This is a genomic window from Roseobacter sp. MH60115, from assembly GCF_015644665.1.
Classification (GTDB): Bacteria; Pseudomonadota; Alphaproteobacteria; order Rhodobacterales; family Rhodobacteraceae; genus Roseobacter.
In genome coordinates this window covers 1-115,343 of the sequence record NZ_JADOBQ010000002.1, presented here as the reverse complement: position 1 = coordinate 115,343, position 115,343 = coordinate 1, and the positions used below count along the sequence as shown (strand labels likewise).

Sequence of the window (115,343 nt, the reverse complement as noted above, 5' to 3'; positions counted from 1 at the left end):
GATCGCGGCGGGTCGTCAAAGCGGGCCGTGTCATAGGCAAAAGCGAATTGCGCCTTGGACCATGGTACTTCGCAGCCCTCCACGGGAACGCCAAAGTCATTGGCAATCGCCGGGTTGTTCCAATCCACAAAGGCGTTGTTGGGCAGGATGTCGGTGTAGCCGCAATAGGCCAGCCCGCCCTGTTTCATCGTGCGGAAGTTCTCGCCGTTGATCCAGATCATGTCGACGGACCCGGCATCCATGACACCGGATTCCTTTTCGCCCAGAACGATGTTCACCGCCTCGACGGTGTCGCTCAAGCCCACACGGTTCAGCGTGATCCCGTATTCATCCTTCAGGCGACCGCCGATGTACTCCGAGACGTATTGATTGATGTTGTCAGACCCGCCCCAGAGGAACCAGTTCACCTCGCCTCCCTTGGCAAGATCAACAACTTCCTCCCAGGACATATTGTTCAGCGCGTCGCCATCCGCCGTATCCGCGAGGCCAGCCACAGGCATAAGCAACAGGCTGGACGCCAGAAGTGCCGCTTTGATTTTCTGTTTCATTCTTTCTCCCACTCACCCATTCGGCATTTTCCTGATCTGCCGTTCCCGGTGTATTTTAGACAAAAGGTCCTGGATGGTTTTCAGATGCTGAGGCGAGCGGTGCCTCCCGCCATCCGCCACAGGCTCCCTCCAAAGCGCGTGACCCAACTTCCTCCATCAGGAATTTGTATGTACAACTTGATAGTAATGACTCTGGCCTGTCAAGGACGAGTTTGACCGATCCCGACGCGCGTGCGCAGAAGGGTTTGCGTGACCTCAATGGCATTGTCATCGGCAGGACCCGCCTGCCGACGCTTATATATCGGATTTATCGCAATTGGATGTCACGCTTATGCGATCTCGCCTGCGCGTTTGCGGACGCGAGCGGGCGTTAATTCATCCGCGCAAGCTGGACTGCATTGCTGAGCCGCAGAGGGTTCTGCCGATGGTGGTCAAAAAACCAATCCAGTTCGCTCATCTCCAGCGCGCTGATCCCCAACCGACCGGCGTAAGGATCGTCGAAATTCCACCCATGCCGTTCAATATAATCCGCGCCGTAGACTTCGTCGAAGAGCGGCGTGCCCGGGCGCACGGAAAGCGGCGCCAGTCCGTAGTAGACACCTGTCCGGGAAATCCAGTCGTTCAGCGCCCGCAGACTGTTCTCGGATTCATTGCGAAACCCGACCATCAAAAACGCCAGTGGGATGATCCCGCAGTCCCGCGCAAGCAGTATGGATTTCGTCACCTCGTCATCCACCAGCGGCTTGCGGAGACCGTCGCGCAGCGCTGCATCGGGGGTTTCGATCCCGAACCACATCGCCACGCACCCCGCCGCGCGCATGGCGACCAGCATCTCGCGCGAGATCCGGTCGGTCCTGGTTTGGCACACCCATTCGAACCGCAAATCCCGTTCCCGGATGCGGTCGCAGAGCGCCATCACCCAGCGCTCGTCGATGGTGAACGTATAGTCGAGAAAGAAGAAGTTGCGCGTGCCAAAGCGGATGATCTGAATTTCGATCTCGTCAAGCACGTGGTTAATAGATCGTTTCCTGAGCTTGGTGCCAAAGAACAAATGGCAAAAGCTGCAGGCATAGGGACAGCCTCGATTGGCGAGCACAAGGCCGCCCTGGACCTGACGCGCGGTTTGATCGGCAAAGACGCCTTCGTTGTAGTAGTGCTGCATCTCGACGAAATCGAACCGCGGTGCGGTCAGGTCGGCGATTTCCTCGCGGTCGGCATAGCGTGGCTCATCGTTGGGGAATACTTGCGGCACCTCCGGCCATGCCTGAACGAAGTCGGGGATGACAACCTCATGCTCGCCCCGCAGGGCATGATCCGCACCGGTAAAATCGCAGGTGGCCTGGCCGTTCACAGTGGGGTGGGAGCCGACAATCGCCACGGGTGCCTCCGACTGGCACCGGATGTCGGCCACGGCGTCGCGCACAAATCCGATGTCCTCCGGAAAGCACTGCGCGGTGTCGTATTCGGAGGTTGCAACAATGTGCAGATCTGCGGCGGCCGGCCCGAAAGGCGCTTCAAGACGCCTGATGCGCAGGTCATTGATGACGACCTCGTGTCCCTGCTCGCGCAGCCGTGTCGCGGCATAGAGCAACCCCATCGGGACCTGACGAAAAAGTCTGCGGCTCAATTCTGCGGGAATAATCATCTCGATGTTCACGGGTTCATGACCTCCTGTTTTCTGGGGTGCGATGACGGCTGGCGATCCGTTGGTGGCGTGCCGCCCCATTGCGCAAGAGTCTTCAACAGATCCTGGGCAAGGTCCGGCTGGGACGGCAACAGGTCGGGGCGGTGATAGACATGTGTCCTCAGACCGGAGCGGCCCCAGCGCAGCTTGACGACAAAGCAACGGCCAGCCTCGGTGACGCCCTTAGGCTCGTCCAGATAAAGCCGTTTCACACCCTCCGGCATTGGCTGCGGTCGGTCGGGTGGCGGTGTCACAACCAACATGACCGGCGTTGTCGGTGGCGATGCAGGGTCGTTGTCCCACGACACGAAACCTTGCCGAATGCGCAGGCTGCGCAAAAATGCCAGTCGCGCCTGCGCAAGCGTTTTGGCAAAATCATGGCCCAGCGGCACGCGGTATGCGAGCGTGTCGCCAAAATGGCCAACGGCGTCCGGCATCGCCAAGTCACCGCGTGCGGAATACGGCGTCCGGATCAGAAAATCATCCCGATCAAGGCGCGGCGCCAGGACATGCGTCAAAGCGGCAAGGGCAATCAGGGGCAGGCTGGCGCCCTCGCGGTGCGATCGTGCACGGAGTGCCGCGCTTTCGGCCTCGGACAGGCACGCACGGCTTTCGTGATACGCGGAGGCCGCAGAAGCGGCGACGGGGTCAAACACCGGTGTCGCGCCTGCCATCATGCTTTCCCATCGGCGTTTCAAATCCCCATTTTTGGAGGAACGCGCGTCCTCAAGGGACTGGGAATACTTCAGAAATGCCGCATCCGTGCTCTCCTCCGCCTGTCCGGCCAGCCAGGTGCACAGGCTCCGCTGGACGGCCCCTCGGCTACCGGTGTCGGCCAGCACATAGTGCCAGGCCACGACGACAAGCGTTCCGTCTTCGACCGGCATCACCCCTGCCCGCCAAAGCGGTGCGCCGTCCGGATCAAATGGCGCGCGCACGAAGGTTTGGGCTGCCGACCGCCAATCCGGATCTGGCGCGAGCCTGCTCAGCGGAAGCGGGCTGGGGATCGGACCGACATGCTGCCTGGGCGGGTCGTGCCGGGTGAACGTTACCCGGAAAGCCGCATGACGGGTCGCGAGGTACAGCACCGCTGCCTCAAGTGCGGCGAGATCAAACCGCGCATCTGCCTGCAGAATGACGTAGAGCGTGTTGCTGCGCGGCTGTGACAGACCGCTGCGCAATCGGTGCAGAAGGTGTTTCTGAATGCGTGTCACTGGCCAATCCATCCGCACCGGCCTCCTCTCACTGCCCCGACGCATGCGCCGAGAGGTCGGGGGCAAACAGGCTCTTTGGATCGGCGGCGAATAACCTGTCGATCATCGTGCCGCGCCAGGTTCGGATCGCGGCGGTCTGCGTGACCCATTGTTGCAGGTGAAACGGGTCGGCACGCAGCCCCAAGCTGTTGAGATGGCTTGACCCCATAACCGTATCCGTGTGGTGCAGCACCCATGAAGCCGCCGCTGCGATGGCCGGAGACCTCTTGCACCACGTCCGAAAACGGGCGCGCTGCGCGCCGGTCAGCGCATGGCACAGGACAGAAACATCAAGGAACTTTGGCAAGCGAACTCCGGCCAGATCGTTGACACCCAAGGTCTGCTGATGCCGCGCTTCGCGATAAATGTGCATGGAGACGTCCAGCAAGTGGAAGGCGAGATCGCTCTGCCCCACCGGTTCAGACTGGCCCTCGACCACCGCCAGCGCGTCTAGAAGGATCGGCTCGAACTGATCTCTCTGCGAGTGCTGTGCCCAGGCCAGGTCGAAACACAGATCAAGCTTTATCGCAGGTAAAACCGGATCCTCCGCCCGCACCAACTGCATCGGCGGCAGATGATCCGGCGTCATGTCGTAGTAGATTTTCTCCCTGCGTGATGTGGGTTGAAACCGGCCGGTCACCGCATCGAACCATCCTGCGGCGAAGCCTTGCGCCTGTGCGACCCGCAGTGCAGCGCGGCGTGCATCGGGCGGGATGAAGACATCGATGTCATTGAACTCCCGCAGGCCGGTACCGCCATAGAGCGCGGTGTCCAAATGGCACCCCTTGCGGAGAATTGAGGGGATACCGGCATCCAAGAACGCCGCTTGCAGTGCGAGCGCAACCGCGCGCTTTTTTGCATTGCGCACCGCGCCCAGCATCCGGGCGTCTACGAAGAATTTGTCAATGCGCCGCTCGCGTACCGGGCGTGGTATGTCCTGTGACAGCAGGCTCGTCGCAACGAAGGTCGCCATTCTGTGGCGCTGCGCCAGCAACAGAAGCGCCATATGATCGAGCGCCTCGGGCACCTCGGGCCAGTCTGCTCCGACAGCCCTGGCACGGGCGGAGGCCAGCATAAAGGCCTGCTCTGGAGTTAATTCCATCTTGCAGGTCTCCTCTCCTCCAAATCAACGGGTGCGGCCTTGCCTGTCGTATCGGGTTCCGTGGAAAGGAAGGCGCGCAACCTCTCCGCAGCGTCCCCCGCCGCGGCATCCAGACGCGTATCCAGAACCACACGCCCGTGTTCGATCATCGCAATCCGGGCGTCGGGTGGCAGCAGACCGAACCGGTGGGTCACGACGATGGCAACCCGCGAAGCCAGATGCGCGAGAATGGCAGGCCAGATGCGCGCTTCTGTTTCGGGATCCAGTGCAGACGTGGGCTCGTCCAGCAGAACAACCGGCGCATCGCTCAACAGGATGCGCGCCAACGCCAGACGCTGCAGCTGCCCCTGCGACAGCGTTGCTGCACCACCACCCAGAGAGGCCGAAAGCCCACGGCGGGAGGAACCATCCATCAAAGAGGCAATGCAGGCGCGCATCTCCACAGCCTCCAAGGCATGCCACAGGTCTTCCTCCGTGAGGCCGTCACGGGCGAGCATGAGGTTGTCCCGAATGGGGATGTTGAAGAATTGCGGCTCTTGCCGGGCCACGGCCAACCGTGCGCGCAGATCGTCCTGCGGCATCTTCCCGACGGGTACGCCGTTCAGGGCCACTTCACCGGACTCCTGTTTGAGAAACCGCGCGACAAGCGCAAGCATCGTCGATTTTCCGTGACCGGACGGCCCCAGAAGAAAGAGCGTCTCGCCACGTGTGCAGGTCAGATTGATGCCATGCAGGACCCTGCCCGCCCCGGCATGGGTGGCGCTGACATCGCGGAAGGTCAGGGTCTCAATCTCATCGGGTACGGCCTGCAGATCTGTCTCGTCGGTCATCGCAGGCCTGCGCGCGATGGTGCGGGTCGAGTTGTTGAGCGTACCCAAAGCATCGGACAGCGCATTGAGACTGAACATGATATCAAGCGAGATCGCTTGGAGCCGCGTCAGGATCGCAACCGCCCCGGCCACGGCGCCGACGCTGACCATGCCCCGGGACCACAGCCAGACCGACAGCCCGGCGACCGACAACAACAGCCCCGCATTCAGCGACCAGACAGAGGCAACCATCGAGGTCGAAATGCGTGTCTGTCGGCGGATCACCTGCAGTACCTCGCGCAGGTCGTCTTCGACCGGGTCCGCCCTGCGCCACGCAAAGAGCCGCGCCAGAGCGAAGTTGCCGTAGACGTCCACCAGAGTGCCGTTCAGCTCAGAGAGCGCCTCGGCGCTTTGATCCGCAGCGGTCTGATTGCGCGGTATCCACGTCTTGAGCAGAAACACGTAGCACACCAGCCAAACCAGCACCAGAATCGCCAGCCTGAGATCCATCGTGATCAAAAGGCCGATGGTGAGCACCAGGCTGACGGCACCGCTCCAGATGTGATCTGCCGCAATGCGCATCCCCTGCCGGAAGGCGCTGCCGGTCTGGCTGACCTTCGCGGCAACACGTCCCGGGGCCGCATCCCGAAAGAACGCAGGATCCTGAACGTTCACGTGACGGTGAAAGACCCGCCGCGCCACGGTGCCCAGGGTCGGGTTGAAGCTCTGGTTCTTCACCACGAGATAGACAAACCCCACGACCGGTTTCGCCACAACGAGCGCAGCGAAGATGTAAAACCCCTGCAGCCCCGCCCCCTCGGCGTTGGCAAGAAGATCGACCAACCCGCCCAAGTGCCACAGGATCAGCGTATCGATCAGGGTGATCAACGCCGCCGTCAGCGCCAGCCCGGCCAACGGCCAGCGCACCTTTGCCAGTATCTTGAAGATCACGCGACGGGACGTGGTCGGAGGAATGAGCGGGTTGGGTTCCGGCAAAAGCTGGAACGGATCAAAGGCCCGCTCCGCCATATCGTATATGCGTCCGATCAGCATGTTGCGGCAGACCTGCTCTGGCGCGCGCGGTCTACAGTTTCGAGCCGAGCCGATGCGACGAGATCCGCAAAATCGTGGACAAAGGGGTGTGGCGCACCGCGCAACAATCGATCCATCTCGGCAAAGGCGTCCTCGGGGGTGTAAGCTGCCTCATACCCGACCGTTTGCCGCGCCAGAACCGGATCGAGATTGACATAGCCGAACCCGCCGGTGCCAAGATAGTCCAATCCGTCACCCGCGGTAACGTTGGCCTGCGGGAAGTGCCTGGGGAGTGCACTGACATACTCGCGAAGGGGCCGCACCCCGCCACTGACGTTCATGCGCATCGGCACATCCCTGCGGGGCGCCGCAAGGACCCGCAGACACGCCTGCCAGATGTCACCATAGTAGAGGAAATCGGTGCATTGGTCGGCGCCGGGAACACGCCGCGATTCTCCAGCGCGGGCGGCGTGCAGCAAGTCGACAAGGATTGTCTGATGCCCGTGTTTTTCCGCGGTTTTCCCGAGGCCAAATGTCGATGCAAGCCTCAGACCGGTCACCGTCAAACCGTATTGGATCGCATAGCGCTCGGCGATCATCTCGATGCTAAGTTTGGTCATGTCGTAGACGGATCGCTCGACATCCACCTGCGTGGGGTGATCCTCCGTCAAAGCTGGGGGAACCTTGTCAGCGTGCAGCCACGGGTAGACGCCGCGGCTGCTCATGAAAATCACCTGCGCGGTGGGGTTGTCTTTCAGGATGGAACAGAGATTGGTCAATCCCAGCACGTTCGAGGACACAAGCTCCAGCGGGTCGCAGACGCCTGCCACATCCATTCGACCGGCGCAGTGGATGACCCGATTGATCCGGTGGTCGGCGATGTAGTCGGCAAAGGCGGCGCGGTCGGAAACGTCAAGCGCATCAATCCCTTGTCCAACCATGATATCAACCGCGTGGACCCGCCACCCCGTCGCGCGACACCGTGCAAGAATATAGCCGCCGATGCCCCCGGACGCGCCTGTGATCAGCAATGACATGCGCTCATCTCCCGCTGCAGTGTGGTGAGGTGACCGGTGTCATCCGCGACCCGGTTCGGAGCGGTGTTGATGCGGGCCCATCCCATGCTTTCCGCCATCACCGACAACAGCGTGGCCGTGGCCCGCGCAAGCTGCAGGAAGCGGTCTGCGGGGGCCAGGTGCGCCAAACCGGGAGGGGCGACCGTTTCCCATGGGGAAAACCTGCCACCCTTTCGTTCAAGCGCGGTCTCTGGCGGCACATCGACCAGCACGCCGCTTGGCGTTCCGGTCACCGGCGCGTAGGCGTCGATGATCCCCGAGGCGAGGCCCGGCACATCCGCCTGCCCGGACGCCATGGCCAGTGCCAGGAACTTGCACAACCGCTTGTGCGCCCAGCTGTCGGAGATCATTGGCATATCGGGTGATTGGCTGCGCGCCGCATCCAGCCTGAACTTGTAGAGCAGGGCATCCACTTCGGCGATCCGCTGCAGATGCGCGCAGGCTTCGGGGAACCCTTTAGCAGCCGCAACCACGGTCAGGATATGTGCCTGATAGACAGGCCTGATCGCCTCCGGGATCGCCTCGCGTTGCCCAAGACGGATCAGGATCGGGGTGGGCTCATCCACGGACGACTGTTTTGCAAGCAGGTTATCGACCAAGGTCGTCTTGCCCGCCCCGTCGATCCCCTCGACCACCAGGAACGGGCCGCCTGCCGACAGTCTGTGCCCAGCAGCCACGCCCCGGAACCGGCGACGGACCAGATCGCAGAGCCACGGGGGCACGGGAATGGCGTCCGGGCTATTCGGCATGGAGCGGGTGAGGCTTTTGTACCGGCGCCACCGGCATCTTGAAGAAGTTATCCGATACCTCCGGCAACACGCCGGCATCACCGCGTCGCCGCGCCCGGGCACACTCCAGCACCGCCGGCAGAATAACCCCTGCCGCGTTGGGGCTGTCCGTGACCGTCAGGTTCAGATTGATCTCCACCTGCATGCCCAACGCCAGCTCTGCGCCAATCATGACATGCGCCCGCTTGTTGTCCCCCAGCGGTTCGACAAATCCGTTCGGCCCGATGTCCGGGATGTCCAGGCCCTCGACATGGCTCTGCACCGCCGAGGTCTTGGTGACGTTTTTGTAGGCCCTGCGCGCCGCATCGGTCATGTTTCGGAAATCGGCATTGCCGCCAATGTTCATCTGGTAGGTGCGCGTGATCTGGCCGCCCTTGCGCTGGATCAGATCGACCAGCGTCTGATGTACGGTCGTGGTGCCCATCTGGCTTTTGACATCGTCACCAAAGAGCGGAACGCCAGCTTCCTGAAACCGTGCCGCCCAACCGGCATTGGTTGCCAGCGGGATCGGAATGCAGTTCACGAAGCCACACCCGACCTGCAGCGCGGCGTCCGCGTAAAACTCCGTAGCCTCCCTGGCGCCGGTGGGCAGCATGTTCACGACGATGTCCGCGGAGGTATCGGCCAACACCTGGTGGACATCCGCGTCCGGCACGTCTGCCTCGATCACGCTTTCGGCCAGCGGGCCATCAATCCCGTCAAGACGCGGCCCTTTCTGCACGGTCACCCCCGTATGCGGAACACGCCAGACGACGGGCGTGCAATTCGTTGACGCCTCGACCGCGTCCCCCAGATCCTGCCCGACCTTCTCACGATCAACGTCAAAGGCCGCGACGATACGAAAATCCTCGTTTGAATGCGGACGCCCGTTGGCCCAGAACACCCCGCCGTACCGGTCGTTGGCAGAGGTGCTCAGCGCACCGTGGATGAGTTGCGTCAGCGAGGAACCGCAGTTGCCCATCCCGACAACGGCGACCCGGATAGCGTTATTCTGTAGCATGCAGATTTTCCGTTCTTACTGTTTTGGCGATGATGTGAATCCCGGCCTCCAGAAAGGCCGAGCGCTCCGGCCCATTGCGCAGCTCGGCGATGGGCGTACCGCGTGACGTGCAGTAGCGGCGCAGCTCTGCTGTCTGCTCCGCGCGCTTTGCAAATTTCTCCCTGATCCGCTCCGGGGTGAACCTGCGCGGTGAACGGCGTTGCGCGCGTTCTGCCGCAACCACAGGATCATCCTCGACGCACAGCATCAGCACCGGTCGCGCCACAGGGTCCAGCACTTCCGCCTGTGCCGCGCCCTTTGGAAAGGAATCGCACAGTGTCAAATGGCGGGTAAAAAGCGGCTTTGCAGCCTCTATCAGCTTGGCAAAGTCGAACGGCTGCGGCGGCGCGTTGGTGACCAGGTCATCGAACCTGAGAAACCTGATCCCCAGGCGGCGCGCCACCGCGCGGCAGAGCGTGGTCTTGCCGACCCCCGGCAGCCCCGAGACAAAAATCGCCGGGGTGGTCATGCGACTGCCCCCCGCACAAAGTCATCGGTGATGTCGCGCACATTATGCAGCACACCGCGCGCCAGCTCTTCACAGGCACGGGCCGCCGCGACGTCTGCGGCGCCATCGATCTGAATGATTGTGCAAAGCGGGTCATTCAGAGGACGACCGGTCTGGGTGGAGATTGTGACCTCGCATTTCAGCCCGAGGCTGTCATGCACGTCGGTAGCGATCCACCGGGCCGCGAGATCGAGGATCTTGCCGGAGTGATACCGGGGATTCTTGCCCGCCGGTGCCTCAATCGACATCGGGCGCGCGGGCGTGATCAGACCGGAGGTTCGATTGCCCCTGCCGACGGCCCCGACGTCGCCGGTGTCGAGACAGGACCCGTAGTGGCTCATGTAGACAACGTCGTCAGTGTCACGGGTGTTGAGGTCGATCCCAAAGGTGATCCCGCGCTCACCCCCCTGTGCGTTCAACCTGCGCTGAACACGGTCCGCGATCAGGGTACGAATATTCTCCAACTCCCGATCGTAGAAGGCACGGTCCGGGCAAAGACTGGCCTTGAACGGAATACAGGCTGTGACCTGTATGTCGTCCGAGACGCGTTGGCAGATCACCTTGATGTCGGTGCCGATAAAGGGATGGTCCGCGCGGAATGCTTCGCTGTAGAAGTGGTCGCCCAGGTCACGCGTGATGTCTTCCACGAGGCTGAACGGCGCGTGACCCGAGCAGATCACCGCGTCATTTGCCTCGATCATGTTGACCTGTGATGGAATATCGCCGCCGGTGGGGCGATACCACGCGTCCTTGCGGCCCGCCCCCTGATAGCAATTCGTCATGATGTCCACGACGAGGTCCCGCTGCGGATCATAGATGTCCACGATATCCGACAACACGGCATCAGCCGCCGCACGGGCAATCCGCTGCATCGGGATTTCGTGATCTCCCACATGGGTGGTGGCCTTGCCGATCACCAGAAGACGCATCGGGTTCACCATCCGGCTGCGGCCGAATTCGAACTCCGACTCGCCCCCGATGAGAACGCATTTATCGACCCAGTGATTGCAGATGTGACCAAAGTGCTCGAGGCAATACTGACTGTAGCGCCGCGATATCTCGTCAGCGATCGCATCGACGACCGAATCCGGATGGCCTTTGCCTTTGACCTCCACGATCTCGAACTGTTTAAAGTCCGGCGCTTTGAGATTGTTGAACACTTTGATCATCTGTGAGCCTCCGTTTGTCAGAATCCTTTGGGGTCGTTTTCTTCATGCGGGTCAGACAGCGCTGCCGGTGGCATGCGCTGCGCCAGCATGGCCTTTATCCGAGCCGGAGAGCGCCAATGCGCCAGCGCCAACTCGTCTTCTGTGAATTCCGCTCCGATCAGTTCCTCAAGCGTCAGCACCAGGTGCGCCATCTGCAGCGACGGCAATCCATGATCGGTCAGGGATGTGCTGTCGTTTTTTACCGGCGCCAACCCGACCGAAGCACAGACGCGCGCGACCGCGGTATCGACCAAGTGGTCAGACGACAGCTCTGCGGGGTGCGCATGGTTCATCTTGCCGCGCCCTCCAAGTCTCTTTCGGCAAGGGTCAAAGCGCTCTCCAGCCCGTGTCGATCGATCATCGCCAGCGCGGTGCGCTCCAAGCCGAAAGCAACACAAGCGGACATGGCGCGACGTCCATCCGGGGCCCGAAGGTCCCAGACGTCCGAGAAATGGGGGCCGTGCCGGTTGATGCTTGAAATGGCGCAATCCAGACCGTCGAGCGGGCAGTTCAATTCCAGCTTTTCACCCGTCTGGCGCTGCCTGCTGCGCATGATCCGGGCTGTCGGTCCGGTGAAAGGGTCGCTGGCCGCGTCGATCTGACCATCCAGCCCAAAGCGATCACACAGGCCCGTCCATCGGCTGCGCCATGCCTCCGCAAAGGTCTCGACCCTTTCCTCGTGACCAACACAGACCCATTCGCGGACGCTGAAGCTCTGCCAGCGTTTCGACTGTTGCGACGGCTCGGCCCTGAAGACGGAGCCCTTCATGGCATAGAGCCCGACAACGCCACGGCCCTTTGCCGCGCGACGTCCCAACAGCGGGTACAGCAGGTGGCAAACGGCCGGAACAAGCACCATGGCCTCGCCGGGGTCGGCATGACCTTTGCCCCCACAGCCACAGGCAGTCTGCGGTGCGACGCCCGCCAGCAATTCGGGAAAGTGCATATCGTACTTATGCGCCGTGGCGGTGGCCCCCGGCATCTGCGGTGGCGTGGCGAAGTCTTCGAACGCACCGGGCGGTTCCGCCTCCATGATGACCGCGTCAATCGCTGCGACAAGCTGCATGAACCGCGCGCCCTGCACATAGATCCCTGGCGACCCCGAGGGATGAAGCTCCCCCCGGTCCAGGAGCATTGCGAGCGTTGCTCCCGTGGCCTTCATACCGCCCGCTCCCGCATGCTGAGCGCTGCTGATGCCGCCATGGCCGTGCGCAACCGGCTATTGGAAACCATCAACGGTGCGGACAGGATGTCGCGTATCTCCGGCCCCAGCGCGCAGGACCCTGTGTCGCCGTAAGCAGGGAACCCGGCGAGATCGAGGCAATCCATCACCACCTGCCGCGCCGTCTCCGATGCCTCGATCTTGAGTCCATTGAACACCGACGTGCGCCGCGTCCGGGCCACCAGCCCGTCATCGAGAGGCCCGGTCAACAGTGCCATCGCCTGTGTCTGCATGGCCCACCAGCGATCCATCCTGTGGTTGATCGCCGCCAGCGCCGGACCGGCAGAGGAAAGCCCGCCGGAACGTCGTAAGGCAGTTGTTGCCTTGCAGACCGCCCGGCGGGCGATCCCGTACCACACCGCACTCCAGCACAGGTGGCTGTAGGGTTGCATCGTCTGGCGCAGGATTTCGGTATAGGGCACATCCATTACACACGCCCGGGGGAAGCGCGCCAGGAGCCTGTAGCCGTGCGATTCCGTCCCGCGCATCCCCAGGCCGGACCAGTCCCGCACGCGCCGCAGCCGCACGTCCCGCGTCGGAATGGCGACAAGAACCTGGTCGCTCTCCTCCGCCTGAGCATCGCGCCGTGCGGTGACAAGGATCAGATCAGATTGTTCGGCGTAGGACAGCACAGAGGCGTCCTTTTCCAGAAAGCCATTGCCCTTGCCGTCGTCACGAACCGCACATAGGGACCGCGAGATGTCTCCGCCGGTCGCCTGCTCCGTGGTACTGGACGCCAGCAGCCACTGGCCGGTCAAAGCCTCGGGCACCTGTTGCAGAGCCTCGCCGCCATGCCGCTGCAGACAAGCCAGCATGATATGATGCATCGCAAAGATCAGACCGGTGGAACTGCAGGCTTCCCCGACCGCCCGGCAGAGCGAAACAAGTGTCGAGAGCGCCTCATCCTCCTGCCCCTCGGGCGGCTGCAGCCATCCTGCACCCCGCAAGGCCGCTATCCCCTCGACCGGGAACCGCGCCTCTGCATCAACTGCACAGGCATGGTCGCGAACACAGGCCAGAGCCTCGACGGTCGGGTCAGTGGAGGGGATATCAAGGGGGACTGAAATGGCCATATTCCTCGTCTTTGCGTGGTGAAGGGGCAGGGAGATCACGTTGCCGCCGCCAGAAAATCCAGAAGATCATCCGCCGTTCCCGGGGGTTTAAAGTCGACCTGCTCGATGTATTCGCAGGCGCGCATCAGCACCTGCTTATTGGCGTTAGCGCTTGCCGCGTTTTCGCGCGTGCTCACCTGATACAGCTTCCAAAGAAGGGTCCATTTGGCGATCTCTGTCAGATCGGCCTCACCAAACCTGCTTTCCTGGATGAATGCCGAAAGGAAGACGGACCAAGACCCGGACGCTTGCGCCTCGAAGTAGTCGCCAATGCACAGGTCCCGGGCAAAGCTTCCCCTGCCGGTCCATTCAAGATCGACGATGCCGGAGACACGCGACCCGTCGCACAGCAGGTTCCCGAAATGCCAATCCCCGTGCACAAGCCGATCTTCCGTCCTGTCGCGCGTGTCCAACAGTGCAATGCATGCCTCTGCCCGCTCAAACTCTGCGGTCGTCAGGCGGGTGCGGTCTCGCGCTTGGGTTCGGCAACGCGCGATCACAGGGCCAAGGCGCCAATCCATGAGGCCGTGGGCCGGGATCTCGATCCGGTGAAGCCGTGACAGGTGACGCGCGGCGGATCGTGCGAGGCTGCGCCGGTCCGCTTGCGACAGCTTTGGCCAGACGGAGGTGACCGGCACGCCGGGGCATAGCGTGGTCAGCTGCCAATGGAAGCCCCCCTCCACACCATGAGCCATCAGCTTTGGAATGGTGGCGATATCCGCCAGCAAGGCCATGGCCGCACGTTCGTTGGCATAGGCAGTGGCCGCATCTGCGCGGCAGGCCATACGCAACACGAATTGATCTGCGACCACAAAACTGCGCGCGCGAGTGCCATCGTACCAAGGCACCACAGACGCACGCGGCACCGCCAACCCATTGCAAACAGCCTGGATCACCGCATGCAAACCAGGATCGTCAACGACCGCGTGCCGGGGATTTGTGGCGGTAGCGCTCATTTGTAGACCCAGTTTTCGACCTGGGGAAACTGGGTCATCGGACAAATCGGGATCAGACCGTCCGCCCTGTCCAACCGCGGATCGCGACCGTCATCGCTTTCAAAGGCCAGCACGGGGCACCCGGTACATCCCTTCCTTTTCTCGAAAAATGCCCAACCGGGCGCGTCGTACCAGATGCTTTCAAGGGACTGGGACCGAAGGTTGCCCAGGGAATTCTCGGTCGGCGATGCGACCGAGCAGCCAAAGATCTCTCCTTCGGGGTTCACAAAAACATAGTCGCGTTCCCGCGCGATGCAGTGCACGTTGAACGAGGTGTTATCCCGGTAGTGCGTTACCTCGTCGGGACGCAGAAAGGCTGGCTCGTACCGGACTTTTCCGATCCGGGGTTCCCAGTGGGCGCGGCTTGCCTCGAGATCGTCGCAGAACTTCTTCCACCGGGCGGGCGGTAGTGACAGGTTCGAATTGCGACTGCCCCGCCCGATCTCCGTGAAATAGGCATACGTCAAAACATTCACCCGGATGCCCAGATCGTCGAGCAACTGCGGTATCAGATGCGCTTCTTCGATGTCGTGCTGGGTCACCGTGCAGTAAATGCGTACATCGAGACCAATCGCACCTGCGGCGCGCGCGGTGTCGAGCACCTTTTCGAAACCACCCGGAGCGCCCCGAAACCCATCATGCGTCAACGCCGTCGCCCCATCGAGGCTGAGGTTCAGGATCGACAGTCCTGCGGCGCGCAATTTCAGCAATTGCGGCGCGCGGATCGTCATGGCGTTGGTCTCGACGTAGGTGCGCACGGCCCCTCCTTTCGATGCGACGCGCACGTATTCCAGAAGATCACGGCAAAGGGTCGGTTCACCCCCGGTGAATGTGATCCGCTGCACACCCAATGCATGTGCTTGGTGAATGAGGCTCAGGATCTCATCACGGTCCATTTCGTTGTCCATCGCCTGGCGCGAGTCCGGCAGACAATGGGGACAGGTCAGATTGCAGCGGTTCGTGACACAGATCCAAAGCTTGTTGGGCGCGGGCCTACGGGGCATGTTTGAGAGATCTCCTGCTCTGCTCGATTGGGGGTCGGGGATGGCGGGTTTGGGCACTGCCGCGCCCCCTTTAACGGGGCGGGGCGTCAACCCCGGGGCTGTCCTCACGCAGCCGCACGCGGTCGCGCGCTGCTGACGTCATCGATCACATGGTCGCTGACCTCGAAAAGCCCGCCGACGGTTCTGAGATCATCGTATTTCACAACCGGGCCCAACCGCTCGAACCGACATCCGGCGCGCCGCAATATCCGCTCCACGAACACGTCATAGACAGAGATGATGTTCTCGATCCCGGCCATCTGCGCGGTGGAGAACAGGCCGAAAAGCAGTTCACGGGTGACGAGATTGATCCCCTCGGGACCAACTTCCCTTGAGGCTTCCGTATCAACGCAGAAACGCGAGCTCTCCAGAATGAGAGGGTGGCGTATGACCCCTGCCGTGCCCATCACCTCGGAGAAAACATCTGACAACATATGTGGCCCGGTTGTGGGCAGCAGTCTCAGCGACGCCATGAGTTTCCGGTTTTCGGAGAGGACACACACGTAAAGCGGGTTCAGATCGTCGAACCTGTCCTTCTCGAGGCCATCCCTGACATCGACCCGCCATCCACGACGTTCTCCGAATTGCCGGGCGCGCAACCGGTACATCTGCTCGAAGATATCGGCATGAGTTTCACGTTCCGCTTCATAAGCTGTCAAAATCACGACGGCCTCCTACGCTTGGAAAGTCACACCGTCATCGTAGGTTCGCGGAGACGCATTCGGCACTACAGTAGAATTACCGTATCAGCGGGGGGAAGCCGGGGGGATAATCGCCGACTGCACGAAGGCATCGGCGATAATGTGCCCTTGGTGAATGGCTTTCGACACGGCCTGTGCCTTGGTGGCCGCTCCGAGCTTGGCCAGCGCATTGCTCAGGTAGAACTCCACCGTACGCTCGGACAAGCTCAGGATGCGCGAGGTTTCCCAGGACGTCTTTCCCAGGGCAGCCCATTGCAGCACCTCTTTCTCGCGTCTGGTCAGATGCGTTCGGGTGCGCCGCGCGGGCTGCGCCATTTTCCGCAGGGCTTCACGGTGCAACAGATAGGCGAAATAGGTGAAATCCGAGACGCCGTGCCGCAGATACCGCGACCAGTCCATCGGGGCCAGATCAGCGTTGAGCGACACCAGCGCGGTCTCGCCGCTCGCCCCTCTCACGGGAATTGTCACCCCCTGATCGGAGATACCAAACTCCTTCGCCTCGCCAAAAAAACGGCGGGTGTTTTTCTTGACCTTCGGTATCTTGGACCAGTCGATGGGCAGGAACTTGTTCATGCCCGTCAGGACAATGGGATCGATCTCTTCATAGTTTCTGGAAAAATAGTGGTGCTGCCATTCCTTGGCATAGGTGGTCATCAAAGTGCCGTCGCTATCGGGAACGGCCCTGCCGCTGACAAAGAAATAGGTGATGTTCGAGAACCCGAACTTCTCCGCAATCCTGGACAAGAGGCCGCATCCGTTCCTGGCCCCTAGACTTTCCCGATTGTCCACGAAGTATTCAGACAGACCACCCGTCAGCATCTTTCTCACCCTTTCAGCACATTCGATTTCCAAGGATGCGCAGAAAGCTAGCACACGTCAGGCGGGTGATGTGACGGCGAACCAATCCATAGGTGTATTACCGCGAAAACGTCGAAAGGCTTCGGCGAAAAATCGCAACCGGCAGGGGGCATTTCTGCACCTCTACCGGGTGCGCTGCGTATCTCTACACGGTCACGTCAGGCGGGTTTTGCGGACAAAGTCAGCCCTCGGTCGTCGGGCCGATTTTTTGGGGGCCTGTACTGGCCAAACGCGCTAAGCTTCAACCGTATCAACTATTTCCGCGAATTTGGCAAAGAACTTGGCGGCGAGTTTTTTGGCCGTGCCCTGGATCAAGCGGGACCCCAATTGCGCCAGCTTTCCGCTGACATCCGCCTTGGCGGTGTAGGTCAGGATCGTCACCCCGGCCTCTTCCTCCAGGGTCACGTCTGCGCCGCCCTTGGCATGACCCGCCGCACCGCCGTTGCCCTGCCCGGACAATGAAAACGCGTCCGGCGCGCCGGCGGTGTCCAGCACGACATCCCCTTTGAACTTTGCCTTGACCGGTCCGACCTTGAGCACGACTTTCGCCTCCAACTCAGTGTCGGAGTGTTTGATCAGCTCTTCACATCCGGGGATGCATTGCTGCAGGATTTCCGGATCGTTCAGGGCTTCGTAAACGCGGGCCTTGGGGGCGTTGATTGTAATCTGATCGCTGAGTTCCAAAGGGTTGTCCTCCTTAACAACATGGGAATTTGATGGTAGCCAGCAGGTCGGCCTGTTCTTTGGTTGGCGCGGTGCGCGCGCAGCGGCACAGCAAAAGGCTGAGCAGGCGTTTCATTCACTCAGCTCCTGCTGACGCTGGAAACCGGCAAGATCTTCCGCCGTATCGATGTCGCGAAAGAAGGCCGGGTCCGCTGTCTCGGCGCAGTGCACATGCTCGGGATGGGCCCGGGTGAAAGACCGGCACCCTGGATCGCGCGGGTTCGCCAAAAGAAGCGGCTTAAGTGCTCTGGGGATCACCAAGGGATTGCCGCGCACCGCACTGTTCACCGGCACGGTGATCCTGCGCGGGGCCTGCGCGCGATGTTGAGAAAGCAACCAGATCAGATGTTTAGGCGACAGCAAGGGCTGGTCACCGAGCATCATCAGCGTGGCCTCTGCCTCGGCAGCGGCTTCAAGTCCGCAGGCGACGGATGATTTCTGCCCGCACTCAAAAGCCGGGTTGTGGACGAATGTGACCGGAAGACCTGCAAGCGCCGCTTCAATGTCCTCACGCTGATGACCAGTCACAACCATCACGGATCCATCGCAGATTCCAGTCGCCACCCGCACCACCCTGCGGATCATCGGGATGCCTTCGATCTCGATCAGCAGCTTGTTGCGCGCGCCCATCCGGCGTGAAAGCCCGGCGGCCAGAATGATTGCACCGCAGTCAGCCATGGTCACCCTCGGTCCTTTGATGGCGGCGGCGTACTTCGGTCAGTTGCGCAAGGATGGAGAGGGCAATTTCGTCAGGCGTTACCGCGCCGATTGCCAAGCCTGCGGGCGCTTGGACGGCTGCAACTGCCTCTGCCGGCACGCCCGCCGCGATCAGCTTTTGCGACAAGGCAGCAAACTTCTTGCGGCTGCCGACGAAGGCGGTGAAATCAGCCGTCGCGTTCAAAGCGGCCTGCAGACAAGCCAGATCATTCTTGCCTTGTGTCGCGACCACGATCATCCGGGTTTCGCCCGCGGAAACCGGAGCCATCTCCCGATCCACGGCACCGGTCACGACCGACCACTGAAACTGCGCAGCCAACCGTGCGAGCGATTGCGCGACGGGCGCTTCACCATAGATGATCAGCTGCGGCAAGGGCAGGATGAGCTCCACAAAGATGTCCATCGAGCCTTTGGAGGGGCAGCCGTTGCGTGCGAATTTGACACCTTCGACATCGTCGCCCGGCGCGATCCCCTTTTCATCCAGCAGATCCTGCGGGTGCAGCGAAATGAGCTGCGGCGTCCCTTCGGACATCGCGCGGCGCGTGGCCTGAGCAATGGCACCGCGCACACAACCACCCCCGATCCAGCCCTGCAGGATCGTACCATCTGCGGTCACCAGCGCCTTGGCGCCCGGCTTGGCAGCGGTGGCTCCCAGCGTGCGAATGACGGTGGCAATTGCAAAGGGCTCACCCCGCCCGCGCATGTCTTCGGCCAGTTCGGCAATGTCAGCATCGGTCAGCTCTGCCGGGGTCATAGGCGCACCAGCTCCCGGTCGAGCGCGGCCAGATCGGCCAGCGTGTTGGCAGGGCAGAAAAGGTCCAGATGCGGCATCGCGGCTGCCATGCCCTGCGCGACAGGTTCATAGCCATCCCACCCCTTGAGGGGATTCAACCAGATGATCTTGCAGCCGCGCTTTTTCAGAGCCGCCAAGGCGCCGCCGATCTGATCGGCACTTTCCGTGTCATATCCATCCGACAAGATCAGCACGACCGTGCGCCCATCGACGAACCGCCGCGCATAGCCACGCGCAAATTGCATCAGCGACGTGCCAATCCTGGACCCACCGCCAAACCCATCCGCCAGCAGCGACAGTCGCGCCAATGCCCGCATGGCATCCCGGTCCCGCAAGGCATCGGCGATGCGCACCAGCCGCGTGTGAAAGAGATAGGCATCGGTCGTCTCATCGGCCCGCATCATCCCGGCGATGAAGGCCAGAAAAACCTGCGCATACGTCGTCATGGAGCCTGATACGTCGCAGAGCGTCACGATCTTCAACGGGCGGTCCGGGCGATGCTTGCGCGGCAGCCGTATCGGCTCACCACCGGTCGACAGGCTTTGGCGGATCAACTTGCGGAAATGGATCTGGTCGCCTTTGCGGGCCTGCCTGCGGCGGCGCGACCGCCTGTCCCGCAGGGCGGCACCCAACCGTTCCGCGACTTGCTGCGCCTCGGCAATATCTTCCGGCTGCACCAGATCGCGCAGGTCTTTCTTCATGCGCGCCTCGTTCAAGGTGGCCAGAAGCCTGCCTTCGCCGTCCGCGTCCGCCGGATCATCGCCTGCATCAGGTGTCGTTGGGGCCCCGGCGGTCCCCTCCGCCTCCTGACCTTGCGCGTTGCGCGATGAATGCACGTGGTCGGAGACTGGCGCCGTCACCGGTGTCGTTTTCGGAGCCACGCGTCCGCCGTTCATCCAGAACGCATCGAACAGATCATCAAACCGCGCGGTGTCTTCGGCGGAGCCACAGCACACCGTCCTCAGGGCATGACGCACCTCTGTAGGCGCGCAGGGGGCAACGTGGGTCAGCGCTGTCAGGGCCAGTTCCGCCTCGCCCACCCCCAGGCGCAGTCCGTTGTCTCGCAGATGCGCGATAAACCCCCCCATGCGCGCGGCGGGGCCGGGATCGCGCGCGGCAAATCTTGTTACCCGGCTCACGCGGCTTTGCCCGCCAGGCGTTGCGCAACCTCGGCGGTGATGTTGTCGCGATCCGTCTGCGTTTTCAAAAGGGTGGCCAGCGTGGCCTGCAGGACCACTGGGTCCCGCGTCAGATCGGCAATTCCAAGCCCCATTAAGGCCGATGCAAAGTCGAGCATCTCTGCAATGCCCGGCTGTTTTTCAAGCTCTTCCTTGCGCAGAGACTGCACGAACCCGACAATCTGGCCCGCCAGTTCCGTCTCGATCCCGGCACAGCGCGCTTTCAGGATCGCCAGTTCCGTCTGACGATCGGGATAAGCCACATGGGCGTAAAGACAGCGGCGGCGCAACGCATCGCTGAGGTCGCGCGTCCCATTGGCCGTCAGGATAACAATCGGACGAGAGGTGGCCACCAGCGTGCCCAACTCCGGCACGGTGATCTGAAACTCCGACAGAACCTCCAGCAGATAGGCCTCGAACTCCTCATCCGCCCGGTCGATCTCATCAATCAACAGGACGGGGGGCTCAGGCTGGCGGATGGCCTTGAGCAATGGCCGCTCCAGCAGGAATTCTTCGGAGAAAATGCGTTCCTCGACGCTGCGCCCGGTCTCACCGTCTTCCGCGGCGGCGCGGATCGATAGCAGCTGCCGCTGGTAGTTCCATTCATAGATCGCCTGTTGCGCGTCGAGCCCCTCATAGCACTGCAGCCGGATCAACTGCGTGTCCTGCACGGCGGCCAGCACCCGGGCGATGTCTGTCTTCCCTACCCCGGCGGCCCCTTCCAGCAACAGCGGCCGACCCAGCGCCAGCGACAGGTGCACCGCCATCGCCAGATCATCGCCCGCGACGTAGCCCTGTTCCGCCATCGCGGTTTGAAGCGTTGTCCAATCCATCTCAACTTCCGATCCAATTAGGGCGCACAGGCCCCCCACCAGCGGTTTCAGTCGTGCAACCCAAGTTCATTGGCAGTCTTCCAAATCCGCCAATGATCATGGGGCATGTTCGTCTGACGCAGGCCAAACGCGCGGAAAGCGTCATGTACCGCATTGGAAAAACAGGGCACGCCGCCCACATGCGGGCTCTCGCCCACGCCCTTCGCCCCGATGGGATGGTGCGGCGACGGGGTCACAGTGTGGTCGGTCTCGTAGTTCGGCACCTCCCAAGCCGTCGGCAGAAAGAAGTCCATCAGCGTTCCGGTCTTCACGTTGCCCATGTCATCATAGGCAATCTCCTGCCCCAGCGCGACGGCGAGCGCTTCGGTCAGACCGCCATGCACCTGCCCTTCGATGATCATCGGGTTGATCCGCGTGCCGCAATCGTCCAGCGCATAGAAGCGGCGGATTTCGGGCACGCCCGTATCCACGTCGATGTCCATGACGCAAACGTAAGCACCGAACGGGTAGGTCATATTGGGCGGATCATAGTAGCTGACCGCCTCCAGCCCCGGCTCGATCCCCGGGATTGCCTGATTATACGCGGCAAAGGCGATTTCCTTCATCGTCTTGAACTTCTCGGGCGCGCCCTTGACCACAAAACGATCCACGTCGAATTCCACGTCGTTGTCGTGCACCTCCAGCAGATAGGCCGCGATCATCTGCGCCTTGGCGCGGATTTTGCGGCCCGCCATCGCGGTCGCCGCACCTGCCACGGGTGTTGAGCGAGAGCCGTAGGTGCCCAAACCATACGGTGCCGTATCTGTATCACCCTCTTCGATGGTAATGCTGTCGGCGGGCAGGCCGATCTCCGAGGCAAGGATTTGCGCGAATGTCGTGGCGTGGCCCTGACCCTGCGAAATCGTGCCCAACCGCGCGATTGCGGACCCTGTGGGGTGGATGCGGATTTCACAGCTGTCGAACATGCCAAGACCCAGGATATCGCAGTTCTTGACCGGTCCGGCCCCCACGATTTCGGTGAAGAAACTCAATCCCACGCCCATGAGCTTGCGGGTCTTCCCGGCCTTGAAGTCCTCGACCCGCTGCGCCTGCTCCGCGCGCAGCCCATCATAATCGACGCTTGTCAGCGCCTTGTCCCAGGCAGTGTGATAATCCCCGGAGTCGTATTCCCAACCAAGCGCGGCCTTGTAGGGGAACTGCTCTTTCTTGATGAAGTTGATCCGCCGCAGCTCTGCTGCATCCATGCCCAGCTCAATCGCCAGAACCTCCACCATCCGTTCGATGAAATACACCGCTTCCGTCACGCGGAAGGAGCAGCGATAGCTGACCCCGCCCGGTGCCTTGTTGGTATAGACGCCGTCCACCTCCAGAAAGGCGGTTGGAATGTCGTAGGAGCCGGTGCAGATGTTCATGAACCCTGCGGGGAATTTCGTGGGGTCAGCGCAGGCGTCAAAGCCGCCATGGTCGGCGGTCACGTGACAATGCAGCCCAGTGATTTTGCCCTCTTTGGTGGCGGAGATCTTGCCCGTCATGTGGTAATCGCGCGCGAAGGCCGTGGTCATCAGATTGTCCATCCGGTCTTCGATCCATTTGACCGGCTTGCCCGTCACAATGGAGGCGACGACGGAGCAGACATACCCCGGATAGGCCCCGACTTTGTTGCCAAAACCACCGCCAATATCAGGCGAGACGACACGGATATTGTGCTCTTCGATGCCGGAGATCAGCGACACCACAGTGCGGATCGCATGCGGCGCCTGAAAGGTCCCCCAAAGCGTCAGCTTGCCGTTGACCTTATCCATCGACGCCACGCAACCGCAGGTTTCCAGCGGGCAGGGGTGCGTCCGGTGATAATACATGCTCTCCTCGACAAGCACCTCCGCATTGTCGAGCACCTGCTGGGTGGCTTCCTTCTCGCCCGCCTCCCAGGTGAAGATGTGGTTGGGGTGCGTGCGCGGACCATGGGCGCCATCAGGGATTGAACCGTCGTCCGCCACGAGATCCTCGCGCAGAACCACATCTGTTTTCATCGCTTCGAATGGATCGACGATCACGGGCAGTTCTTCGTACTCCACCTCGACGGCCTCGATGCCGTCCGCCGCCGCAAACCGGTCTTCGGCCACCACAAAGGCCACTTCCTGGCCCTGAAACAGCACCTTGCCGTCGGCCAGCACCATCTGCTTGTCCCCCGCCAGCGTCGGCATCCAGTGCAGACCCAGCGGCTCCAGATCAGCCGCCGTCAGAACGGCCAGCACGCCGGGGACCTTCAGCGCCTCTTCGGCGTTGATACTGGTGATCCGCGCATGCGCATAGGGCGAGCGCACAAAGTCGCCAAAGAGCATGCCATCGAGCTTGATGTCATCGACATAATTGCCCTTGCCTTGCGTGAACCGGGCGTCTTCGACCCGCTTGCGCGAACAGCCCATGCCTTTGAGGTTGGCGACGCGATCGTCGCGGCTTTCCACTTCGTCCTTCATTCCGCGGCCTCCTTTGCAGCATTCATCTCGGCCGCAGCGGCGAGGATGGATTTGACGATGTTCTGATATCCGGTGCAGCGGCAGAGGTTGCCCGCCATACCAAAGCGTATGTCCTCTTCACTCGGGTTGGGGTTCTCTTCCAGCAGCTTGGTGGCCCGCGTGATCATCCCCGGGGTGCAATAGCCACACTGCAGCCCGTGATGTTCCTTGAACGCCTCCTGCAGGGGGTGCAGGCTGTCGGGCGTGCCGATGCCCTCGATGGTGGTAATCTCCTTACCGTCCGCTTGCGCCGCAAACATGGTGCAGGATTTGACCGACTTCCCGTCGATGGTCACCGTGCAAGCGCCGCAATGCGAGGTTTCACAGCCGATATGCGGCCCGGTGATGTTCAGCCGCTCGCGCAGCGTGTAGATCAGCAACTCTCGCGGTTCGGCCAGAAACTCCTCATCCTTGCCGTTGACGTTCAACTTGATGTGCATCTTCTTTGACATGATTTTCCTCTCTGCCCTGTCTCTTCGCTCCGTGAGGACGAACCTCAGGCGCGCGACCAGGCACGCTCAATCGCGCGGGCCAGGATGACGCCGGCAACGTGTTTCTTGAAAGCGACCGGACCCCGGTTGTCTTCCGTGGGATCAATATCGCCGAGCATGGCCGCCTTGGCCGCATTGAGTGCTGCCGCGTCAACGGCTGTGCCGACAAGTGCCGCACCGGCATCGACGGAGTAGATCGGCGTATCGCTCAGGTTGGTCATGGCGATGGAGGCTGCCGTGCATTTGCCGTCCTCCTTGATGATCTGAACGGCGGCCGCCGCCGTGGCATAATCCCCGATTTTGCGCTTTTGCTTTTCATAGGCGTATCCGCCCTGCGGCGCGGGGATCGACACCGAGGTCAGCACCTCTTCATCCTCGCGCGCGGTCATATAGGCCGCCTCGTAGAAGTCGCGCGCCGCAACGCTGCGTTCCCCATCCGGACCGACTAGCAAGAACGTCGCATCAAGACATTGCATCAGACCCGGCATGTCGTTGCCGGGATCGCCATTGGCCACATTGCCGCCCACGGTCCCCATATACCGCACCTGCGGATCTGCGATCTGCAGTGCGGCCTCGCGCAGGATCGGGGCTGCCGCTTCAAGACCGGCGTGGTTGATCAGATCGTGTTGCGTGACCATGGCCCCGATGGTCATCTGCCCGTCCTCGATGAAAATCTCGTTCAGGCCATCAATAGCCTGAAGATCAATCAGATGCGGGATCTCCGCCATGCGCAGTTTCATCATCGGGATCAGGCTGTGCCCGCCCGCCATGACGCGCGCGTCATCGCCATGCTCTTTGAGTAGGGCGATCACATCATCCATCTTCGTCGGACGATAGTAATCAAACGCTGCCGGTATCATGAATGTCCTCCCTGCCATGACCATGAGTAGCTGGCTGAGAGCATGCGACCGTGACCCTGCGGGCGGCATCCGGATTTAAGTCGATCGAGAGGTTTTCTGCACGAAATGCGCCATGGGATGCACGAAATGCGCGGGCCTAGACGCCCAGGGCGTCCCGCACATCCCGCAGTCGAGACCGGCTGACCGGAACCTTTTTCAGATGCGTCACATCGAAATGACACACGCCGTTGTCCTTGAGCCGCTCGAAGCCGGTGACAAAGGCCGGATTGACCAGATAGCTGCGATGCACCTTGATGAGCGGCCCCTGCGCCAGCCGCTTGGTGGCTTCGGTGATCGACCAGACGCAAAAGAGCTTGTCCGTGGCCGTGTAGAGATGGGTGTAGTGACCCTCTGCCCGGATGGCTGCAACCGCATCGGTGCTCACAAAGAGGGTGCGGCCCTCCTGCTCGTACGGGATCTGCGGGGGGACGGTTCCTGCAGAGGTCGATTTCTCCGGCTCGGGGGCCGGCTCTGGTCGCGCCGACACCTGGCGATTTCCTGCAGGCGGGGCAAGCACCGTAACGCCAGTCAGCAGGAAGGCACCGCATAAGACGAAACTGCTCAACACGACGCCGATGGCCAACACCTCGTTGCTGATCAGCGGGCCGACCTCGGTCAGCACGTCGACCTCCACAAAGCTGGTGCCGCTGATGGCGATGAAATGCACGGCGAAAACCGCGAAGCCAAAGAAAAGCGTGCCGACAACGATGCCACGCTGCGACCTGTTGCCGTAAGCGATGGCAAAAGCCGCGATGTTCAACACGCAGGAAGAAATCACCGAAAGGCCAATACCGAGAGGCGTATAGAGCGCCTGGCACAGTTCCATCGCTGACATGCCCAGATAGTGCATGGCCAAAACGCCGAGCCCGACAATCGTGCCTGCCAGCACAAGCGTGGTCCTGGTGCGCTTCCAGAAATGCAGGATCAACAGCGCGAGGCCCACAACCAATATCGCGACAAGAGCCGACGCCAGCGTGATCGCCGCATCATAATAAAAGAGGATGGGGAGTTGCAAGCCGAGCATTGCGACGAAATGCATCGACCAGATGCCACCGCCCAGCGCGATGGCGGCCAACACGATAAGAATTTTGCGCTGCTCGATACTCCGCTGAGACAGGCCTTGGGTCAGCGACAAACCGGTGAATCCAGACATCAGCGCCACGAACAAGGATGCAATGACCAGCATCGGGCTGTGAGAGAAATCCAACGGCTCCATAGGGTATCCCTAGCCCATTGCACAATTGCGCCGCAAGTCAGGCGTAGGGGATTGAATAGCAACGCTATTGATACCGATTGAACGGGCATTGCCAGTGTCAGTACGATAGATGATCAGCGAACAGGATGGTGGCCGATTTCAGCGTCCGGAGTGCCGCTCAAATCACCTCATGTGCTCTCAATCGGAACTTTGTCGCCGATCTTTCGACCAAACCCAAAGTTGTTGGTGTACAATCTCTGCTATTCCGCCAATTCTTGCAACCATATGGCGAAACAGGTTGCGCCTGTCAGATGCCACATCAAAAAACATAAGGGAGATAAAAAATGACCAAACATCGAATTTTGGCTACATCGACACTTGTTTCACTGGCTCTTTGTCAGCCTCTCTGGGCGGCGGACACCCATCCGGTCACAGGAGAACCGCTGGCCGCAGATCAGACCTTTCAGTATCGCTTGCTGGACCAGTTTCCCTCCATCGATCCGCAACTGATCGAGGAAACCGTTGGCGGCCATCTGGCGCGCCAACTGTTCGAGGGGCTTTTGACGCAGAACGCCGATGGCACCCTGCGCCCCGGCGTGGCCGAGGAATGGTCCTCCGAGGACAACCAGACCTGGACCTTCAAGCTGCGCGAGGACGCGCGCTGGTCCAATGGCGATCCGGTGACGGCACAGGATTTCGTCTTTGCCTGGCGCCGTGCGGCGGACCCGGCCACGGCCTCTGAATACGCGTGGTATGTGGAGCTGAGCCAGATCACCAATGCGGCGGCGGCGATTGCCGGTGAAGCCAGCACCGAAGAGCTGGGCGTGCGCGCCATCGACGACCGGACGCTTGAGGTCACGCTGACCCAGCCCCTGCCCTACTTTCCGCAGATGACGGTGCACTATACTTTCATGCCGACCCACCAGCCGACGGTCGAGGCCCATGGCGCGGCCTGGACCAACCCGGCCAATATCGTCTCGAACGGCGCCTATACGCTGGACGATATGGCCACGAATGAATTCGTGCGGCTGGTTCAGAACCCCGAATACTGGGGCGCCGAGGATGTGATCATCACCGAGATCACCGGATTTGTGATAAATGACGCCAATCAGGCGCTGACCCGATTTCACGCGGGCGAGTTCGACATGATGGATGATCTGCCCGCGGGTAGCTATCCGCGCCTTGAAGCGGAGATGCCGGATGTGGCGCATTCTGTGCCCCGGCTATGCTCGTACTACTATACCGTCAATCAGTCCGAAAGCGGCCATGAGGCGTTGCAGGACCCGCGCGTGCGCACCGCCCTCAGCTATATGATCAACCGCGAGGTGATCACTGATCAGGTGCTGAAAGCCGGTCAGGCCCCCGCCTTCAGCTTCACCCATTGGGCCACGGCTGATTTTGAACTCCCCGCGATCGACTATTCGCTGTGGAGCCAGCAAGAGCGCATGGAAAAGGCCGTGGCGCTGATGGAAGAGGCGGGCTATGGCCCGGACAACCCCATCGAGGTCAACCTGATCTACAACACCTCCGAAAACCACAAGCAGATCGCGACCGTGGTCAGCCAGATGTGGCGACCCCTGGGCGTCACGACGGTGCTGAACAACTTCGAATGGCAATCCTATCTTGAAATTCGTGGCAATCAGAACTTCGACATCGCCCGCTCGGCCTGGTGTGGGGACTACAACGAGGCCTCAACCTTCCTTGACCTTCTGACCTCGAACAACGCCAACAATGACGGCAAATACATTAATGAAGAGGTCGACCGGCTGATGGCCGAGAGCGTCACCATGTCCGACCCGCAACCGGTCTATACGCAGGTTGAGCAGATCCTCGCAGAGGATATGGCGATCCTTCCGATCTACCACTACACACAAACCTTCGTGCTGGATCCGACCATCAAGAACTGGCCGACAGAGAACGTGGAAAACAACTGGTACGTGAAAGACATCTACCGCGTTGCATCCGAGTAAGGCGCAGTGGAGCGGGTGACTTCATCCGCTCCGGCGCTACATCCCAAAGATGATAGTTTACATAATCAAGCGCCTGCTCGTCGCGATCCCGGTTCTGCTGATCCTGATCGTCAGCACGTTCATCCTGATGTATGCAGCCCCCGGCAGCCCCTTTGCGACGGAACGCGGCATCCCGCCCGCGGTGCTGGCCAACCTGCAGGCGCAATACGGGCTCGATCAGCCGTTTCACATCCAGATCTGGCGGTATGTGGTCGGCGTAGTCACCGAATTCGACTTCGGCCCCTCCTTCATCTATCGCGATCAGGATGTGAACGCCCTGATCGGCCAGGGCTTTCCGGTCACGCTGACCTACGGATTCTGGAGCTTTCTGGTCGCCGTATTGGTCGGCGGCAGCCTGGGTATCCTCGCCGCCGTGCGCCACAATACATGGCTGGACTACCTGGCGGTGGGAATCTCCATCGGGGCGCAGGTGCTGCCGAACTTCGTGCTGGCGCCAATCCTCGTGCTGACCTTCACGCTCTGGCTCGGCTGGCTGCCCGGTGGTGGCTGGCAGGGCGGCCAATGGCAATTCGTGATCCTGCCCGTCATCGCGCTCTCCACGAGTTTCATGGCCTCGATTGCGCGCATCTCCCGCGCCTCCATGCTCGAAGTGCTGACCTCGAACTACATCCGCACCGCGCGCGCCAAGGGCCTGCCGATGCGCCGGGTGATCTTCCGCCACGCGCTCAAGCCTGCCCTGCTGCCGGTGATCTCCTACCTCGGGCCCGCCTTCGTCGGCATGATCACCGGGTCCGTGGTGATCGACATCTATTTCTCCACCGGTGGCATCGGGCAGTTCTTCGTGGCCTCGGCGCTCAACCGCGACTACGGCGTGATGATGGGCATCACCATCCTGCTCGGCGCGCTGACGATCTTCTTCAACCTTCTGGTCGATGTGCTCTACGCCTGGATCGACCCGAAAATCAGGTATTAGCCGCATGTTCGCAACCAAATCCGTCGCCGACGATCTGGCGGGCGCAGCCCCGATCAAGGGCCGGTCGCTCTGGGCCGATGCGCGGGCACGCTTCTTTCGCAACCGGGCGGCGGTGGCCGGGCTGATCGTACTGATGCTGGTCACGGCCTTCGCGCTGATCGGTCCGTTTATCGCGCCCTGGAACAACGAGGACATCGACTGGAACGTGCTCGGCAACATCATTGAGGCCGGTCGACCTTCGCTCGAAAGCGGTCACTGGTTCGGGACCGATCCCGTTGGCCGCGACCTCTTTGCCCGCACCGTGCAAGGCACCCAGATTTCCTTGTTGGTGGGCATCGTCGGCGCGCTGATCTCTGTGGTTGTGGGCACGCTCTACGGGGCGATTGCGGGATATTTCGGTGGGCGCATCGACAACGTGATGATGCGGATCGTCGATGTACTGATGTCGATTCCTTACATGTTTGTACTGATCCTGCTGCTGGTGGTCTTTGGCCGCTCGCTGCTGATGCTCTTCATCGGCATCGGGCTGATCAGCTGGCTCGACATGGCGCGTATCGCCCGCGGGCAGACGCTGACCCTCAAGGGCAAGGCCTATATCGAAGCCGCCATCGCCACCGGGGTCCGGCCCTTCACCATCATCCTGCGCCACATCATCCCGAACCTGCTGGGCGTGGTGATCGTCTATGCGACGCTGCTGGTGCCCTCGATGATCATCTATGAGAGCTTCATCAGCTTTCTGGGCCTTGGCGTGCAGGAACCGCTCACAAGCTGGGGCGCGCTCATCAACGATGGCGCCTCCGAGATGAACAACGGCACGCTCTGGATGCTGACCTGGCCCCTCTTTTTCTTCGTCATCACGCTCTTCGGCTTCTTCTTTGTCGGCGACGGGCTGCGCGATGCACTCGACCCGAAGGATCGGTAATCCATGGCACTTCTCGACGTCACCGACCTCACCGTCAGCTTCGACACCCCCGACGGAACCGTGAAAGCCGTGAACGGCATGACCCTCTCGCTCGATCCCGGCGAAAGCCTCGCCATCGTCGGTGAAAGCGGGTCGGGCAAGACCCAGCTGGCCTTCTCCATTCTCGGCCTTCTCGCCAAGAACGGCACCGCCGGCGGGTCCATCCGCTTTGACGGTCAGGAAATCCTGAACCTGCCGGAGGCCAAACTGAACCACATCCGCGCCAATGAGATCGCGATGATCTTTCAGGATCCGATGACCTCACTGAACCCCTATCTGCGCGTCGGTGACCAGATGGCCGAGGTGCTGATGCTGCACAAAGGGGCGTCCAAGCGCGACGCCTTCGCGGAAAGTGCCAGGATGCTCGACGCCGTACGCATTCCGGACGCCCGTGCCCGGCTCAGGATGTATCCGCACGAATTCTCGGGCGGCATGCGGCAGCGGATCATGGCCGCCATGGCGCTGCTCTGCCGTCCGAAACTGCTGATCGCGGATGAGCCGACCACCGCGCTGGATGTGACCGTCCAGAACCAGATCATGGAACTGATGGCCGATATCCAGCGTGATTTCGGCACAGCCCTGATCCTGATCACCCACGATCTGGCCATTGTCGCGGGCTCCTGCGTCAAGACGCTGGTGATGTACGGCGGGCGGGTGATGGAGGTGGGCGCCACCGATGATGTCTTCGCCGACCCATCGCACCCCTACACGCGCGGTCTGCTGAACGCGGTCCCACGTCTCGATGTCCCGCAGGACAAGCTTGAGACCATACCCGGCGATCCGCCCGATCTCACGGCGCTGCCTGCGGGGTGCCCCTTCAGCCCCCGCTGCCCGGCCAGTCATGCGCCTTGTGCGGCGACCATGCCGGTGCAGGAAGCGTTTGGAGCCGGGCGTCTGCGCGCCTGCCACGCGGCGCGGGAGGCAGTGGCATGAGCGCCCCGCTGCTGGAAACCCGCGACCTGAGCGTCACCTTCAAGGTCGCCCAGCAAGGGGGATGGCCCTGGAGCCCGCCGCGCGAATTGCACGCCGTCAAGCAGGCCTCGCTGAGGCTGGAGCCGGGCCGAACCCTCGGACTGGTCGGGGAAAGTGGCTCGGGAAAATCCTCGCTGGCCCGTGCGATTGTCGGCACCGTCCCGGTCAGCGACGGCCAGGTGCTTTGGCGTGGTACGGATGTCATCGGCATGAACGCCGCCCGCCAGCGCGCGCATGGGCGGCACGTCCAGATGGTCTTTCAGGACCCGCTGGACGCGCTCAACCCGCGCATGACGGTTGGTCAGATCGTGGCAGAACCGCTGCGCACCCACTTTCCCGACCTCTCCCGGGAACAGATCCGCAGAAAAGTCGGCGCCATGATGGAACGCGTGGGTCTGCTGCCCGCGTTGATCAATCGCTACCCGCATGAGTTTTCGGGAGGTCAGTGCCAGCGTATCGGCATCGCCCGCGCGCTGATCACCGAGCCTGAGCTGGTGGTCTGCGATGAACCCGTGAGCGCGCTGGACGTCTCCGTTCAGGCGCAGGTCGTGAACCTCTTGCAGGAATTGCAGCGCGAGATGGGGCTGGCCCTGCTGTTCATTGCCCATGACCTGAGCGTCGTACGCCATATCTCGCACCGGATCGCGGTGATGTATCTGGGCCGGATCGTGGAAACCGCGGCGGCGCAGGAGCTGATCACCAATCCGCGCCATCCTTACACCAAGGCGCTGATCGCCTCCGTCCCGATCCCCTCACCCGAGGCAGAGCGCGCACGCCACCGCCCGGTTCTGGAGGGCGAACTGCCCTCACCGATGGCGCCGCCCTCCGGCTGTGTCTTTCGCACCCGTTGCCCCATCGCACGGGCCAGCTGTGCCGAGGCGATACCGCCTGTCACGCATATCGGGAACGATCATCACGTCGCCTGCCCGTATCATTCCGAAACGGCACCACCGGCGCAGTAAGCCCTTGGGGCGGCAGAGATCCGTCTCTCATGCCCGGTTTGTCAGTTGATCAAAATAGACCAGAGAGCCGATGCGCAGTGTGCCATCAAGGCGCAGAGAGCTCGCGGTCAGACGTGTCCAAATGTTCACGACCGCCGTCCCAAGACTGTTGAGAAACCCGGTTACTTGGAGACCCATCCCATTTCCCGCAGCGCCGCGATACGGGACCGCGCGATGGGCACCCGCCTGCCATCCTGAAGGCAAACGACTTTGTCACGTCCCTTGGTTTCGATGCTCCTGATTGCATCGCGGTTCACCCACCAGGAACGGTGCACACGCAAGCCAGCGGCCTTGTCGAGCATTTCTTCCACATCTTTCATCCGCCCTCGGACGAAGTGGCGGCCATTTGTCGATGTGATCTCGAGGTAGTGATCGAAAGCTCTCACCGTTTGGATCGTCGTATTGGCCCAGTCCAAGCCTGCCGGCGGACCATCCTGGGCCTCTGATGCACCTGACGTCTCTGTCTGCTCAGCTGCGCGCAACAATCGCTGCGCTGTCAGGGACAAGAGCACGACAAGTCCAGCAACCGGCATGACGGCGGGGGCCACAAACAGAACGAACTCGGGAATCGGATCAGGATTTTTCGGCAGTACCCACGTGTATTTCAACCCATGCAGCTGCAGCGCCACGATGGTATTTGCCACCAGCACCGTGCAGCATCCCGCCAGAACCTGAGAAAGACGGCCCCGTCCGAAAAGCCGCGAAAAGCCGATCTGGAGCGCAATTGTCTGGCCGATCACCAGACTCATGACAATCATCCAAAGAGCGAGGCGGTGGAGCGGGTCCAGATCTTCCGTTTCATAGGCACCGGCTGACGAGAAAACAATCGCCAGGCAGACTGTTGCCGCGACGCAAAGCCCAACAAACGTCCGCCCCCCGGGCGCTCCCTGTAGTGTGCGAGCGCCCTTCTCAAACGGACTGTTCGCGACATCAGATGACATTCCACGCCCCAGCGGTTTTCACCGTCGATTTGCGCGTATTATCTGGGTTCATCGCGATTATCTCCACGGCGGCAATCGACCAGGCGAACTGATGTTCAGCATCAAGCAGGAGGGTGCATCAGTATGAATGTAAGGATCGCCAGGGCAGCATCAATATGTGCCACCTGTATTTATGTGTTCCGCCAATCCGGCGCGCAAGACAGACGTGATGTTCCCGCGTTCCGGAGATATGGATCAATGCAGGATCAGGCACCGCTCATGGCGTTTCTGCGAACCGATCTTTCCGCAGACAAAAATTGCAAACCCGCGCCCCTTATCCATTCGCCGTCTAGACGATGCGGAAGCAGTTTTGCATCTATACATCGATGGCGCCCGTGGCGTTTCATGACATCAGGAAGAGGAAGAACCGCGCCAGCCGCGCATTCATCTGGCGAAAGACCTGCAGGATGAAAGCTGGCGGATTGTTCCCACCGCCATCCTGGATCCGCGCTAAGCGCAATGAGAAATCAAACGATGACCCGCACCTAAGATAAGATGAGATCAAGCCAATGAACGCACCCAAAAACCCGATTGCCGGATATACTGACCTGGGCGTTGCACTCGGTCTGTGTTTCGGAACCGTTCTGGGGGCCGCCCTTGGCGATAAAAGCACCGGTATCGCCCTCGGTCTGGCGGTTGGTGTGGTCCTTGGCAACCGCGTTGGTGCTGCCAAGGAAAAGAACGCCAAAGACCGAGACCCGTAAAGGCTTTGCAGCGAAATCTGCCACCGGATTGCAGGCATCGAATTCGCTGACCGTTACAGGATCGGCGCGTCGGGCAATATGAACCTCGAACGCGCCCCTTTGCCAGGGCTTCCCGAACTACTCGCTTGGCAACAGACCCCGATCCTGGAAAAGCTGGCGGAGATAGTCTTCATCTTCCGCAGCGTGAACGAGGCTCCGAGCCTCGACACCTGCGGCATGTGCCAAGGCGGCAACGCGGCCCTGATTGTTGAACAGCGTGTCCGGGGCGCTATCGGCAATTTCATCCTCATAGGCTTCGGTGATCGGGATGATGGTCCATCCTAAGTCCCGCAATCGCACGACAAGATCGTCCACAAAGAGGGCTGCCAGATCGTTCTCGTGCAAAAGCAGAACATGGCGCGGGGATCTCCCGAGGGTCCGCTGAGCCAGCGCATCGTAAAACTCGACGGCATCGACCAATAGCTCGACGTAGGTCTGGGCAAGCACACTGCGATCCGGCACGTGACCGGCTGCCACCGCTTCGTCCACCAAGGCCTGCAGATACCAGTCATAGTTATCGACGGTCACATAGGCATTTCGAAGACCCCTGTCTGCCAGTCCCTCTTGGGCGGCCCCATACTTGGCCCCCGTGTCCCCTTCCCGCAGATAGGGAAACCTGAACAGGTTTGATTTATCGTCAAAACCTGACAGCACTTCGGCAGCCTTGTCCACGTCCGACAGGAAGAAATCGATATCCGTCTTGTTTAGCGACGGATGGGTGTGCGTGTGATTGGCCAATACGTGACCGGCTTTCTGATAGGCCTTGAGGCGTTCTGCCCCATCGCCGGTTTTCGGAATGTTGCCCGTCAAAACAAAAAAGCCCGCACCTTTTACCTTTGCGCGATCCAGCGCCTCGATCAGTCGCGCTGTTCTCGCGGCACCGCTGAGCAGCGTACCGTCAGGTCGCGGCGCATCGTCGAAGCTCAAAGCGATTTCACGACGCAACGGTTCGGACATCTCCACATCGCCGGGCGGCGTCTGTTGGGCGCACAGGACCCCGCCCGCAGTGATCGCGAGGGTTGCAATCACCATGGCAAGCGGCGTTTTCCTGCACGACTGACAAACACGACGGATCATCTGCATCTCTCCATTTCTGATAGTCGGATCAACAGCGCTATCCGCGGGGGTGCACACTGTACCGTGTCCAAGTTTCCCGCAAAACGGGTGCAGGGAGAATGCTGGCAACGTGAAGTGTCACGCTATGTCGTGAAAGGTCGCCAGGGTGTTGTTCCGATCCGTCAGGATCGTACCTTAGGCAACCCACGCAACACGTGTCTTTGGCTGGCGGTGACGGAATGGGGAAATGGGCAAGAACAATCAGACGCACGACGCAGCAACGGGTGCGTGGCGCACCGAGCCGATGTCACATGCGGAACGGCATAGTGCCGGGTCGGTATGGTGTGGGAGTGTGCGAAGCCGGTCCGATACCTTGCCGGAAGGCTTCCGGAAAGCGCCGGAATGCGCTTAATCTCAGCGCCAATCGATTTGCATCACTTTTGGGTAAAGGTAAGCCGGTTTGGACCTGTTCGGGAACGCAAGTCAGTAACAAAAGCGGTGCCGTGACACCGCTTTTGCCATGGGCTGGTTCAGCCATTGCGAAACAGTCTACTCACTACGTCGGCGCAACACTCCCAACACCCCCAATGCGCCAAGGAGGAGTGACAGACCTGCGGGCAGGGGCACCACATTTGGGTCGGGGTCTGGATCAGGATCGATGACGACATCGCGGCTGTTCAGGGCGGCCACGTCCCAGACTGTGGTGAACACGCCACCGCGGCTCAGAAAGAGACCGTCGGTCACTTCCGCCCCATCGGCGAAACCAAGATCGCTGAGGTCAATTCTGCCGCCGACGATACCGAAGCCGCTCGTGTTCCCTTCTGCCGAAACACTAATGAAGTCGAAGGACACACCGGTATCCCGCGTCGGTGAATTCGTATCGGGTCCGGTGGACAGCCGGATGACGTTGTTGTTGCTGTTCACAAAGATGACGATGTCGAACCCGGGCCCGTTGACCAATACGTTGTCCGTGAAAAAGATCTCGACAAAAGAGTCGTTGAGATTGGACGCGGTCGACAGATTACCATCCGCTGCGCCGGCAGGATTGACCGCCGGGCCCCGCGTGCCTGCAAGGGTGGTCGCGATCGACGCATTGTCCGCAAAGGCGTTGTCGTTGAATGTAAATGGTCCGACCGTCGCAGCCTGCGCCGCACCGGCAAATAGCGTGAGCGCCAAGGCGGGCGCGCAAATTTTATTGTACATATTCCTCTCCAAAATTGACGAAAACACTCGTTTACCTGTTGTTTTCCAGCTTCGAAAAAACAAACCGGTTTGCGCCAGTCAACGGTGGAGAGGGTCGGATTTTCGTTTTGAAAACAGTTAAATGGGGGAGCGCTGATATCAGGCGAAATTGCGCGGCCCGTTTTCCAGCTGCATTTTATTTGGTTTCTAGTATGGGGTGAAATGCATTTTTTCGTTTTGAAAATCCGGCACCCAGGGCAGAAGTCGCAGGCACGGCGGACCGCACCGTTTGATGAGGATTTGATTCGCCTTTGGAGGCCCCCGCACGGGATCGAAAGGGTGTCGGGCAAATGGGGATGCCCCGTCATCGCACGATGTCAGGCGTCGCGCGACCACGGGCGTTCGATCACCGGAACCCGTGATGCATCATTGACGTAGGATGCAATGAGCCGGTCAATCGCGTTTCGTGTCAGACGGCTGTGCGCGCGCGCGTATCCGAGGCTGGCCACATAGCTCCAATGCGCGTGCATCATGGAGACAAAGAGGTAAGACAGTTCCTCGCATGCGTGCCCGTCGAGTTCCGGATGGGCGATGGCCAGCTCGTGCACGATGACCTGACCGAGTGTCTTATACTGGTCGCACAGGCGATTTTTGAGCGTGTCCGATCCCACGGCATAAGCCAGCAGTGAATCGTAGACCTCCAGATTGTCCGGCATCGGATGGTCGTCCGCCAGATCGAAGAAAAAATCGAGGAAAAAGCCAAGGCGTTGAACCTGACTGACCTCGACGATGCCCGCGACCAGAATTTCACGGTAGCCATTTCCCAGATGATCACAGAGTGCGACAATCAGCATATCCAGATCGGAATAGTAGTATCGCACTAATTGCCGTGACAGCCCGGCCTCCGTAGAGACCGCTTCAAAAGACAAAGCCTGCAGACCCTTGGTCTTGATCAGGTTGGTTGCCGCCTGCAGTATCTGAAGCTTTTTTTCTGGTGAGCCAGCAGTCTTTTCCAAATCACTTTTTCCGTTTCTGCATGCCTGTCCCGAGAGCAAAAGCCCTTTACGCAACGCAGATTATCAGTCCCGGCGCCAAAAAGAAGTTCAAAAATCGGCAGGTCGCGTGGGTGTGTGACCGGAAATCCAGGCCCGATGTCGCCGGATACGGCCAATTGCAAGGCAGAGTTGAATGGCGGTCCCGTCGCAAACCAAACGTGATCGCGCGTTGCGGGCTGCCTTGGAACGACGGCGAGAACATAGGCCCGGCGGTCGGATACCCTGCTTCTGAAACATCCTGAACCGAGGCCACGGCGAAATTCAGTCGCTCTTCACGGCGGGGTTCATCACCGCCGCAACACCCTTGTCGATATCGGCCAACAGTTGCCCCCTTGAAAAGCCGGCACGCGCGCGAAAGACCAGACCTTGTCTCAGGTCAAACAGCAATTTGGCCTGATCAGATGAAGGAAAGTCCGGCGGCAACGCACCCCGTGCCTTTTCGACATCAAAGCGCGCGGTGATGCGCGTATCCGTCGCCTCGATCGCTTCACGCAACATCTCCGCCGTGCCGTCGACATGACCCGCACTGGTGGCAACACAAGACGCCAGAAAACAACCACGCGCACCACTTGCGTGATGTGTCGAATAATCAATCGCCGCCTCAAAGAAGGCCCGGACGGCCATTTCGATATCGGGCTCCGTCTCCAATGCCACAAGCGGCGCACAGCCGTCGTCATTGGCATAGCGGTCGATGGCCTCGAGATAGAGGCGGTGTTTATCGCCGAATTCCGCGTAGAGGCTGGGGCTGTTGATGCCCATGGAATCGGTCAGAAGCTTCATCGACGCGCCCTCATAGCCCTGTTTCCAAAAGACCTCGACTGCCTTCAGCAAAGCCTCGTCACGGTCGAATTTCTTGGGCCGGCCAGCCTTTTTTGTATTATTCATTACAAAATCCTTGACGTCTCGCTTTCACGTATTTTATATCGATCAATACAAAACATCAAGGAGCTCACTATGACATCGCAGAAACTGTCCGCTGGATCCGAATACCCTGCGCTTACCGTACCGCAGCTCGGCGGTGGAACCTGCGTCCTCGGGACCCCTGCGGACGGCCATGACTGGCAAATGGTCGTGGTCTATCGCGGCAAGCACTGCCCGATGTGCACAAGCTACCTCAAAGAACTGAACACATTACTGAGTGAGTTCAACGGGCTTGGAATCGACGTCGTGGCTGTTTCCGCTGACACCGCCGAAAAGGCAGCAGATCAGATGGCTTTGGTACGCCCCAACTTTCGCGTTGGCTACGATATGACGGTCGAGCAAATGCACCGGTTGGGCTTGTATGTCTCGCACCCGAGGTCCGCGCAGGAAACCGACCGACCTTTCGCAGAACCAGGCATCTTCGTGATCAATGCAGACGGGAAGCTGCAGGTCACCGACATTTCAAACGCGCCATTTGTCCGCCCCGACCTCAAAACGCTGCTGGGCGGCCTGCGCTTTATTCGCAATCCGGAAAACAACTACCCGATCCGCGGCACATTGCGCGCGTGATCTCCCCCATCTGAAAGGAAGACCCAATGCCACTCGATACCCCGCGCGACGCGCAGGTCCGCCAGACGATAGACGATCTGATCCAGACAGCCACGACCTATGACGTGGCCGCGTTGGACCGAATTTATCATGATAGTTTGTATGTCATGATGATCGACCAAAACCACACACTGAACACCGCGGACAAAGACGCCTTCAAGGCACTCTTTGCCTCAAAGCGCGCCGCGGGCGATCCGCCGATGAACACCTGGGCCAAATTCCACAACATCAAGGTGGACGGCGACACCGCCCATGTGCTGCTGTCTCGTAAAAACGACCTGAGCGGGGTGAACATGGATCTGACACTCAGCATCGATCTGATCTTTGAAGATGACCGCTGGCAGGTGACACGCGAAGTGATCTTCTTGCGGCCCGAAGGCGTCTGACTGCCGTCTAACACTCCGAAATTGCTATTACCTCTCTGAAAGGACAAGACAATGTGCTTGCGCGCCTCCCTCTCGGGCTTTGCCCTGGCCATCCTGACCGCGGTCCCATCCGCAGCCCAAGACGCCGGGATTCAACAGGATCTCACAGCCTACAATGATCGCTACGACGAAATTGCGGCCGCCTACGACCTCGAAGCCTTCCTTGCGCTTTACAATGATGCGCCCCTGTGGATCGCACCGGAAAGCCCGCCGGTGGCCGGTTTAAAGGTCCCTGCAGGCGCCTTTGGCTTCATAGCCGAGAATAAAGGCGAGTTCTCGCACAGCTTCGATCACTTTTTTGTCTCCGATGACGGCAGCATGGCGGTGATGATCGGCGGCTATGACGCGGACATCGAGGCCGCCGGTGTCGCGGCACAAGGCACGTATCTTTTCGTGATGCAGCGTGACGGCGATGGCTGGGCTATTGTGGCTGACATGTTCAACCAGCACGCCGCCGAATGACTGCCGGTGCTATGTAGTGCCCGTTAAGCGGATCGGTGTGTCCAAGATCCGATTTAGGGCCGTTGGGGGATACGTCTCCTTATCTAAATTTGGATCTGTTAAAGCAGGTGATGTGGGGCCTCTGCCTTGCATGCAGAGGGAAAAAGAAGCTCACCTGACGCTGCACACGCCTGTACGGCGCGCGGAGCCATGAACTGCGTTTAGTATGAGAGCCGGAAAACACGTAACAGGTATCCGCAAAATGCGACCGCTGCATAGGTTTCGAATGTACGTCACACAACGGACAAAAGGGGCTGATCACGCACCATGAAAGGCCTACATAATTCACCAATATCGGGACCGTCGCGCCGTTTGACTCCACGCCACGAACGGCGGGCATGCCCATGTGAACCGTTCGAATGTCCCCTCCTTCCGACCCCGGCTTTTCCCGGCGCAGCAGCACCGTAAACAAGGACTGTTTGGCTACCGCAGATGTCGCCGCCAACTGCCTGCCCGAATTTTCCGGCAGAAAAAATTGTTGCGCGTGAGTGCATTGTTGGCCGAAGGTGGCCGGAGGGCCGTGATTGTTTGGCCGACCGCATATCCAGCCAGTGCGCCGTTCATCCGCTGGTACAGCCTGCGGTTATCCATTTTGCGATGCGACAGGCGTTGCTGAATGCAAGCTATCATGACCTTGAAAGCAATATCGTTTGCCCAAAGAGGAGGTCATCCATGCCCAACTGTCGACGTTATGTTTCTCGGCGGCAACTGGTTGCGTGCGCGGCAATGCTCATTGCCGTGCATCCTGGGCACTCCGGTGCTCAAGACGCGCAAGCCACGCCATCAGCATCCGAGAACCCCGCGCCGGAAATTACATTCACCTCCTGGACCGGACCCTACATGCGCAGCCAGATGCTGGGATTTGTCCGACCCTACGAAGAGGAAACCGGCAGGCGGGTTCATGTGGCCCATTATAACGGCGGTATCAACGAGATCCGCGACCAGGTCGAAAGCGCCAATGTCATCTGGGACGTCGTTGACCTGACACAGGCCGACAGCTTGCGGGCCTGCGAAGAGGGGCTGCTGGAGGACCTGTCCGCTATCGATCTCCCAGACGGGGCCGACGGAACACCGGCAAGCGACGACTTCGTGCCCGGTGCGCTGAACGATTGCGGCGTGGGCGTCATTGTCTGGGCCACGGCCTATGCCTACAGCAATTCCGATTTCGCCGAAGATCCGCCCAGCACCATCGAGGACTTTTTCGACGTGCAGGCCTACCCGGGCGCGCGTGCCATACGAAACGACCCCTCGGTCATCATGGAATGGGCCCTGATGGCCGATGGTGTCGCGCGCGACGATGTCTATCCGCTGCTGGAAACCGAAGAGGGTGTCGACAGGGCCTTCGACAAGATGGACAGTATCCGGTCGGGCCTGCAACTCTGGAGCGCGGGGCGCGAGCCCGTGCGCATGCTCAACGCAGGCGACGTGGCGATGTCGATGATCTGGGCCACAACCGGGGCAACGGCATCTGAGGAAGACGGGGCGGATTTTTCGGTCAACATGGATGGTCGTGTAATCGAGCTTGACCTTTTCGGCATCCCGAAGGGCAGCCGAAACGCGGACGCGGCCAAGGATTTTATCCGATACGCCAGTGGCACAAAGGCGCTTGCGGATATGGTTGGGTATTTACCCAACGGGCCAACGCGAAATTCATCTCTGACCCTTCTGAGCGACGAAACGCTGCAGCAGATTCCAAACGGCCCTGCCTATGAGGATCAGGCCTTCATCCGTTCCGACGCCGAATGGTGGGCCGCCCATCACGCCCGGTTGGAAGAACGGTTCCAGCTCTGGATATCCGCAGGCGCCCGTCAGGGTGCAGCCGGAACGACCCGGTAAGCCCGGACCAACAGGACAAAGAGGTTAAAGACATGAGTACGCAATCAACGCATAAGCCTGACAATCTTGTTGCAAAATCCGGTGTATTTGCCGGGATGAACCCGCTGATGGGGCTATTGTCGATGATCATGATCATCGGTTTTGTCGGCTATACGATCACGGACGTCGAGCGCTCCTCCGAGGTCTTCTCGGCCGGTAAGGATTTCATCATCAACACGATGGACTGGTTCTACGTCATCGTTGTGAACGCAGCACTTTTCTTCGTGATCTGGCTAATGATCAGCCGATTTGGCGACGTGAAACTCGGCAAGGACGATGACACCCCGGATTTCTCGACCTTTTCCTGGATCTGCATGCTGTTCTCCGCCGGTCTGGGCTCTGGGTTGATCTACTGGGGCGTTGCAGAACCGATGTTTCACATCCAGGGAAGCCCCTTCATGGAGCGGGCCGGATATGAAGCCGGGAGCGTGGATGCCGCCGTGAAGGCCGTGACCGTCACGAACTTCCACTGGGGGTTTCATGGCTGGGGCCTCTATGTGCTTGTCGGGCTCTGCCTGGCCTACTTCTCTTATCGGCGCGATCTGCCTCTTACCCTGCGCACAGCCCTGTACCCGGTTCTGAAGGAACGGATTTACGGGCCATGGGGTCACATGGTGGATCTGATCGGCGTCTTCGGCACCATTTTCGGTCTCGCAACCTCGCTGGGTCTCGGCGTCACACCGATTGCCGCGGGCCTTGAAAATCTGGGCTGGATGGAAAACACGCAAACCAATCAGCTCATCCTGGTGGCGATCATCACCTGCCTGGGCACCGCCTCCGCAGCCTCTGGCGTGGGCAAAGGCGTGCGCATTCTGTCGGAGTGCAACGTCTTGGCGTCGGTCGGGCTGCTCATCCTTTTCATCATCCTTGGACCCACGGCCTTCCTGCTTGGGATCACGATCTCAGGCTTCGGCGACTACCTCTGGAATGTCATCCCCATGGGCTTCTGGATCAACGGTGATCCCGAAGTGCAATGGCAGGGCTGGTGGACCATCTTCTACTGGGGCTGGTGGATCGCATGGTGTCCGTTTGTCGGTCTTTTCATCGCGCGGGTGTCCAAGGGCAGAACCATCAAGCAGTTCTGCTTCTGCGTGCTGCTCATTCCGACCTCGGTCGTTGTCTTGTGGATGGGTGTCTTTGGGGGCGCTGCCACAGGGGTCGATCTGTTCAACAACGCGGGCGTTGTGGATGCGGTGAACGACGACTATGCAGCGGGTGTGTTTGCCACGGTCGCGGGCTTTGGCTTCAACTGGTTGACCTACCCGATCACGGTACTGATCACGGTCCTGCTGATCTCGTGGTTCGTCACCTCATCGGACTCCGGCACACTGGTGATGTGTACCATGCTCTCGATGGGGGACGAGCATCCGCCGGTCAAATTCCGCATCTTCTGGGGCCTGACCTCGGGGGCGGTGGCCGCTGTCTTGATGCTGGCCGGAGGTCTCAGCGCGTTGCAGACCGCCTCGATCGTCGCAGGCCTTCCAATCGCGGTGATCCTGCTCTTCATGATCTACGGGATCGTGAAAGCTTTGCATGAGGACAATCCGGCTCCGGAGTATGTGGACAAATACGAGTTGGAGTTCCTGAACCGATAAGGTGACCGGGAGAATTGACGCAAGGCCACGCGCGCGGCCAAAGCAGACATCTCTCCCAAAATCGCTCCAGACAACTGAGTTGCTTGGAGCGATTTCACCCGTCGGGCGTTCGAGGAGGCCGAGCTGAGCTTGGCGGGTTGGATTGCTTCCATCCGGGTCAGGCCCGGATTTTTACAACGCGACCGTGCAGGGTTTATCCGCACGTTCGGAGACCACTTAAGACGAAACATGAGCCAGCGACCCCGGCGGCTTGGGACAAATTGCCCGAACCTCTACAGTCAGTTTGAACCACGCGGGATGCCGAGTATCTCAGCGGCCCGGCGTTACACTTCCTTTGCAAGCTGGTCGTGAATAGCCGTCGAGAATAGCGTAATGTCCTGCCCGGCTCTCTTTGGGTCATAGTACAGGGACAGCGCCACATCTCTCAGGCGGGGCAGCGCAAGCTTGGACCCTAGATCCACCAGAGGCGGCACGACGGCCGTTTGAGGCATCACAGTGATTGCCAACCCCGCAAGCACAAAGGCTCGCACCCCGATGGGATGCGGGCTGAGGTGCGCCAGAAACCCAGTCCGTCCAGCGCGATCCAGGGCTTCAAATGCATACCCTCGCAGGTCACGCCCATCGGTCAAAAAGACCAACGGAACATCTTGCGCCGAGGTCATGGCAAACTCCGCAACCCCGGCCCAGACAAGCGCCGTGCTTTCGACAAAGTCACGCCCGGGACGCCGCCCCTGATCCATCATAAAGGCGATGTCGATCTCTCCGGCATCCAGCAGGGCCAGCAAAGCATCGCTGCGCTCGCATTGAACATGTATCTGCACCCCGGGTTCAGCCTGCGCAAACTGGCGCAACGCCTGCGTGACAACGGACATGGCGAGCGTGACCGTCGTTCCGAGCCGGATCCGCCGCGAGGACCGTGCGCCCCGCACCGCCTTTACCGCCTCATCCGAAAGCCCGAGAATACGCCGCGCATAGACCACAAACGCTTCGCCTTCGGGCGTGAGGGACATGGGCAGGCCACGTCCGCGCGTCAAGAGAACGCATCCCAACTCGTCTTCGAGTTTTTTCACATGCGCGCTGATCGCGGATTGCACGGTATTGCGCAGCTCGGCCGCGACGGAAAAATTCAGCGTCTCGGCGGCGACAACAAAACTTTCAAGAGCGTTCAGATCTCGCATTAGTATCTCATTTTCCGATTTCAAAAACGAAAATAAACCGTTTTTCAGATTTTTACGACAGGTCTATTCGGATACGGGAGTAGTGAAGGAAGCCACCATGGAGTTGTCCACGTCATTTTACCTCGTTACCGCCTGCGCCGTAGTGATCACCGGCATTTCAAAGAGTGGTTTTGGCGGCGGGCTCGGGGTGATGTCAGTGCCCTTGATGAGCCTTTACATCACACCCCAGCTCGCTGTCGCGATCCTGATGCCCGTTCTTCTGGCCATGGACCTGATCATCGTGTGGTCTTATCGACATCACTGGAACCGCGCAATCGTCGCGATGCTGCTGCCCGGCGCAGCGGTTGGATTGGCCCTGGGCGCCATGTCCTTTCAATGGATGAGCGCGGATGTGATCCGCTGTGCCGTGGGAATGCTGGCGCTCTTTTTCGTTGCCCAGTTCATCTGGGGGGAACGCAGCAAACACTCTAAACGACCATCTGGCAAGGCGACCGTTCTCACACTTGGAGCGTTATCCGGTTTCGCCAGCTTCGTGGCACATGCTGGTGGCCCACCGGTCAAGGGCATCCTGCTGCGGCAAGGCATGGAAAAAACGGTCTTTGTCGGAACAAATACCATGTTTTTCTTTGCCATGAACGCAACGAAGACCGTGGCTTACAGCAGTATGGGCCATTTTACGCGCGACAGCATGACGGTCAGCTTGCTTCTTGTGCCGATGTTGCTGATCGGAATTACGCTGGGCACAGTGCTACACAAGTTCATCGCGCAGTCCGTGTTCACGCGTTTCGTATATGGGTTTCTTTTCTTGGCGGGTGTCAAGCTGCTTTGGGATAGCAGCCTGGCGATCTGGGCGTAGACCCCCGGCACCGCGTCAACGCCGGATGGTGACCGAGCCCTTTACTGTCGACAGAAGGATTACTACTGCTTTCGAAAGAGAAACACCGACCTTCGTGAAGAGATCAACATAGTCCTCATCGCAGATGGCATCGTCACAGTCCGTGGGATCAACGTTCCCCAAAGGCCCGCTCCAAAGAGCGATACACCGGCTTTGCGAGATACGCCAACATGCTGCGCTCGTCCGTCACAATCTCGGCGCTGCCCGTCATACCGACTCGCAAAGGTTTTTCGAACTCGCCGGCGCCGATCGTGAGACTGTGGAGTTCCACAACACCGCGGAAGTAAACCTGACCATCCTGTGGATCGACAACCACCGTTGGCGACAGGCTTGAGATCGTCCCAGTTACTTCACCATAGCGGCGCGAATCGAACGTGGTGAGTTTCAAGGAGACCTTGTCGCCGCGACGAATGTGACCAATGTCCGCCTCACCCACCTTGATTTCTGCCACCAGTTGATCGTTTGTGTTGATGAGTTCAAAGATCGTGGCACCCGCCTCAACGATTTCGCCTATCCTCGGAAAATCGACCGACTGAATGACGCCACCGCTGGGCGCACGTACCAACAGCTCTTCACGTTGGTCTTCCAGCGCAGCAAGCTGAGTGGCCAGCGCGTCTCTTTCCTGCAGCAAGTCAAAAAGCTGTGTCAGGGTTTGCTCTCGCAATGCCAAATCGCTTTCAAGCGGTTTATCGCGGACTTCGGTGTAATTCGCGCTGGTTGTAGCCAGTTCGATGCGGGCGTCGATCAGCCGCCCTCTAAGCTCATCCAAAGATTGCTGCTCCGCGTCGAGCCTGACACGGGTAATGCTGCCGGATTCAAAAAGCTTCAAAAGTCGATCAACCGACGCTTCCTTCTCCGCAACACGGCTTTGCATCAGCGCCTCAGCATTCTCCAATCTTTCGATAATGACCCTGAGGCTTTCCGCCCTGCCGCGCGAAATCTCCTTTTGCAACTCGTGCAGATAGAGACGCGAGCTCACGTAATCCTCCCCTTGTTCGGAGGAGCGGCTCAACGCTGACCGATCCTTGTCGGGACGATCAAGATGCTCGAGAATGGACGAAAGCGTTTCCGTCCTGGAGAGAACCGCGTTGTATTGCTGCTGCACGCTTCGAATATTGCGCTCCAGACTGGGCGATGTGAGAGTCGCCAATATCTGACCTTCGCTGACTTGCTGGCCTTCTTTTACCAGTACCGAATTGACGACCCCGCTGTTGATGGTCTCGACTTGATAGGCGCGCCCAAGCGTCGTGATCTCCCCCGTGGCGCGCGCAAGTTCCGGAATGGTTGTCCGTGTGGCAAGTGTGACTGCGCCCGCAAGAAACGCTGCAAGCGTGAAAACAACCATGGCCGATATACGCGGTTCGCGGTTCTTCTTGCGGGCGGTTTTGCGGTCGAAAACGCCCATCTGATCTTTTCGGCGCGTGAAAATGGCCATGTCAGTATTCCTTGTTTGCGGCGATCAGCGCATTGATTTTGCGCTGCCCATCGGTGCCGGTATCATTGGCCACGATGCGCCCGTCGGTCATGAAGACACATCTGTCGGCAAGTCGAATATACTCCGGATCATCAGAGACCACGACAATGGTGCGGGTGCCCTTCAGCCCTTCGAGAACACGTGTCAGCGCAGCCTTACGGATGTAGTCGAGACCAGCATTCGGTTCGTTCAAAAGATAGACAGCTGCGGGCCGGATGAAACAGCGGGCAAGCGCGAGGCCACGCGACGTCGCGGACGAAAGCGACTTGCGGTAGCTCTCGGTCAAGCGCGTGTTTAAGCCTTCCGAAAAACCTGTGACTTCCTGCTCGAGCCCAAGCGCGGCAATCATCGCTTCGATGTCTTCGATATGTGCCGTCGGTGCCGCAAGGCGGAAATTCTGAAGCAGTGTGCCGTGAAAAACCTCAGGCTTTTTCTGCGCATAGCTGAAGGACTGTCGCAAATCATCAACAGGGATCTGGCGGACGTCAATGCCATCAAGCTGAACGGAACCTACGACCGGTTGGTGCAGTCCCATCATGACCTCGAGCAATGTGGTTTTACCACTGCCATTGTTGCCGGCGATCAAAACAAACTCGCCCGCAGCAATGTCCAATGACACCTGTGACAGCGCAGGCGTGGTTGTGTCGGCAAAACGATGTGTGACGCCGTTCAGGGTGATGCGCCCTTCGAATTCCTTCTGGTGGGATGAGGCGGCACCTCGAACCAATTCCTGCGGCATGGAAAGGACGCGGTCGACCTGCTGTCTGCTTTTGAAGAAACCAAGTATTTGCGGTGCGTTTGAGTAAAGCGACTGCAGAGGCGTGAGGACTTTCCAGACCAGTGCCATGACGGCAATAAGCGCGCCAAAGGACATGTTTCCGCCCATCGCCGCGAGGGTACCCAAGACAATGGCCCCAACACCGGAAATCATCATCAGACTCTGCCCAAAGGCTTGGCAGAGATGCTGAAACTTGCGCGCCTTACGCGAAGCATCAGCAGATTCCTGGGCAACGGCGGCGTATCTTTCGTTCCAGAACCCTGCAAGACCAAGCCGATAGATATTTCTTTGCTGCCCAACCGTCTCAAACAGGTACTTTTGCTGTCTTGCCTTGATCGACGCGGCCTGCGCATTCAATACTTGCTGCACCGGCAAAGTCACCCAGATCGCCAGCATGAAGACTGCAATCAATCCCAGCACGAGGAATCCGACCTGAGGCGCAAGCGCAAAGATGAGCCCCAGAAAGACAAGGATGAAGGGTAAATCCAAAACCGTTGTGAGTACCTGCCCGGAGAAGATGTCTCTCATGCCTTCGAACTGTTTGAACCTGGCGATTTGTTGCTCCACATCCGATTTCTGGATCTGATCGGGTGGTAGGGACATGAGCTTGCGGAAGAGAGCCAGCCCTAACCGGTGCTCGACAATGCGGCCCATGTAAGCAACTGCCGAGGAGCGCGCGAACCTGAACCCGGCATCTGCCGCAAGTATCAATGCGGCGCCCAAAGCGAGTGATACCACCAGATCCGTCGCGCCAGACGGGATCACGCGGTCGTAAATCATCATGATCAACAGCGGCGTCGCGAGCCCCATCAGGTTCGTCATGAAAGAGGCTACAACCAGCCAAGGCAGGAGCCCCCGGAAACCTGCCGTGATCTTGCGAAAATCCTCGAAAGTCTGTGGTTCATCGGAAGGCGCGAAGCGTTCGATCTTGACGATGGTACCACGGTCTTGTGAGGGAATCTGCCAGACAGGCTCATCCGATTTTGCACCGCTGATCAGCAGCTTGCCATTTTCCGCAGACAGGATGGCGGTCACTTGCCCCGAACTGTCGACAAAAAGCGCCGGACAATCCGTTTCGGCAATCTCTTTCTGGTCTGCCTGCGCGACGGATACCGGGATATCCAGGTTTTCGAGGGTGAGTATAAGGTCATCCGCTGACATCTGATCTGCCAGATGCGGGGCAGCTTCCGTCAGGTTCCGGTGACTGCTGTGCCACCCGGCAGTCATCATCAGCTTTTGCAAGAGCCCCAGACCGGGATGAATAACCGTATCCATCACGCGCTCCTTGTCGCCAGAGCTGCAGCGGTTGCGGCATCATCTTCGGCGTCATGATCCCAGAGCAGCAGGCTGTCTGCGGTGCTGTCGACCAGCATGATGGACTGATCCGCAAGGGAAAGAAGTTGCTGTCTCGGCGTCGCCATCACAAGTGTGGTCTTGCCTTTGACTACCTGCAGAAACTGCGCCAATCGCGCGACGGCACGCTCATCCATCGCGGAGGTTGCGTCGTTGATCAACAAAATACGGGGTTCCAGCGCAAGCGCTCGGACCAACGCGATGGTCTGCAACAGAGCAAGACTGGAGGCAACCTGCCCCACCTGCCCCATTGGAGTGCTATACCCCATCGGCATATGATGCACCTTCTTCTCCAACCCCAGCTCAGCTGAGATGGAGAGACTGCGCGCGATGGCTTCGCCTTCTCCAAAGCAGGAAATGTTTTCCAAGATCGACCCCGAAAAAATCGCTGGCGTCTCGTCCACATAGACAATGCCACGATGACCGCGGGTGGCGGAAAACTCTGCGACAGGCCTTTCATCTATGTAGATTTGACCTGACCTTGGTTGCTGCTCGCCCAGAATAAGGCGCATGAATGTCGCCTGTCCGGAGCCCGCCTCTCCGACAACACTCAGTGCCTCACCTGGTTTCACGTCCAGGTTAACGTCAGAAAAGATCAGGTTTTCCTGGTCATCGCGGCCCGCCGAAACACCATCGAACCTTAAGCGCCCTTCAAGCGCATGAATGAATTCAGCGGATGCGTTGCGCTGCTGCAATGCCGAGATCTCATCGACTTTTGCCTGGGCTGCATCAATGCTTTCTGTCTGCGCCCAATGCCCCAGCATCTTCAGCAAGGGTTGCACGGTGCGCCCGTTGAGCAACATACAGGCTGCCAGTTCTGCGATGCCGATTTGCCCGATGATGACGAGGTACCCACCCAGAAGACCCATCGCAGCAACGGCAGCTTGCGAAAAGAGCGCCCCGAACGACTGTGAAAACCCGGATACGTGGATCAGGCTCTGACTGATATCGACCGACTGTTTCTGCAAAAGTTCGTAGCGGCGCAGCAGTTGCGGTTCCATCGTATCCGCCTTGACCGTCAGGATTTGCGACAGACACTCGATCAGGAAGGAATAGCGTCTTCCGTCCAATACTTTGCGCTTTTCAAAAATCGGTCCCTGCGCCCGCTGAAGGATTGTTTTGAAGAGGTACAACAAGACCAGACTGGCCAGCGGCACGAGCACCAGCCAGCCGCCGATCAGGCCGATCATCACAATAAAAATCGCGGTGAACGGCACATCAATCGAAAACAGGCGGCCCTGGCCGCTGTAGTAGTCCCGCAATTGGGCAAAAGCGTTCAACCTTTCCAGATGGACACCGGTTGATGACGCGTCATAAGCGCTCGGTTCTGCATTCAGCGAACGATCCATAAAGTGGTCGCCCAGCGAGAGCTCAAACTGCTCCCCCTGATGTCCCATGACGACAATTCGTGCCCATTTCAGAAAGAAATCCAGCGCGGTCGTCACGCAAAGACCGATGAAGAGGAGTGTCAACGTCGCGTGCGACTCAAACGGAATGACCCGGTCGAAAACCTGCAGGACAACCAAAGGCAACGCCAGGCCAAGCATGTTGATCGCCAGCGATGAGACGATGACCGATGTCCCCATGCGCGGCGGCTTGATCTTGTCGCTTAATCCTGTGGTTTTTGGCCGCACGGCGGAACACACTCCCCTCAACCGGTGTGCTGAACACTTGACCCCATTTGGTTATGAAAACGTTCATTCGTGTCCCCAGATGAAACCAATTGTAATAAAATCAGCCGCTTAAATCCTCACTCATAAAGCGCACCTTAATGTAAATGCACGCTGATGCATGTGCGTGGTTAGGAGTTGAAGATGGCCGAGAACAACGAGGTTGACGTTAGCGAAGCGTTTATTGCCGAGGGCGAGGACACAAGTTCGACCAAGGAAAAGGTGGCTGTTCAATCGCTGCGCGGGGATGTGACACAGGAAGATGCGTCACGCAGTAACCTGCACTATGGCGAGGATGATGGCGCAGAGGCTGAGGGGTCGGAAAAATCCTCTGCCATCATATCTGATGGCGTCGAGCCTGCGCCTTTGGCCGGGGATGAAACCTCCGCACCCACTGCACCGACTACGGCAACATCTGATAATGCCACAGGCGACACGCAGCAACCCGCTGACCCGGCCACGGACAGATCACTGAACGGCCCGGAGGCCGAGGTGGCGCAGCCTGAAGTCTCCGCGTTCCAAACGCCGCAGGACAATGCAGGCGCAGGCGCTTTCACCTCCGTACCCACTGAAGAAACTGAAACTACAAGCCCTGAAACCGGCGCACCGCAGTCGCGGGCAGCGACTGCCACGACCTCCGAAAAGGACGATGCCCCGGCGGTTGAAGACGACGCACCGGCCCCAAACGAGGCGCCGACGCAAATTGCCCTGAGCAGGGCGGAGCTTGTCGAAAACGATGAAGGCGCCGTTGTGGGTCAGCTCTCCGTTGTGGATCCGAACGCGAGTGATCAACATACGTTTTCTATATCGGACGACCGGTTTGAAATCTCTGATGGGCAGATCAGGCTGAAACCCGGCGTTTCCCTGGACCACGAGGAACAGTCTTCGCTGCGCTTTGACGTGACGGCCACCGATGCCGATGGCGCAAGCCTGACCGAAACATTTGAGGTCGTCGTCGGTGATGTGAACGAAGCGCCGACAAGCGCCTCCATCGATCAGAGCCTGATTGCCGCAAACCAGCCTGGTGCCGTCGTCGGGCAGGTGAACGTGATCGATCCCGATGAAGAGGGAAGCTACGAATTCGCCGTTTCTGACGACAGGTTTGAGGTATCGCAGGGCCAGTTGAAGCTGCGGGATGGCATTTCCCTGGACCCCGACGACGCCGGAGCGCTCGCCATTGACGTGACCGTCACCGATCAGGGTGGCGAAACAATCACTCAGACACTTGAGTTCAGCGTGGTGGAGCCAGCCAGCGCGACAATGACCTCCGGCTTTCATGCCAGCTACTACGACGTGGATCATCGCCTGTCCAAACTGGATCAAATCGACTGGTCCGGCGAAGCCACGCACGAAGAAGTCGTGGGTGAGATCAACTACACCAACAGCCGCGACTCCTTCTGGGAAGGCGGGTCAAAGGACACGTTCGGCGCAAAGATTACCGGCAACATCGAAGTGGAAGAAGGTGGCATTTTCGACTTCTTCATCGGCGGTGATGATGGCGTGGTCCTGTTAATCAATGGCGAAGAGGTCATCGACAACGACGGGCTGCATGGTTTCCGTACGCGAAGTGGCGAGATCGAGTTGGAGCCGGGCACCCACAGCATTGAGGTGCGCTACTTTGAGAACTACGGGCATGCGGGCCTGAAACTGGAATGGGAAGGCCCCGGAACGGACGGGCGCGAGTTGGTGACCGCGCCGGGGACAGAGGACCTGCAAACCGTGAACGGCATGCCGATTGCCCTGGAAATCGACGTGGCGGTGCCGGAAACTGCGACGGCGGACCAGGTGTCTCATCATATTGAGGGCCTTCCGCCCGGCACGATATTGACAGCCGGTGACGTGAACGTCGAGGCGGACGCAGATGGTACTGCCGATATCTCGGGCATGGATTTGTCGTTGCTAACCGTGGCGACACCGATTGAATTCATCGGGCAAGTATCCGCACAGGTGGTGACAACGACGCAGATCGGCGATGAGGGCGCGGTATCCGTGATCAACGATCTGAATTTCGCGGTCAATCAGGCCGATATCACCCCGCCCTCTGCGCAGTTGGAAACCGGTTTCAGGGCCAGCTATTTCGACGTGGATCACAGCCTGTCGAAGCTCGACCAGATCGATTGGTCCAGCGAGGCCACGCATGAGGAGGTCGTGGGCGAGATCAACTATACCAATAGCCGCGAGTCCTTCTGGGAAGATGGGTCAAAGGACACATTCGGCGTGCAAATCACCGGCAGCATTGAAGTGACGGAAAGTGGGTCGTTCGACTTCTTTCTGGGCGGCGATGATGGCGCCATTCTACTCATCAATGGTGAGGAAGTCATCGACAACGATGGTCTGCACGGCTACCGGACACGCACGGGCGAAATAGAGTTGGAGCCCGGCACTCATGAGATTGAAGTGCGATACTTCGAAAACTACGGCCATGCCGGTCTTAAACTGGAGTGGGAAGGCCCGGGCACCGACGGTCGGGAACTTGTAACCGCAAACGATGAAATGGCGGTGCCTCAAAATGGCATGCTTGCTCTCGGCATTGACGACGACTCCTTGTCCGATGCCGCGACGGTTAAGATATCGGGCCTGCCGGCGGATACGATCCTCATCAGCGATGACAACGTCGCAGTTGCAGACGGTGGGGAGATCGATCTGTCCGGGTGGGACCTGTCCCTGCTCGAACTGGCACCCCCACCGAACTTCGAGGGGGTGATCACGGGTGAAATCACAACGACGGATACTGCTTTCAACGGTCAGACGATGACCGGGAGCGATACATTTTCCATCGACGTTGGTGATGTCGAAAACCAGCAGGATCAAAACGGAAACGCTCAGGCATCCGATGAATGGTCGTCGTATGACAATAACGAGTCTTCACCCTCTTGGGTTGATACTGCAGACGATGACGAAAACGGGGAGGAACAAGCTGATAACCCGATGTCGGAGGAGGTTGTGGACAATCAGGGGGCAGAGCAAGGGGCAGAAATGAACGAAACATACGAACGGCAGGATTGGTAGTAGAAGACCGTGCGGCAGTGCTCGGGCAGGCTCCATTTTCCACCGGTCACAAAATCGCTTTCTTTCCACACGGATCTACACGCTTAGTCCGTTTCCAACCTGTTTCTGCCCCAAAGGTCCGCTACGGGCATGAATAAGTTTGCCCCGCAAACGCTGCTTGCCCGGAGGCTCAGGCACCGGCAAGACAGCCTCGCGATCCTCGCAGGGTTTTGACGCGCGCCAAGCACGTCCAATGATCAAATGTACCGCCCTGGATATTTTAGACAGCCTTTGATGCAGCGGTTCTCCGGGCGCTCACCCTCGGTGGTAGGCCATATCTGAATAATTCTCCGTCACTGCGTGTTCTCTCGATATGCGGTTGCCTTGGTTGCGACCGTCAACAGGAGGAGAATTTATGATCTATACAATTAAAAATGCGCTGATCGGTCTTTGCTCGCTTGGTCTTGCGACGACTGCACTTGCCGATGGGCACACCGCAACGTCGTGGACATTGGATGGCACGACATCGAAAGTCGCATTTGGATCCATCAAGAAGGACACTGTTGGGGAGGTGCACAGTTTCGAGACACTGTCCGGCACCGTGATGCCCGACGGGGCAGCAAGCATCGAGATCGCGTTGAACTCTGTTCAGACCAATATCGATATTCGCAATGAACGGATGGTTGAGCATGTTTTTCAAAACGCTCCGACGGCAACTCTGGACGCGATGATCGACATGAGCGAAGTCGGCGGGCTGGCCATTGGTGAGACAACGGTCATTGACGTCCAGGGCGTCCTCTCTCTGGTTGGGATCAATGTCGACATCGAGACGGAGATGTTCGTTGCTCGCCTTTCGGAAGCCGCGGTCATGGTGACAACCAATGACATGTTGTTTCTGAGTACCAAAGATGCAGGCATCGACGCCGGTGTCACCAAGTTGATGGAATTGGCGGATCTGCCCGGCATTACACGCACATCACCAGTGACCCTACGCCTGATTTTCAACGCGGACAACCAAAAAGCAGAGGCGGCACCTGCCGCCCCTGCCCCTATACTGACGACGCAGGTCGCTGGCGATGTAGAGGCAGGCGAGAAAGTATTTCGCAAATGCAAGGCATGCCACAGCTTGAAAGAAGACAGAAACGGCGCGGGCCCAAGCCTCCATCGCGTGATGGGCCGTAAAGCAGGAGATCTGGATGGTTTTGCCTACTCCGAAGCGATGGCCGCTTCCGGCATCGTCTGGGACGCAGAGACACTTATGGGCTTCCTCGCGAAACCCAAAGACTATTTGAAAGGGACTTCTATGGCCTTTTCCGGTCTGAAAACGGAAGAAGACCTGAACAATGTGATTGCCTACCTGCTTGATGTAACAAACAAGTAAGAAAACCTTAAAAAATTCCATGAATCCGCTTGAACTCCCTACGTGCGAGCCATAATAGATGCGAACGGAAACTGTCGCGGGATGGAGCAGCCCGGTAGCTCGTCAGGCTCATAACCTGAAGGTCGTAGGTTCAAATCCTACTCCCGCAACCACTTATTCCTACTACCCCTTGAGCAGCTAGCTCAGGGTGCTGGTGGTTAGATTCCGCCAAAACCTTCAGAACATCCAAATCAGCGTGGATAGAGCGTTCTGCAGGTTGTTCGCCTACTGACATCGCCAAGATACCTGCCAAATCGCCTTCTAAGTTGACCGTGAGCCGCGACCCTGTCGCATCAGGTGTCAGCACTATCTTATCGATAAGTTTACGAATCAATCCTGCAGCCTCCTCGCGGTGCTCGCCCTCGTTCAGTGTCTTGATCAGTTTTTGAACTTCACGTGTGTACATGTCTGCCATCGCGGGATGTAGAATTGGAGCTGGGGCGCTTTCGCTCTCAAGTTCCCGCTTCAAGACCTCCATACGCGTCGAAATCCGCTGTGCATCGTCACGAACCATGTCAGCCGGAAGACCGTCCTTGATGGCATCGACAATGCGAACGCGTTCACGTTCCAGCTTGGCGAGCTCTTTACGGTGGGTTGCGGTGGCATCGATGCGCGTACGCCGCAGCCGGTTCAGATGGTCGGTGTACTCTTTGCAGAACAGGGCGCAGAGCTCCGGGTCCATTAGCTGGCCCTGCAGTGCGCCAAGGATATCTTCTTCAAGGTAGTTGCGGCTGATTGTCAGCTTGTTGCCACACGTGCCTTTGTTGCGGGCACTGGAACACCCGATTTGTGTGGCATTGACGGAGGAACACCCACCGCCGCACTCACCGCATTTGATCAGGTAGGAGAACAGGTTTTTGGGACGACGCGCGTTCCAAAAACCGGACTGCGCCTTCTTATTGATACCCCCCTGCTTTTGTTTGACGGCGTCCCAGGTCGCCTGATCAATAATCCGCAGATCGGGCACGTCTTTCACGATCCACTCGGATTCCGGGTTGAGCCGCGAGACGCGTTTCCCCGTCTCTGGATTCTTTGCATAGCGCAGACGGTTCCACACCATCCGTCCGTTGTAGAGTTCATTATTGAGAATGCCGGTGCCACGTTCGCGGTTACCATAGATTGTGCTTGGGCCCCAATGGCGGGCAGTCGGGGCTGCAATACCTTCGCTATTGAGCGCAAAGGCAATCTTCTTCGGTGATATCCCGGCGAGATAGTCATCAAAGATGCGCTGAACGACGGCAGCCTCGGTGCCGTTGATCACGCGCTGACCTTTATCCTCTTCATTCTTGACGACATCATAGCCAAAGGCGTTCCCGCCGCCCGACCGTCCAGCTTCGACCCGCCCGCGCAATCCGCGATGGGTCTTTTGGGCAAGGTCTTTTAGGAAGAGAGCATTCATCGTGCCTTTCAAGCCGATATGAAGCTCTGAAATCTCGCCTTCTGAAAGGGTAATGATCTGAACATCCGCGAACGATAGCCGCTTATAGATCGCGGCAATATCTTCCTGATCACGGCTCATGCGGTCCAGCGCTTCTGCGTAAACAAAATCGAATTTTCCGGCCATGGCATCTTGCATTAACCTTTGCACGCCTGGCCGCAGGAGGGTGGACGCACCAGAAATACCGTGATCCGCATATGTCTCAATGGTGAGATGCCCTGCTGCTTTGGCGCGCAATTCACACAGGCGTACTTGGTCCTCGATAGATGCCTCAGACTGCATGTCACTCGAATACCGTGCATAAATTACTGCTCGCATCCTTGGCTTTCTCCTTGCTTTTGTTGCGGCCCGTTCTCTGATTGCTGCATGGACTTCCAAGTCCGCTCGGCGGCACGGTGTGCAAGGAAGCGTACAATGCCGCGCAGGTCACCGCGCTTTTTGCCCAATCTTGGAGCCAGTTTTCTATTCTGATTATCCCATTTTACATCATTGTTCATACTCAGCACCTCAAACAATTTGGCCGGATGCGGATTTATCCACAAGCGATTGGAGGCTTGAGTGCAGTAATGTATCCTTTGGCGGTGGGGTGGGTGGTGTTGTGGGCATATTGGTCCTTTCTAGTCGGTTGTTTGCTCCTATTGCTTGAGAACAAAAGAGGAACATAAAAACACGTAAGTTGTTATCTGGCAAGGATTATTTTCCTATTTCTGTGGCGCATGGACGCGTATCGCGCCCATGCTGGTGCTTACCGGCTGTGGCCTCGACCACGCGATTGAGCCTGCGCTTGCTGGCTCTGGCGACGTTCCTTGAAGAGTTCGCGGTCACGATCTTGGACGGTGTGGTGGGTTTGCCGAGCAAGCTCGGACAGCCCCAGCATATCCTTGGCGCGGAAGCTTTGCGTATCCTGCAGATTGCCCTCGCGGTCCTTGTAGGTGCGGGCGACAATGACGGAATGATAGGCCCCGTGTTCGCCTTCGTTGCGCCAGATGGCGGCTTTCAACGAACCCTCACGAAGGGTCTCTTCCGGGCGGCGGGTGCTTTCTGTGTCGTCAGACATGGCAGTTTCTCCTGTTTGAGGTTGGGGTGAATACGATTGTGTGTGGCGCTGGCGCTCGGCCTCCCACCGCGCGTCAAAGCTCGCGGCATCGACCTCAGCGGCGAGACCCGGTGACGGACGCGGTGCAGGATGGGGACGGTCTTTCTCTACCATCGATTTTTCAGGCGTGTGGGATGGCCCCCGTTGCTGGGTTTTTCCCTGGGCGTTTTGGTTCGCCGCACTCCGTTCAGCAAAGAGACGCGCGATCCGCATTTCTTTCATGCGCTTGGCAAAACCGCTCTCCGGCAAGTCCGGCACAGAATCCGCGTAGGTGATGGGTTCACGTTTGGTCATTGGCTACATCTCCACGTAGGACCACGTACCGCACCGATACTGCGGCAGGTGGGCGTAGTAATCCGGCACGGGTTCGGTGATGACGCGGCGCATGCGCTGCCCCCAACGGGTTTGCACGTTCACGCGGTCAATCGGAGGGTGGTATGGATTGGGATGGTACAGCCCGGCGAGATCGCGGGATTGCCAATAAGGGCTCCGCTCCAGCTCAATCGGAAACGGCACGTCTTCGTGGAAGAAGTATGCCCGGTCGCTCGGCATGTTCATAGCCTCGTCCATGGTGCGGAGAGGGCGTCCCTGTTTCGTCTGATGCGTCTCTTCAAAACCGCTTTGCGCCATGGTGAAGGCGGCTTGCAGCGGATCGCCGCCCTGGATCAGCGATTGCAGGGCTTGATTGCGCTGGTGTGCGGCGCGTTGCTGGGCCAGCGTGTCATCGTATTTGAGCGTTTGGGTCCCGAGACGGGCAACGCAGTCCTGACAGCTTTCGACATCGCCGCGCATTGCGAACATAAGGGTGGCCGCACTGCTGGATTGGATCAGCTCTTTCGCACCCGGACCAAGGCCTTTCATCTGACCGTTGGACTGGAACACCGCGACCGGCTGGATGCCGATCCCTGCGCCGTATGTGAACAGACGCGGCACAAGTGGAAATCCATTCTCGCCCCCTAACTGGCCGCATTCGTCCAGAAAGAAGGTGATACGGCGGGCGGTTGGCGCGCGACTTTTGAGCAGCATCGCAGAGACGAAGGCAGATTTGATGACGGGTGACCAAGACTGCACGAACTCGGCGGGGGGCATCAGGTAGAACTGCCATGGCTGTTCGCCGGTCACGATATCCTGCATCGCGAGGGTGTAAGGCGGCGAGACGGACGCCATCAGAATAGGATCAGAGAGGCAGGCGGTTGCTCGGAAAAGCTCCCCTAAAATACCACGAAAGCCATCACCGCTCTGGCCACGCCCTTCGGCGATCTCTTCTTCGATGCTGCGCACATTAGGAAAACGGGATTTAGACATGTGGAAGGCAAAGTCCTGCCACCGGTCGCCCCCACCGGGAATGAGATTGATCGCTTCATAGAGCCGTGGGAAGCTTAGCTCCTCACCGCATTCGCAGATCGCAAGGGACAATGCTTCACCGAACTCGCGCGCGCGGTCTTTGAAGTATGAGGAACCAAAGTTATTTCCGGGCGCGATCAGGTTCTCCCAGAAGACCTTCACGTCCGACACCAGTGTCGGGCTGTCGATATGCATGTGGGCGAGAAAGTTGATCCGGTCCTGCGGCAAGCCGTGCAGACCCGCCGGGTTCCAAAAGCCCAGATACTTTCCGTCGCGGGTCTGGTCCTGCGAGATGTAAGCCCCTTCGCCCTTCAGATCGAGAAAGATGATCGAATGCTGGCAGGTGCCGGACAGTAGGTTGCGGGCAATCACATCCCGCATTTTACCCGCCCGCGCGCCTGCCGTTATGGTCATTCCGGCGGGTCCATGGAAGTAGACCCGCCGCCCTTTGAAATAGCCCACGAAGATTGACGTTTGGTGCTGGTCGAACAGTCCCGCCGACGCCAAATGATGCCCGCGCGCCCAATTGCTGGAGCCGAAGCGATCATCAGCATTGTTCCCGCGCATCACCGTTTACCACCAAAGAGGTTCAGCATGATGCTCATGACAAAGGACAGGAACCCGATGCCGAGGGCCATCTTTACGGCAAAGAACATCAGCGGATAGGCCGCGATCTTCAGCAGCCAGTAAATAATCGCCGCCGCTGTCCCCTCGTACCGCGCAAGGATGGCCCGCACGATTGTGTCCTCCCAGGCCATCCAGACATCCGGGACCCAGAAGATCGCCGCATAGATGCCGATGCAGGTCGCCAGCCACTTGCCACTGCTCGCGATCAATGGGCTTGGGGGCTTGCCGCCCCCGCCAAACATACCTCCAAAAAAGTTCATTGATGCGTCTCCCCTGATTGCAACACCGTCTCCAGCACTAGAGGATTCGGTTTTGCGATGTGGGATGGAACGGCGACGGGGCCGTCCGAGGCCATCGGCAACCAAGGCCCAGCGATGTCTGATGTGGAGGCAATTGCAGACGATCCGATGGCCGCAGGCAGCTCCGCCAGTTCGACAAACGCGCCGAGGTGTTTGGCAAACGCGCCTTCGATGCGGGTGTAATTGTTGTACTCGGTGTCCGGGCGATAGCTGTTGGCAACACCGATGATGCTGTATCCCGCCCCGCCATCGCGCGAGACCAGAAGAGGCCCCCCCGATCCGCCGGGCACACCGTCACAGCCTTCTGTCTCGATGACCGCAGTTGATCCTTCCGCCACGTCTCCGGTGTCACGACGGCCCGCCGCAGTACAGCTAACTCCGAAGACCGTTTGGCGACTAAACTGACTGCTTTCCTTCAGACGCTCCGCAAAGAGCGGGTGCGTGGCATAGCGCTCCACTTCTTCGATTGGGTAAGCACCCATGTTAAATAAAATTTGCTCCTCGGCACCGACCAAATCATCCGGTGTATGCGCGAGCGGAAGTGGTGTTGCTGCGGCGCAGGCGGGCTCGCTCAATTCTGCGATTGCGTAGTCCAGTCCTAGCCTTTTGCGTGGGGCAAGGCTGCCGAGGTGAATGGACCTAAAATCATAGGTGCGTTCGCACGCCGCGATGTAGATGCGCCCGTCCGACGGAGCGGGCGGTTTGTTGGTCGGGCCAAATGGCCCGTCCCATTTACCGTCCTCAGCAAACAGGTGACCAGTGGTGAGCACCAAATCCCGCGCGATAAGCGCTCCTGTCCCACGCGTAGCGTGATCCCAATAGACTGGCCCGACACCCGACAGCTTTGACGTCAGCTTGGGGTCGTACAGCTCAAACACATGGCTGATAAACTCAATCGGCGTACGATCATCCCGACCGGGCGCGGGCGCGTAGGGCACCGCATGCTTGCGTTCTGGTTCTGGCGCAGGTGGCACCGGATCGTCCGTTAGCGTAGGACCTTGGGCAAATGTGTCGATCAGCCAATCCGGCAAAACTACCTGTTCCGCAGCGGTGCTGAAGATCATAGCTGCACTGATCGCCGAAGCGATCAGTGCAGGCCATGCGTTCAGAATAGAGAACAGCTTAGCCATTGGACACACCTCCGCGCTTGACAGGCTTGCGGTTTGTATTGGACGCCTTTGGACTCGCCGCCTTCGGGAGGGCTTTTTGCTGCGTCACACGCGGACGACCGCGCTTCGCAGTCCCTTTTGCAGATTCGATTGCCTTCTTGGCTTCCTCGGCGCGCTTGACGAACTCTTCGACGCGCCAGAAGTCCTCCAGTGTCACGTAAGCCGGAACCGGACGCGCATTCTCTTCTTCGATTTTGACCTTCAGAGTGCGGTAAATCGCAATCCGAAAGCCGATGGCGATAAACCCGCAGGCGTCCAAGAGGATCGCAGCCATCGTGAAGCCCGGCATGCGCCACATGGTCTGGATCAGCCGCTCTGCTGGGCTGAGAGACGTCTGTTCCGGCAGTTCTGGCGTGAGTGCTGTGATCCGATCCGCCTCACCATCGAGAACCCGCGCGAAGGCCCGCATGGAGGCTGAGATCTCGTCAAGCCGTGCCTGCGATTGCGTATTGGCGCGGCTTTGCTGCGGGACACCCTGAGCAATTTTGGTTGCCGCTGCACGGATGGAACGGGCCGGGTTCAGTGCCAGCAGTGCGCGCATCTCGGAGATCGCGCGGCCTGCTAGGGTCTGGAGCTGTGCGTCGCGTTCGGACGATGACAGGGATGCATCAATCTGAACGGCGCGGGCATCAGCGATGGCGCTTTCAAAGTTGACAACATTGCCTTCTGCGTGCGTCAGTGTCGTGCCTAGAAGCTGCGCCGCCTGCACGTAGGCCCGTCCAGACGCCCCAAAGGAGTTCGAAACTGATCCTGTCCCCGGCACACCTGTCGGGCCTTGTCCCGCGATTTCGGCGCGCTCGAAGTCGAAGGCCTGTTCTGCGCGATCCAGAAGACTGGCCTGCGGGACCGCAATCTCGCCGACGTAGAGGACAAATTGCTGCCCTCTGCTCTCCAGTTGATTGATCGTTTGCTTCTGCGTCAGCCCCCGGCTGATGTCGCCGCCTGTGGCGCTCAGGCTGCCCAGCACCGAGACTGTGGCAAACATCAAAAAACCAACCGCCGTAACACCTGCGTAGATGAGCAACGGTTGCTTCGTCTCAAACGCGGGCAACATCCATGCCCCTGCCCAGAAGGTGCGGGCGATGAGCCACAACGCAAAGCCAATGGCAGTGCAGCGGAGGTAGATCCCGAGGTCGGGATTGTCGAACTGACTGGCAAATCCAATGACGGCTGTGCCTGCCGATATGATTGCCAGACCAGCAAGGCCGGGCTTGGCGACTGAGTCGAACCAGACCGCCAATCGGTAGAGCCACAAGGACCCCCAAAGTTGCGAGAATTCAGTATTGTTCATTATGGTAGACTCCCATGTCTGTTGGCGCGGCAAAGCCGCGTGGAGAGAACTCCGTGAGATGGATTGGGTGGATGGGCCGAAGACGCCGCCGATTTGTCTGAGCGTCAGACCTGAGACTCAGCTTAGCGCGTTATTAGAGCCAAGGTGGGATGGCCGCGCCGCTGCCCAATTGGACAGCGGCGTGGAGAGGTTACCGGATGAGATGTCGGTAGAGGTTTGGGTAGCGAATTTTCAGGAACAGGAACAAAAATTTGTCCCGTTCAGGATATTTGCACCGATCGAGAGCAAGGAACTTGCGTAAGTAACGTTCGTCACCAGCCCAGACATTATCAATAAGCGGATACGGCACGAACTCTTTCGGTTTCCAGAGCTCGACGCCATCACCGTCAAGATCACGTAACAAGTCCTGGATCAAATCAGGAAGGGCGCGGTCGGTTATCGGTAAGTTGCGAAAGATCAACTGCGCACGTTTGAAGATTACATCGTTTGCTACGACCTCGGTTAGCTCGAGCAAAAACTCTTTCGTATTATTGGGCATTTGGGCCTCCATCGGTTGTTGGTGAACCCACGTTGGCAGCCGATCTCGGGATTGTCCCACAAAGGAAATTTCATAGCACCTCCTCGGTCATTCTATGAAATTTCCCTATCGTTTCATGAAATTTCAAAAGATGAAATTTGACTATTTTCAGTATGTTATGCGATAATTAAAGCTAACTAACAGCATGGAGGTATATGGCAAGGTTTGAGCGAAGAGACAGTATTGGTGAAGTGCTCGGAACGCACCTGGCACTATTTGAGCATGATCTTACCGAAGATCCGGATAATTTAGAGATAATGGAAAAGATTCGGTTCATATCTGAAGCTTATCGAAACTTCACATCGGGTGGTCTAGCGAGCTTCAGTGAAGACTTCGAACACGGCTATCAGCGCGGCAAGCGTGATGTTCACTCTAGCCTGGAGGCAGAACCAAAGGCAGGACTCGACCCTCGGCGAGATTTTGGCGATAACTAAGTGGTCCGTGCCGCTTTTTAGCTTGGATCATCAGAGTTTTTTTATCTTGGTTGTTGCATGCAGAGAGAATTGGCGAGGCGATACAATTGGGCTTTCAAGCCAGAGTTCGTGCTAGAAGGCAAATTTGTCTGTTTCCACTTAGCCGTTGCGACAAAGGCATCCCAACAGCAGACGTTCGGGGACGAGGAGTATCTAGACGTCGTACCTGCAACCATCAGTAGGTGGCTCAGAGGCGATGCACCGATCATTCCTAAAAGAGTTAAGCGGATCGCTGAAATAGTGTGCCGCGATGAAGAATCCCTCGTAAAGAGGAATGATCAGATCGCTGAGTTTGAGAGAGCCTTCGAGTTTTTAGAAACTTCGAGAAGCCTTGGGCGTGTAGCTCCAATTGATATGCCGCAAATAGCCAAGGAGTTTTTGAAGCTTTTAGGCTTGCCAACCAAGGTTGGCGAGTCTTTGGACGTACCGAGTATCGGCGGCAAAAGTGTAGCAAACGAAGCGATCTCATCTGGCAAGAGAGCGGATGGTGTCGAAACCACGTCGCCATTTAATCTGCCGCATCACGATGATCATCATGCAGGCGACACTGAGGCAAAAAATTCGCGCAAGCGGTGGCTTTGGGCTTCTTGCGCTATTAGTCTCTGTGCGCTCGGCATCGGAGCATTTGCTTTTGTAAGCTTCCCTGCATTCGCAAGTCCCCGAGTTTCTCTCGCAGAGCGATTGTCAGGAACCGATCTGCCACCAGGAGTCACAATACACGCCAGATTTGATGAACCAGATCGGACTTTCATTGGTGATTTGACCGTACAGTCAGGGTTTTTGATGCTAACGCGGGAGGCTGTCAAAGGAGGCGCACGAGCGCAATATGCCCTCGGTATGGCGCATCTTCTGGGTGTCAACGTTCAGAAGGATCAAGACAAAGGTCTGGCTTTGCTCGCCCAATCACACGATCAGGGCTACGAGCTTGCCTCGCAAGCCTACGCCTTTGCGCTCAGTGAAGGCGTTGGATCAGTGTTCGATCCTGATGAGGCACTTTCAATATATGAGGCACTCGCCGCCAATAAGAATGCGGGTGCGTTAAACTCTATCGGCCAAATGTATGAGCATGGCTTTCTGAAGCCATACAACCCAATGCTCGCACTTCGCTACTATCAAGAGGCCAGTGACCTTGGAAATGCGCACGCGACAAACAATCTTGGAAATCTATATCACCACGGGGCATTTGGGCACGTCGAAGTCGACACGATCAAGGCGGAGCAAGCATATGAGCAGGCCTTGTTGGGTGGCGTCGCAGCCGGTCGGACAAACTTAGCTCTTTTGTACTTCGAAAACGGAAGAGTTGCAGAGGGTTTGTCTCTCTTGGAGGAAGGTGTCAAAGACAAGCAAACAGTTGTGATGATCCGCTTTGCCGAACACTTGATATCCGGAGAATACCTAGAAATAAACACCACCCGGGCCCGTGAATTGCTCGAAGACGCGGTAGCTCAAGGCAATGGAGATGCTGCTTTTGAACTCGCCGAGTTGCTGGAGAAGTTAAATAGCGGCGAAGTGCAGTCAGAGCTTGATAGGCTTTTTGCCCTAGCCGCCGATACCGGTGGCAGTTGGACGCAGGCTCAGTTGGCATTTCGTGCTGAACACGATCCAAATTTGCCGTCGAGAACACAGATCGCCGCTAGGCACTATCAAATTGCCTCTGATCGCGGTCATGGGAGAGCTGCATACCGGCTAGCTGCTATGATTTTGGACGGTCGCCTGGCCGATCGAACAAAAACAGAAGCAATTGAACTGCTTCGGCGTGGGGTCGCTCGAGGCGACCCATATGCGCAATGGAGATTTTCTCTGATCCTTTTGGATCAGAACGAAACCCCAACAGATCCTGTACGTGGAATGGAAATGCTCAGAACGGCAGGTGAGCGGGGCGACTTTTGGGTCACCAACAACGTTGGTAGTGTCTTTGACGGATCACGCTTTGGGCAAGGTCGACTGGTTGAGCGCGATGTGAGCGAGGCAGCCCACTGGTATCTGGAAGCCTTCGAGCGTGAGGGATACAACCGGGCTGCATGCAATTATGTAGCTGCTCAGCTAGAGCTTGATGGGGCCGCCCACTTGAGTGATTTCGATGAACTATTGGCCGCTGGGTTGAGTGTTCACGCACCAAGGTGCCTCACGCTTTTGTTCTCTGATCTGGAGCGCCTCGAGTCTTGGGGGAAGAGCTATAGCCATCTAGAAAAAGTGCTTCTCCGCTACATAGAGACTGGCAACAGTGACGCTATCGAGCATCTTCGGCGGCTTCGCTCATCTGTTTTTGCAGGAGAAACTGTGCGAGCGCTTGAAAACCCCGTGGAATATCGCGACTTGCACGTAATTGCTGCCGAAGCCGGATCACTTGATGCAATGATCAAGCTCGGGCGCGGTCTTTTTGGAAACAGCGAAATAGACAAGCAGTTTGAACTGCCAATTGTAGAAAGGGTGAATTGGTTGCGCCGAGCAACCAGCCAAGGCTCTCTCGAGGCTTGGAAATACTTGCACCAGCATTCTTCCAGCGCCCCACCGACGCGGGACTGGGCAGATGAGCTGAAACGAAAATCAAGAATACAATCAAATCCAACAATTAGTTACATCTTGGGTTTGTCATTTGATTACGGTGTTGACGGAGTTGGTAAAGATCTTACAGAAGCTGAGTCATGGTACAGAAAAGCTGCTTCTGTGCGAGACGATGCAAAAATTCGGCTGGCACGCGTCTTATCGGAAGGCTGCCATCGTGAGGTTGATCTCAATGAAGTGGTCGAGCTAGTCTCGAATATTCGGCGATCTGGTTTGCGCAGAAAAGTTGTTGTGGCATTGAGCTTACTGCTTCGTGCAGATGGAGCCGCTCCTAAAGACGGGTTGTTCGAAGTAACAACAACTGTCTTTTTTGATATCTTAGGCTCAGGTAACTTCTTAGAGCTAGACTTGGATAGTTACTCGATGAATCAAAGGTGCAATGGCGTAAGACGTGCTTATCCGATCACGCATGCTTCTGTTTTCCAACCTGGGTTAGGACAGGATGAACTACTATTTAGAGCGGCACCATTTAAAGCTCTGTATCCCTATCCCTAATACGTCGCGCCGTTTCGGAAGCGGACAAATTTGCTAATCTGAAGTAGAGTTCGCTTTCTTGTTGGTCTTTGAGTCTGAGACTGGCGAGATCTGTACCAAGTGCATTTTAGGCGAGTTGGGCGCTACCACACCCGAACAAGTGTGCACTGCTCTCCACTGCCGGACCGTCGGAAGCTGGATTTTTCCGGCTCTGTCACGATGACGGGCTGGTGACGCCATCGGGATAGTGCGTGGCGATCCTGCCAAAAGGTGCTTTAGGCAAAAGGTGCTTTAGGCAAGCTGTGTATGGCGTAATACGCCATACATCTTGGAAAGGAGCTGCGCCCCGTTTCATCCCGCTGATGAATTGCTGGTTCTTGTGTCCCTGCTTTGGAGGTGCTCCCCACACCGATTCAGTAGAGCGATGTGTACCATTGTTCATAAGATCTGATTCGGCTGAAGCCCCGAAGCAGCAATGAGCGGAGCCTTTTGGACATCAATTACAAAAGGTTGTCCAAAATCACATTTGGTGGCAGGATATTCCCCCTGCACATTTTTCGAGTGGTTCTTGCAACAGAGCCTATATGTCGGAATCCAAAACGAGCGTAGAAGTGAGCAACACCTATGATTTTTGAAGTCAGCGCAAGCCAAGTTGAGAGGCTAGACGCCAACCAGATTGTCTCACTTCTTCGTCGGCTGGTTCATGCTGAGCTCCTTAAGCACCACATACCACTGCGCTCCGGAAGTGTCCCTGCGCAAATCACGATTGCGGATGGAGGTGAGGACGGTCGCGTAACATGGTCTGGTGGCACGAACCAGACTGATTGGTTGCCGTGCCGATATACGATTTTTCAGAGCAAGCGAGGCGCGATCACACCGAGCGTCCTGAAAAAGGAAACTTGGACAAAGGCCTCACAGAAAGCGGGCGAGACTCGCGTACTCAACGAAGCACTCTCACAGGCTATTGAGAATAGTGGTTCTTACATCGTCGTAACAGCAACCGCAGTTGTTGGTACTAAACGCGATGATCGCATCAACGCAATCCGTCAAGGAATTGAAGAAGCCGGGAATGATCCAGCACGCTTAGCAGAAATTGATATTTACGACTGCAATAAGCTTGCAGAATGGGTGAATACACATCCATCAATAGCTCTTTGGTTAAACTCACTTCTAAGAGAGGCCTTTCTCGGCGGATTTCAAACACATGAGGATTGGTCCAAAGCGCCAGATATTGTCGATATCCCTTATCAAGATGCTGAAGGCACGAGATTTGTCGCCAAGGGATCCGAAGTACGGACTTGGAAGAACGAGAAACCCGACGTCGGTGAAGAAAAAAACCTGCAGGGTATGAGGCAGCTTATTGCCGATTTTTTCGAAAGTAAGGGACAGGCGGTTCGTATCATTGGTCCCTCTGGTTTTGGCAAAACTAGATTTGCTTTTGAACTTATAAACCGGGATCACGGAATTCACGACGCTCTTGACGTAAACCAGATCGTTTTTTGCCACTATGACGATGTAAAAGAACTTGTTTTGAATATTGCGCGTGAGATGGCAGATAGTGGGTCGCGTGCCTTACTTATTGTGGACGACTGCCCAGATTCAATTCATACGCGATTGAGTGAGATGGTCCATCGTCAGGAGTCCAAGTGCTTAGCGATAACAATAGGGGTAGAAACAAAAGCTGTAGCTGCACGCAGAAACTTGATTGTTCAATTGAATCCCGCATCTGACCAACTCATATGCGATATCGCTGGCGCAGTTCATGAAAAAGCGAAAGGTTCGAACGCTTCTCTTGTACGAGATCTTGCACAAGGTTTTCCGCGGATGGCCGTACATGCAGCAAGAGCTTTGGAAGATGGTGATGCTGGGCTTAGTTCTGTTGAAGCACTTGTTTCCCGCATTGTGTGGGGCGACAAAGAAGAAAACTCGGCGGCCTTTGAGAGCTTACAACTCTTAAGTCTTTTTACACTTGTTGGCTTGGAAGAAGAATTTGAAAGTGAACTTGCTGAATTAGCTGCTTTTGCCGGACGTGAGGCATCAACAATATTTGGAGATTTGATGGGTTTCGTCGACCGTGGTGTGGTCGTTCGTAAAGGGGATTATGCGGAGGTTCAGCCTGTGCCCCTCGCAATGAGATTGACGAATATGTGGCTTGAAAGCAACCCCAGCGGGACACTAGCTCGGCTGTTCAGGCATCTAAGCGAACCGATGAAACTACGCATGGTTGGCCGCCTCCGTTGGATGTCATGGTCAAGCAAAGTTAAAGATTTCGCCAGAGCCCTGATAAATGAAGCGCTCCCAGATGAAGCCGCGCTTGATACGGAGTTCGGATCGAAATTACTGGACCGTTTTGTTCACCTCGCTCCTGATACCACCATGGAGCATCTGGAACAGCTAATTGGCCATAAGACTATTGACGATTTGCTTCTTTTCGAAACGGGGCGACGACACACTGTTTGGGCGTTGGAAAAGCTTGTGTTCAGAAGGCAAACTTTCGCTCCAGCCGCAACACTTTTGCTCAAACTTGGCGCTGCGGAAAATGAACATTGGGGCAACAATGCGACGGGACAGTTTGAGGGGCTGTATCAGCTGCATCTCTCAGGAACTGAGGCAACGCCGCAAGAGAAGCTCCTTGTTTTAGATCAAGGCTTGTCGATGGCAGATGATCGTGTGACAAAAATATGCTTGGAAGCATTGGACAGGATGCTCGACACAGGTCAGTTTTCCAGATCAGCAGGGCAAGAAGTCATAGGTGCGGATGAGGCACTTGATGATTGGGAGCCTGAGACATACGAAGATATTTTCAATTACTACCGTGAGGCACTCAAGCGACTTGAAGCCATTGCATTAAGTGACAACGCGCAACACTCTCGACGCGCTCTAAATAGCATTGGCTCGCACCTCAGGGGTTTGTTCCGTATCGAGCCATTACTGGATGAGATAAAAGCCGTAGTTGCAAGGTTGCGCGATCACTTCCCCAAATGGCCAAAACCATTAATGGGCGTGAATGATTGGCTTTTTTTTGATCGTGAGGACGCCTCAGAGGCACACCAAACTGCGCTTCGCGCCTACTATGACGAACTTTTACCAGAGTCAGATATAGATCTACTTATTTTCTATAGTTCGGGTTGGGCGACAGACATATACGATCCTGATGTGATGTATGACCGAGATGGTGATACGGATTTCGAATATGCAAGTCGACAGGTTGATGCTATTATCGAGCGCAATACCAAAGATTCAGAGTTTTTCTTTCCACTAATCGACGTATTCATCACTAGCGAGCTCAATTCGGCGTGGATAACGGTGCAGAAAATTTCAGCGCATGTCAGCGACCCAAGAGTGCTGTTAGACTACATCCTTAGCCAACTAGGAAATGATCCCGAATTGCTGCGGTTGCCAAATTTTGTCAGCAATACTATCGCAGGTGCCCGCCAAATCGACAGTGCTATAGCAGTGGATTGCTTAGAGCAAGCGCTTAGCGTTCCGCAACTCGAACCTCATGCAATCGAACTGATTGGTGCCGCGGGCTTAGACAATTCGCTAATGAAAAGGGTGATCGAGTATGTTGAACGGGGAGCGGTTGAGCCACGTAAAACACAGTCTATTGCCTTTGGCGACACTCTAAACGGGATAGCGCCAGAACTTATCGAGCAGCTGGTTTCCAAGCTGTGTGACCGACAGGAGGCCGGTGCTTGGGCGGCGATAGATTTTTTGTGCTATGCCTTGCATGGGATACCTCTCGAAGATGACCGCATAGTCAGAGCGGTAATGCAATCTTCTCTCAATCGCCAGCTCTTCGAACGATCTCAATACTCCAATATGGATTGGTATCATTGGTGCAATCTTGTAGAAAAGCTGTTTGATGCCGGATCGCTGAACAGAGGTGGTCATGAAGACCTTCTGCAGTTCATTCTCCACGTCACAGATATAGAGGATTACAGCGTCCAGTTAGCTTTTGACGACTACGCACAAAAAGCCCTACGGCGTATGATTACGGTCCAACCAGAACTGGTTTGGAGCAAATTTCATGACAAGCGTGCAAACATTGACTCAAGGGAAAAACGTCGCCTGGATGGTCTGTTCGACGCCGGCGTTGGCAACCCAGAGCAAGCTGGTGTCCTAAATGATATTCCCAACGAAATTTGTATTTCTTGGATGCTCGAAGACAAGCAGGGCCGTATAAGTTTCATACTCAATTGGATTGAGTTGTTCAAAAGTGGGGCGGAAAACCGAGAATGGTCGAGCACCTTCATCGACTTCATTGAAGAACATATCGACGATGCCAATTCGCTGGGTCCGGTGTTGTCGCGGCTCACCAGTGGCGTGTGGTCTGGATCATACGCAAACAAGCTGGAAAAGGTCGGACAAGAACTGAATGCCCTCAAGACTGCTGTCGTCAATCCAGTCGTCCTTAGGTGGGCAGATCAAACTTTGATACGCTTTGAAGATCAGATTTCTGCGGAACGACGAAGGGACGCCAACCGGGAAGCTGAGTTTCGACAATAATAGAATGTTATCGCGCTGTGAGGATGAAGCAGAGGGCAGCGTCCACCGTGGCCAGGCAGGTGGTCGATGTTCTTCCAGAATGAATCGTTCACCCTCAAGCGAATTCCGCGCAGGTCAGCCCAAGGCGGCGTACTCCGCGTTGTAACGTGCTTTCCGATACGCCGAACCGGCTGGCGGCTTGTGAGTATGTCTTGCCGTCTTGATTCATGTAGCGATGCGCTTCAATGATATCGTCTTCGCTGAGCAGGAAAGGTCGCCCGAACTTTGCGCCGCGCTGCTTTGCTGCTGTCAGACCTGCGCAGGTCCGCTCGCGGATCATGGCGCGTTCGAACTCGGCGATGGCCGCAAACACATGGAAGATCAGTTTGCCGCCATAGGTGTTGGTGTTGATTCCCTCGCTCAGGGCGCAGAACTGAATGCCGTCATTGTCGAGCCGAACCAGCAGGTCAGAGAGATGTTGCACCGATCTTCCCAACCGATCCAGCTTGTAGACCACTAAGGTATCGCCCTCGACCATCTCTCGCAGCATTTCCTCTAGACCGGGCCGCTCGGCCTTCGACCCGGAGACGCCATGGTCGTGGTAGATCTTATCGCAGTTGGCATGTTTCAGGGCATCCAGTTGAAGATTGATGCACTGATCCTGCGTCGAGACGCGTGCATAGCCGAGCAATCGACCATGCGGCTGTGCGGGCGGCAGCGGTTTCGGCCAAGACTTCATAAGACCGTCCTTTCAGGGCTAGCAAAAACGTTCCATTGTGACCGCCACGCATTTCGTACCCTCCGCTGTGCTCGGTTTTGTCCTAACGCCTTGATCTTCAAGGATCGACGCATCTTACAAATTTTCATAACATCTCTCATATGCACCATAGTCACTAACCAACGGTTTTGATTGGAACAAATCCGCAGGAGCTTGCCAATAGCGGCGGCGTCCTCGGCGCTGTTTTTCCACTGGAAATTGCGAGTCGGGCATGGGTCTTTGCCCCTAAACGGATCGCGGCGTTTCGATATGCTATTTTTGATAGACAAAAATGCACGATTGATGGCTTGACACGAAAGATAGTTTCAAAAAGCTTGCAAAAACGCAAGAATTTGTCTATATTTTGTGTTGCAACGCATAAGAACAACAAGATGTTGCAGAGGTGTGTGTCCGAAACGAACAAGAATTCGAGGACACAAATGGCAAAAGCCAAACAGACAAGTGCGATTTTTGGTGCGGTGACGGGCGCAGTGCTGACGGTCGCCACGGTGCTTTCCCCCACAGCATCCTTCGCGCAGGAAACCACTCCTGTGGCACAGCCACTTGACGAGTCTTTGTGGACGCAAGAGACGTGGGAACTGCGTCAAGCAAACAATGCAGCTCATGCGCATGTCGAAACGACAGAAAATGCAGTTGGGATAGTGTTTCACGCTGGAGATGATCTTCGTGAACGCGCACAGGCAGCGGCGGACAAGCACGGTGTACCTGTAGAGCACGCTCTGCAAGTCATGCTAAGCCGACTTGCAGAGGATTACGCTCAGAAGTTTGCTCAGCATGGACTTGACGCCGAAATGTTTGCGCGAACCAATTTGAACGCTCAAGCAAGCGGTCTTACTTACATCGTCAGAACGATCAATAGTGAAAACGAAATCACATCGATGGTGTATGAAGATAGAACTGGCAATGCTGTCTTGAACCTGGGGGAAGCCAATGCCGAGATACCGCGCGTAGCGGAAGCTGTTTCCTATTTGAACCAACGCGCTTCGCTAAAAGTTGATGAGCCTGCCCCTGGCCTAGGCGGCTAAGTCATTCCATTTTCTAACTTTAGATCACTGTTTTTTGCCAATTCAACTTGATTGTCAGTCACGGGTGGTGTGACCGCAGCAAATTGCTTACCAAAGTCAGCGCTTGCAAAGTCCAATGCGCTTTCACTTGAAAACAAATCATCTAAGGCTGCGTTTGACTGTTCGATATCGTGATCGGACGCAACGTTACTATCGCTAGAGGCATCTTGGAAATTTAAAGCGTCCGCTTCAATCTCTTCCGTCTGAGTAGACTTTGCAACCACGTTTGCTTGTCCGTATCCCTCACGCGATATCTTAGCGGCACTGGCTCGCTTATCCTCGATACTCAGGCCAAGATCATTGTCGATTTCCTTGACGTCATTCACGATGTCGTCGCGGCGACGATTTAGACCGTCTAACTGCCCTTGTAGACCGTCACGTTCACCTGCCAGAGACACACGATGTGTACCAAGGACAGCAGCCAGAGCGTCTGCAGCATCGGGATCATTGGGATCGATTGTTTTGCCGCTATTGCGGAGCGCTTCAATCACCTCAGGGTTTTGCAGCGCCTCTTCGACTGAAATAGAACCATCTTGCAGCCCTTCAATCAGGCTATCGACCGTATCAATGCGTTCATTCAGCTCGTTGATCTGACCTTCCAACGCAGCGATTTCAGTGTCGATAGCCGCCAGCTCGTCGAGAAGCGCTTGTAGCCGTCTCGCTTCGCGGTCTTTCTTCTCTTTCTGCCTTCGTTGATCTTCCTGCACCTTCGTCGCGGTCACGCTGTCTGCACCGCGTAACGCGCCGCCAAGCTCCTGGATCGAGCCATTGTCCATCTGCACCTGAATTCCGCGCAGCAAGCCTTCTGCAATCTGGCTCTTCGGTGAATTGGCATCGTTGTCGAGCGGTAACTCTGCATCCTTCCCAGATACATCAAGAATACGTGCTATTTCGAATTGTCGTGTGAGCACCCCTTGCTCATTCAAACTACTCATTGTCTTTAATCCCGTCACATCCCTGCGCCTCATTCGAGCGGGCACATTTGGTGCGTACCCACAAAGTATGGCGGTAAATGCTTAATATTTTATGTAAAATTAATGCAATTTGTCTAAAATTGTATATAAATCATGCGCTTATTGGTATGATGGTATGTGCAAACCTACGATACCAGCAAGAGTAAACCTCCTTCGAAGTCACAGTCACAAAAGGATAGCGCGGGAAATGTCCGTGTGACGCTTTCTGCCGATCTCGTAGACGCCTTACGGCATGAAAAGGACAGATCAGGCGTTGGGACATATCGCTTATTCAGGGAATTTGTCGATGAACAGGTGCCGAGCGGGCTGAGCATACAGATTGTACAATCCTGGCTTCGGAGAGACGTGAGGACAGCACGCAAGGATTATTTCGACTATATTCTGCAGCTCTGGCGGTCTTTGCCGGACACCGCGGTCATCAAAATCACCCCGCAGTTACGCGTACAATTGCGCAAAGAAGCCGAGCGCACAGGCAAAGGCCCAGTCGCTATGCTGCGTGGCGTGCGCCCCAGCCAGATTGATGGCCTGACATCGAATACCGTTGCTGCGTGGATGTCCGGCAAGATACGCAGCGCGGAAAAACATAAAGTGGACTTGGCATTGGAGCGATGGCGCTCTTTGCCAGATTGCGACGAAAATCTTATGTTGATGCTGGACGAGCATAGAGCGCATCTCAGGGCCGAGCTTGAGCGAACAGGGATCACGCATCGTGCACTATTTCAGGGGCTGGACGATGTGCCGGAGGGGCTGACAATCGGCGTCTTCAAATCTGTACTCGGCGGCACGACAAAGACGATCAGACAACGGCACTATGATTACGTTGTCTTCGTGCTCAATGCTTTGCCGGACGCTAAAGCCCCGAAGACAGGTCGCCAGAGCTGGCAGGGCACGGAACGGGTCACATTAACCGACGAGATGCGCGATGCCTTGAGGTGCGAAAAGTCGCGCACCGGCGTTTCTGAAAAAACGCTGGTTGCGGTTATGAGGGCTGATGGTGGGTCGCTGCCGCCAAAGTCTCCCACAATCAGCAATTGGATCACTGGCAAAACCCTATCAGCGCGCAAAGACCACTATGAGGCAGTGCTTGGACGATGGCGGTCATTGCCTGATGCAAATGCGTTTTGGGAGCTCTGATACATCTCCATCTCAAGTATGGATGAATACAATAGTATGATTTTGCTGAATTTTCTTGCAACCATGGGCTGTAATTGTTCATGGTGCGTTCTCATTGAGTGAACCAATACTGCGTAAGGAGATTTTATGAGTAACAATGATAGAAACGATGACCGATTAAGCCCAACCCGAAGCCGCCGCCCCGACATGCTGGGCGATACCGTTAAAGAGTTCGGCGATGGGAAGCGATCAAGCTGGAGTAAGGTTGCCGCCGCTTGGGCGCACAAGGATGGTAAGGGCTTTGAGATACGCATGGATGCGATGCCTGTCGATGGTCGGCTGGTACTGCGTGCCGCCAGCGATGACAGACAAGATGATGACTTGGTGCACGACCCGAAATAACAAGAACAGCGAGTTGACGTGGGGAGAGGGGTGAGCAGCGTGCTCACCCTCTTTTTTTTTAAACATTGGCAGGGGTGAATGGATGCAAACTCGCGTCAATTCAAATTATCTGGCCAATATAGATATCTGATCACGAGAGCATCTTGGCAAAGCAAGTATCTGATTTTACCCTAGTTCCCTAAAGTAAGGTGCGACAGCACATACCATATTACAACTATTGCTCAAAATGCTAAGGAACGAAGTAATAAAACAAACCAATCACCGAAGCCCCAGAATATTGTCGCTGTACTCGCCGAGGCCGCGATGAAATAATTCTGTCTGCGTTCCCCCGCTTTATCCACAGAAATCGCCATGGACAGTGCTTCCATTTCAGATTTTACAGCTGCGATCTGCGATGCGACTGGGTTCTCTTCCTGTCCTTCGATTTTGTCTAGGCGCGCAAGCAATTGATTATACTGTGTTCCGAGCCGCTTTTGAACCATGGAGCCATAGTCCTTTGAGAGGAATAGAGCTAAGAAGGAAATCGCGACACCGAGGGCGCCGCCACGTTGCCCTAACACCTCATCGTCATAAAAGGCGCCCAAAGCTACAAACATCAAACATACTATTAGCACCCCGCCGAGTAGCAGCCAAAACCTACTTAGTTCCGATGACCAAATCTTGCTCAGCATCGTAATCCTATCAGCTGCTAGAGAGCCCTTCCATTGATGCGATGTCTTCTGCAACGAATACATTTGGTTCGGTTTCGACGAAGACCACCCCGAACAGTTCGGAGGACGCGAGGAGGCTTCTAACCGGATTGGAGTCTGTTGGCAAAAAATTGAGATGCTTTACTAGCGAACTCTCGCCACTAGACACATACCTCACCAAACTGTCCACTAAGTCCATAAGGTCGGTGAAGTTGTCAGGTTTGTCTGTACGAAGTAGCTTAGGATCTGCTTTTAATGCTTCTTGGTGGTAAAGCTTAAGGCGTTGCTTTGCATCCTCAAGAACCTCCGCACTAAAGCTGAGCGTCACGCCCTGCGGAATGCCAGCCATATCCCCACCCCAACTTCGATCAGCGTTTAAGCTCGCCAACCTCTTCTTTTATCTCGGTCCATTTCACCATCATTTCCTTATCAGAAAGTGGTTTTAACCGCTCCCGCTTATGCACCTTTTCAAATGCCCTCGACAGTTCACTGTTTGGGCGCAGTTTGCTTACACTTAAAACTGGATTACTCTTCAAAAAAAACTCCGAACTCGCAAAATTACTATCTTCCTCTTCCATCGCAGAGCTCTCCCGCCTCAAAGCAACAATATGATTGACTGCTTCCGGCGCGATGTAACCACGTCGGAGGATTGATTTAACGTCGTAATTGTAACGCCTTAAGAAATAATTTACAACTGTTGCCAGTAGCACGCGTTCCATCGGGCGTGGCACATGATGCGCATGAAGTTCTTCCGCCAAGCCCGCCAGTCGTGCTCGTGTTTGATTGTCAAGGGTTACTGGAACCAAAATCCGCCGAGTTCTATTCATCGGACGATGGTCCAATGCAAACTTCAGTACACGCTCCTCTGTGTAGGTGGCTATGGCTTCAGGTAAAATCTCTGATAGCACGCGAGACGCGAGCTCGCGATCCACAACCTGACCTATCCTGCTTCGGTCAGCTGGCGCTGTGAGAACAACATAAGTATCTTGAGTCGGCATATTAACCAATTTTTAACTATATATTATGAGTTAACCGCTGCAGCGGATCGGGTCAAGTGTGTCGCGCATAACCAGCGTGTTCATGCGTAGAGTTTGCATCTGATTTCGCCAAATTCAAGGGTTTCAACACTTGACGAACCCTAAAAGCAGTCGCGATAGGGTTCTATAGTCAAAACGCATTCACTGCGTTTAACGAAGATTTGTTTGATCTTGTTGAACACAACGAGCGCTCTGTGTCACTTCAGCCTCCGACAGGCCTCGCAGTTGCTGCAACGACCCAGTGTTTTGATTTAGGGCGCATCCGGCCATGCCGGGGCGGGCTGTCGTGAACCGAGCCTGCAGTGCAGTCTCAGCCAGTCGGCTTCCATCCCTTGCGCGGCTTGGGGCTTCGCCCCGGGCGCATTTCAGCAAAAATAGATCGAAGAGGCTCTTTCGTTGTCGGCTCCTCCAGAGGCCCCTCCAACAACGAAAAGAGCCTTTCGCAGATTTTTCCTTCCATTTGCACCCCCACTCTCGGCGAGGGCCAAGGGTTGCAGGCGCAACCCCTGATCCAAGGAAGGAAAAGAAAGATGACAGTTCAATTGCATGCCCAGCCTTACGATATTTCAGCCGCAGGCTTTTATTTTGACAGCTATGACGACTATGCGGAGAAAGCCGCAGCTTTGCGCAACGACTATGGCGATCCCGTCGAGGAATTCGAAATCCAGTTCATTGATGGTGAAGCGATTGATTGCGATCTCGTCCATGCAATTGGCATCAATCAAGCCAATCTCAAACAGTTCTTCGACGCGGTTGGGGATTGGGATGATGATGACAAGACCCGCGTGATCCTCGCGGTGGGGGAATGTGGCAATTCATTTGATGCAGACACCCAGCCTAGCGAGTTTGAGGTCGATATCTACCATTTTGACACGATGCGCGAGCTTGCCGTTCACTTCGTGGAGGAAGGCTTGTTTGGTGACATCCCCGAACAGCTGCAATTCTATCTCGATTATGACGCCATCGCCCGTGATCTGGAGCACGACTACAGCGAGGCGCGAGTCGCAGGCCAATCCCTGATTTACCGCTGTGCTTGAGAGGAATGCAGCCCCAAGCCTCTCCCGCGCGGGAGGTTTCAGGGTGCAATCTTGTGCCGACTACAAAGAAGGAAACAAACCCATGACTTTACAATATATTGAACTTGAAAACCTCACCGTCTCCCCGCTGAACGTGCGCAAATACGGCGCGAAAGACTGTGATGACCTCGTCACCAGCATCCGCGCCCTTGGTCTCTTGCAGCCCTTGCTGGTGCGTGAGACAGACACCGCCTTTGAAATCATCGCAGGCCAGCGCCGCTTTAACGCCTGCCAGATCATTGCAGAAGACAGCACGGTTGATCCGCTGCCCTGTCTGGTGATGGCGCAGGATGATGATGCCGCTGCCATTGAGGCCAGTTTGGCTGAGAACATCGAACGTCTGCCGATGGATGAGGTCGATCAGTACAAGGCCTTTGCCAAACTCATCAAGGAAGGCCGCAGCGCAGAAGACATCGCCACCGCCTTTGGCATCACCACCCGCATGGTGTCCCAGCGGCTGGCCTTAGGGCGGCTTTATGCCCCGATCCTGACCGCCTATCGCAAGGATGAGATTCACGCCCGTGACATCCGCAATCTCACCATGGCAGCGCCCAAACAGCAAAAGGCATGGTGGGCTTTGGTCAAAGATGACGACAGCTATGCGCCCACAGGCCAACGTTTGAAAGACTGGCTGTTTGGCGGGGCGCATATCTCTACCGCAAATGCGCTCTTTGATGTTGAGCAGTCAGGGCTGACAGTTGTGTCTGATCTCTTTGGGGATGAAGCTTACTTTGCCGACAGTGAAGCGTTCTGGCCATTGCAGAATGCCGCCATCGCGGAACGGGTTGATGCCTGCCGTACCGAGGGCTGGGCGGATGTGGTTGTCATGGATGTGGGCGCGTATTTTGCAAGCTGGGACTATCGCAGCACCTCCAAAACCAAAGGCGGCAAGGTCTTTGTCACCTGCACCGCGCAAGGCGAGGTCGATTTCCACGAAGGCTATCTCACCAGTGCCGAGGCCAGACGGTTGGACAAAGTGGAGGCTGGAACACCCGCCGCGCCAAAGCCCGAACTGACCAAGGCTGGACAGAACTATGTTGATCTGCACCGCCATGCTGCCGTGCGGGGCGACTTGCTCAAGCACAGTGACACCGCCCTGCGTCTCATTGCGGCGCACATGATTGCGGGATCATCGCTCTGGGCGGTGAAGGCCGATCCGCAAAAGGCTTCAAAGCCAGAGATTGCGGAAAGCCTTGAGACCAACACAGCGCAACAGGCGTTTGAGGATGAACGTCAAGCCATCAAAACCCTGTTGGGCATGGAGGATATGGCGTTGCTCGACAAGCCAGACAGCTATTACGCACGCCCATGCATCACAGTGGTTTTTGCCAAGCTGGTTGAACTTGATGAAAGTGACGTGTTGCGCGTGCTGTCGTTCCTGATGGCAGACAGCCTTGCCGTGGGCACCGAGCTGGTCGAGGTGCTGGCGCAGAGCTTTGAAACGGATATCGCAGCCGCGTGGACAATTGATGACACCTTCTTTGACCTGATGCGCGACAAGCAGGCGATCAACGGCATGGTTGCCGAGATCGCAGGCGACAATGCCGCCAAGGAGCACATCACCGCCACCGCCAAGGTGCAGAAATCCATCATCAAGGCCTGCCTTGACGGCACCCGTACCCCGCAGGTCGAGAACTGGACACCGCGTTACATGCAGGTGCCGCAGCAGGGCTACACCGACCGCAGCGGGTTCCCAGACCCTGTTCAAGGGATCGAGGACATCGCTATTGCGGCGGAATGACAAACCGACCTTCTGGGAGCACGTGTCGTGTTCCCAGACCCCCACAAAAAAGGCGCGGACAGCCCAGACGGTCTGTCCGCCCGCATTTGATTTTTAAGGATGAGGTATGGTAGTATAAAGTAGGATAACAAAGAACAGGTCACCCATGTCTATGGTCAAAAAGAGCATCACCGTCACTGACAGTCAGGACGCCTTTATTCAGGCGCAGATCGCCTCTGGGCACTATGCCTCCGACAGCGAGGTGATCCGCGAAGCGCTGCGTGAAAAGCAGTTACGCATCGCCGAGATCGATGCACTGCGGGCTAAACTCGTCGCCTCTGAGGCCAGTGGCATCAGTAGCCGTACGCCTAGCGACATCCGCGCCGCCGCGAAGGAGCGCCTGAAAACCGCCCGATGAAGAAACTGTCCCTCCGCATTACAAAAGTCGCGGATCAGGACCTCGACGATCTCTACACCGAAGGCTTTACGACTTGGGGAGAGGCGCAGGCTGACCGTTACTACGATGGCTTGCTGGAGCGGTTCGAGCGGATTTGCGAAAACCCGAAAACGTACCCCGCCGTCGATGACATCCGCGCGGGATATCGCCGCTCCGTCTACGAAAAACACGCGATCTACTACGTGATTGATGGCGAGGCCGTCGAGGTACGCGCCGTGGTCAAGTATCAGGATGTCGATAGTCGCTCAGCGTGACGAACCCGCCTTTCACAGTCGCAGATGCTGCTGGCGCAGCACGTTCAACGTCGCTTTGGAGCCGATGCCATTAGAGCCGCAGTTAAAAGAACCGACGGCGCAGTCGGGCAATCCGTGGTCGTCCCGCCATCTGGTGCTTAACACTTTCGCCCGGGTTGACGCGGTAAATTACGGTAAAAACTCAACAAACCCTCACGCCAAGCACTGAAGTTATCCCACAAGCAAATCTGGTACGCTTGTCAGCCTTGATTGACTGGACAAAGCCATTCATTCAGACAAGGAAGGCTGTCCAGATAAAGTAACGCCGAAGGAATAGTGGAAGGAGAGCCAGTGCGATTTTTGCCGCCAGAGCCAATTGTCGACCTGTACAATGAGGGCTTTGAGGAGCCGGACATCCTCAAGCGAAAGCCGGTGAGCGAGGCGCTATCGGCACTGACCAATCGTATCAACGATCCGCTCGTCATCGCCATAGATGGCAAGTGGGGTAGCGGAAAGTCATATTTTTTAAAACGCTGGGTAGGGGCGCATACTCTAGAGAATGAAGCATCCTCAGTTACCGTTTACTTCGATGCTTTCGCTCAAGACTTCGTAAGTGATCCACTCCCAGCGCTACTCGCTGCACTTGAAGCAAGAGTTCCAGCTGAGCAAAGAAGTAAATTGCAAGCGGCAAAAGAAGCAGCCTTTAAACTTGTCAGGCCGATCAGCCGCATCGGGCTTTCTTTAGCTACTTTTGGTGCGATGCAGGCTTTAGATGATGTTGGCGACGCGGTTGCTGAAGCGGTTAGCGGCGAAGCAGCCAGAGGCATCGACACGTACTGGGAAGAGCAGGCGCACCGACAAACGGCGATGTCACAGTTCCGTTCAGCTATTGAAGCGTTGGCGGAAAGCGCGGTCGATGAGGCGTCAGGAGCGTCATTGATCTTCGTTGTTGACGAACTTGACCGGTGCAGACCGGATTATGCGCTGGAAGTACTTGAGATCATCAAGCACTTCTTCTCAATCCCGCGAGTACACTTCGTTTTGGGCGTAAATCTGGAAGCGTTACAGTTGAGCGTGGCCGCGCGTTATGGCGACAAATTGGATGCCGCTGCTTACCTACAGAAGTTCATCCAGATAAGACTGGCTTTACCAAACGAGATCGGAGACCGCTATCAACGGACACCAGCGATCATGGAATATGCGAAACACTTGATCGAGCAAATGGAGGTACCGCAGCATCTGGCTGAGCGCTTAAAGAACCAGTTGGCCGTCGTCGCGTACAATAATCGCGTCTCGATGAGAGATGTCGGCAAAATCGTCTCTTCCTTGATGCTGGCCAATAACGACGTTCTCACGAATGAGCGTTTTCTACCGGGTTGGCTTGACGCCATGATCGACCTCGTGATTGCCCAGGTCATCAAGCCAGACTTGTTTCCTAAGATGCTTACTTCATCCTGCTCGGACTTTGAATTAGTCGAGTATTTTGGCGCTACCGATGATAGAATTGGACGCGACGACGACGCAAGACGCAGCAGGTCTTTCGATCACGACGTCTACTGGAGGTATAGGGCATGGCAATTCTTTTGTAACGACGGTGTATTGGGCGACAATGAGTCGCCAAATGAAGAAGACAGGCGCGTTATGAATGCTCTTGGTGAGAGCCTTGACCGCTTCAGATCACCAGATGACGTGAAAAAAATCCCCCAGAAAGTGTACGACGATTGGCTAAATCTTTTCCGGCTACATTCTTAGGCATTGTAGCGAATTCCGCCGCATGGGCACCCAATTGGCTTCCTGCTTCCTAGCCAAACTAAGCCCCTCTCAACAGCGCCGATTAGGTAGTTGGATCAAAAGTCATCTGACGTTCGACAGCCGCGCGAATAGTGAACATCCCAAATCTTTGACACGACGCAGACAATGTTGTGAACTCCATCATCACGCCGTGTCACGCATTATCGATTGATCGGAACGTCAAGCACTTCTGACCCAGACCGACCATTGCACTGCTCGAAGGGCAACAAGAAAAGTGCGGACTTACTGCCATTCGCGGCGCTTGCCCGAACGTCGACTTCAGAAATAGACTAGATAAAGGCGTCGCCTTTGCAGACTAAGCAACAGTTGAGAAGCGATTGATCTGCGCGAACCTGTCGAACAGAAGAACAGGCTTAACGATCATAGAAAGGTACTGTTTACGCCACCACTTACTCGCCTTGATTCATGCTCAAGCCCCCGAGCTGACCCGTTTTTGACGCCTACATATCGTGTCTCACTATCCGCATTGCGTTCGGCCGTTTCTCCGCCTCCCAGATGTAAACCAGAGCTTCCGATATCGCGACCATTGGAATACTGGATAATAATGAAATCACAGTATTCCGCATCGCTAGGGCACTGAAAACGCGCGGAGAACGACATTAATTTTTCTCCTCTAACTTCGGGTCATCCTTTGGTTTGTCCTTAACTGGCTCTTCAAGATTTTTTTTCTGCTCCTCAGGATCTTTTAGATCAGGGACTTCTAACTGCTTGAAATCTTCCCCAAGTGCCAACTTCAACAACTCAACGATATCGGACTTCTCGCCCTTTTCGATTGCAAATTTGATCACCTCTGTCGCAACTGCAGCTTCGTCTTCCGTTGGCACCTGTTCCATTCGGATTTCTGCATGAGACACGTTGACTGAACCATGATCATAGCTCTCGCTGTCGGCCCACCATTTAAATCTGATTGTCGAGTTCGTGCGGGCATAAAACCGGTAGTGCCCTTTGAACGCCTTCATAAATTTCGCAAAAGCTGCGGCTGCACTAGCGTCACCTTTGTCATCTCCAAAGGAGAAAATCCCTGTAAGGAATCCCTCCCTAACTGATCGGTTTAGTTCCGTCATTACACCAGTATCGTAAGATAGTTCACCGGCTTGATCAGTTCCGTTCCATTCGGTACCCGAATGATGGCCTTTGCGGTATATTTCGTGACCTAGTATGCGATAACCAAGTGGAGCTGAAAACTTAGCTTCTCCTGAACGATCTCTGCTTCTGCTGCCAAGATCAACGTCGCAGATATCGAAAGTCTCTGTTACAATTCTTCCAATTCCAACAGGTTCTGCCATATAAAAATCCTCCATAAATTATGACCGGAATATAGGTCAGAGCAGCAACAGGTCTCGAACGGTCATCTTAGCCTACGGAAAAAATCTTGTATGCTCCACGCTGCAACATCTGGAAAAAAGTTGTTTGAGTCTATCATTTTCTCGGCCAGCTAACCAAAACCGGACATTGATGCACAGTGCAGTATCCGTCACTCTGGGCTCTCAAGAGACCTGCTTTGCACATTGAGCGAAGGTCCGCTGCGGCGTCCGGGAGGCGGTTAACCTATTGATGGCCCGTCGCGTGATCGGGTTTGTCTTTGCTGGCGGTGCCGATACTTTTGATGCATCGCCCAATTCGGTCGGTCGCGGTTGTTGATAAAAAGGCGCATGTCGTCCCGATGCCTTGTCATGGCTACGTATGCAAGATGCCGACCCATCGAGCTTGACGCTAAAACGTAGGCATTGTCGATAGTCGCGCCTTGGGATTTGTGGATCGTGACAGCGTAGCCGTGATCGAAGGTCTTGAAGGCACGCGGATCAAAGCGGACCAGCCTGTCTTTATCGCCATCAAGCGCGACGGTTATCTCGCCTGCCTTCGCTTCAACAACGGTTCCCAGCATGCCGTTCTTAACGCCAATGTCCTTGTCGTTGCGGGTGAAGACAAGGCGGTCTTCTGCGCCGAAGGCGCGCTGCCCTGTTTCTGTTTTGAACATCACCTCTGGCCGGGCATCATCGCCGGTTCGCAGTGCCGCTCGAATAGCCTGGTTCAGTGCATGCACATCTTTGCGCTTGTGGGCGAAGGCAAGGCGGGACTTACCCTTGCCATGTGCAACGACATCCATCGCGTAACTTTCGACCAGTGCATCGATAGCGGCCTGGCGTTGATCGGTTTGCGTGACGGCATCGCGTTTGTGATAAGCATCGACGGCTTTCGATACATCGCCAGCAGCCAGATCGCGTGAGGCTTGCTTTTGCCAGTCAGCCGACTGACGGTGGATTTCTGTAAGGTGCGCTGCACCATGCGCACCTACCACGCGTCGGAAGGGCGTCCCTGCTTCAATCGGTTGCAACTGATCCGGGTCGCCGACCAGAACCAGCTTCGCCCCGATGTCTTGCATCTTTGCCGTGACACGCGCCAGTTGTCGTGTGCCGACCATGCCAGCTTCGTCGACAATGAGGACATCACCCTTGGCAATCGGAGCATATCCATTCTTCCAGGATAGTTCCAATGACGCCAGTGTGCGGCTGGTGATCCCCGAGGCGTTCTCTAATTCTTCGGCGGCTTTTCCGGCCAGCGCCGCGCCATGTATCGTCACGCCCTGCCGCGCCCATGCGTCTCGCGCGGTCGCAAGCAATGTGCTTTTTCCCGCGCCCGCGAGACCGACCACGGATGATAGCTGTTTGTCGCCGAGAACATGGTACAGCGCTGCCCTTTGCTCACGGCTGAGTTCGCCACCAAATGCGCGGCGCATCTGCCTGTTCTGAGTTCTGACAGCATGTTTGATATGCAGCTGATCGACGGCGAAGCCGCTGGTGTCGGATAATGCACGTGCAGCGTGATCCAGTTTTTGCTCGGCTCTTTGATAATCCTGCGTGGTAAAGACGGGCGTCATGTCGTCAGACGGAAGGCGGACTAGCTCAGGTGACTTCAACGCTTGATCAGCTGCTCTTTGCAGCGCCAACGGATCGTCGATACGCTTAGCCAGGGTGCGCAACACATCCACACGTTTGAACACAGCCTTGGTCTGAGAGAGATGCGCCAGAGCTAGTTCTGGGGACGCCAGCAACTGATCTCGTGAATGCGGCAAGCCGTCGTCGCGCAGGACCAGTGCCTGCTTCGGATCGCACTGGCTCTGACTGTGAAAGGCTTTCGACAGACCTTGCTGCTGACCATCCCGTGTGAGGGCGCGTCGTTCTGAGAGATGCTTTGTGACAAGCGCGTGTTGCGCAGCGCGGTCACGCATCGCAGCTGTGCGTGCTTCCTCTTCTAGGCGGGCTAGCGTTCTCTGGTCTTGTCCGGTCACGCGTGCCAGCGCACCGCGCAAGCCCGTCGGCAATTGCGCCTGCCGTGCCTGGCGGTCTAACAGCCGCTGGTCTTCCTGCGCTTTGAGCAAAGCCGCACGCTCTTCACGTTGGGCGGCGACCAGTTTCAAGCGTCTTGCCTCAAACGCCTCATTGCGCGGATTGGTAGGCTGTTCTGGAAGCTGATGTAGGTCTGCTGTTAAATCCACCACCGATGGCAGGTCTTGCTCAGACCCCAGACGCGCCCGCATCTCCCTTGGCTTGACACCGCACCAGCGTGATAGTGACCAAACCTTGCCTGCGGCATCGATGGCAACAAAGCCGCGCCGGTCGCCCCGCGCCAGAGCAAATCCTTGCTCTTTGAGAGCGGCTTCAAATCCGGCTCGGGAGTCCGAGGCCGCCCAACACGCTTGGAACATCGCTTTTTGCGCCTTGGAATCGCGCTGCGTCTGTTTGGCTTGAGCAGCTTCCTGCCGCGTGTAATTCAGCGGATCGCGTTTGCCCGCATCGCGGAATCCGGCAGGCATATCCCATTCATGCAACTGATAGAGTTCCTGCGACAGGCTACAGAGCTTGCGCTTGTAATGCGCTATATTGATCGCCTTCAATTCCTGCACGTCGATGCGCGACCAAACTGCATGCGCATGCCGCCGCCCGTTTTTTTCATGAAATACAATGGCGCGGGGCTGGCCCGCCAAACCCAACCGCGCCTCAACCTGCCTGATCGTCTCCTCGAAAGTCTCGACCGAGACATCTTCATTGGCCGGTGGGTTCAGCGACAGGGAGAACAGGTATTTGCGGCAGCGCGTAGCACCGGAGATCGCTTCGGCCTCGGCGAGGGCTCCATGGAGGTCATCGGCAACGAATCCGTCTAGTGCATGCACTGTGACATGATCGTTGTCGCGCGGATTCAGCAAGTGTCGCGCCAGCTCGGCGCTATAACCGCGTTCGTTGCCTTCGAGTATCACCTTTTATCGCCCTCGGCTTTAACACTTCGCTGCTGCTTTCCCAGTGCCTGCATCAACAGGGTGCGAATAGCCGCGAGATGCGCATTCGCCTCTGTAATCTGCTCTTTCTCCGCCTCACCAAAGATCAATGCGCCGATGTTGGCGTGGTAGGCAAGTTGATTGAGATTGCTGGCGATCCGTGACTGTCCGAGCAAGGCCAGCACTTCTGCCGCCGCTTTCTTATCTTCGATGATGTCTTTCGGACGTGTCTTGCGCACCTTTGCATCTTCCTCGAAAACACAGGCGCGAACATAGGCGCTGAGCGACATATCTGCCGACAGTCTTTCTAACCGCGCACGTTCTTCCGGTGTCAGGCGTAGTGTCAAAGGCGACAAGGTCGTGCGTTTTTTGTTTGCTGGGCCTGCCGCCGCCTTGAACGCTGGCGTGACCCTTGCATCCGCTTGCGGAGGGACACTCATGGCGACGGCTCGCGATCTGATGCTGGTTGACCTAACCTATCATCGTCCAAAGCATGTGATTTTTTGTTAGTCTTGGTCTCGCTGTATCTCCAACCGCAGACGTCGTATGCGTTGAACAGATGATGTAGCCCTTTAAAGCCGCATGAATCAGATGTGGTGCGATTTTGAGGATTAGACGAAGGCGAGCTCCCGCAACCAACTTTACCTACCACCCCCTTAGCACCTTGCTCAGGGAGTCGGTAGATAGCAAAAACAAACGCCATATCAACATCTGAGCAAGCATCACGTACGTTGGCTGCAGCGGTATCATTGCGGTTCTTACGCAGGCGGTTGAGGTGATCAGTATATTTTTTGCAGAATAGGGCTTAGAGGTCGGGGGGCACCAGCTGGACTTGTAGTGCACTCAAGATATCCTCTTCCAAGTAGTTTCGACTGATCATCAGACGATTGTCACAGGTGCCTTTGTTGCGCGCACTGGAGCACCCGATCTGCGTGCATTAACAGATGAACAAGCGCGAAAGGTGTTGATTGGAGGCGACAGGTTCAGGATGTTGTCGACTCCCCTTGATGGTGTCGAGTGATGTGGTTGTCAGCGTCTGTTTCATGCAGACAACGTAAAACACCCAGAATCCACGTGTCAGGGTTGGTTTGAGGAACTATGCAGCGACCAACGACAGTCTGACTGGACGTGAAAAACTATGCGAAACGCATTTCTCTAAACGTGAGCGACAAACGCCGGGATCGGGGTTGTTTCTGACCATTCACGATATCGCTTTTGCGTGCTGGAATGGCGTGGGTCCAAACATGACGTGCGTCGTCTGAAAGCACCAACAGGCTCCCAGGCTCAAGTACCAGATCGACTTTTTGGCTGGCCTCCCGGTTTTCTAAGCGCATCACACATGACGACAGCAGGCTCAAAGACGCGATAACATCGCCAAAACAGGGCCTGCAATCCACATGCGCAGATATTCCCTGACCCGGCATGTACTCATTCACAATGACCTGATCAGGAACGGAGTCGAAATGGCCAGAATGGGTTAGCCGTTCTGCCAAAACCTGCAAGAACGGGGGAAGCGGACCGATATAGTCTTCTTTTCGAGCCTGCCTTGATTTGTAATCGTAGCGATAGCCGTAGTGCTGCACACGCCGTTTCAGATCGTTGCGCCACGATTGCGCATCAATTTTGTGCGCCAAACAGTCGGCCTCTTCGGCCGAAATGAAATCCGGCTGATAACTCAGGCTCGAAGGTAGATCAGGCTGAAAAAACGAAAATTGCGAAGGCTGTGTGCTCATTTATCGCCGACTCCTCATCGGCCGTGTTCTGATATGAATAGACCGGATAGTCTTTGGGGCTGAATGTATAGACGTCTCGGGCTGCAGAGCCAGCTGTCCTGGCTGCATCATCCATCTTGAACGCGCCCTCATGGAGTGGGCTATCCGCCGTTGATATGAAGGTAAGGCCACCAGATTTTAGGCGGGCGCGGCTGCATTTCAGAAAGCGTGTAACAAGAACAGTGTTTGGATTTTGGCCGTAGAGCGCCTCGCACGATGCGACATTTGGAAACTGGAAGATGATGCTGCGAAACCGACGCTGACCGATTGTTTCTGATAGGCAAGTTGCATCAGCCTCGGCTTTGACCTGCGCACCAAAGTCCTTGCAGTTCCGGCAGATTTTTGTCGGATGGGAGTGTTGAGTTGCCGTCACTTGTCAATGTTTGCTTCCTTGAAAGGGTCGTTTCGAGAACTTAGTTTGTGCAGTAGCTGCAAGAGCTAGGATGAACGTCGGTAATCGACGTTTCACGCAATCGTTTCACAAAACTCTCTTCGACTTCATCAAGGACTGCTGCAACGCGCTTTTGAAGGCTCGACTCCACACTGCAGCGCAACGTCTCGGTGGCGTTCTCGCTGCCCGATACAAGTCGCTCATCCAGCGCGAGGTAGACATCAGCAAGGGTGATGCTTTCAGCGGGTTTGGCCAACCGCCAACCGCCAGCATGTCCCTTTTCAGAAGACAGCAGGCCCGCTTCGCGAAGCCTCCCAAGCACTCTGCGCACCACGACAGGGTTTGTTCCAGCATGATCCGCGATATCAGCAGAAGTCCGCATGCGGTCTGGGTCGCCCGCCATGTGACTGAGCGTATGTAGGGCAAGTGAAAGGCGGCTATTTCGCTTCATGCGCAATTCTTCTCCAGATCGGACCATACGTAACAATTGTAGTTGCATTCGTCTAGTAACTGCCTAAGTTGCGTGATTGTCGCTGCATACGTTGGAGATCAGGCATGCCGGATACTCGACTTTCCGTCACTGTTTTATCCGGCTTCCTGGGCGCGGGTAAAACCACCTTGCTGAACCGCACACTCAACAATCGCGAGGATCGGCGCGTGGCCATCATCGTGAGTGATATGTCCGAAGTGAACATCGATGCGGACCTCGTTTGTGCGGATACCGAACTGACCCGAACGGATGAAACACTTGTTGAGATGTCGAACGGTTGCATCTGGTGCATGTTGCACGACGACCCTGTAGAAGAAGTGCGCCTACTGGCGACAGAAAAACGGTTTGATTTTCTGCTAGTCGAAAGCACAGGGCTTTCTGAGCCACTGCCGGTGACGGTGGTTGATGCTGTGAGCCTGCTCAAGGACTTCTCCAGCTACGATTTCCTGCGTGACCGGGACGAGGTCATAGGCGAAGAGGACGAGCGCACGCTTGTTCATCTTCTGAGCAATCAGATGAAATTTGCGGATGTCGTTATCCTGAACAAGGTTGCGGATGCAACAGAGGCACAGGTCGATGCAGCCTGCAAGATCATTCGTAGCCTGAATGCGGATGCCGAGATCATCGAAACCAACCATGCCAAGGTTGCTGCCGAGAAAATCCTCGACACCGGCCTCATCGATTTCGACAAAGCGCACGAATTTCCGATGTGGGCCAAAGAGCTCCACGGCTTTGCTGATCATGTGCCCGAGACCGAAGAATATGGTGTGATGTCATACGTCTATCGTGCACGCCAGCCCTTCACCCCAGAAATAACCCTAACGGTTCTGAACGGCGATATGCCGGGTGCAATCCGTGCCAAGGGGCATTTCTGGATCGCAACGCGGCCAGAACGGGTTGCTGAGTTCTCGCTGGCAGGGTCGCTGTCCAGCATCAAACCGATTGGGATCTGGTGGGCTCCCATTCGACAGGACCCCTGGCCTGATCACGCGTCCGCACACGATTGCATGCAGCAGCATTGGGTGGAGCCATGGGGCGACCGGCGACTGGAACTCATGTTTATTGAGTCCGAAATCGACTGGCTGGGACTGAACGCGAAGCTCGACATCTGCCTCATTCCACCCGTCATGGCTTCTAGACCTGATGCCTTGCCATTGGAAATGCCAGATCCGTTTTCTGGATGGCGGCGTGTTGAGGATGCCGCATGAGCCGCAATCTGGGGCAGTGCAGCCTGCGTAGAAAGCGACGTGACGGTGATCCGATGGAAACCTTCGACGGCTTGCCTGCACCGGTTCGGCAATGGGTCACGCAGGCGGCTTTGCCATGGTCTCCAGCCTCAGTTCGCCGCATCTGGTCTAAATCGCGAGCCAAGGGGTTATCGGATGACGAGGCGCTATTGTCGCTCAGTCAGGCCGAGGCCCGCACGCTTGCCCGAGATCAGCAATCTACCGCTTTCAAATTCAACTCAATGATCTGAAGGAAATAGTCATGTCGTTCTTTTCCCGGTTGGTTTGCGCTACGGCGCTCACACTTGGCACAGCCCTCCCTGCGATCGCCCAAGAGGGTAGCCTCACCATCTCAGTTGGTTTTGGCCCAACCGCCGAAGTCCCTGACCCGCGCGTCAGCTACAACGGATGGATGTCGAACCAGACTGGCGTGACCGAGACGTTGATGGGAATAGACTATGAGATGAACCTGTATCCGCGATTGGCGGAACGTATTGAGCAATCCTCCCCGACAAAATGGCGCGTAACACTTCGCGAGGGGCTGACCTTCCATGATGGCTCTCCGGTTACAGCGCAGGCGGTCATTGATGCAATTCAACCAATTTCTGACCAAGAGCACCCAGGCCACAACGCCCGTATTGCGAGCTTGCTCGACCTTGCTGGCATATCCACCGATGGTGACAGCGTGGTTGTTTTCGAGACAAACAGCCCGAATGCAGCTTTCCCCTGGACGTTATCCGAGCCGGGTATCGCGATCCTTGGCACCGCATCGGAGGAGTTCCCGATCAACGCCACCGGCCCCTTTGTTTTCAAGGAAGCGGTGCCTGAACAGCTTTATCTTGTTGAAGCCAACAGCGATTATCGCCTCGGTGCTCCGGGGCTTGAAGAAGTCCGCGTCGTCGCCTCGGCCAACCCGGCCACAGCTGCATTGGCTTTTGAAGCGGGTGACGTTGACTTGGTCATCAACTATCCAGAAACTGACTTCGCTCGCATTCAGGAAACGGGTGCGCAGGGGTTCGTGGCCCCAACCGCGCGGCTGTATTTCTACACTGTGAACGCGGCAAGTGGCCCCATGGCTGATCCTCTGATCCGCAAAGCCGTGTCCTATGCCATCGACCGTGAGGGCATTGTTGAAGCGGCCTTGTCCGGTGTGGGTGGTGAAGCTGCTGGAACAGTCTATCCCGAGGGGATAGGTTGGGCTGCCGACATCCCTGCGACCTACGATCCCGCGCGCGCCGAGGCACTCTTGGCTGAAGCAGGTGCCGTAAAAGAAGGCGGGACATGGATGCTGAACGGGGAGCCGTTGGAAATCGACATAGTTACCTATTCCTCACGTGCTGCCTTGCCGCCCACAGCGGAACTCACGCAAGCCTTCCTGTCTGCCATCGGTGTGCAATCCAACATCACCGTTGGTGAATGGGGTGCGAGCAATGACGCGATTGCAGCCGGTGAGGCCGACCTGTTCTTGCAGGCTTGGGTCACGGCTCCCCAGGGCGATCCGGGCGCTGTGCTTGAAACACTGCTACGGTCCGATGGTGGTTCCAACTCCGGCCAGTATGCCAACGCAAAGCTGGACGATTTGTTGGACAATGGCCGACTGACCTTTGAACATGACGCCCGCAAGGCGATCTATGAGGAGGCGCAGCAAATCATCGCTGACGAAGCCGCATTGATCCCCGTATTCCACATCAGCCAGACCAATGTTGGCGTGCCAGGTCTAACAGGCTATCAGGTGCATCCGACCGAAACCTACTGGATCACCCACGAGACAAAGCTGACCGAATGACACTCAAAGTAACCGGCCTAAGCGCAATCCGCTCGGGCCGGACCATTCTCTCCCCCACATCGCTGGAGATCGAACCGCGAGGCCGCACTGGCGTCGTTGGTGCGTCTGGGTCCGGCAAATCCACGCTGGGCCACGCGCTGATCGACGACCTGCGCGTGCAGGGTCTTAGCGTGGCACATGTGCCGCAAAGCCCGGATGAAGCGCTTGATCCGCTTCGGTCCATGACCTTTCATTGGCGCGAGGCAGAAGTCGCATTGGGCTTGATGCCCGGTGAAGCGGATCAGACCGGGCTGTTCAAAGCGCTCGGGATCGAAGGAGCTGATCTACGCAAGCGCCCCTGGGGCTGGAGCCGAGGGATGCAGCAGCGGTTTGTGATCGCTATGGCGCTGATCGGCATACCCGATCTGATTGTGCTGGATGAGCCCACATCCGCGCTCGATCCGGTGGTGGCGGCGGCGACGATGGACCTGCTGAGTAGCTTTCTCAAAGGCAAAGAAACGGCGATGATCCTCATCACTCATGACCTTGGTCTGGCCGCAAGACGCGTTGACACGCTGATTGTGATGGACGCGGGGAACCTGGTCGAACAAGGCCGTACGAAGGACATCCTGGAGAGACCGCGGACAGCGGCCGCCAAAGCATTGTCAGCGCACCGCAGTTGGATGGCGTTACCGTGTTAAGAGTGATTGACCTTGTTGTGAAACGCGGGGCGCGCGTGACGTTGGAAGACATCTCGTTGTCTCTCCCCGCGGGCGGAACTCTTGCCGTTGTTGGCGAAAGTGGCGCAGGTAAATCTACATTGATTGCCGCTATTCTTGGCCTGCTGAAACCAAACTGTGGTGCAGTTACTTGGAGCGATGCGCCAGTCGGTTTGGCGCAACCAGCCTTGGTCATGCAAGAGCCACGCGCAGCTTTCAATCCCATACTCAGCCTTCGCCGTTCGGTCATGGAACCTGTTGTGGCACAGGGCATCAAATTGGTGGACGGTCGACTGGAGCGGCTTTGTGCCGGACTGGAATTGCCACTTGAGCTGCTGGACCGCTGCCCGGATCAAGTCTCCATCGGGCAAGCACAACGGGCAGGCATTCTGCGTGCCTTGATCGCATCGCCTCCCTTGGTGCTGTTCGATGAACCGCTCTCAGCTCTTGATGCGGTAACCCAGAAACACACAGCACGGTTGATCACAGAATTGCAGGCAGAGGAAGGATTTGCCGCGTTGATCGTGACCCATGACCTTGGCTACGCCGTCGCACATGCTGATCAGATCGCGGTCCTGAAAGATGGGCGTATGGAGGAGATCGCCGACGCCGAAACCTTCGCCTTGAACCCGCGATCAGCCTATTGCCGCACCTTGCGCGACGCGGCAATTGCCCTTGGCGCGCTGGAGTCTGTTGTATGATCAAAACCATTGGTGGCCTTCTCTTGCGTGCCGTCGTGGTTCTGGTTGGCACGGCAATCCTGACCTTCGCACTTCTCTGGAACGCGCCCGGCGATCCCGCACAAGCCATTGCGATGGCCCGGTTCGACGCGCTTTTGACCGAAGACGTAATTGATCAGGTCCGCGAAGAGGTGGGCCTTAACAAATCCTTTTGGCCAGCCTTTGGGGATTGGCTTGGCCCTCTGCTCCGACTGGATTTAGGATATTCGGCGGTGACGGGCCGTCCGGTCTGGCCGGATCTGCGGACCGCCATCGGCTATACCTTCCCGCTTGCGTTTGCGGCGCTTGGTATTGGTCTTGCCATGTCTGTTCCACTCGCCCTTGTCGCCACGAAACGCCCCGGTGGCCTTTTGGATCGTTTCGCGGTTGCTATCGCGTCGCTAGGGAATGCGATCCCCGCTTATTGGCTTGGTCTGATCTTGATACTCATCTTTGCAGTCAAACTCGCTTGGCTGCCCGCCCTTGGCGCGCAGACGCCTGCCCATGCCATTCTACCGGCGCTGACGCTAGGCCTCGGTGTCGCGGCCTCTCTGACGCGGATCATTCGCTCCGGCATACTCGAAGCGCGAGGCGAGCCTTTTCTTCCTGCAATCAGACGCAGGGGCGTAAATGAGCGGTCGATTGGTCGGGATCATATTGCCCCGCATGCCGCCATACCAGTCGTCACGGTATTCGGGCTGGAGCTTGCATTTCTTTTGGAAGGGCTTGTCTTGGTCGAAGTGATTTTTGGCCGGCCGGGGCTTGGGACGTTTCTGGTGCAGGGCATCCTCGCAAGAGACTTTTCGCACGTGCAAGCCGTCGTCGTTCTGACGGCACTGGTCTTTGTCACCGTCAACTTGGCAATCGACCTTGTTTACCGCGTCATTGATCCCCGGATTGGACAGAACAATGCGTAGCGTTTGGGTGCTTGTCATCCTATTGGTCCTCCTCGCTGGTCTGGGGCCGATGCTTGCCCCATATGATCCGACTGCCATCAATATCCCGAAACGTTTGTCTCCACCGAGTTCCGAGTTTCTATTGGGCACCGATGCTTTGGGGCGCGATATCTTGTCCCGCCTCTTGCACGGCGCGCGCTGGTCGCTGGGACTTGCCTTCCTGGTTTCGGTCATTAGCCTCGTGATTGGCACCACAATCGGGCTGTCCGCAGCACTTGGCGGCAAAATCGCTGATTGGACCGCGATGCGGACAACAGACACATTCCTTGCCTTTCCGGAGCTGGTGGCGGCCATCGTCATCGCAGGACTAATGGGCGCGGGCACCTGGAGTCTGATTTTCGCCTTGAGCGTTACAGGCTGGATGCGGTACGCGCGTGTGGCGCGTGGTATCAGCCTGTCGGTACGAAACCGGGGCTATGTGGTGCAGGCAAAACTGGCAGGTCTCTCTGGTTGGTCGATTGCACGGTGGCACTATTTACCATCGCTTATCCCGTCCCTCACAGTTATCTGGACGGGTATGTTCGCCAGGGCGATCCTTGGTATTTCGGCGCTCGGATTCCTCGGTTTTGGAGTGCAGCCCCCAAACCCGGAATGGGGATCCATGCTGTTGGATGCGCGCGTTCACCTGCGCTCAACACCTCTGCAAATGATCTGGCCTGGTCTTGCCGTGGTCATCTGCGTTCTGGCCATCAACCTGACCGGAGATGCTTTGCGCGATGCGGTGGCCAAACGGGACGCCCCCGAATGAGCAATCTTAACAGTCCTTCTTTGAGCATCCGTTTACGCATATCGGAGATTGAACGTATTCGATCAAAGTCCGCTTCGGGGAAGCTGCACTGCAGCAAGCTCGGTCAAGGCCTGGGTCCGGACTAGGCCGTTGTCGAAGACCGTCTCGGCACAAGGCAGGCGGTAGTGCTCCAACCGACTCAATGTCTGCTGTGGGAGCCCATACTTACCAAACTGCTGCAGCGCCGCGAACTTCGGCTGTGTTGCGACGTTCTTCGATTGTATGGTCAAGTCCGAATGTACGGCTCGATTGTTACACTGACATCCGAGACTATGGCGCGTGAGACTGGGCCGCCATTCAACTTTTGCCAAATCAATAGCGGTCTGGGGCTTGAGCGGCTATCTCTCAGTTTCGCATGGCGGCAGGGGTGGCACGGAAGATCTTACGCATCACGACCGTCATGTGAGCCTGACTGGAGAAGCCTGCTGTGAAGGTGATCTCGGCAAGCGGGTCTGCGGTGCCAACGATGAGATCGCGGGCATACTCCGCGCGACGGCGTAAAATGAAGGCTTAAGGTGTCTCGCTGATCTTCGATCAAAAACAGCCGAGAAATGTGAGGAAGATAGGCAAGCCTCATCGGCGAGCTCGGCAATAGACAAATCGGCCTCACAGAGCCGTGTTTCGATCAGATCGATGGCACGATCAATCTCCTTGCGCCGGCTCCTGCGGCTCCGCTTGCTGCGCGAGACAGAGACGTCTGTACATCCGTGTTACCGAGTGAGTTTTGCCGAACGGTTTCCCGAAGCGCCGCTCAGTCGCGCACTCATATCAGCAAAGGCCCGCGCTGCTCTGCATCAGGCGACATATCGAGCATCGATCTATTTGTCGACTTCATTGAGCAGGATCATGGCGCAGAGTTTGCCGGTCTGGTTTACTGATAGCAGGTGCTATCCGCGACCCAGACTGCTTTAGGCCGCGATAGATGTCAGTGCACCCAATCGCTTGCGCGTGTTGCATCCTCAGGTTTAAAAAGCTGTTTCAGAGATGGAAAAGAACCTGGAATTTCTGTTCACCTCAAGTGCCTTAGCCTCTCGTCTTGATTTTTCCACATGCCAACTTGAACGCCTGTTCAAACGCTATATCGGACAACCTCCAAAGCGCTACTACATGCGCCTTCAACTGCAAGAAGCCTATCGGTTGCTGATCCAGACCCCTTTCGAGATTACCAAAGTCGGCCTCATGACCGGCTTTCTCTCGCCCAGTCACTTTTTCCGTTGTTTCCAGTCGGAGTTTGATCTTACTCCGCATGAGTTACGGAAACGGCCCTGATGCCGTGCAGAAAGATTCGGATATTCTCTTCATCCAATGATTTTTGCGCGTTTCCACGGCTGATGTCCTTTGTGAACGTCTCAACGTGGCTGGTCGTGTTCCACCAATCGGGGACGCTGCTCCACTGGGACCTTTTCTGGCCCCTCCAACTCTGTCTCACCTCCACTCCTTGGTGGTTACGATGTGCCAGCATTATTCCGATATGAAATCAGCACCAAACGTCCAGTTGGTACGCATTCCTCAGATGCTCTCCTTGCATTTCGCGATTTTCACTTGACTCATCGTATGCATCCAAACATGCTACATATCAGCACAAATGTGTCGTTATATAGAACAACAGGGAAGAAAAGATGTTCAAGGAAATGTCTCTCAAGAGTGTAGCGGCAGCTGCGCTTGCATTGCTTCCGGTCACGGCTGTGGCCGAGAGCCCAACGGTTCAGCAAATCAAAGAGCGCGGCACATTGCTGTGTTCAGGCCACAATGGCAGTTACTTTGGTTTTGTTGAGGTCAACGACAAAAACGAGTGGAAGGGGCTCGACATTGACCTCTGCCGCGCGTTGACAACCGCTATCCTCGGGGACCCGAACGCCAATCAGATTGTGCCTTTGTCCTGGGCACAGCGGTTTCCGGCTTTGCAGTCCGGGGACGTCGATCTGATTATCAAGGCGACCGGCTGGACGATGGGTCGCGATACCGAGCTCGGCTTGCAGTTCAGTCTGCCATATTTCTTCGGCGGCACTCAGTTCATGGCGCATGGTGATTTGGGCATCACGGAAGCCAAAGACCTGGATGGCGGCACAATTTGCGTCGAAGCCGGAACAACGATCGAACGGATCGCGGCGAACTATCTGTCAACGCTTGGGGTAGAACATACCATGGTGTCATACGAGAGTGCGGCCGAACTTCGCGCGGCGTATGTCGCCAATCGCTGCGATGCATTCGCAGGCTGGGGTCCTAACCTTGCTGTTCTGCGCGCCACGGAAATCGACAATCCTGATGCCCACGTAATCCTGAACGATCAGCTGTCGTCGGAACCGATCTCCGCTGCAATGCGGCAGGGTGACGAGGAATTCGTTGACGTCGTCAACTGGATGCTGGCCGCCATGCTGATCGCCGAAGAAGAGGGCGTGACCATGGCCAATGTCGAAGACATGGCAGCCAACCCACCCAACCCGAAGGTTGCTCGTCTGCTCGGGTCCGAGCCCGGCATGGGGGAGCGTCTTGGGCTTCGCGATACTTGGGCGCGCGAGATGATCGCAGCGGTCGGCAATTTTGGCGAGGTTTATGACCGTAACCTTGGTGCAAACAGCCCCTATAAACTGGACCGCGGGTTGAACAACCTGTGGAGCCATGGCGGCGTGCTCTACGCACCGATCCTGGACTGATCCGGCCAACAATGGGTCGGCCCACTGCCGACCCATCTTGCTTACCTGGGTAGGGGGAACGAGATGTCCAAAGCTGATGAGTTGCGCCAAAGGGCAAAGCGGCGCAAAATCGCTATTCAAGCCGGCCTCATTGCCTTGTCGGCTCTGGTCATACTGGGTGCCTTTACAACCGCGCGCACCAACCTCGAAGCTCAGGGTCTGACCAGCGGCTTTGGATTTTTAGAGCGTAGCACGGGGTGGGACTACAGCTTCTCGCTTGTGCCCAAAACAATCATGGACCCTTATTCACAGACGCTCTTCGTCGGGTTTCTGAACACGCTTTTTGTCGGCTTCATCGCGATTTTCCTGACGACCCTGTTTGGATTCATCATCGGAACTGCCCGTGATGCGTCGAACATCGCGATTAAGACCGCCGCCACCGTGTATGTCCAAATTTTCCGCAACATCCCGCTGATCCTGCAACTGGTCTTCCTCTACGCAGTTTTGATCAACTTGCCGGGCCCGCGCCAAGCGATGTCAATGGCAGATACGATATTCCTGTCAAACCGTGGTCTGATGCTGCCTGGGCTGAGTGTCACGCCGGGTGTGGCCGTCGCTCTGCTGCTTGCTTCCATAGCGCTCGGCGTCGTTTTGATATCGCGGAAAATTCCGTTGATCCACGGGGTGCTGGGCTGGGTCGGCGGGTCAATCCTTATGTGCATCGTGGCCGCCATCGCAATGCGCCCGGAAGGTGCAACCCTCGTCACGATACCGGAACTGAAAGGATTGCGGTTCCGTGGGGGCATCACAATTCCCATCGAGCTCGTGGGGATGATTGTTGCGATTACCCTATATGGCAGCGCCTATATCGCGGAAGTGGTCCGTGGTGGCCTGGCACAAGTGCCCAAAGGCCTGACAGAGGCAGGGCAGGCACTTGGCCTGAGCAAAGGCGCCATCTGGTCGCGCATCAAGATGCCGATGGCATTGCGTTCGATTATTCCACCGCTTGGCAATCAATGGATTTTCATGATGAAGGCGACCACGATTGGTGTCGCCATCGGGTTCAGCGACCTCTTCTACATCGTGTCCATCTCGATCACCCAATCCGGTCAAACCCTTGAGCTGATTGCGATCCTGGCTGGCGCATTCCTACTGGTGAACGGCGGTCTCGCGGTTTTCACAAACTGGCTGAATGCGCGTATGAAACTGAAAGCGCACTGATATGTCTGACCTCTCTGTAACAGCACCGACAAAATTTCAGTCCATCACGCAAGTTCTGAAAAAGCGGGCGTTTCCCACACCTACGCAGTCTGCTCTTTCAATCCTGGTCTTTGGTGTGCTGGCATGGCTTGCCTGGTCCTTGTTTGACTGGGCCATATTGCGCGCCATCTGGTCGGCAGAGAACGTCGGTCAATGCGGCAAAGGTACCGGCGCCGGGGCGTGCTGGGCGGTCATTGACGCCCGTCACCGCCTGATCCTGTTTGGCCTTTACCCCTTCGACCAGCACTGGCGGTCCACGCTTGCCGCTGTTGCCATCATCGCAACCGTCGTGATCTCCTGCATCCCGCTGATGTGGAGCGCCAAGCGCATCGTGACGCTGTGGATTGTTGGTTTCGCGACCTACTACCTGCTGATGGAAGGCAGCCTGCTTGGCCTGCAACAGGTCACCACAGATGGGTGGGGCGGGCTGTCCCTGACACTGTTCCTGTTCTCATCGGTGGTGCTGCTGGGCATGCCGATGGGGCTCGGGCTCGCGCTCATGCGCCGCTCCGAGATGCCGTTTGTCAGGGGGTTTGCAGTTGTTTTGATCGATTTCGTGCGGTCGCTGCCCCTGCTTGTCACGCTGTTTACGGCAGCAGTCGTGATCCCGATCATCCTGCCGAGCTGGCTTGAAGGTGACAAAATCTGGCGTGTGATTGTCGCATTCGCTCTGTTCTTCGCCTGCTATCAGGCCGAAGTTTTCAGAGGTGGCTTTCAAGCGATCCCAAAGGGACAATTCGAGGCTGGCCAGGCGCTTGGGCTTACTTATTGGCAGACTCTGGGTCGTATTGTCCTGCCACAGGTGTTCCGCCACGCACTGCCATCCACCATCAACATGGTGGTCATCACGTTCAAGGAAACGGCGCTGGTGATCATCATCGGCTTCTTCGACGTCATGGCATCGGCAAAGGCGGCCTTTGGCACGGGTGAATGGGCGCCTTACTATCTGGAAGTCTATGTCTTCGTCGCCTTGATCTACTGGCTCTTCATCTTCTCCTTGGGTCAGTACGGCGAATACCTCAAGGGTCGCATGGCCATATCCGAGCGGTAACCTGCGCCAGCCTTCGGTCTCCCCCAGACGGGAAAGGGGCTGCCTTTGGGCAGCCCCTTTCCCGTCGTGCAATCGCATCGTCAAGGCGTGGCTAGTCGAGGGTGACTGACCCGTTTGCAGTTTCCAACTCGAAAGACAAAGCGGTCGCGCCTTGATGAACGGAAGCCAGGTGATCCACCCCAAGCGCCTGAAGAATACCAGACAGGTTATCGGGATCCGGATGGTACAAATGCACGGACTTGAGCGTGACACGCAGATCCTGCTGCCCTGTTGACGGGTGCGGTCCGGGCGACCATTCGATGAAAGCCGGGAGCAGCCCTCCCATTGGCAGACTGCCGTCTTTTGGCACCGTCAGGCGCCAGGATCGGTCGCCGCGTGTAAACAAGACGACTTCGCCCAGATCAACGGGGCTCGCCGCGATCACCGCGTCCAAGTCATCCGTACCAACCACCCAACACAGCGCACGCGGACGCTCTGACAGCCGCTCTTGCGTGGCCGGATCATCCAGAGTGAACCAACGTGCGCGCCCGGGGTCTGGCGCGTCCGGGTCAATGGCGATCAACTCAAAGAAGCTCTCGTTCCCGGATTGCATGACACAGTTGTGGGTGCTCATCGCTTCATGTTTGCCGCCGCGTGGGACTTCGACACCCAAGGCGTTTTGCATTGCAGCCACACCTTGTTCCAGAGAATGGGCGCCGATCGCGAAGTGATCAATTCTGTTGTTGGGCATTGGGCAATCGTCCGATCATGAAGTTAAGAGGGGAAGCGCCGCAGCAAGATCAGCCTTGAGGGTTTCGGGATCATCCAGCCCGATATTAAAACGGACCAATTGACCATCTTCAGACCAATCTGTGCCTGTGCGGGTGGGTGTGACAGGCAAAACGAGGCTCTCATATCCTCCCCAGCTGACTCCGATGCCGAAGTGCTGTAACGCGTCGACAAAGCTGCGGATTTGATCGTTCGAGCACGTGTGAAACACAACGCCAAACAGGCCCGCTGCCCCGGAGAAATCGCGCCGCCAATGGGCATGCCCGGGACAGCTCTCGAAGGCGGGATGCAGCAGCCGCTTGACCTGAGGTTGCTCGGCAAGCCACGTGGCGATCTCCCGGCCAGCTGCATCGATTGCGTCCATGCGTACTTTGAGGGTCCGCAGCCCGCGCAGCATCAGGAAAACCTCCTGCCCTCCGGTTTTGTCGCCAACAGCCATGACGGTGCTGCGGATCTGATCGTGGTAGGTCTCTGTGCAGGCGATCATGCCCAACATACAATCGGAGTGACCGCTCAGATACTTGGAGCAAGACGCGACAACCACGTCAACGCCCAAGGTCAAAGGCGCGCAAAACACTGGCGTTGCCCAGGTGCTGTCGATGATGGAGGGAATACCGGCCGCCTTGCTTGCACTTGCAATTGCCGGGATGTCAGGAACTTCGAACGTGCCGGACCCCGGGGCCTCGAACATGATCGCGCAGGTTTCCGGTGTTATCAGATCTGAAACGCCCTCTCCCACCATGGGATCGAAGTACTCAACGCGAACACTCAGCCCTGTCAGCACCTTATCGCAGAAAGCGCGGGTGTTGGCATAGACGTTGTCCGCCACCAATAGATGCATACCGGGCCGTGCAAAGGTCAGCAACGTCAGCGAGATGGCCGCGACGCCGGATGATGTCAGTGTGGTGCCATGGGCGTGATCAAGCTGCGATAGTGCACGTTCGAGCTGAAAACTGGCTTCGTTCCCATAGCGACCATAGTACATTGTGCCGGTTTCATACCGCTTGTCGCGAGCCGCCTCGAACTCTGCCAATGTGTCAAAGACAATGGTAGACCCGAGTTCGATTGGCAGGTTGACATGGCGACCGTCTGTTTTGGCAGGCCGACCGGACTGGACCAGAAGGTCCTCAAGAGGTTTCGCAAGTGAGGGCATTATTGTAGATTCCGTATGTTGCTTTTATCCTGACACCTCTTCAATATTGTGTCAATATTTGGCAAATGTGTTCTTTATATCGGAACATCTGCAATCGAGGTGAACCCGTCTTGGCGACAAAAACATCCAGACTTACTGCAAACCACTGGGGTGTCGGCATTGCCCGGGTCGAGGCCGGGAGAATTGTATCTGTGGACGGACATCCCGCAGACCCGGACCCTTCACCAATCAACGGGAACATCCCGGGCAGCTTGAACGGGGCGGCGCGTATTTTGCGCCCGGCAATCCGCAAAAGCTGGCTCGACAAATCGCGTGATCCTGTGCCGCGCGGGCGCGATGCATTTGTCGAGGTTTCATGGGATCGCGCGCTGGATTTTATTGCGGGCGAAATCAACCGCGTGCGCACAGACCACGGCAACGAGAGTATCTTCGCAGGCTCCTACGGTTGGTCGAGCGCCGGGCGCTTTCACCACGCACAAAGTCAGCTCAAACGGTTTCTGAACACGGTTGGCGGGTTCTCGTATTCCGAAGGAAATTACAGCTACAATGCCGCCCTTGTGATGATGCCCTATATCGTAGGACCCTTTCGCAAGCATGTGGCCGAAGCGACCCGGTGGAGCGTGATCGCCAAACATTCCGATCTTGTGGTGATGTTTGGCGGCATGGCCATGCGCAACACCCAGGTCAGCGACGGAGGTGTCGCAATCCACCGGATGAGCAATAACCTGCGGAGCTGCGCAAAGGCGGGTGTCGAATTCGTCAACATCAGCCCGTTGAGAACGGATGCGGCCGCGTTTTTGAATGCAGACTGGAAGCCTGTGCATCCCGGAACTGACACGGCATTGATGCTTGGGTTGGCCTATGTGCTGATGTCAGAAGGGTTGCACGATCTTGCGTTTCTCGCCCGGTATTGTGTGGGGTATGACCAATTCGAAGCGTATCTAACCGGCGCATCCGATGGTGTGCCAAAATCGGCAGAGTGGGCGGCCGAACATACCGGATGGTCCACTCAAGACATCACAGACCTTGCTCGGAAAATGGCGTCGAACAGGTGCATGATCTCTGTCGCTGCGGGTGTGCAAAGAGCCGACTATGGTGAGCAGGCCTTGTGGATGGCGGTCACCCTGGCCGCGATGCTGGGGCAGATCGGACTGCCCGGCGGCGGCTATACCGTTGGCTACGGCGTGAACGCAAACGTTGGCAACATGGAGCGGTTGTTCCGGTGGGGGACCCTGCCACAGGGCACGAACCCGGTGACCAATTTCATCCCCGTCGCGATGATTTCCGAGATGTTACTGAACCCGGGCGGCGCCTACACCTACAACGGCGCTGAACGCCGATTCCCCGACGCCCGGCTTGTCTGGTGGGCAGGCGGAAACCCGTTCCACCACCATCAGGACTTGCTCCGGCTTCACAAGGCGATTCAAACTCCGGAAACCGTCATCGTGAATGATCTCAACTGGACGGCGATGGCGCGGCACGCAGACATTGTCCTCCCCGTCGCGGCAGCTCAGGAACGCGATGACTTTGGAGCGGGGAAATCCGACAACGCCCTCATCCCCATGCACAAACTCGCCGCACCGCCAGGCGAGGCCCGTGTCGAATACGAGATGTATAAAGACCTCGCCAGTCGCTTGGGAACAGAAGAGCAGTTCACCGAAGGACGAACACCCGACGCCTGGCTGCGGCACATTTGGGAAGAAACGCGTGCAGCAGGGGCCCAACACGGCGTGTCCTTGCCCGATTGGGACACGTTCCACGTAGGCGATGTGATCAAACTGCCAGACCCATCGCCGAACCAGGTCTTTCTGGCCGAGTTTCGTGCAGACCCTGCGTCAAATCCTTTGCCAACGCCTAGCGGCTTGATCGAGGTTTTCTCAGACACACTGGCCGGGTTCGATTTGCCTGACTGCAAAGGCCACGCCTGTTTCTTTCCTCAGCGTGACTTCAAGGCGGGAGAAGGCGATTTGTTCCTGCTCTCCGGGCAGCCCAAGACCCGATTGCACAGCCAGCTGGACAATGGTGCCTTCAGTCTGAGCCACAAGGTGCGGGGGAGAGAACCCGTCCTGATTCACACGAATGATGCCGCAAGGCGGCGCATCTCGGATGGGGATATTGTCGAGCTATCTAATTCCCGGGGGCGCTGTCTTGCTGGTGCCCGGATCACGGATGAGGTGTTTGAAGGATGTGTGTTCCTTTGGACCGGGGCGTGGTGGGATCCGGATTTTTCCGCACCCCAGGCGCGCGACCGGCACGGAAACCCAAATGCTCTGACCCACGATCAACGGACATCCAGCCTGTCCCAATCTCCAGCATCGCATTCGGCGCGGGTTTCCTTGCATCGCTTTGACGGCGAGCCGCCAGACATCACTGTTCACCAACCACCCGTTCTGTATAGTGATACAGACCCGGATTAGGAACACTGTGGGGAGGGCTTTCCAATCGCAGACGCAAAAGAGCCGAAAGTGGATTCGACACTGTCAAAAGGTCTGTCCATTCTGGAAACCCTCGCAGGGTCACCATCAAGTATGGGGGTGACCGAGCTCGCAAAGTCGTTGGAGCTCACCAAATCGAACACCTTCAGGCTTCTGCAGTCATTGTCGGTGTTGGGTTATGTGCGGCAGAATCCGGACAAGACCTATGCTGCGACTCTCAAGACATGGCAGGTTGGCCGTATGCTTCTCGACAACTTGAATCTACGCGAGCTGGCAGCCCCGGAGATGAAGTATCTGTCCAAAGAAACAGGGGAAGCGATCTATCTTGCGGTGCCGGAAGGCTTGTCCGTGATCTACATCGACAAACGAGACAGCTCCAAGCCTATACGGTCGTGGAACCCGGTGGGCGGGTCGGCGCCCCTGCATTGCGTCGGAACCGGGAAGGCCATCCTGGCCCATCAATATGACGAGCTGCGCTCGCAGGTTAGCGGAGGGTTGACCCGACACACCGAACTGACGATCACAAATCTGACGGATCTCGACGCCGACGTCCAAGAGACCCTGCGCCGCGGATATGCCTACGACAAGGGCGAGTTTCGGGATCGCATCCTGAGTGTGGGTGCCGCCATATGTCTGCCAAACGGCAAACCGATTGCAGCCCTTGGGGTGTCGCTACCGAATGTTAACATGCCGGACAAAGGCATCGATTGGCTGGGATCGCTTGTGGCGCATGCCGCCACAAGCGTTGCGGGGAAAGTGGCAAAAACCTGAGGGTTACTTTTTCTCGATCGTTTCCACCGGGCCGCCCTTTTCCACCCAGGTCGAAAACCCCTCTTTTAGATGGGCGGCGTCAAACCCCATGTCTTGCAGCGTCGCGACAGTCAGCGCCGACCGCCACCCTGACGCACAGTGGAAGACATATCTTTTGTCCTCCTGGCCAAAAGCGTCCTTATAATAGGGGCTGTCCGGATCAACCCAGAACTCTATCATGCAGCGCGGTGCATGGATCGAGCCCGGGATCGCACCTGTGCGCTGGCGCTCTCTAACGTCACGAATGTCGACAACAACGACGTCAGGATCATCCATCATAGCGATCAAGTCAGCAGTTTCGACCTCTTCGATGCGGTTACGGGCAGCCTTGACCATGTCCGCAGCAGTGGTTTTGAGTTTTTCCATAGTTGTACCATTATTCGGAACATATATTTCATATATTGACACAAAGTAACTCCTGTTGCAACCTTGCTGGCAACACTTCGTCTGTTGTTCAGCGCCAAAGTATGGAGTCTCTTTGATGTCGAAAGAAGCTGCGATTTCTTTATGGGATGCGTCTGCCGCAGAGGAAGACTATACCAATGAAACCCTGGGCGACGTGTCTGTTGACGTTGCAATTGTCGGGGGTGGCTTCACCGGGCTCTCAACCGCTTTGCACTGTGCTGAAAAGGGGCTTTCTGCACATGTCCTTGAAGCGAAACAGATCGGGTTTGGGGGGTCCGGCAGAAATTGCGGCCTGGTTAACGCGGCTTTGTGGCTCCCGCCGCAGAAGGTCCGCGAAAAACTGGGCACCACTTATGGCCCGCGCTTCATAAAGAAGTTCGGCAGCGGCCCGGAATACGTTTTTTCCCTGATCGAGAAGCATCAGATTCGCTGTGAGGTCACGCGCACCGGAACAATCCACGCCGCCCACGGCCCAAGCGGCTTCAAAGACCTAAAGGAGCGCCATGAGGAGTGGATGCGCCTCGGTGAACCGGTTGATCTTATGTCGCGCGAAGAGGTGTCAGAAATGATTGGCACCGCACATTTCCACGGCGGTTTGCTGGATCATCGCTGCGGGACCATCAACCCGATGGGGTATTGTCGCGGTTTGGCGCGTGCAGCGATGGGCGCAGGTGCAAAAATCACCACGGGCGCCCACGCAAAGAAACTGGTGCGCGACGGCGATCTTTGGAAAGTTGAAACCAATAGAGGAACCGTGACAGCCAAGGCCGTCGTGCTGGGTACAAACGCCTATACCGATACGCTCTGGCCCAACCTGAGCCGCATTTTTACAATGATCCATTACTTCCAACTGGCAACCGGCCCCTTGGGGGCGGAAGCAGATCACATCCTGCCCGGGAAACAAGGCCTTTGGGATACCGGTCAGATCATGTTCAACATCCGCCGCGATGCCTTCAACCGGCTTTTGGTCGGCTCCATGGGAAAGGTGGTGGGTAGCAAGGATCGCGGCTTGTCGCACAGATGGGCCAAAAAGCAGATCGCGGGCATATTTCCGGACCTTGGCCCTGTCGAGTTCGAAGAAGCCTGGCACGGCCAGATCGCCATGACGCCGGACCACCTGCCGCGCATCTATGAGCTGGACACCAACCTCTTCACGCCAATCGGCTACAACGGTCGCGGCATCACCACCGGAACCATGTTCGGCGAGACCATGGCGGGGCTTCTCACCGGGATGGACCGCGCAGATCTGCCGCTCCCCATGACCGAACTGATGACAGTGCCCAGTGCGCCCATTGTCTCGCGCATCTACCAATCCGCGTTCACAGCCAACCAAGTTCTCAAGGCCATCTAAGATATGACCAATTTCAAAACGCGTGTTGGCGTAGACATCGGCGGAACGTTCACCGATGTGGCACTTGACCACAGCGGGCGGCTTTTCACCTGCAAAGTGCTGACCAACTATGCCCAACCCGAGCAAGCCATTCTGGACGGGATCGCGCTTGCGGCGTCCCAAGCTGGAATAGCGCTCAGAGAGATCGAACAGGTCATTCACGGGACGACACTGGTCACCAATGCTTTGATCGAACGGCGGGGTGCCAAGCTTGCCTTCATCACGACCGAAGGCTTTCGCGATGTCATCGAAATGCGATCCGAGAACCGGTTTGAGCAGTATGATCTGAACCTGACCCTGCCCACGCCTCTGGTGCCGCGCCAGGATCGGTTCACGCTGAATGGCCGCATGGGGCCAGCGGGTGAAGTCTTGCTGGCGCTTGACAAGGCCGAAGTTGAGCAGATGGTCCAACGGGTATTGAGCGGCGGGTATGAGGCTGTCGCCATCGGCCTGATGCATGCCTATGCCAACGATGCACATGAGGTCGCGATGGCCGAAGCCCTTCGCACGGCTGCACCGGATCTGTCGATTTCCACCTCCTCCGTGGTCTCACCTCAGATGCGGGAATTGCCGCGGTTCAATACAGTCATCGCGAATGCTTATGTTCAGCCGCAAGTCGCGGATTACCTCGGCCGCCTCGTCAGTCGTCTGCGCGAGGCTGACGTGGATGCACCGGTCTTCATGCTGCACTCGGGCGGTGGGTTGATGTCGGTCGACGATGCGGCAGAGCAGCCTGTGCGGTTGCTCGAATCCGGTCCCGCCGGTGGTGCGATCTTTGCCGCTGACTTTGCGCGGGCGCACGGTTTGGACAAGGTGCTGAGCTTTGACATGGGCGGCACAACGGCGAAGATCTGTTTGATCGAAGACGGCGCACCCAAGACCGCGAATACCTTTGAGGTCGCCCGCACCTATCGGTTCAAGAAAGGCTCCGGCATGACTGTGTCGACTCCGGTTGTCGAAATGGTGGAGATCGGCGCCGGAGGCGGTTCAATCGCGTCGATTGATGCCATGGGCCGCATCCAGGTTGGGCCAAAATCAGCGGCCTCTGAACCGGGGCCCGCCTGTTACGGACGTGGCGGTCAGGAGCCGACGGTTACGGATTCGAACTTGCTGCTCGGGCGACTTGATCCGAAGAACTTTGCCGGTGGGGCGATCCCATTGCATCCCGCAGCCTCGGATGCTGCCGTGACAGCGCGGTTGACCGGTAGCACCGGGCTGAGTGTTGAAGACGCCGCCTTTGGGGTGACCGAAATGGTGGATGAGAACATGGCCAATGCGGCCCGCGTGCACACGGTCGAGAACGGTCGCGATATCGAGCATTTTACGATGGTCGGGTTTGGCGGCGGCGCACCGCTGCATGCCTGCCGCCTGTGCGAGAAACTCGGGATCAATGCCTTGCTGATCCCGCCGGGTGCAGGCGTTGGCTCTGCCATCGGGTTTCTCAAGGCGCCGTTCAGCTATGAAGCATCCCGGGGACTGTTCCAGCGGCTGGCTGAATTCGATGCCGAGACTGTCAACGCAATGCTCTCCGAGCTGGAAGCCGAAGCGCGGGCGTTTGTAGACGGAGGCGCCAAAGGCCAAGCGACCGAGATCAAGCTGACGGCGTTCATGCGTTATTCCGGCCAAGGATGGGAGATACCGGTTTCGCTGCCGCACAAGGTTTTTGCAGATGGTGATGGCGCATCGATTGTCGATGCCTTTGAACAAGCCTACCGCGCCCTCTTTGGCCGTATCATCGACGGATTGGCTTGCGAGGTGACGAATTGGTCGTTGATTGTATCCACCGTGCTGGAAGACGTATCGCCTGCGGAACGCCACCAAAACGGGAGCACCGCCGCGATCTTGCGGGACCGCGAATTCTTTGACGCCGCCTTGCGCAAGACTGTGACAGCACGGGAAGTTGCGCGGGAGGCACTAACACCAGGAACCGAAGTGAGCGGCCCCGCAATTGTTGTTGAACGCGAAACCACAACAATTGTGACTTCGGCGTTTAAAGTTGTCGGTCAGGGAGACGGCAGTTTGCTGCTGCTCCGCAAGGAGGGCACAGCATGAGCAAGCTGAGCAGTATTGACCTGCAAATCATGTGGAACCGGCTGATCGCCGTCGTCGAAGAACAGGCCACAACGCTTATTCGCACAGCCTTTTCGACGTCCGTTCGAGAAGCAGGAGACCTCTCCGCTGGTCTCTTTGACCGACATGGCCAGATGATCGCGCAAGCGGTGACCGGCACGCCGGGGCATGTGAATGCGATGGCCGAAAGTGTGACGCATTTTGTGCGCGAAATCGGGGTTCAGGATATCTTTGAAGGGGATGTCCTGATCACCAATGATCCCTGGATGGGAACCGGGCACCTGCACGACATTACCATCGTTTCGCCGGTGTTCCGCAACGAAACGCACATCGGTTACTTCGCCTGCACCGCCCATGTGGTGGACATCGGCGGGCGCGGCTTTGGGCCAGACGGGCATGAGGTTTTTGAAGAAGGACTGTTGATACCGATCATGAAGTTTGCCGAACGGGGTCAGGTCTCCAAGGACCTTGTGCGCATGATCCGGTCTAACGTGCGGACACCCGATCAAACCGTCGGTGACATCTATTCTCTGGCCGCGTGCAACGAGGCTGGGGATCGTCGGCTGCAGGCGATGCTGGACGAATTCGACAGCGATGACATTGATGCACTGGCAGACTTTATCATCGAGACAAGCCGCAAGGCCACTTTGGAAGCGATTGCCGAGGTGCCGGACGGAACATTCCAGCACATGATGCAGGTCGATGGATACGATGCGCCCGTGCACATGCAGGTGCAATTGACCATCGACGGGAATAGCCTGATTGCGGATTTCGCCGGAACCTCGGGCATGAGCAAGTTCGGGGTCAACTGCCCCGAGGTCTATACCCGCGCCTATGCCTGCTACGGGCTGAAGTGTGCGATCGCCCCGCAGGTGCCGAACAACACCGGCTCGCTGGAACCGTTTCAAATCACAGCGCCTGAGGGGTGCATCTTGGCGGCAAAGCGCCCGGCCCCTGTGTCTGTGCGCCATGTGATGGGGCATCTGGTGCCGGACGTGGTTTTGGGCGCGTTGCACAAGGCGTTGCCGGATACGGTGCCTGCCGAAGGCGCATCAGCGCTTTGGAACATTCAGATCTCCGCGCGGCCCAGCGACCCGGCAGGCGATCTGCCGAACCGCGAAGTTCTGATGTTCAACTCTGGCGGCACGGGCGCCCGGCCCGCACATGATGGGCTGTCTGCGACGGCGTTCCCCTCCGGAGTGTCCACCATGAGCGTGGAAGCGACAGAACACGTCGGCCCGATCACCGTATGGCGCAAGGACTTACGGGCAGGGTCCGGCGGCGCAGGTGCACAGCGCGGTGGGCTGGGGCAGATAATCGAGATCGAACCGCGCGACGGCTATGACATCTACTTCAACGCCATGTTTGATCGCGTGAAAAACGCCGCCCGCGGGCGTGATGGAGGTGCGCCGGGTGCGGCGGGGCGCGTTGAACTGGCTGATGGAACGACGTTGCGCGCAAAAGGGCGACAGTTGGTCAAGAATGGTCAGCGCTTGCGCCTGAGCTTGCCCGGCGGGGGGGGCTACGGGCCGGCCTCTGCAAGATCGAAAGACGACGTGGCTGCGGACCTCTCGGCAGGCTTCATCACGCCGGAACAGGCGAAGTCTGACTACGGATATGAATGAAAGACAGGACACCGACAATGACTGACACACCTATTGCCCTGATCTCGGGCGCAGCCCAAGGAATTGGACTTGCCTGCGCAGAAGCGCTTGCCGAGGATGGGTTCAAAGTGATCCTCGCTGACATCAAGGACGACGTTGTCGCCCAGGGCGCGCGCTTGGGTGGTGCGGGCTACATCTGTGATTTCGGGGATGTGGGTGCCATCGCTGCACTCTTTGACACGATCGAGGCCGAGCATGGGCCGGTCAGCGCGCTGGTCAACAACGCCGGGATCGCCATGCCGGGCGACTTTCTCAGCTATGACCTTGCGGCGTTCGATACAGTGATCGGCGTGAACCTGCGTGGCGTGTTTGTGGCCACGCAGAGAGCCGCACGCACGATGGTCGAGAAGGGGATTGAGGGCGCAATCGTTAATATGTCCTCGATCAACGCTCAGGTCGCGATCCCCGCGATCCCGGCCTATTGCGCGTCCAAGGGCGGCGTGATGCAGCTGACGAAGGTTGCGGCGCTTGCCCTTGCCAAGAACAACATTCGCGTGAACGCGGTTGGTCCGGGCTCCATCGACACAGAGATGATGGCGGGCGTCAATGCCAACCCGGAGGCATTCAAAACGGCGATGTCACGGACACCGTTGGGACGTGCCGGCACCGCGCGCGAGATCGGTGATGTGGTCGCGTTTTTGTGCTCTCCAAAATCAAGCTATGTCACAGGCGAAACCATCTACGTGGATGGCGGGCGCCTTGGACTGAATTACACCTGCTAAGGCCCATTTTTATGTCATCTGCCTACGAACAAACCTATGCCGCCTGGAAAGCAGACCCGGAAGGATTCTGGGGAACGGCTGCGGAACAAATCGACTGGTTCACATCCGCAACTTCTGTCTTTAACCCTGACATGGGTGTCTATGGGCGGTGGTTTGATGGGGCGACCTGCAACACCTGCTACAACTGTCTGGATCGGCACGTGGAGGCAGGTCATGGCGACTGCATCGCGCTGATCTATGACAGCCCGGTGACCGATACTGTCTCGCGTTTCACCTTTGCCGAAGCGACGGCGCAGGTCAGCGCGCTGGCGCATGTATTGCGGGGTATGGGCGTTGCAAAGGGCGACCGCGTCATCATCTACATGCCGATGGTGCCCGAGGCGGTGTTTGCGATGCTGGCCTGTACACGCCTGGGCGCGATACATTCGGTGGTTTTTGGCGGGTTTGCCGCCGGTGAGTTGGCAACGCGCATTGAAGACGCAGGGCCCAAGGTCATTATCTCGGCCTCTTGCGGGATCGAGCCGGGGCGGATCGTGGCCTACAAGCCGTTGCTGGATGAAGCCATTGAAGTGGCTTCCGTCAAGCCCGAGGGGTGCCTGGTCCTGCAAAGGGAAGCGCTGGCGTGTGAGTTGATCCCCGAACGCGATGTCGATTACGCAGACGCCGTCGAGGCCGCTGTAGCCTCGGGACAGGGCACGGAATGCGTGGCCGTCGCCGCCACAGATCCTGCCTACATCCTCTATACCTCCGGGACGACCGGCCAGCCCAAGGGTGTCGTACGTGACACCGGCGGTCACATGGTCGCGTTGAAATGGACGATGGAGCACCACTATGGCCTGCAACCCGGCGAGGTGTTCTGGGCTGCATCAGATGTCGGCTGGGTCGTCGGTCATTCCTATATCTGCTACGGGCCATTGCTCCATGGCTGCGGGACCGTGGTCTACGAAGGCAAACCGGTAGGCACACCCGATGCCGGTGCATTCTGGCGGGTTATTCAGGACCACAAGGTGGCGGCCCTCTTCACCGCACCAACGGCGTTCCGGGCGATCAAAAAGGAAGACCCGCAGGGCAAGCTGATCGATACCTATGACCTAAGCCACTTTCGAACTCTGTTCCTTGCAGGTGAACGCTCCGACCCGGCGACTATTGAATGGGCGCAGGAAAAGCTGGACCGGCCGGTCATTGATCACTGGTGGCAAACCGAAACGGGCTGGGCGATGTCCGGAAATCCCGTGGGGCTCGGCGCGTTTCGGATCAAGCTTGGGTCACCGGGTAAACCGATGCCGGGCTACGACATTCATGTGCTCGACGATGACGGCAACCCGGTGCCCCCTGGCACACTTGGTAACATCGTGTGCAAACTGCCGCTGCCGCCCTCCGGATTCCCGACGCTCTGGAACGCACCGGAGCGGTTCCTGTCCTCCTATATGAACGAGTTTCCCGGATACTATGCCACGTCGGACGCAGGCATTATCGATGAGGACGGATACGTTTATATCATGGCGCGCACCGATGACATCATCAATGTCGCGGGCCATCGCTTGTCGACGGGTGCCATGGAAGAAGTCATCGCAAGTCATCCCGATATCGCCGAATGTGCAGTGGTGGGTAAAGCAGATGCTCTTAAGGGTCAGATGCCACTGGGATTTTACGTGACCAATGACGGGGTCGCGCGTGACGGTGCAGAGCTTGAGAAAGAGTTGGTGCAATTGGTGCGCGCCAGGATCGGGGCCGTCGCAGCATTCAAGACCGCCCTCCCGGTGCAACGGCTGCCGAAAACCAGATCAGGCAAAGTCTTGCGCGGGACGATACAAAAGATTGCAGATGGTGCTGACTACAAGATGCCTGCGGCCATTGATGACCCTGCCATCCTTACGGAAGTAACCGACGCGCTCGCGGCGCGCAGTCTGATTGGATAAGCCATGATTGAACGCCTTCACACCTCCGACTGCATGAGCAAGATCGTCAAACACAACGGTGTCGCATACCTGTGCGGTCAGGTCGGCGCCGGGACGTCGGTTGCGGATCAGACCAAGGACTGTCTGGCGCGCGTGGATGCGCTGCTGACAGAAGCCGGATCAGACCGCGAACATATTTTGCAGGCTATCATCTGGCTATCCGACATGGCCGATTTTGCAGACATGAATGCCGTCTGGGATGCTTGGGTGCCTGAGGGACACGCGCCTGCGCGGGCCTGCGGGGAGGCAAAACTCGCCAGAGACGTCCTGAAAGTTGAAATCATCGTAACCGCCGCAATCAAAGAAAAGCACTAGGGAGACTATCATGCAGCCTGCCGTTGAAATGAAACAAATCAACAAGTGGTACGGAACCTATCATGCACTGCGCGACGTTGACCTGTCCGTCGCCAAAGGCGAGGTGCTTGTCGTTTGTGGCCCGTCCGGGTCGGGTAAATCAACGATGATCCGCACAATCAATCAGTTGGAAGAACATCAATCCGGCGAGATTCTCATCAACGGGGAAGAAATCAGCGCTGATGCACCCAATATTGAAGAAATGCGGCGCGAAGTTGGTATGTGCTTTCAGCACTTCAACCTGTTCCCACATCTCAGCATCTTGGAAAACTGTACCTTGGCGCCGATGTTGGCGCGTAAGCTTCCGCGCGAAGAGGCGGAAAAGACGGCTATGGGATATCTTGCCAAGGTCCAGATCGCCAACCAAGCCGATAAGTATCCGGGGCAGTTGTCCGGCGGGCAGCAGCAGCGCGTTGCCATTGCCCGCGCGCTCTGTATGAAGCCTGAAATCCTGCTGTTCGATGAGCCGACGTCCGCACTAGATCCCGAAATGATTGGCGAGGTGCTCGACGTAATGGTGACGCTTGCTCAGGAAGGCATGACAATGATCTGCGTCACACATGAAATGGGCTTTGCGCGCAAAGTTGCGGATCGCGTGATTTTTATGGACGCCGGAGAGATCATCGAAGAAGGCGATCCAGAGAGCTTCTTTGGCGCGCCGAAAAGCGAAAGAACAAAACTATTCCTCGACCAGGTGCTGAGCCACTAGAAAGACGCAACGCATTGGGACGCCTTGTTGCAATGGCACGACGCTACGATGACGCTGTCGTCGAGACATTTAGCAATGATCGTTTTGGCGTGCGCCTAATAGGATAGTCCGTTCTGATCGCGACCTATCAGGTCTCCTTCAGCTAAGCCATAAGCGATGATCTGACCCTTAATTTGGTATCTTCCGACATGGGCACCTAAGGCCTGTATTAGCGCAACGCGCCAATACGAAAACTCAATTCTGCCCACTTCCGGTCCAAAACCGCCGCTGGGGAGTACTTCCAAATGCTGCGTTTGCAGCCCGCTTTCCGGACATTCATCACGAACGCAAAACGCTTTGCTACGTGGTAGTACATCTCGTACCTACCTCTCTGGCCACTGCGAAAGGCACTTGATATAATTGGTGACTTCGAACTGGGCTAGGCTAAGCCCTATTTGTTATATCTCCAGCCAGATTGGACGATGGTCGCTTGCCCTCTGGGTGCGGCTGACCCCGCTTCCTTCTAGCTCATTCTCAAATTCGGAATGCGCGATACCCGCATCTTGAACATCATCATACAAACCAGGCGAAACCGCAAAGTGGTCCAACAATAGGGGGCGATCTTGTATTCCGTCCACAAAATCGTCAAAGCGTGAGGTAAACTGTCTAGCCCCCAGTTTCAGTACCACTAATTTGGCGTTTCTCTAATAAGGTTTCAGGCACAGGAGGGCGCATGCCAAGCGCGTGATGTGGCCGGATTTGGTTGTATTGTCTGAGCTAGACATTGATG

At 57.2% G+C, this 115,343-nt stretch carries 104 protein-coding genes and 1 tRNA gene (1 of these 105 running past the window's edge); 46 read left to right on the top strand and 59 right to left on the bottom strand.

Annotated features, from left to right (window positions below):
* The 26 genes from ISX84_RS06165 to ISX84_RS06040 form a co-directional block, all read right to left on the bottom strand.
* Nucleotides 1-548, bottom strand: the 5' portion of a protein-coding gene (locus tag ISX84_RS06165) for an ABC transporter substrate-binding protein (protein ID WP_195819477.1). Its footprint begins 685 nt before the window's first position; the window shows 548 of its 1,233 coding nt (coding positions 1-548); the start codon lies at nt 546-548; its stop codon lies off the left edge, out of view.
* Nucleotides 549-918: 370 nt separating this feature from the next.
* Nucleotides 919-2,205 carry a B12-binding domain-containing radical SAM protein gene (locus ISX84_RS23440; RefSeq protein ID WP_195819476.1) on the bottom strand — a complete coding sequence of 429 codons (1,287 nt, stop codon included), beginning with the start codon at nt 2,203-2,205 and terminating at the stop codon, nt 919-921.
* Nucleotides 2,202-3,458 carry a condensation domain-containing protein gene (locus tag ISX84_RS06155; RefSeq protein WP_195819475.1) on the bottom strand — a complete coding sequence of 419 codons (1,257 nt, stop codon included), beginning with the start codon at nt 3,456-3,458 and terminating at the stop codon, nt 2,202-2,204. The genes ISX84_RS23440 and ISX84_RS06155 overlap by 4 nt, the downstream gene beginning before the upstream one ends.
* Nucleotides 3,459-3,474: 16 nt before the next feature.
* Nucleotides 3,475-4,587, bottom strand: a complete 1,113-nt coding sequence (locus tag ISX84_RS06150) for a nucleotidyltransferase family protein (RefSeq protein WP_195819474.1) — start codon at nt 4,585-4,587, stop codon at nt 3,475-3,477.
* Nucleotides 4,578-6,449 (bottom strand): ABC transporter ATP-binding protein, encoded by a 1,872-nt coding sequence (locus tag ISX84_RS06145; RefSeq protein ID WP_195819473.1) that lies wholly within the window; start codon nt 6,447-6,449, stop codon nt 4,578-4,580. Before ISX84_RS06145 ends, ISX84_RS06150 begins: the two co-directional genes overlap by 10 nt.
* Nucleotides 6,443-7,465, bottom strand: coding sequence for an NAD-dependent epimerase/dehydratase family protein (locus tag ISX84_RS06140; RefSeq protein WP_195819472.1), 1,023 nt, complete (start codon nt 7,463-7,465; stop codon nt 6,443-6,445). Before ISX84_RS06140 ends, ISX84_RS06145 begins: the two co-directional genes overlap by 7 nt.
* Entirely contained in the window at nt 7,453-8,253 is an 801-nt protein-coding gene (locus tag ISX84_RS06135; protein ID WP_195819471.1) for a hypothetical protein, read from the bottom strand. Before ISX84_RS06135 ends, ISX84_RS06140 begins: the two co-directional genes overlap by 13 nt.
* Nucleotides 8,243-9,292, bottom strand: a complete 1,050-nt coding sequence (locus ISX84_RS06130) for an inositol-3-phosphate synthase (protein ID WP_195819470.1) — start codon at nt 9,290-9,292, stop codon at nt 8,243-8,245. Before ISX84_RS06130 ends, ISX84_RS06135 begins: the two co-directional genes overlap by 11 nt.
* Nucleotides 9,279-9,800: an AAA family ATPase gene (locus ISX84_RS06125; protein WP_195819469.1), complete on the bottom strand. Its 522-nt coding sequence runs from the start codon at nt 9,798-9,800 to the stop codon at nt 9,279-9,281. Before ISX84_RS06125 ends, ISX84_RS06130 begins: the two co-directional genes overlap by 14 nt.
* Nucleotides 9,797-11,008 (bottom strand): methionine adenosyltransferase, encoded by a 1,212-nt coding sequence (locus ISX84_RS06120; RefSeq protein ID WP_195819468.1) that lies wholly within the window; start codon nt 11,006-11,008, stop codon nt 9,797-9,799. The genes ISX84_RS06125 and ISX84_RS06120 overlap by 4 nt, the downstream gene beginning before the upstream one ends.
* 17 nt (nt 11,009-11,025) lie before the next feature.
* A complete protein-coding gene (locus ISX84_RS06115) occupies nt 11,026-11,340 on the bottom strand; it encodes a phosphopantetheine-binding protein (protein ID WP_195819467.1) in 315 nt (104 codons plus the stop codon).
* Nucleotides 11,337-12,209 carry a hypothetical protein gene (locus ISX84_RS06110; RefSeq protein ID WP_195819466.1) on the bottom strand — a complete coding sequence of 291 codons (873 nt, stop codon included), beginning with the start codon at nt 12,207-12,209 and terminating at the stop codon, nt 11,337-11,339. The genes ISX84_RS06115 and ISX84_RS06110 overlap by 4 nt, the downstream gene beginning before the upstream one ends.
* Nucleotides 12,206-13,342 (bottom strand): acyl-CoA dehydrogenase family protein, encoded by a 1,137-nt coding sequence (locus tag ISX84_RS06105; protein ID WP_195819465.1) that lies wholly within the window; start codon nt 13,340-13,342, stop codon nt 12,206-12,208. Before ISX84_RS06105 ends, ISX84_RS06110 begins: the two co-directional genes overlap by 4 nt.
* Nucleotides 13,343-13,377: 35 nt before the next feature.
* Complete coding sequence (locus ISX84_RS06100) at nt 13,378-14,337, bottom strand: phosphotransferase family protein (RefSeq protein ID WP_195819464.1); 960 nt, start codon at nt 14,335-14,337, stop codon at nt 13,378-13,380.
* Nucleotides 14,334-15,380, bottom strand: coding sequence for a radical SAM protein (locus ISX84_RS06095; RefSeq protein ID WP_195819463.1), 1,047 nt, complete (start codon nt 15,378-15,380; stop codon nt 14,334-14,336). Before ISX84_RS06095 ends, ISX84_RS06100 begins: the two co-directional genes overlap by 4 nt.
* A 104-nt stretch (nt 15,381-15,484) precedes the next feature.
* Nucleotides 15,485-16,084, bottom strand: a complete 600-nt coding sequence (locus ISX84_RS06090; RefSeq protein WP_326838711.1) for an acyl-homoserine-lactone synthase — start codon at nt 16,082-16,084, stop codon at nt 15,485-15,487.
* Nucleotides 16,085-16,165: 81 nt separating this feature from the next.
* A complete protein-coding gene (locus ISX84_RS06085; RefSeq protein ID WP_195819462.1) occupies nt 16,166-16,939 on the bottom strand; it encodes a LuxR family transcriptional regulator in 774 nt (257 codons plus the stop codon).
* A gap of 273 nt (nt 16,940-17,212) precedes the next feature.
* A complete protein-coding gene (locus ISX84_RS06080) occupies nt 17,213-17,662 on the bottom strand; it encodes a CoxG family protein (RefSeq protein WP_195819461.1) in 450 nt (149 codons plus the stop codon).
* Between the two features lie 111 nt (nt 17,663-17,773).
* On the bottom strand, nt 17,774-18,379 hold the full coding sequence (locus tag ISX84_RS06075; RefSeq protein WP_195819460.1) for a nucleotidyltransferase family protein: 606 nt from the start codon (nt 18,377-18,379) through the stop codon (nt 17,774-17,776).
* Nucleotides 18,372-19,172, bottom strand: a complete 801-nt coding sequence (locus tag ISX84_RS06070) for an XdhC family protein (RefSeq protein WP_195819459.1) — start codon at nt 19,170-19,172, stop codon at nt 18,372-18,374. The genes ISX84_RS06075 and ISX84_RS06070 overlap by 8 nt, the downstream gene beginning before the upstream one ends.
* Nucleotides 19,169-20,350: a vWA domain-containing protein gene (locus ISX84_RS06065; RefSeq protein ID WP_195819458.1), complete on the bottom strand. Its 1,182-nt coding sequence runs from the start codon at nt 20,348-20,350 to the stop codon at nt 19,169-19,171. The genes ISX84_RS06070 and ISX84_RS06065 overlap by 4 nt, the downstream gene beginning before the upstream one ends.
* Nucleotides 20,347-21,222 carry an AAA family ATPase gene (locus tag ISX84_RS06060; protein WP_195819457.1) on the bottom strand — a complete coding sequence of 292 codons (876 nt, stop codon included), beginning with the start codon at nt 21,220-21,222 and terminating at the stop codon, nt 20,347-20,349. The genes ISX84_RS06065 and ISX84_RS06060 overlap by 4 nt, the downstream gene beginning before the upstream one ends.
* A 47-nt stretch (nt 21,223-21,269) precedes the next feature.
* Complete coding sequence (locus ISX84_RS06055; protein ID WP_195819456.1) at nt 21,270-23,699, bottom strand: aerobic carbon-monoxide dehydrogenase large subunit; 2,430 nt, start codon at nt 23,697-23,699, stop codon at nt 21,270-21,272.
* Nucleotides 23,696-24,190 (bottom strand): (2Fe-2S)-binding protein, encoded by a 495-nt coding sequence (locus ISX84_RS06050; RefSeq protein ID WP_195819455.1) that lies wholly within the window; start codon nt 24,188-24,190, stop codon nt 23,696-23,698. The genes ISX84_RS06055 and ISX84_RS06050 overlap by 4 nt, the downstream gene beginning before the upstream one ends.
* A gap of 44 nt (nt 24,191-24,234) precedes the next feature.
* A complete protein-coding gene (locus ISX84_RS06045; protein ID WP_195819454.1) occupies nt 24,235-25,089 on the bottom strand; it encodes an FAD binding domain-containing protein in 855 nt (284 codons plus the stop codon).
* A gap of 136 nt (nt 25,090-25,225) precedes the next feature.
* Nucleotides 25,226-26,344, bottom strand: a complete 1,119-nt coding sequence (locus ISX84_RS06040) for an MHYT domain-containing protein (RefSeq protein WP_195819453.1) — start codon at nt 26,342-26,344, stop codon at nt 25,226-25,228.
* A gap of 323 nt (nt 26,345-26,667) precedes the next feature.
* Here ISX84_RS06040 and ISX84_RS06035 point away from each other — a divergent pair, with 323 nt between their 5' ends.
* The 5 genes from ISX84_RS06035 to ISX84_RS06015 are packed head-to-tail and all read left to right on the top strand — an operon-like array spanning nt 26,668 to nt 32,161.
* Nucleotides 26,668-28,293, top strand: coding sequence for a peptide ABC transporter substrate-binding protein (locus ISX84_RS06035; protein WP_195819452.1), 1,626 nt, complete (start codon nt 26,668-26,670; stop codon nt 28,291-28,293).
* A gap of 49 nt (nt 28,294-28,342) precedes the next feature.
* Nucleotides 28,343-29,266 (top strand): oligopeptide ABC transporter permease OppB, encoded by a 924-nt coding sequence (oppB, locus tag ISX84_RS06030; RefSeq protein ID WP_195819451.1) that lies wholly within the window; start codon nt 28,343-28,345, stop codon nt 29,264-29,266.
* 4 nt (nt 29,267-29,270) lie between these two features.
* A complete protein-coding gene (locus tag ISX84_RS06025; protein ID WP_195819450.1) occupies nt 29,271-30,188 on the top strand; it encodes an ABC transporter permease subunit in 918 nt (305 codons plus the stop codon).
* A 3-nt stretch (nt 30,189-30,191) separates the two neighbouring features.
* A complete protein-coding gene (locus ISX84_RS06020) occupies nt 30,192-31,160 on the top strand; it encodes an oligopeptide/dipeptide ABC transporter ATP-binding protein (RefSeq protein WP_195819449.1) in 969 nt (322 codons plus the stop codon).
* Entirely contained in the window at nt 31,157-32,161 is a 1,005-nt protein-coding gene (locus ISX84_RS06015) for an oligopeptide/dipeptide ABC transporter ATP-binding protein (RefSeq protein WP_195819448.1), read from the top strand. The genes ISX84_RS06020 and ISX84_RS06015 overlap by 4 nt, the downstream gene beginning before the upstream one ends.
* A 27-nt stretch (nt 32,162-32,188) precedes the next feature.
* Here ISX84_RS06015 and ISX84_RS06010 read toward each other — a convergent pair whose 3' ends face one another.
* Both ISX84_RS06010 and ISX84_RS06005 read right to left on the bottom strand, forming a co-directional pair.
* Complete coding sequence (locus ISX84_RS06010; protein ID WP_195819447.1) at nt 32,189-32,338, bottom strand: hypothetical protein; 150 nt, start codon at nt 32,336-32,338, stop codon at nt 32,189-32,191.
* Nucleotides 32,323-32,949 carry a LytTR family DNA-binding domain-containing protein gene (locus tag ISX84_RS06005; protein WP_195819446.1) on the bottom strand — a complete coding sequence of 209 codons (627 nt, stop codon included), beginning with the start codon at nt 32,947-32,949 and terminating at the stop codon, nt 32,323-32,325. Before ISX84_RS06005 ends, ISX84_RS06010 begins: the two co-directional genes overlap by 16 nt.
* 740 nt (nt 32,950-33,689) lie before the next feature.
* Between ISX84_RS06005 and ISX84_RS06000 the strand changes: the two genes are divergently transcribed.
* The gene (locus tag ISX84_RS06000; protein ID WP_195819445.1) at nt 33,690-33,884 is read left to right on the top strand and encodes a hypothetical protein; all 195 of its coding nucleotides are present in this window, start codon (nt 33,690-33,692) and stop codon (nt 33,882-33,884) included.
* Nucleotides 33,885-34,001: 117 nt separating this feature from the next.
* Here the strand turns inward: ISX84_RS06000 and ISX84_RS05995 are convergent, their stop codons facing one another.
* The 4 genes from ISX84_RS05995 to ISX84_RS05980 all read right to left on the bottom strand — a co-directional run bounded on the left by ISX84_RS05995 (nt 34,002) and on the right by ISX84_RS05980 (nt 38,101).
* Nucleotides 34,002-35,000 (bottom strand): polysaccharide deacetylase family protein, encoded by a 999-nt coding sequence (locus ISX84_RS05995; protein ID WP_195819444.1) that lies wholly within the window; start codon nt 34,998-35,000, stop codon nt 34,002-34,004.
* A gap of 528 nt (nt 35,001-35,528) precedes the next feature.
* Nucleotides 35,529-36,182 carry a VPLPA-CTERM sorting domain-containing protein gene (locus ISX84_RS05990; protein WP_195819443.1) on the bottom strand — a complete coding sequence of 218 codons (654 nt, stop codon included), beginning with the start codon at nt 36,180-36,182 and terminating at the stop codon, nt 35,529-35,531.
* Between the two features lie 356 nt (nt 36,183-36,538).
* A complete protein-coding gene (locus tag ISX84_RS05985; RefSeq protein WP_195819442.1) occupies nt 36,539-37,177 on the bottom strand; it encodes a TetR/AcrR family transcriptional regulator in 639 nt (212 codons plus the stop codon).
* A gap of 300 nt (nt 37,178-37,477) precedes the next feature.
* A complete protein-coding gene (locus tag ISX84_RS05980) occupies nt 37,478-38,101 on the bottom strand; it encodes a TetR/AcrR family transcriptional regulator (RefSeq protein WP_195819441.1) in 624 nt (207 codons plus the stop codon).
* 69 nt (nt 38,102-38,170) lie between these two features.
* On the opposite strand from ISX84_RS05980, the gene ISX84_RS05975 reads away from it, so the two are divergent.
* The 5 genes from ISX84_RS05975 (at nt 38,171) to ISX84_RS05955 (ending at nt 43,142) form a co-directional block, all read left to right on the top strand.
* The gene (locus ISX84_RS05975) at nt 38,171-38,707 is read left to right on the top strand and encodes a peroxiredoxin-like family protein (RefSeq protein WP_195819440.1); all 537 of its coding nucleotides are present in this window, start codon (nt 38,171-38,173) and stop codon (nt 38,705-38,707) included.
* A 26-nt stretch (nt 38,708-38,733) separates the two neighbouring features.
* Nucleotides 38,734-39,132: a nuclear transport factor 2 family protein gene (locus ISX84_RS05970; protein ID WP_195819439.1), complete on the top strand. Its 399-nt coding sequence runs from the start codon at nt 38,734-38,736 to the stop codon at nt 39,130-39,132.
* A gap of 51 nt (nt 39,133-39,183) precedes the next feature.
* Nucleotides 39,184-39,633 carry a YybH family protein gene (locus ISX84_RS05965; RefSeq protein ID WP_195819438.1) on the top strand — a complete coding sequence of 150 codons (450 nt, stop codon included), beginning with the start codon at nt 39,184-39,186 and terminating at the stop codon, nt 39,631-39,633.
* A gap of 711 nt (nt 39,634-40,344) precedes the next feature.
* Nucleotides 40,345-41,508, top strand: a complete 1,164-nt coding sequence (locus tag ISX84_RS05960; protein WP_195819437.1) for an extracellular solute-binding protein — start codon at nt 40,345-40,347, stop codon at nt 41,506-41,508.
* A 32-nt stretch (nt 41,509-41,540) separates the two neighbouring features.
* The gene (locus tag ISX84_RS05955; RefSeq protein WP_229884160.1) at nt 41,541-43,142 is read left to right on the top strand and encodes a BCCT family transporter; all 1,602 of its coding nucleotides are present in this window, start codon (nt 41,541-41,543) and stop codon (nt 43,140-43,142) included.
* A 323-nt stretch (nt 43,143-43,465) separates the two neighbouring features.
* Here the strand turns inward: ISX84_RS05955 and ISX84_RS05950 are convergent, their stop codons facing one another.
* Nucleotides 43,466-44,320, bottom strand: coding sequence for a LysR family transcriptional regulator (locus ISX84_RS05950; protein WP_195819436.1), 855 nt, complete (start codon nt 44,318-44,320; stop codon nt 43,466-43,468).
* Nucleotides 44,321-44,402: 82 nt separating this feature from the next.
* Here ISX84_RS05950 and ISX84_RS05945 point away from each other — a divergent pair, with 82 nt between their 5' ends.
* The gene (locus ISX84_RS05945) at nt 44,403-45,176 is read left to right on the top strand and encodes a sulfite exporter TauE/SafE family protein (protein ID WP_195819435.1); all 774 of its coding nucleotides are present in this window, start codon (nt 44,403-44,405) and stop codon (nt 45,174-45,176) included.
* Between the two features lie 148 nt (nt 45,177-45,324).
* Here the strand turns inward: ISX84_RS05945 and ISX84_RS05940 are convergent, their stop codons facing one another.
* Genes ISX84_RS05940 through ISX84_RS05930 form a run of 3 tightly spaced genes read right to left on the bottom strand, consistent with a single transcriptional unit; the run spans nt 45,325 to nt 50,454 of the window.
* Nucleotides 45,325-46,650: an HlyD family type I secretion periplasmic adaptor subunit gene (locus tag ISX84_RS05940; protein ID WP_195819434.1), complete on the bottom strand. Its 1,326-nt coding sequence runs from the start codon at nt 46,648-46,650 to the stop codon at nt 45,325-45,327.
* Between the two features lies 1 nt (nt 46,651).
* Nucleotides 46,652-48,742, bottom strand: coding sequence for a peptidase domain-containing ABC transporter (locus ISX84_RS05935; protein WP_195819433.1), 2,091 nt, complete (start codon nt 48,740-48,742; stop codon nt 46,652-46,654).
* Nucleotides 48,742-50,454 carry an ABC transporter transmembrane domain-containing protein gene (locus ISX84_RS05930; RefSeq protein WP_195819432.1) on the bottom strand — a complete coding sequence of 571 codons (1,713 nt, stop codon included), beginning with the start codon at nt 50,452-50,454 and terminating at the stop codon, nt 48,742-48,744. The genes ISX84_RS05935 and ISX84_RS05930 overlap by 1 nt, the downstream gene beginning before the upstream one ends.
* Before the next feature lie 180 nt (nt 50,455-50,634).
* Between ISX84_RS05930 and ISX84_RS05925 the strand changes: the two genes are divergently transcribed.
* The 3 genes from ISX84_RS05925 to ISX84_RS05915 all read left to right on the top strand — a co-directional run bounded on the left by ISX84_RS05925 (nt 50,635) and on the right by ISX84_RS05915 (nt 55,011).
* Nucleotides 50,635-53,499, top strand: a complete 2,865-nt coding sequence (locus tag ISX84_RS05925) for a PA14 domain-containing protein (RefSeq protein WP_195819431.1) — start codon at nt 50,635-50,637, stop codon at nt 53,497-53,499.
* A gap of 394 nt (nt 53,500-53,893) precedes the next feature.
* Nucleotides 53,894-54,859: a c-type cytochrome gene (locus ISX84_RS05920; RefSeq protein WP_195819430.1), complete on the top strand. Its 966-nt coding sequence runs from the start codon at nt 53,894-53,896 to the stop codon at nt 54,857-54,859.
* 75 nt (nt 54,860-54,934) lie between these two features.
* Nucleotides 54,935-55,011 (top strand) — tRNA-Met (locus tag ISX84_RS05915).
* Here ISX84_RS05915 and ISX84_RS05910 read toward each other — a convergent pair.
* The 8 genes from ISX84_RS05910 to ISX84_RS05875 all read right to left on the bottom strand — a co-directional run bounded on the left by ISX84_RS05910 (nt 54,990) and on the right by ISX84_RS05875 (nt 62,700).
* The gene (locus tag ISX84_RS05910; protein ID WP_195819429.1) at nt 54,990-56,654 is read right to left on the bottom strand and encodes a recombinase family protein; all 1,665 of its coding nucleotides are present in this window, start codon (nt 56,652-56,654) and stop codon (nt 54,990-54,992) included. The genes ISX84_RS05915 and ISX84_RS05910 overlap by 22 nt on opposite strands.
* Nucleotides 56,642-56,833: a hypothetical protein gene (locus tag ISX84_RS05905; protein WP_195819428.1), complete on the bottom strand. Its 192-nt coding sequence runs from the start codon at nt 56,831-56,833 to the stop codon at nt 56,642-56,644. Before ISX84_RS05905 ends, ISX84_RS05910 begins: the two co-directional genes overlap by 13 nt.
* 248 nt (nt 56,834-57,081) lie before the next feature.
* Entirely contained in the window at nt 57,082-57,726 is a 645-nt protein-coding gene (locus ISX84_RS05900) for a hypothetical protein (RefSeq protein WP_195819427.1), read from the bottom strand.
* 3 nt (nt 57,727-57,729) lie between these two features.
* Entirely contained in the window at nt 57,730-59,343 is a 1,614-nt protein-coding gene (locus tag ISX84_RS05895) for a type IV secretory system conjugative DNA transfer family protein (RefSeq protein WP_195819426.1), read from the bottom strand.
* Nucleotides 59,343-59,663, bottom strand: a complete 321-nt coding sequence (locus tag ISX84_RS05890) for a hypothetical protein (protein WP_195819425.1) — start codon at nt 59,661-59,663, stop codon at nt 59,343-59,345. Before ISX84_RS05890 ends, ISX84_RS05895 begins: the two co-directional genes overlap by 1 nt.
* Nucleotides 59,660-60,832, bottom strand: coding sequence for a trypsin-like serine peptidase (locus ISX84_RS05885; protein WP_195819424.1), 1,173 nt, complete (start codon nt 60,830-60,832; stop codon nt 59,660-59,662). The genes ISX84_RS05890 and ISX84_RS05885 overlap by 4 nt, the downstream gene beginning before the upstream one ends.
* Nucleotides 60,825-62,162, bottom strand: a complete 1,338-nt coding sequence (locus ISX84_RS05880; protein WP_195819423.1) for a hypothetical protein — start codon at nt 62,160-62,162, stop codon at nt 60,825-60,827. Before ISX84_RS05880 ends, ISX84_RS05885 begins: the two co-directional genes overlap by 8 nt.
* Before the next feature lie 190 nt (nt 62,163-62,352).
* Nucleotides 62,353-62,700, bottom strand: coding sequence for a hypothetical protein (locus tag ISX84_RS05875; RefSeq protein WP_195819422.1), 348 nt, complete (start codon nt 62,698-62,700; stop codon nt 62,353-62,355).
* 194 nt (nt 62,701-62,894) lie between these two features.
* Between ISX84_RS05875 and ISX84_RS05870 the strand changes: the two genes are divergently transcribed.
* The 3 genes from ISX84_RS05870 to ISX84_RS05860 all read left to right on the top strand — a co-directional run bounded on the left by ISX84_RS05870 (nt 62,895) and on the right by ISX84_RS05860 (nt 70,760).
* On the top strand, nt 62,895-63,173 hold the full coding sequence (locus ISX84_RS05870; protein WP_195819421.1) for a hypothetical protein: 279 nt from the start codon (nt 62,895-62,897) through the stop codon (nt 63,171-63,173).
* Between the two features lie 57 nt (nt 63,174-63,230).
* Nucleotides 63,231-66,272: a tetratricopeptide repeat protein gene (locus tag ISX84_RS05865; protein WP_195819420.1), complete on the top strand. Its 3,042-nt coding sequence runs from the start codon at nt 63,231-63,233 to the stop codon at nt 66,270-66,272.
* Nucleotides 66,273-66,875: 603 nt separating this feature from the next.
* Complete coding sequence (locus ISX84_RS05860; protein WP_195819419.1) at nt 66,876-70,760, top strand: hypothetical protein; 3,885 nt, start codon at nt 66,876-66,878, stop codon at nt 70,758-70,760.
* Between the two features lie 94 nt (nt 70,761-70,854).
* Here ISX84_RS05860 and ISX84_RS05855 read toward each other — a convergent pair whose 3' ends face one another.
* Nucleotides 70,855-71,478, bottom strand: coding sequence for a recombinase family protein (locus ISX84_RS05855; RefSeq protein WP_195819418.1), 624 nt, complete (start codon nt 71,476-71,478; stop codon nt 70,855-70,857).
* A gap of 167 nt (nt 71,479-71,645) precedes the next feature.
* Between ISX84_RS05855 and ISX84_RS05850 the strand changes: the two genes are divergently transcribed.
* Nucleotides 71,646-72,542: a hypothetical protein gene (locus ISX84_RS05850; protein ID WP_195819417.1), complete on the top strand. Its 897-nt coding sequence runs from the start codon at nt 71,646-71,648 to the stop codon at nt 72,540-72,542.
* On the opposite strand, the gene ISX84_RS05845 is transcribed toward ISX84_RS05850, so the two are convergent.
* Nucleotides 72,539-73,516 carry a hypothetical protein gene (locus ISX84_RS05845; protein ID WP_195819416.1) on the bottom strand — a complete coding sequence of 326 codons (978 nt, stop codon included), beginning with the start codon at nt 73,514-73,516 and terminating at the stop codon, nt 72,539-72,541. The genes ISX84_RS05850 and ISX84_RS05845 overlap by 4 nt on opposite strands.
* Nucleotides 73,517-73,750: 234 nt before the next feature.
* Here ISX84_RS05845 and ISX84_RS05840 point away from each other — a divergent pair, with 234 nt between their 5' ends.
* Together ISX84_RS05840 and ISX84_RS05835 are read left to right on the top strand one after the other, a co-directional pair.
* A complete protein-coding gene (locus ISX84_RS05840; protein WP_195819415.1) occupies nt 73,751-74,689 on the top strand; it encodes a hypothetical protein in 939 nt (312 codons plus the stop codon).
* Between the two features lie 126 nt (nt 74,690-74,815).
* Entirely contained in the window at nt 74,816-75,070 is a 255-nt protein-coding gene (locus ISX84_RS05835; protein ID WP_229884159.1) for a hypothetical protein, read from the top strand.
* Between the two features lie 221 nt (nt 75,071-75,291).
* Here the strand turns inward: ISX84_RS05835 and ISX84_RS05830 are convergent, their stop codons facing one another.
* From ISX84_RS05830 to ISX84_RS05820, 3 genes are read right to left on the bottom strand one after another with little or no spacing between them, the layout of a single operon-like run.
* Entirely contained in the window at nt 75,292-75,741 is a 450-nt protein-coding gene (locus ISX84_RS05830; RefSeq protein WP_195819414.1) for a hypothetical protein, read from the bottom strand.
* 10 nt (nt 75,742-75,751) lie between these two features.
* Nucleotides 75,752-76,108 carry a hypothetical protein gene (locus tag ISX84_RS05825; protein ID WP_195819413.1) on the bottom strand — a complete coding sequence of 119 codons (357 nt, stop codon included), beginning with the start codon at nt 76,106-76,108 and terminating at the stop codon, nt 75,752-75,754.
* Between the two features lie 19 nt (nt 76,109-76,127).
* The gene (locus ISX84_RS05820) at nt 76,128-76,691 is read right to left on the bottom strand and encodes a hypothetical protein (protein WP_195819412.1); all 564 of its coding nucleotides are present in this window, start codon (nt 76,689-76,691) and stop codon (nt 76,128-76,130) included.
* Between the two features lie 635 nt (nt 76,692-77,326).
* Here ISX84_RS05820 and ISX84_RS05815 point away from each other — a divergent pair.
* The 5 genes from ISX84_RS05815 (at nt 77,327) to ISX84_RS05795 (ending at nt 82,034) form a co-directional block, all read left to right on the top strand.
* Nucleotides 77,327-77,833 carry an antirestriction protein ArdA gene (locus ISX84_RS05815; protein WP_195819411.1) on the top strand — a complete coding sequence of 169 codons (507 nt, stop codon included), beginning with the start codon at nt 77,327-77,329 and terminating at the stop codon, nt 77,831-77,833.
* Between the two features lie 82 nt (nt 77,834-77,915).
* A complete protein-coding gene (locus ISX84_RS05810) occupies nt 77,916-79,613 on the top strand; it encodes a ParB/RepB/Spo0J family partition protein (RefSeq protein WP_195819410.1) in 1,698 nt (565 codons plus the stop codon).
* 145 nt (nt 79,614-79,758) lie between these two features.
* Nucleotides 79,759-80,010 (top strand): type II toxin-antitoxin system ParD family antitoxin, encoded by a 252-nt coding sequence (locus tag ISX84_RS05805; RefSeq protein ID WP_195819409.1) that lies wholly within the window; start codon nt 79,759-79,761, stop codon nt 80,008-80,010.
* Entirely contained in the window at nt 80,007-80,303 is a 297-nt protein-coding gene (locus tag ISX84_RS05800) for a type II toxin-antitoxin system RelE/ParE family toxin (protein ID WP_195819408.1), read from the top strand. Before ISX84_RS05805 ends, ISX84_RS05800 begins: the two co-directional genes overlap by 4 nt.
* A gap of 330 nt (nt 80,304-80,633) precedes the next feature.
* Nucleotides 80,634-82,034, top strand: coding sequence for a KAP family P-loop NTPase fold protein (locus ISX84_RS05795; protein WP_195819407.1), 1,401 nt, complete (start codon nt 80,634-80,636; stop codon nt 82,032-82,034).
* Between the two features lie 659 nt (nt 82,035-82,693).
* Here the strand turns inward: ISX84_RS05795 and ISX84_RS05790 are convergent.
* From ISX84_RS05790 to ISX84_RS05765, 6 genes are all read right to left on the bottom strand, one after another.
* On the bottom strand, nt 82,694-83,380 hold the full coding sequence (locus ISX84_RS05790) for a hypothetical protein (RefSeq protein ID WP_195819406.1): 687 nt from the start codon (nt 83,378-83,380) through the stop codon (nt 82,694-82,696).
* A 257-nt stretch (nt 83,381-83,637) separates the two neighbouring features.
* Nucleotides 83,638-86,349, bottom strand: coding sequence for an AAA family ATPase (locus ISX84_RS05785; protein ID WP_195819405.1), 2,712 nt, complete (start codon nt 86,347-86,349; stop codon nt 83,638-83,640).
* Complete coding sequence (locus tag ISX84_RS05780; protein ID WP_442800614.1) at nt 86,346-86,807, bottom strand: plasmid mobilization protein; 462 nt, start codon at nt 86,805-86,807, stop codon at nt 86,346-86,348. The genes ISX84_RS05785 and ISX84_RS05780 overlap by 4 nt, the downstream gene beginning before the upstream one ends.
* A 696-nt stretch (nt 86,808-87,503) precedes the next feature.
* The gene (locus ISX84_RS05775) at nt 87,504-88,100 is read right to left on the bottom strand and encodes an alpha-ketoglutarate-dependent dioxygenase AlkB (RefSeq protein WP_195819404.1); all 597 of its coding nucleotides are present in this window, start codon (nt 88,098-88,100) and stop codon (nt 87,504-87,506) included.
* Nucleotides 88,060-88,512 carry a Rossmann-like fold-containing protein gene (locus ISX84_RS23540; protein ID WP_195819403.1) on the bottom strand — a complete coding sequence of 151 codons (453 nt, stop codon included), beginning with the start codon at nt 88,510-88,512 and terminating at the stop codon, nt 88,060-88,062. Before ISX84_RS23540 ends, ISX84_RS05775 begins: the two co-directional genes overlap by 41 nt.
* Before the next feature lie 40 nt (nt 88,513-88,552).
* Entirely contained in the window at nt 88,553-88,981 is a 429-nt protein-coding gene (locus ISX84_RS05765) for an Rrf2 family transcriptional regulator (RefSeq protein ID WP_195819402.1), read from the bottom strand.
* A 104-nt stretch (nt 88,982-89,085) separates the two neighbouring features.
* On the opposite strand from ISX84_RS05765, the gene ISX84_RS05760 reads away from it, so the two are divergent.
* The 7 genes from ISX84_RS05760 to ISX84_RS05730 are packed head-to-tail and all read left to right on the top strand — an operon-like array spanning nt 89,086 to nt 95,153.
* Entirely contained in the window at nt 89,086-90,228 is a 1,143-nt protein-coding gene (locus ISX84_RS05760) for a CobW family GTP-binding protein (protein WP_195819401.1), read from the top strand.
* A complete protein-coding gene (locus ISX84_RS05755; protein WP_195819400.1) occupies nt 90,225-90,497 on the top strand; it encodes a DUF6525 family protein in 273 nt (90 codons plus the stop codon). The genes ISX84_RS05760 and ISX84_RS05755 overlap by 4 nt, the downstream gene beginning before the upstream one ends.
* A gap of 11 nt (nt 90,498-90,508) precedes the next feature.
* Entirely contained in the window at nt 90,509-92,032 is a 1,524-nt protein-coding gene (locus ISX84_RS05750) for an ABC transporter substrate-binding protein (RefSeq protein ID WP_195819399.1), read from the top strand.
* The gene (locus ISX84_RS05745; RefSeq protein WP_195819398.1) at nt 92,029-92,712 is read left to right on the top strand and encodes an ATP-binding cassette domain-containing protein; all 684 of its coding nucleotides are present in this window, start codon (nt 92,029-92,031) and stop codon (nt 92,710-92,712) included. Before ISX84_RS05750 ends, ISX84_RS05745 begins: the two co-directional genes overlap by 4 nt.
* Nucleotides 92,706-93,431: an ABC transporter ATP-binding protein gene (locus ISX84_RS05740; protein ID WP_195819397.1), complete on the top strand. Its 726-nt coding sequence runs from the start codon at nt 92,706-92,708 to the stop codon at nt 93,429-93,431. Before ISX84_RS05745 ends, ISX84_RS05740 begins: the two co-directional genes overlap by 7 nt.
* Entirely contained in the window at nt 93,428-94,366 is a 939-nt protein-coding gene (locus ISX84_RS05735) for an ABC transporter permease (protein WP_195819396.1), read from the top strand. The genes ISX84_RS05740 and ISX84_RS05735 overlap by 4 nt, the downstream gene beginning before the upstream one ends.
* Nucleotides 94,359-95,153, top strand: a complete 795-nt coding sequence (locus ISX84_RS05730) for an ABC transporter permease (protein WP_195819395.1) — start codon at nt 94,359-94,361, stop codon at nt 95,151-95,153. The genes ISX84_RS05735 and ISX84_RS05730 overlap by 8 nt, the downstream gene beginning before the upstream one ends.
* A 384-nt stretch (nt 95,154-95,537) precedes the next feature.
* Here ISX84_RS05730 and ISX84_RS23535 read toward each other — a convergent pair whose 3' ends face one another.
* Nucleotides 95,538-95,696: a helix-turn-helix domain-containing protein gene (locus tag ISX84_RS23535; protein ID WP_195820247.1), complete on the bottom strand. Its 159-nt coding sequence runs from the start codon at nt 95,694-95,696 to the stop codon at nt 95,538-95,540.
* A gap of 480 nt (nt 95,697-96,176) precedes the next feature.
* Here ISX84_RS23535 and ISX84_RS05720 point away from each other — a divergent pair, with 480 nt between their 5' ends.
* The 4 genes from ISX84_RS05720 (at nt 96,177) to ISX84_RS05705 (ending at nt 100,136) form a co-directional block, all read left to right on the top strand.
* The gene (locus tag ISX84_RS05720; RefSeq protein WP_195819394.1) at nt 96,177-96,461 is read left to right on the top strand and encodes a helix-turn-helix domain-containing protein; all 285 of its coding nucleotides are present in this window, start codon (nt 96,177-96,179) and stop codon (nt 96,459-96,461) included.
* Between the two features lie 350 nt (nt 96,462-96,811).
* Nucleotides 96,812-97,846: an amino acid ABC transporter substrate-binding protein gene (locus tag ISX84_RS05715; protein ID WP_229884157.1), complete on the top strand. Its 1,035-nt coding sequence runs from the start codon at nt 96,812-96,814 to the stop codon at nt 97,844-97,846.
* Nucleotides 97,847-97,909: 63 nt separating this feature from the next.
* A complete protein-coding gene (locus ISX84_RS05710) occupies nt 97,910-99,046 on the top strand; it encodes an ABC transporter permease subunit (protein WP_195819393.1) in 1,137 nt (378 codons plus the stop codon).
* A gap of 1 nt (nt 99,047) precedes the next feature.
* On the top strand, nt 99,048-100,136 hold the full coding sequence (locus ISX84_RS05705; protein WP_195819392.1) for an amino acid ABC transporter permease: 1,089 nt from the start codon (nt 99,048-99,050) through the stop codon (nt 100,134-100,136).
* Between the two features lie 91 nt (nt 100,137-100,227).
* Here ISX84_RS05705 and ISX84_RS05700 read toward each other — a convergent pair whose 3' ends face one another.
* Nucleotides 100,228-100,866 (bottom strand): VOC family protein, encoded by a 639-nt coding sequence (locus ISX84_RS05700; RefSeq protein WP_195819391.1) that lies wholly within the window; start codon nt 100,864-100,866, stop codon nt 100,228-100,230.
* Nucleotides 100,867-100,881: 15 nt separating this feature from the next.
* Nucleotides 100,882-102,057 carry a cystathionine beta-lyase gene (gene metC / locus ISX84_RS05695; protein ID WP_195819390.1) on the bottom strand — a complete coding sequence of 392 codons (1,176 nt, stop codon included), beginning with the start codon at nt 102,055-102,057 and terminating at the stop codon, nt 100,882-100,884.
* Nucleotides 102,058-102,122: 65 nt separating this feature from the next.
* Between metC and ISX84_RS05690 the strand changes: the two genes are divergently transcribed.
* Nucleotides 102,123-104,474 (top strand): molybdopterin-dependent oxidoreductase, encoded by a 2,352-nt coding sequence (locus ISX84_RS05690; RefSeq protein WP_195819389.1) that lies wholly within the window; start codon nt 102,123-102,125, stop codon nt 104,472-104,474.
* A 48-nt stretch (nt 104,475-104,522) separates the two neighbouring features.
* Nucleotides 104,523-105,263, top strand: coding sequence for an IclR family transcriptional regulator (locus ISX84_RS05685; protein ID WP_326838710.1), 741 nt, complete (start codon nt 104,523-104,525; stop codon nt 105,261-105,263).
* 3 nt (nt 105,264-105,266) lie between these two features.
* On the opposite strand, the gene ISX84_RS05680 is transcribed toward ISX84_RS05685, so the two are convergent.
* Nucleotides 105,267-105,668, bottom strand: a complete 402-nt coding sequence (locus tag ISX84_RS05680; protein WP_195819388.1) for a rhodanese-like domain-containing protein — start codon at nt 105,666-105,668, stop codon at nt 105,267-105,269.
* Nucleotides 105,669-105,783: 115 nt separating this feature from the next.
* Between ISX84_RS05680 and ISX84_RS05675 the strand changes: the two genes are divergently transcribed.
* The 7 genes from ISX84_RS05675 to ISX84_RS05645 are packed head-to-tail and all read left to right on the top strand — an operon-like array spanning nt 105,784 to nt 114,574.
* Nucleotides 105,784-107,058 (top strand): NAD(P)/FAD-dependent oxidoreductase, encoded by a 1,275-nt coding sequence (locus ISX84_RS05675; protein ID WP_195819387.1) that lies wholly within the window; start codon nt 105,784-105,786, stop codon nt 107,056-107,058.
* 3 nt (nt 107,059-107,061) lie between these two features.
* The gene (locus ISX84_RS05670; RefSeq protein ID WP_195819386.1) at nt 107,062-109,149 is read left to right on the top strand and encodes a hydantoinase/oxoprolinase family protein; all 2,088 of its coding nucleotides are present in this window, start codon (nt 107,062-107,064) and stop codon (nt 109,147-109,149) included.
* Entirely contained in the window at nt 109,146-110,792 is a 1,647-nt protein-coding gene (locus tag ISX84_RS05665; RefSeq protein ID WP_195819385.1) for a hydantoinase B/oxoprolinase family protein, read from the top strand. Before ISX84_RS05670 ends, ISX84_RS05665 begins: the two co-directional genes overlap by 4 nt.
* Nucleotides 110,793-110,809: 17 nt before the next feature.
* Complete coding sequence (locus ISX84_RS05660; protein ID WP_195819384.1) at nt 110,810-111,553, top strand: SDR family NAD(P)-dependent oxidoreductase; 744 nt, start codon at nt 110,810-110,812, stop codon at nt 111,551-111,553.
* A gap of 11 nt (nt 111,554-111,564) precedes the next feature.
* Entirely contained in the window at nt 111,565-113,472 is a 1,908-nt protein-coding gene (locus tag ISX84_RS05655) for a propionyl-CoA synthetase (RefSeq protein WP_195819383.1), read from the top strand.
* Between the two features lie 3 nt (nt 113,473-113,475).
* Nucleotides 113,476-113,826 carry a RidA family protein gene (locus ISX84_RS05650; protein WP_195819382.1) on the top strand — a complete coding sequence of 117 codons (351 nt, stop codon included), beginning with the start codon at nt 113,476-113,478 and terminating at the stop codon, nt 113,824-113,826.
* A gap of 10 nt (nt 113,827-113,836) precedes the next feature.
* Nucleotides 113,837-114,574 carry an amino acid ABC transporter ATP-binding protein gene (locus tag ISX84_RS05645; protein ID WP_195819381.1) on the top strand — a complete coding sequence of 246 codons (738 nt, stop codon included), beginning with the start codon at nt 113,837-113,839 and terminating at the stop codon, nt 114,572-114,574.
* Nucleotides 114,575-115,343: the final 769 nt, after the last annotated feature.

Coding starts and splice junctions, on each gene's coding strand:
- ISX84_RS05805 (WP_195819409.1), top strand. CDS start 79,759: ATGTCTATGGTCAAAAAGAGCATCACCGTCACTGACAGTCAGGACGCC.
- ISX84_RS06150 (WP_195819474.1), bottom strand. CDS start 4,587: ATGGAATTAACTCCAGAGCAGGCCTTTATGCTGGCCTCCGCCCGTGCC.
- ISX84_RS05730 (WP_195819395.1), top strand. CDS start 94,359: ATGCGTAGCGTTTGGGTGCTTGTCATCCTATTGGTCCTCCTCGCTGGT.
- ISX84_RS05880 (WP_195819423.1), bottom strand. CDS start 62,162: ATGAACAATACTGAATTCTCGCAACTTTGGGGGTCCTTGTGGCTCTAC.
- ISX84_RS05895 (WP_195819426.1), bottom strand. CDS start 59,343: ATGCGCGGGAACAATGCTGATGATCGCTTCGGCTCCAGCAATTGGGCG.
- ISX84_RS05765 (WP_195819402.1), bottom strand. CDS start 88,981: ATGAAGCGAAATAGCCGCCTTTCACTTGCCCTACATACGCTCAGTCAC.
- ISX84_RS06105 (WP_195819465.1), bottom strand. CDS start 13,342: ATGGCCATTTCAGTCCCCCTTGATATCCCCTCCACTGACCCGACCGTC.
- ISX84_RS05955 (WP_229884160.1), top strand. CDS start 41,541: ATGAGTACGCAATCAACGCATAAGCCTGACAATCTTGTTGCAAAATCC.
- ISX84_RS05965 (WP_195819438.1), top strand. CDS start 39,184: ATGTGCTTGCGCGCCTCCCTCTCGGGCTTTGCCCTGGCCATCCTGACC.
- ISX84_RS05710 (WP_195819393.1), top strand. CDS start 97,910: ATGTCCAAAGCTGATGAGTTGCGCCAAAGGGCAAAGCGGCGCAAAATC.
- ISX84_RS05745 (WP_195819398.1), top strand. CDS start 92,029: ATGACACTCAAAGTAACCGGCCTAAGCGCAATCCGCTCGGGCCGGACC.
- ISX84_RS06060 (WP_195819457.1), bottom strand. CDS start 21,222: ATGGATTGGACAACGCTTCAAACCGCGATGGCGGAACAGGGCTACGTC.
- ISX84_RS05670 (WP_195819386.1), top strand. CDS start 107,062: ATGACCAATTTCAAAACGCGTGTTGGCGTAGACATCGGCGGAACGTTC.
- ISX84_RS06125 (WP_195819469.1), bottom strand. CDS start 9,800: ATGACCACCCCGGCGATTTTTGTCTCGGGGCTGCCGGGGGTCGGCAAG.
- ISX84_RS06110 (WP_195819466.1), bottom strand. CDS start 12,209: ATGAAGGCCACGGGAGCAACGCTCGCAATGCTCCTGGACCGGGGGGAG.
- ISX84_RS05970 (WP_195819439.1), top strand. CDS start 38,734: ATGCCACTCGATACCCCGCGCGACGCGCAGGTCCGCCAGACGATAGAC.
- ISX84_RS06000 (WP_195819445.1), top strand. CDS start 33,690: ATGAACGCACCCAAAAACCCGATTGCCGGATATACTGACCTGGGCGTT.
- ISX84_RS05825 (WP_195819413.1), bottom strand. CDS start 76,108: ATGGCTGGCATTCCGCAGGGCGTGACGCTCAGCTTTAGTGCGGAGGTT.
- ISX84_RS05750 (WP_195819399.1), top strand. CDS start 90,509: ATGTCGTTCTTTTCCCGGTTGGTTTGCGCTACGGCGCTCACACTTGGC.
- ISX84_RS06070 (WP_195819459.1), bottom strand. CDS start 19,172: ATGACCCCGGCAGAGCTGACCGATGCTGACATTGCCGAACTGGCCGAA.
- ISX84_RS06085 (WP_195819462.1), bottom strand. CDS start 16,939: ATGCTGACGGGTGGTCTGTCTGAATACTTCGTGGACAATCGGGAAAGT.
- ISX84_RS05980 (WP_195819441.1), bottom strand. CDS start 38,101: ATGAATAATACAAAAAAGGCTGGCCGGCCCAAGAAATTCGACCGTGAC.
- ISX84_RS05655 (WP_195819383.1), top strand. CDS start 111,565: ATGTCATCTGCCTACGAACAAACCTATGCCGCCTGGAAAGCAGACCCG.
- ISX84_RS05720 (WP_195819394.1), top strand. CDS start 96,177: ATGGAAAAGAACCTGGAATTTCTGTTCACCTCAAGTGCCTTAGCCTCT.
- ISX84_RS05830 (WP_195819414.1), bottom strand. CDS start 75,741: ATGCTGAGCAAGATTTGGTCATCGGAACTAAGTAGGTTTTGGCTGCTA.
- oppB (WP_195819451.1), top strand. CDS start 28,343: ATGATAGTTTACATAATCAAGCGCCTGCTCGTCGCGATCCCGGTTCTG.
- ISX84_RS05950 (WP_195819436.1), bottom strand. CDS start 44,320: ATGCGAGATCTGAACGCTCTTGAAAGTTTTGTTGTCGCCGCCGAGACG.
- ISX84_RS05935 (WP_195819433.1), bottom strand. CDS start 48,742: ATGGATACGGTTATTCATCCCGGTCTGGGGCTCTTGCAAAAGCTGATG.
- ISX84_RS05650 (WP_195819382.1), top strand. CDS start 113,476: ATGATTGAACGCCTTCACACCTCCGACTGCATGAGCAAGATCGTCAAA.
- ISX84_RS05780 (WP_442800614.1), bottom strand. CDS start 86,807: ATGAGTGTCCCTCCGCAAGCGGATGCAAGGGTCACGCCAGCGTTCAAG.
- ISX84_RS06155 (WP_195819475.1), bottom strand. CDS start 3,458: ATGGATTGGCCAGTGACACGCATTCAGAAACACCTTCTGCACCGATTG.
- ISX84_RS05835 (WP_229884159.1), top strand. CDS start 74,816: ATGAGTAACAATGATAGAAACGATGACCGATTAAGCCCAACCCGAAGC.
- ISX84_RS05810 (WP_195819410.1), top strand. CDS start 77,916: ATGACTTTACAATATATTGAACTTGAAAACCTCACCGTCTCCCCGCTG.
- ISX84_RS05665 (WP_195819385.1), top strand. CDS start 109,146: ATGAGCAAGCTGAGCAGTATTGACCTGCAAATCATGTGGAACCGGCTG.
- ISX84_RS06135 (WP_195819471.1), bottom strand. CDS start 8,253: ATGCCGAATAGCCCGGACGCCATTCCCGTGCCCCCGTGGCTCTGCGAT.
- ISX84_RS06040 (WP_195819453.1), bottom strand. CDS start 26,344: ATGGAGCCGTTGGATTTCTCTCACAGCCCGATGCTGGTCATTGCATCC.
- ISX84_RS05800 (WP_195819408.1), top strand. CDS start 80,007: ATGAAGAAACTGTCCCTCCGCATTACAAAAGTCGCGGATCAGGACCTC.
- ISX84_RS06045 (WP_195819454.1), bottom strand. CDS start 25,089: ATGATACCGGCAGCGTTTGATTACTATCGTCCGACGAAGATGGATGAT.
- ISX84_RS05870 (WP_195819421.1), top strand. CDS start 62,895: ATGGCAAGGTTTGAGCGAAGAGACAGTATTGGTGAAGTGCTCGGAACG.
- ISX84_RS06145 (WP_195819473.1), bottom strand. CDS start 6,449: ATGCTGATCGGACGCATATACGATATGGCGGAGCGGGCCTTTGATCCG.
- ISX84_RS06005 (WP_195819446.1), bottom strand. CDS start 32,949: ATGAGTCTGGTGATCGGCCAGACAATTGCGCTCCAGATCGGCTTTTCG.
- ISX84_RS05715 (WP_229884157.1), top strand. CDS start 96,812: ATGTTCAAGGAAATGTCTCTCAAGAGTGTAGCGGCAGCTGCGCTTGCA.
- ISX84_RS05660 (WP_195819384.1), top strand. CDS start 110,810: ATGACTGACACACCTATTGCCCTGATCTCGGGCGCAGCCCAAGGAATT.
- ISX84_RS06050 (WP_195819455.1), bottom strand. CDS start 24,190: ATGTCAAAGAAGATGCACATCAAGTTGAACGTCAACGGCAAGGATGAG.
- ISX84_RS05675 (WP_195819387.1), top strand. CDS start 105,784: ATGTCGAAAGAAGCTGCGATTTCTTTATGGGATGCGTCTGCCGCAGAG.
- ISX84_RS06025 (WP_195819450.1), top strand. CDS start 29,271: ATGTTCGCAACCAAATCCGTCGCCGACGATCTGGCGGGCGCAGCCCCG.
- ISX84_RS05900 (WP_195819427.1), bottom strand. CDS start 57,726: ATGACCAAACGTGAACCCATCACCTACGCGGATTCTGTGCCGGACTTG.
- ISX84_RS06015 (WP_195819448.1), top strand. CDS start 31,157: ATGAGCGCCCCGCTGCTGGAAACCCGCGACCTGAGCGTCACCTTCAAG.
- ISX84_RS05885 (WP_195819424.1), bottom strand. CDS start 60,832: ATGGCTAAGCTGTTCTCTATTCTGAACGCATGGCCTGCACTGATCGCT.
- ISX84_RS05760 (WP_195819401.1), top strand. CDS start 89,086: ATGCCGGATACTCGACTTTCCGTCACTGTTTTATCCGGCTTCCTGGGC.
- ISX84_RS05700 (WP_195819391.1), bottom strand. CDS start 100,866: ATGCCCAACAACAGAATTGATCACTTCGCGATCGGCGCCCATTCTCTG.
- ISX84_RS06075 (WP_195819460.1), bottom strand. CDS start 18,379: ATGGCTGACTGCGGTGCAATCATTCTGGCCGCCGGGCTTTCACGCCGG.
- ISX84_RS06130 (WP_195819470.1), bottom strand. CDS start 9,292: ATGCTACAGAATAACGCTATCCGGGTCGCCGTTGTCGGGATGGGCAAC.
- ISX84_RS05690 (WP_195819389.1), top strand. CDS start 102,123: ATGTGTTCTTTATATCGGAACATCTGCAATCGAGGTGAACCCGTCTTG.
- ISX84_RS06020 (WP_195819449.1), top strand. CDS start 30,192: ATGGCACTTCTCGACGTCACCGACCTCACCGTCAGCTTCGACACCCCC.
- ISX84_RS05860 (WP_195819419.1), top strand. CDS start 66,876: ATGATTTTTGAAGTCAGCGCAAGCCAAGTTGAGAGGCTAGACGCCAAC.
- ISX84_RS05755 (WP_195819400.1), top strand. CDS start 90,225: ATGAGCCGCAATCTGGGGCAGTGCAGCCTGCGTAGAAAGCGACGTGAC.
- ISX84_RS05735 (WP_195819396.1), top strand. CDS start 93,428: ATGATCAAAACCATTGGTGGCCTTCTCTTGCGTGCCGTCGTGGTTCTG.
- ISX84_RS05890 (WP_195819425.1), bottom strand. CDS start 59,663: ATGAACTTTTTTGGAGGTATGTTTGGCGGGGGCGGCAAGCCCCCAAGC.
- ISX84_RS06140 (WP_195819472.1), bottom strand. CDS start 7,465: ATGTCATTGCTGATCACAGGCGCGTCCGGGGGCATCGGCGGCTATATT.
- ISX84_RS05790 (WP_195819406.1), bottom strand. CDS start 83,380: ATGGCAGAACCTGTTGGAATTGGAAGAATTGTAACAGAGACTTTCGAT.
- ISX84_RS05920 (WP_195819430.1), top strand. CDS start 53,894: ATGATCTATACAATTAAAAATGCGCTGATCGGTCTTTGCTCGCTTGGT.
- ISX84_RS05645 (WP_195819381.1), top strand. CDS start 113,837: ATGCAGCCTGCCGTTGAAATGAAACAAATCAACAAGTGGTACGGAACC.
- ISX84_RS05875 (WP_195819422.1), bottom strand. CDS start 62,700: ATGCCCAATAATACGAAAGAGTTTTTGCTCGAGCTAACCGAGGTCGTA.
- ISX84_RS05845 (WP_195819416.1), bottom strand. CDS start 73,516: ATGAGTAGTTTGAATGAGCAAGGGGTGCTCACACGACAATTCGAAATA.
- ISX84_RS05940 (WP_195819434.1), bottom strand. CDS start 46,650: ATGGCCATTTTCACGCGCCGAAAAGATCAGATGGGCGTTTTCGACCGC.
- metC (WP_195819390.1), bottom strand. CDS start 102,057: ATGCCCTCACTTGCGAAACCTCTTGAGGACCTTCTGGTCCAGTCCGGT.
- ISX84_RS06010 (WP_195819447.1), bottom strand. CDS start 32,338: ATGGGTCTCCAAGTAACCGGGTTTCTCAACAGTCTTGGGACGGCGGTC.
- ISX84_RS05975 (WP_195819440.1), top strand. CDS start 38,171: ATGACATCGCAGAAACTGTCCGCTGGATCCGAATACCCTGCGCTTACC.
- ISX84_RS05775 (WP_195819404.1), bottom strand. CDS start 88,100: ATGAGCACACAGCCTTCGCAATTTTCGTTTTTTCAGCCTGATCTACCT.
- ISX84_RS05925 (WP_195819431.1), top strand. CDS start 50,635: ATGGCCGAGAACAACGAGGTTGACGTTAGCGAAGCGTTTATTGCCGAG.
- ISX84_RS06035 (WP_195819452.1), top strand. CDS start 26,668: ATGACCAAACATCGAATTTTGGCTACATCGACACTTGTTTCACTGGCT.
- ISX84_RS05995 (WP_195819444.1), bottom strand. CDS start 35,000: ATGATCCGTCGTGTTTGTCAGTCGTGCAGGAAAACGCCGCTTGCCATG.
- ISX84_RS05905 (WP_195819428.1), bottom strand. CDS start 56,833: ATGAACAATGATGTAAAATGGGATAATCAGAATAGAAAACTGGCTCCA.
- ISX84_RS06115 (WP_195819467.1), bottom strand. CDS start 11,340: ATGAACCATGCGCACCCCGCAGAGCTGTCGTCTGACCACTTGGTCGAT.
- ISX84_RS05855 (WP_195819418.1), bottom strand. CDS start 71,478: ATGAAGTCTTGGCCGAAACCGCTGCCGCCCGCACAGCCGCATGGTCGA.
- ISX84_RS05815 (WP_195819411.1), top strand. CDS start 77,327: ATGACAGTTCAATTGCATGCCCAGCCTTACGATATTTCAGCCGCAGGC.
- ISX84_RS05990 (WP_195819443.1), bottom strand. CDS start 36,182: ATGTACAATAAAATTTGCGCGCCCGCCTTGGCGCTCACGCTATTTGCC.
- ISX84_RS06100 (WP_195819464.1), bottom strand. CDS start 14,337: ATGAGCGCTACCGCCACAAATCCCCGGCACGCGGTCGTTGACGATCCT.
- ISX84_RS05960 (WP_195819437.1), top strand. CDS start 40,345: ATGCCCAACTGTCGACGTTATGTTTCTCGGCGGCAACTGGTTGCGTGC.
- ISX84_RS05705 (WP_195819392.1), top strand. CDS start 99,048: ATGTCTGACCTCTCTGTAACAGCACCGACAAAATTTCAGTCCATCACG.
- ISX84_RS06055 (WP_195819456.1), bottom strand. CDS start 23,699: ATGAAGGACGAAGTGGAAAGCCGCGACGATCGCGTCGCCAACCTCAAA.
- ISX84_RS05910 (WP_195819429.1), bottom strand. CDS start 56,654: ATGCGAGCAGTAATTTATGCACGGTATTCGAGTGACATGCAGTCTGAG.
- ISX84_RS05865 (WP_195819420.1), top strand. CDS start 63,231: ATGCAGAGAGAATTGGCGAGGCGATACAATTGGGCTTTCAAGCCAGAG.
- ISX84_RS06095 (WP_195819463.1), bottom strand. CDS start 15,380: ATGCCCCGTAGGCCCGCGCCCAACAAGCTTTGGATCTGTGTCACGAAC.
- ISX84_RS05680 (WP_195819388.1), bottom strand. CDS start 105,668: ATGGAAAAACTCAAAACCACTGCTGCGGACATGGTCAAGGCTGCCCGT.
- ISX84_RS06120 (WP_195819468.1), bottom strand. CDS start 11,008: ATGATCAAAGTGTTCAACAATCTCAAAGCGCCGGACTTTAAACAGTTC.